This is a genomic window from Pseudosulfitobacter sp. SM2401, from assembly GCF_042932805.1.
In the GTDB taxonomy this organism is placed as follows: Bacteria; Pseudomonadota; Alphaproteobacteria; order Rhodobacterales; family Rhodobacteraceae; genus Ascidiaceihabitans.
Map to the genome: position 1 here is coordinate 2,905,404 of NZ_CP170633.1, position 115,343 is coordinate 3,020,746.

General features: G+C 56.8%; 88 protein-coding genes (2 of these 88 cut by a window edge). 44 read left to right on the forward strand and 44 right to left on the reverse strand.

Going from position 1 to position 115,343, the window contains the following annotated elements; genetic code table 11:
* The 13 genes from ACFIO0_RS14415 to ACFIO0_RS14475 form a co-directional block, all read right to left on the reverse strand.
* Positions 1–527, reverse strand: the 5' portion of a protein-coding gene (locus tag ACFIO0_RS14415; protein WP_390911094.1) for a glycosyltransferase. It extends 1,057 nt beyond the left edge of the window; the window shows 527 of its 1,584 coding nt (coding positions 1–527); the start codon lies at positions 525–527; its stop codon lies beyond the left edge, outside the window.
* On the reverse strand, positions 514–1,938 hold the full coding sequence (locus ACFIO0_RS14420; protein ID WP_390911095.1) for an HlyD family efflux transporter periplasmic adaptor subunit: 1,425 nt from the start codon (positions 1,936–1,938) through the stop codon (positions 514–516). The genes ACFIO0_RS14415 and ACFIO0_RS14420 overlap by 14 nt, the downstream gene beginning before the upstream one ends.
* Before the next feature lie 118 nt (positions 1,939–2,056).
* Positions 2,057–4,618, reverse strand: a complete 2,562-nt coding sequence (locus ACFIO0_RS14425; RefSeq protein ID WP_390911096.1) for an ATP-binding protein — start codon at positions 4,616–4,618, stop codon at positions 2,057–2,059.
* Positions 4,619–4,658: 40 nt separating this feature from the next.
* Positions 4,659–5,192, reverse strand: a complete 534-nt coding sequence (locus ACFIO0_RS14430) for a molybdopterin-dependent oxidoreductase (RefSeq protein ID WP_390911097.1) — start codon at positions 5,190–5,192, stop codon at positions 4,659–4,661.
* A 120-nt stretch (positions 5,193–5,312) separates the two neighbouring features.
* Positions 5,313–6,623: a hypothetical protein gene (locus ACFIO0_RS14435; protein ID WP_390911098.1), complete on the reverse strand. Its 1,311-nt coding sequence runs from the start codon at positions 6,621–6,623 to the stop codon at positions 5,313–5,315.
* The gene (locus ACFIO0_RS14440; protein WP_390911099.1) at positions 6,620–7,669 is read right to left on the reverse strand and encodes a hypothetical protein; all 1,050 of its coding nucleotides are present in this window, start codon (positions 7,667–7,669) and stop codon (positions 6,620–6,622) included. The genes ACFIO0_RS14435 and ACFIO0_RS14440 overlap by 4 nt, the downstream gene beginning before the upstream one ends.
* Before the next feature lie 11 nt (positions 7,670–7,680).
* A complete protein-coding gene (locus ACFIO0_RS14445) occupies positions 7,681–9,078 on the reverse strand; it encodes an MBOAT family O-acyltransferase (protein ID WP_390911100.1) in 1,398 nt (465 codons plus the stop codon).
* Positions 9,079–9,102: 24 nt separating this feature from the next.
* A complete protein-coding gene (locus ACFIO0_RS14450) occupies positions 9,103–9,699 on the reverse strand; it encodes an alginate O-acetyltransferase AlgF (protein ID WP_390911101.1) in 597 nt (198 codons plus the stop codon).
* 10 nt (positions 9,700–9,709) lie between these two features.
* On the reverse strand, positions 9,710–10,963 hold the full coding sequence (locus ACFIO0_RS14455) for an alginate export family protein (RefSeq protein ID WP_390911102.1): 1,254 nt from the start codon (positions 10,961–10,963) through the stop codon (positions 9,710–9,712).
* A gap of 163 nt (positions 10,964–11,126) precedes the next feature.
* The gene (locus tag ACFIO0_RS14460) at positions 11,127–12,452 is read right to left on the reverse strand and encodes a hypothetical protein (RefSeq protein WP_390911103.1); all 1,326 of its coding nucleotides are present in this window, start codon (positions 12,450–12,452) and stop codon (positions 11,127–11,129) included.
* A gap of 65 nt (positions 12,453–12,517) precedes the next feature.
* Positions 12,518–13,309, reverse strand: coding sequence for an endonuclease/exonuclease/phosphatase family protein (locus tag ACFIO0_RS14465; RefSeq protein WP_390911104.1), 792 nt, complete (start codon positions 13,307–13,309; stop codon positions 12,518–12,520).
* 107 nt (positions 13,310–13,416) lie between these two features.
* Complete coding sequence (locus tag ACFIO0_RS14470; RefSeq protein WP_390911105.1) at positions 13,417–16,959, reverse strand: hypothetical protein; 3,543 nt, start codon at positions 16,957–16,959, stop codon at positions 13,417–13,419.
* A gap of 11 nt (positions 16,960–16,970) precedes the next feature.
* Positions 16,971–34,490, reverse strand: a complete 17,520-nt coding sequence (locus ACFIO0_RS14475) for a hypothetical protein (protein WP_390911106.1) — start codon at positions 34,488–34,490, stop codon at positions 16,971–16,973.
* A 393-nt stretch (positions 34,491–34,883) separates the two neighbouring features.
* On the opposite strand from ACFIO0_RS14475, the gene ACFIO0_RS14480 reads away from it, so the two are divergent.
* The 7 genes from ACFIO0_RS14480 to idi all read left to right on the forward strand — a co-directional run bounded on the left by ACFIO0_RS14480 (position 34,884) and on the right by idi (position 43,005).
* Positions 34,884–35,885, forward strand: a complete 1,002-nt coding sequence (locus tag ACFIO0_RS14480) for a TAXI family TRAP transporter solute-binding subunit (protein WP_390911107.1) — start codon at positions 34,884–34,886, stop codon at positions 35,883–35,885.
* A gap of 71 nt (positions 35,886–35,956) precedes the next feature.
* The gene (locus ACFIO0_RS14485) at positions 35,957–37,999 is read left to right on the forward strand and encodes a TRAP transporter fused permease subunit (protein WP_390911108.1); all 2,043 of its coding nucleotides are present in this window, start codon (positions 35,957–35,959) and stop codon (positions 37,997–37,999) included.
* A gap of 192 nt (positions 38,000–38,191) precedes the next feature.
* Complete coding sequence (locus ACFIO0_RS14490) at positions 38,192–39,025, forward strand: cobalamin-dependent protein (RefSeq protein ID WP_390911109.1); 834 nt, start codon at positions 38,192–38,194, stop codon at positions 39,023–39,025.
* A gap of 74 nt (positions 39,026–39,099) precedes the next feature.
* Positions 39,100–40,011 carry a chlorophyll synthase ChlG gene (gene chlG / locus ACFIO0_RS14495; RefSeq protein WP_390911110.1) on the forward strand — a complete coding sequence of 304 codons (912 nt, stop codon included), beginning with the start codon at positions 39,100–39,102 and terminating at the stop codon, positions 40,009–40,011.
* Positions 40,008–41,294, forward strand: a complete 1,287-nt coding sequence (locus ACFIO0_RS14500; RefSeq protein WP_390911111.1) for an MFS transporter — start codon at positions 40,008–40,010, stop codon at positions 41,292–41,294. Before chlG ends, ACFIO0_RS14500 begins: the two co-directional genes overlap by 4 nt.
* Before the next feature lie 2 nt (positions 41,295–41,296).
* Positions 41,297–42,475, forward strand: coding sequence for a geranylgeranyl diphosphate reductase (locus ACFIO0_RS14505; RefSeq protein ID WP_390911112.1), 1,179 nt, complete (start codon positions 41,297–41,299; stop codon positions 42,473–42,475).
* Positions 42,475–43,005, forward strand: a complete 531-nt coding sequence (gene idi, locus ACFIO0_RS14510; RefSeq protein WP_390911113.1) for an isopentenyl-diphosphate Delta-isomerase — start codon at positions 42,475–42,477, stop codon at positions 43,003–43,005. Before ACFIO0_RS14505 ends, idi begins: the two co-directional genes overlap by 1 nt.
* A gap of 5 nt (positions 43,006–43,010) precedes the next feature.
* Here the strand turns inward: idi and dxs are convergent, their stop codons facing one another.
* The 13 genes from dxs to ACFIO0_RS14575 all read right to left on the reverse strand — a co-directional run bounded on the left by dxs (position 43,011) and on the right by ACFIO0_RS14575 (position 55,389).
* Positions 43,011–44,918 (reverse strand): 1-deoxy-D-xylulose-5-phosphate synthase, encoded by a 1,908-nt coding sequence (dxs, locus tag ACFIO0_RS14515; RefSeq protein ID WP_390911114.1) that lies wholly within the window; start codon positions 44,916–44,918, stop codon positions 43,011–43,013.
* Between the two features lie 212 nt (positions 44,919–45,130).
* Positions 45,131–45,370: an RC-LH1 core complex protein PufX gene (pufX, locus tag ACFIO0_RS14520; RefSeq protein WP_390911115.1), complete on the reverse strand. Its 240-nt coding sequence runs from the start codon at positions 45,368–45,370 to the stop codon at positions 45,131–45,133.
* Positions 45,371–45,385: 15 nt separating this feature from the next.
* Positions 45,386–46,312, reverse strand: coding sequence for a photosynthetic reaction center subunit M (gene pufM, locus ACFIO0_RS14525; protein ID WP_390911116.1), 927 nt, complete (start codon positions 46,310–46,312; stop codon positions 45,386–45,388).
* A 13-nt stretch (positions 46,313–46,325) separates the two neighbouring features.
* Positions 46,326–47,156 carry a photosynthetic reaction center subunit L gene (gene pufL / locus ACFIO0_RS14530; RefSeq protein ID WP_390911117.1) on the reverse strand — a complete coding sequence of 277 codons (831 nt, stop codon included), beginning with the start codon at positions 47,154–47,156 and terminating at the stop codon, positions 46,326–46,328.
* Positions 47,157–47,279: 123 nt separating this feature from the next.
* Positions 47,280–47,447: a light-harvesting antenna LH1, alpha subunit gene (gene pufA, locus ACFIO0_RS14535; protein ID WP_390911118.1), complete on the reverse strand. Its 168-nt coding sequence runs from the start codon at positions 47,445–47,447 to the stop codon at positions 47,280–47,282.
* A 15-nt stretch (positions 47,448–47,462) separates the two neighbouring features.
* A complete protein-coding gene (pufB, locus tag ACFIO0_RS14540; protein WP_390911119.1) occupies positions 47,463–47,618 on the reverse strand; it encodes a light-harvesting antenna LH1, beta subunit in 156 nt (51 codons plus the stop codon).
* Positions 47,619–47,767: 149 nt separating this feature from the next.
* Complete coding sequence (pufQ, locus tag ACFIO0_RS14545; protein WP_390911120.1) at positions 47,768–47,995, reverse strand: cytochrome PufQ; 228 nt, start codon at positions 47,993–47,995, stop codon at positions 47,768–47,770.
* Positions 47,992–49,452 (reverse strand): chlorophyllide a reductase subunit Z, encoded by a 1,461-nt coding sequence (gene bchZ / locus ACFIO0_RS14550; RefSeq protein WP_390911121.1) that lies wholly within the window; start codon positions 49,450–49,452, stop codon positions 47,992–47,994. The genes pufQ and bchZ overlap by 4 nt, the downstream gene beginning before the upstream one ends.
* A 97-nt stretch (positions 49,453–49,549) precedes the next feature.
* On the reverse strand, positions 49,550–51,112 hold the full coding sequence (gene bchY / locus ACFIO0_RS14555) for a chlorophyllide a reductase subunit Y (RefSeq protein WP_390911122.1): 1,563 nt from the start codon (positions 51,110–51,112) through the stop codon (positions 49,550–49,552).
* Positions 51,113–51,274: 162 nt separating this feature from the next.
* Complete coding sequence (locus ACFIO0_RS14560) at positions 51,275–52,294, reverse strand: chlorophyllide a reductase iron protein subunit X (protein WP_390911123.1); 1,020 nt, start codon at positions 52,292–52,294, stop codon at positions 51,275–51,277.
* On the reverse strand, positions 52,291–53,232 hold the full coding sequence (bchC, locus tag ACFIO0_RS14565) for a chlorophyll synthesis pathway protein BchC (protein WP_390911124.1): 942 nt from the start codon (positions 53,230–53,232) through the stop codon (positions 52,291–52,293). Before bchC ends, ACFIO0_RS14560 begins: the two co-directional genes overlap by 4 nt.
* A gap of 135 nt (positions 53,233–53,367) precedes the next feature.
* On the reverse strand, positions 53,368–54,501 hold the full coding sequence (locus ACFIO0_RS14570) for a methyltransferase (RefSeq protein WP_390911125.1): 1,134 nt from the start codon (positions 54,499–54,501) through the stop codon (positions 53,368–53,370).
* Positions 54,502–55,389, reverse strand: a complete 888-nt coding sequence (locus tag ACFIO0_RS14575; RefSeq protein WP_390911126.1) for a polyprenyl synthetase family protein — start codon at positions 55,387–55,389, stop codon at positions 54,502–54,504.
* A 126-nt stretch (positions 55,390–55,515) separates the two neighbouring features.
* On the opposite strand from ACFIO0_RS14575, the gene crtD reads away from it, so the two are divergent.
* Positions 55,516–57,048, forward strand: coding sequence for a 1-hydroxycarotenoid 3,4-desaturase CrtD (gene crtD, locus ACFIO0_RS14580; protein ID WP_390911127.1), 1,533 nt, complete (start codon positions 55,516–55,518; stop codon positions 57,046–57,048).
* 26 nt (positions 57,049–57,074) lie between these two features.
* Positions 57,075–57,914, forward strand: a complete 840-nt coding sequence (gene crtC, locus ACFIO0_RS14585; RefSeq protein ID WP_390911128.1) for a carotenoid 1,2-hydratase — start codon at positions 57,075–57,077, stop codon at positions 57,912–57,914.
* Here crtC and ACFIO0_RS14590 read toward each other — a convergent pair.
* From ACFIO0_RS14590 to ACFIO0_RS14600, 3 genes are read right to left on the reverse strand one after another with little or no spacing between them, the layout of a single operon-like run.
* On the reverse strand, positions 57,911–58,390 hold the full coding sequence (locus tag ACFIO0_RS14590; protein WP_390911129.1) for a tryptophan-rich sensory protein: 480 nt from the start codon (positions 58,388–58,390) through the stop codon (positions 57,911–57,913). The genes crtC and ACFIO0_RS14590 overlap by 4 nt on opposite strands.
* A 31-nt stretch (positions 58,391–58,421) precedes the next feature.
* Positions 58,422–59,441 (reverse strand): 15-cis-phytoene synthase, encoded by a 1,020-nt coding sequence (gene crtB, locus ACFIO0_RS14595; RefSeq protein WP_390911130.1) that lies wholly within the window; start codon positions 59,439–59,441, stop codon positions 58,422–58,424.
* A complete protein-coding gene (locus ACFIO0_RS14600) occupies positions 59,438–60,985 on the reverse strand; it encodes a phytoene desaturase family protein (protein ID WP_390911131.1) in 1,548 nt (515 codons plus the stop codon). The genes crtB and ACFIO0_RS14600 overlap by 4 nt, the downstream gene beginning before the upstream one ends.
* Positions 60,986–61,093: 108 nt before the next feature.
* Here ACFIO0_RS14600 and crtA point away from each other — a divergent pair, with 108 nt between their 5' ends.
* From crtA to bchO, 4 genes are read left to right on the forward strand one after another with little or no spacing between them, the layout of a single operon-like run.
* Positions 61,094–61,798 (forward strand): spheroidene monooxygenase, encoded by a 705-nt coding sequence (gene crtA / locus ACFIO0_RS14605; RefSeq protein WP_390911132.1) that lies wholly within the window; start codon positions 61,094–61,096, stop codon positions 61,796–61,798.
* Positions 61,795–62,802 (forward strand): magnesium chelatase ATPase subunit I, encoded by a 1,008-nt coding sequence (bchI, locus tag ACFIO0_RS14610; protein ID WP_390911133.1) that lies wholly within the window; start codon positions 61,795–61,797, stop codon positions 62,800–62,802. Before crtA ends, bchI begins: the two co-directional genes overlap by 4 nt.
* Complete coding sequence (locus ACFIO0_RS14615; protein WP_390911134.1) at positions 62,799–64,433, forward strand: magnesium chelatase subunit D; 1,635 nt, start codon at positions 62,799–62,801, stop codon at positions 64,431–64,433. The genes bchI and ACFIO0_RS14615 overlap by 4 nt, the downstream gene beginning before the upstream one ends.
* Position 64,434: 1 nt before the next feature.
* Entirely contained in the window at positions 64,435–65,295 is an 861-nt protein-coding gene (gene bchO, locus ACFIO0_RS14620) for an alpha/beta fold hydrolase BchO (RefSeq protein ID WP_390911135.1), read from the forward strand.
* 6 nt (positions 65,296–65,301) lie between these two features.
* Here bchO and ppsR read toward each other — a convergent pair whose 3' ends face one another.
* Both ppsR and ACFIO0_RS14630 read right to left on the reverse strand, forming a co-directional pair.
* Complete coding sequence (ppsR, locus tag ACFIO0_RS14625) at positions 65,302–66,699, reverse strand: transcriptional regulator PpsR (RefSeq protein WP_390911136.1); 1,398 nt, start codon at positions 66,697–66,699, stop codon at positions 65,302–65,304.
* A gap of 56 nt (positions 66,700–66,755) precedes the next feature.
* Positions 66,756–67,556 (reverse strand): B12-binding domain-containing protein, encoded by an 801-nt coding sequence (locus ACFIO0_RS14630; protein ID WP_390911137.1) that lies wholly within the window; start codon positions 67,554–67,556, stop codon positions 66,756–66,758.
* Between the two features lie 257 nt (positions 67,557–67,813).
* Between ACFIO0_RS14630 and bchF the strand changes: the two genes are divergently transcribed.
* From bchF to ACFIO0_RS14710, 16 genes are all read left to right on the forward strand, one after another.
* Positions 67,814–68,302, forward strand: coding sequence for a 2-vinyl bacteriochlorophyllide hydratase (gene bchF, locus ACFIO0_RS14635; protein ID WP_390911138.1), 489 nt, complete (start codon positions 67,814–67,816; stop codon positions 68,300–68,302).
* Complete coding sequence (locus ACFIO0_RS14640; RefSeq protein WP_390911139.1) at positions 68,299–69,582, forward strand: ferredoxin:protochlorophyllide reductase (ATP-dependent) subunit N; 1,284 nt, start codon at positions 68,299–68,301, stop codon at positions 69,580–69,582. The genes bchF and ACFIO0_RS14640 overlap by 4 nt, the downstream gene beginning before the upstream one ends.
* Positions 69,579–71,102, forward strand: a complete 1,524-nt coding sequence (bchB, locus tag ACFIO0_RS14645) for a ferredoxin:protochlorophyllide reductase (ATP-dependent) subunit B (protein WP_390911140.1) — start codon at positions 69,579–69,581, stop codon at positions 71,100–71,102. Before ACFIO0_RS14640 ends, bchB begins: the two co-directional genes overlap by 4 nt.
* A complete protein-coding gene (locus ACFIO0_RS14650) occupies positions 71,092–74,637 on the forward strand; it encodes a magnesium chelatase subunit H (protein ID WP_390911141.1) in 3,546 nt (1,181 codons plus the stop codon). Before bchB ends, ACFIO0_RS14650 begins: the two co-directional genes overlap by 11 nt.
* A 31-nt stretch (positions 74,638–74,668) precedes the next feature.
* Positions 74,669–75,559: a ferredoxin:protochlorophyllide reductase (ATP-dependent) iron-sulfur ATP-binding protein gene (gene bchL / locus ACFIO0_RS14655; RefSeq protein WP_390911142.1), complete on the forward strand. Its 891-nt coding sequence runs from the start codon at positions 74,669–74,671 to the stop codon at positions 75,557–75,559.
* Entirely contained in the window at positions 75,559–76,227 is a 669-nt protein-coding gene (gene bchM, locus ACFIO0_RS14660) for a magnesium protoporphyrin IX methyltransferase (protein WP_390911143.1), read from the forward strand. Before bchL ends, bchM begins: the two co-directional genes overlap by 1 nt.
* Complete coding sequence (locus ACFIO0_RS14665) at positions 76,224–77,654, forward strand: MFS transporter (protein ID WP_390911144.1); 1,431 nt, start codon at positions 76,224–76,226, stop codon at positions 77,652–77,654. The genes bchM and ACFIO0_RS14665 overlap by 4 nt, the downstream gene beginning before the upstream one ends.
* 42 nt (positions 77,655–77,696) lie before the next feature.
* Entirely contained in the window at positions 77,697–78,470 is a 774-nt protein-coding gene (gene puhA / locus ACFIO0_RS14670; protein ID WP_390911145.1) for a photosynthetic reaction center subunit H, read from the forward strand.
* A 75-nt stretch (positions 78,471–78,545) separates the two neighbouring features.
* A complete protein-coding gene (gene puhB, locus ACFIO0_RS14675) occupies positions 78,546–79,190 on the forward strand; it encodes a photosynthetic complex putative assembly protein PuhB (protein ID WP_390911146.1) in 645 nt (214 codons plus the stop codon).
* Positions 79,191–79,194: 4 nt separating this feature from the next.
* Positions 79,195–79,662 (forward strand): photosynthetic complex assembly protein PuhC, encoded by a 468-nt coding sequence (gene puhC, locus ACFIO0_RS14680; RefSeq protein ID WP_390911147.1) that lies wholly within the window; start codon positions 79,195–79,197, stop codon positions 79,660–79,662.
* A gap of 27 nt (positions 79,663–79,689) precedes the next feature.
* Positions 79,690–79,986 carry a hypothetical protein gene (locus tag ACFIO0_RS14685; RefSeq protein ID WP_390911148.1) on the forward strand — a complete coding sequence of 99 codons (297 nt, stop codon included), beginning with the start codon at positions 79,690–79,692 and terminating at the stop codon, positions 79,984–79,986.
* A complete protein-coding gene (gene acsF, locus ACFIO0_RS14690; RefSeq protein ID WP_390911149.1) occupies positions 79,983–81,125 on the forward strand; it encodes a magnesium-protoporphyrin IX monomethyl ester (oxidative) cyclase in 1,143 nt (380 codons plus the stop codon). The genes ACFIO0_RS14685 and acsF overlap by 4 nt, the downstream gene beginning before the upstream one ends.
* A complete protein-coding gene (puhE, locus tag ACFIO0_RS14695; RefSeq protein ID WP_390911150.1) occupies positions 81,125–81,931 on the forward strand; it encodes a putative photosynthetic complex assembly protein PuhE in 807 nt (268 codons plus the stop codon). Before acsF ends, puhE begins: the two co-directional genes overlap by 1 nt.
* The gene (gene hemA, locus ACFIO0_RS14700) at positions 81,928–83,142 is read left to right on the forward strand and encodes a 5-aminolevulinate synthase (protein ID WP_390911151.1); all 1,215 of its coding nucleotides are present in this window, start codon (positions 81,928–81,930) and stop codon (positions 83,140–83,142) included. The genes puhE and hemA overlap by 4 nt, the downstream gene beginning before the upstream one ends.
* 219 nt (positions 83,143–83,361) lie before the next feature.
* Entirely contained in the window at positions 83,362–84,762 is a 1,401-nt protein-coding gene (locus tag ACFIO0_RS14705; protein WP_390911152.1) for a selenium-binding protein SBP56-related protein, read from the forward strand.
* Between the two features lie 3 nt (positions 84,763–84,765).
* Positions 84,766–85,434, forward strand: coding sequence for a hypothetical protein (locus ACFIO0_RS14710; RefSeq protein WP_390911153.1), 669 nt, complete (start codon positions 84,766–84,768; stop codon positions 85,432–85,434).
* 16 nt (positions 85,435–85,450) lie between these two features.
* Here ACFIO0_RS14710 and ACFIO0_RS14715 read toward each other — a convergent pair whose 3' ends face one another.
* Positions 85,451–86,281, reverse strand: coding sequence for a LysR family transcriptional regulator (locus ACFIO0_RS14715; RefSeq protein WP_390911154.1), 831 nt, complete (start codon positions 86,279–86,281; stop codon positions 85,451–85,453).
* Positions 86,282–86,384: 103 nt separating this feature from the next.
* Here ACFIO0_RS14715 and ACFIO0_RS14720 point away from each other — a divergent pair, with 103 nt between their 5' ends.
* The 5 genes from ACFIO0_RS14720 to ACFIO0_RS14740 are packed head-to-tail and all read left to right on the forward strand — an operon-like array spanning position 86,385 to position 90,768.
* On the forward strand, positions 86,385–86,876 hold the full coding sequence (locus tag ACFIO0_RS14720) for a flavin reductase (protein ID WP_390911155.1): 492 nt from the start codon (positions 86,385–86,387) through the stop codon (positions 86,874–86,876).
* Positions 86,873–88,342, forward strand: coding sequence for an aldehyde dehydrogenase family protein (locus ACFIO0_RS14725; protein WP_390911156.1), 1,470 nt, complete (start codon positions 86,873–86,875; stop codon positions 88,340–88,342). Before ACFIO0_RS14720 ends, ACFIO0_RS14725 begins: the two co-directional genes overlap by 4 nt.
* 5 nt (positions 88,343–88,347) lie before the next feature.
* Positions 88,348–89,379, forward strand: a complete 1,032-nt coding sequence (locus tag ACFIO0_RS14730; protein WP_390911157.1) for an LLM class flavin-dependent oxidoreductase — start codon at positions 88,348–88,350, stop codon at positions 89,377–89,379.
* Positions 89,379–89,987, forward strand: a complete 609-nt coding sequence (locus ACFIO0_RS14735; RefSeq protein WP_390911158.1) for an amino acid synthesis family protein — start codon at positions 89,379–89,381, stop codon at positions 89,985–89,987. Before ACFIO0_RS14730 ends, ACFIO0_RS14735 begins: the two co-directional genes overlap by 1 nt.
* Positions 89,959–90,768: an alpha/beta fold hydrolase gene (locus ACFIO0_RS14740; protein WP_390911159.1), complete on the forward strand. Its 810-nt coding sequence runs from the start codon at positions 89,959–89,961 to the stop codon at positions 90,766–90,768. Before ACFIO0_RS14735 ends, ACFIO0_RS14740 begins: the two co-directional genes overlap by 29 nt.
* Here ACFIO0_RS14740 and ACFIO0_RS14745 read toward each other — a convergent pair.
* The 3 genes from ACFIO0_RS14745 to ACFIO0_RS14755 form a co-directional block, all read right to left on the reverse strand.
* The gene (locus ACFIO0_RS14745; protein WP_390911160.1) at positions 90,765–92,276 is read right to left on the reverse strand and encodes a tripartite tricarboxylate transporter permease; all 1,512 of its coding nucleotides are present in this window, start codon (positions 92,274–92,276) and stop codon (positions 90,765–90,767) included. The two genes, ACFIO0_RS14740 and ACFIO0_RS14745, sit on opposite strands and share 4 nt — an antisense overlap.
* A 1-nt stretch (position 92,277) precedes the next feature.
* On the reverse strand, positions 92,278–92,772 hold the full coding sequence (locus ACFIO0_RS14750; protein ID WP_390911161.1) for a tripartite tricarboxylate transporter TctB family protein: 495 nt from the start codon (positions 92,770–92,772) through the stop codon (positions 92,278–92,280).
* A gap of 71 nt (positions 92,773–92,843) precedes the next feature.
* The gene (locus ACFIO0_RS14755) at positions 92,844–93,830 is read right to left on the reverse strand and encodes a tripartite tricarboxylate transporter substrate-binding protein (protein WP_390911162.1); all 987 of its coding nucleotides are present in this window, start codon (positions 93,828–93,830) and stop codon (positions 92,844–92,846) included.
* Between the two features lie 107 nt (positions 93,831–93,937).
* On the opposite strand from ACFIO0_RS14755, the gene ACFIO0_RS14760 reads away from it, so the two are divergent.
* From ACFIO0_RS14760 to ACFIO0_RS14785, 6 genes are all read left to right on the forward strand, one after another.
* Entirely contained in the window at positions 93,938–94,603 is a 666-nt protein-coding gene (locus ACFIO0_RS14760; protein WP_390911163.1) for a response regulator, read from the forward strand.
* Positions 94,596–95,942: a sensor histidine kinase N-terminal domain-containing protein gene (locus ACFIO0_RS14765; RefSeq protein WP_390911164.1), complete on the forward strand. Its 1,347-nt coding sequence runs from the start codon at positions 94,596–94,598 to the stop codon at positions 95,940–95,942. Before ACFIO0_RS14760 ends, ACFIO0_RS14765 begins: the two co-directional genes overlap by 8 nt.
* Positions 95,921–96,925, forward strand: a complete 1,005-nt coding sequence (locus ACFIO0_RS14770) for an extracellular solute-binding protein (RefSeq protein ID WP_390911165.1) — start codon at positions 95,921–95,923, stop codon at positions 96,923–96,925. The genes ACFIO0_RS14765 and ACFIO0_RS14770 overlap by 22 nt, the downstream gene beginning before the upstream one ends.
* 264 nt (positions 96,926–97,189) lie before the next feature.
* Positions 97,190–99,319: a winged helix-turn-helix domain-containing protein gene (locus ACFIO0_RS14775; RefSeq protein ID WP_390911166.1), complete on the forward strand. Its 2,130-nt coding sequence runs from the start codon at positions 97,190–97,192 to the stop codon at positions 99,317–99,319.
* Between the two features lie 42 nt (positions 99,320–99,361).
* Positions 99,362–100,582: a phosphatase PAP2 family protein gene (locus ACFIO0_RS14780; protein WP_390911167.1), complete on the forward strand. Its 1,221-nt coding sequence runs from the start codon at positions 99,362–99,364 to the stop codon at positions 100,580–100,582.
* A 51-nt stretch (positions 100,583–100,633) separates the two neighbouring features.
* The gene (locus ACFIO0_RS14785; protein WP_390911168.1) at positions 100,634–102,682 is read left to right on the forward strand and encodes a S8 family serine peptidase; all 2,049 of its coding nucleotides are present in this window, start codon (positions 100,634–100,636) and stop codon (positions 102,680–102,682) included.
* A 598-nt stretch (positions 102,683–103,280) separates the two neighbouring features.
* Here ACFIO0_RS14785 and ACFIO0_RS14790 read toward each other — a convergent pair.
* The 9 genes from ACFIO0_RS14790 to ACFIO0_RS14830 are packed head-to-tail and all read right to left on the reverse strand — an operon-like array spanning position 103,281 to position 111,771.
* Positions 103,281–103,976 (reverse strand): RraA family protein, encoded by a 696-nt coding sequence (locus ACFIO0_RS14790; RefSeq protein WP_390911169.1) that lies wholly within the window; start codon positions 103,974–103,976, stop codon positions 103,281–103,283.
* Positions 103,976–105,103: a cobalamin-independent methionine synthase II family protein gene (locus ACFIO0_RS14795; protein WP_390911170.1), complete on the reverse strand. Its 1,128-nt coding sequence runs from the start codon at positions 105,101–105,103 to the stop codon at positions 103,976–103,978. Before ACFIO0_RS14795 ends, ACFIO0_RS14790 begins: the two co-directional genes overlap by 1 nt.
* A gap of 25 nt (positions 105,104–105,128) precedes the next feature.
* A complete protein-coding gene (locus ACFIO0_RS14800) occupies positions 105,129–106,094 on the reverse strand; it encodes a cupin domain-containing protein (RefSeq protein WP_390911171.1) in 966 nt (321 codons plus the stop codon).
* Positions 106,095–106,117: 23 nt separating this feature from the next.
* A complete protein-coding gene (locus ACFIO0_RS14805; RefSeq protein WP_390911172.1) occupies positions 106,118–107,101 on the reverse strand; it encodes a nuclear transport factor 2 family protein in 984 nt (327 codons plus the stop codon).
* Positions 107,098–108,120 (reverse strand): substrate-binding domain-containing protein, encoded by a 1,023-nt coding sequence (locus ACFIO0_RS14810; protein ID WP_390911173.1) that lies wholly within the window; start codon positions 108,118–108,120, stop codon positions 107,098–107,100. The genes ACFIO0_RS14805 and ACFIO0_RS14810 overlap by 4 nt, the downstream gene beginning before the upstream one ends.
* Positions 108,120–108,884 carry an SDR family oxidoreductase gene (locus ACFIO0_RS14815; RefSeq protein WP_390911174.1) on the reverse strand — a complete coding sequence of 255 codons (765 nt, stop codon included), beginning with the start codon at positions 108,882–108,884 and terminating at the stop codon, positions 108,120–108,122. Before ACFIO0_RS14815 ends, ACFIO0_RS14810 begins: the two co-directional genes overlap by 1 nt.
* 12 nt (positions 108,885–108,896) lie before the next feature.
* Positions 108,897–110,207 carry a histidinol dehydrogenase gene (hisD, locus tag ACFIO0_RS14820; protein ID WP_390911175.1) on the reverse strand — a complete coding sequence of 437 codons (1,311 nt, stop codon included), beginning with the start codon at positions 110,205–110,207 and terminating at the stop codon, positions 108,897–108,899.
* A 23-nt stretch (positions 110,208–110,230) separates the two neighbouring features.
* Complete coding sequence (locus ACFIO0_RS14825) at positions 110,231–110,665, reverse strand: ester cyclase (protein WP_390915345.1); 435 nt, start codon at positions 110,663–110,665, stop codon at positions 110,231–110,233.
* A gap of 59 nt (positions 110,666–110,724) precedes the next feature.
* On the reverse strand, positions 110,725–111,771 hold the full coding sequence (locus ACFIO0_RS14830) for a sn-glycerol-3-phosphate ABC transporter ATP-binding protein UgpC (protein ID WP_390911176.1): 1,047 nt from the start codon (positions 111,769–111,771) through the stop codon (positions 110,725–110,727).
* Between the two features lie 268 nt (positions 111,772–112,039).
* On the opposite strand from ACFIO0_RS14830, the gene ACFIO0_RS14835 reads away from it, so the two are divergent.
* From ACFIO0_RS14835 to ACFIO0_RS14850, 4 genes are all read left to right on the forward strand, one after another.
* Positions 112,040–113,290, forward strand: a complete 1,251-nt coding sequence (locus ACFIO0_RS14835; protein ID WP_390911177.1) for an extracellular solute-binding protein — start codon at positions 112,040–112,042, stop codon at positions 113,288–113,290.
* A gap of 71 nt (positions 113,291–113,361) precedes the next feature.
* Complete coding sequence (locus ACFIO0_RS14840; RefSeq protein WP_390911178.1) at positions 113,362–114,387, forward strand: ABC transporter permease subunit; 1,026 nt, start codon at positions 113,362–113,364, stop codon at positions 114,385–114,387.
* Between the two features lie 12 nt (positions 114,388–114,399).
* On the forward strand, positions 114,400–115,278 hold the full coding sequence (locus tag ACFIO0_RS14845; RefSeq protein ID WP_390911179.1) for an ABC transporter permease subunit: 879 nt from the start codon (positions 114,400–114,402) through the stop codon (positions 115,276–115,278).
* A gap of 9 nt (positions 115,279–115,287) precedes the next feature.
* Positions 115,288–115,343, forward strand: the beginning of a protein-coding gene (locus ACFIO0_RS14850; protein WP_390911180.1) for a nuclear transport factor 2 family protein. It continues 964 nt past the right edge of the window; 56 of the gene's 1,020 nt are visible here — the first part of the coding sequence; it begins with the start codon at positions 115,288–115,290; its stop codon lies beyond the right edge, outside the window.

The window sequence follows — 115,343 nt, forward strand, 5'->3', positions numbered from 1 at the left end:
GCATCAACGTCCACACCTTGGGTCCGCACGAAATCGGTAATTATTTCCTCGTCATAAGACGACCCTGTTCCGATCCAAAGCGTGGTTGGAATGCCTTCGCGCCGGATTTGCCCGATGATAGATCCGATGACCCGCCGCGTGATTGCGGGTTCTTCAAAGTAAGTCGTCATTTGAATGTGCAAATGCTGCGGACGCCATCCTGATTGCCAGACTTTGTTTGCCTTGGCGCGCATTTTCGGGAATTTCGAGCGGGCGAAAATCTCGGCCCGAACAGCGTGCGTGAACCACCATCCAAAGCGCCACAACCCAAGCGATCCAAGCGTGAAAGTGATATTGATCAGGTTCGGATTAAAGAAGTTGTTAGGCCAAAATACCAATGCAGCAATCAACAACGCGATCAAGACTGTGAACTGGGCAATCATCCGGAATGACCACTTGTCAAAGCCCTTTGGGGACGGTCCTGACAAGCTGTTCAACCAGCCATCCAAATGTTTTTCAAAGGCGTGAACTGTTTTAGGCGCTTCCATCTGCGCCCCCGAACCATGACGCAAAAAGGTTTCGTTTCAACCGGATACGTGCCGGTGCATTGCGTCGAAACCACTTGCGGGTTTTCCGAAGACCCGCGTCATCTGCTTTGATCGTCACAACCATCCCGAACTTGTCCGGTTGGGCAATATCCGTGCCGGCCTGAATGTCGGTTACCTGACCCATGATGCGTTTGGATTGACCGCGAAAGACATACGATACGTCGGCGATCATGCCGATGTGCACCGCCGTGGCCATGCTGTCATCGACCCAACCCACAGCAACACGAGGCGTGTTGTCTTCGACCTCGACGATAAGATCATCACGCGCCACATAGTTGCCTTTGAGCGCGTGCACCCCAAAGACGGTGCCGTTGAATTTGGCCCGAACGACCAGTTCGTCAGCTGCAGCTTTGCGGTGGCGCAGTTCGCGTTTCCAGCGCCGCAGATCCAAATCACGCTCGCCGACAGATTCCTCCAGCGTGCCGAGAATATCAAAATACGCCAATGCGTTGATGTCACGACCGCGGTCAAAATCGTACAAGGCACGACGGGCGATTTCGATCTGATCAGGGTAGACCAACAGGTGCGGATCGTTGGCGGCCCAAGGCGTCCACAACACCTGAAAACGCAACCAAAGCGATCTGCGCTGAGCCACGCGTTGCGCGACGTGCTTGGCCACCCGGTCTTGGGCTGTGCGCAAACGTCGCTCTGCCAACAGAACCTCGGCGCGCACATCTTCGACGTCACTTTCGCGGTCAGGATCTTCGATCCGCGCGAGGATATCGCCAGGTTTAACCTGATCGCCAATCGCGACATTGACCCGTGTGATGTAGCCGGATTCAGAGGCTCCGTAGGCAGTGATTGGAGCGACAAAACGGGCATGGTCCAATTGAACATGTGACAGGCGTTGCCAGATTTGACCGCCCAAAAACAGTACCAGAAATGCGGCCGCAGCAAGGTAAAATACCGCGTTCCAAATGATGCGCAACAGTCGGGGCTTGGCCTTGGCGCGGCCTGCGGCTTCTTCTTCTTCGGTCTCGCCCATGGGGACCAGATCAACAGGGGTATCAAGGCTCGCGATCATGTCGCTAGTAGACACCATGCGCCCTGACAAAACGCCCTGATGAAACGCGCCGAGCGTCTCGCGTTGGCGCACCGTCAGGTCCTGGAATGTGTAGTGGCCCGGCGTTTCAGTCGCTTTAAGTCGCGCAGGAAAAGACACTTCGACACCTTGGAACGGGATCGACATTTCAATGTCGCCCGACATGTCACCATGTTCATTTTCCAGCCAAATCCCGGCCAAAGACCAACGGTTTGCAATCACTTTGCATCCGTTCGCTTTGTGTAAATGCAACGGTGCTGTCACTGAAAAAGACAGATCCGGCATTGGACATTCATGACGAATGTTCATTGCATACTCCAGGTTAGAATCGGCGGAATGCCAACGACTATCCGGAATTTATAGGCTTTAATTCATGAACTTATGTGGGCGCAGCGGTTCAGGTCACTGCACCAAGGCATAGGGCGCACTATCCCAAAGTATAGGATTTGGCCTGAAGTGCGGATTGGGTTGCAGGCCATGCCGCCATTACTATATCCGCGTGCTTGTTTGCACTCTCGACGTTCGCAGCTTTTGCCGCCTGTTCCAGACCACGCAAGGCAGATTGGAAATGATGCACACCGATCATCCCAGCCGATCCAATCGATTTATGCACATCTGCCGCCAGCGTCGGCATGTCTCCATCTGACAAAAGCTGTGGGACTTGGGCAAGTAAGCCGGTGATTTCAGCATCAAAATCAGCGATAAGTTTTTGCAGGCGTTCCGGCTGGAGAAGCTGTTCAAGTTCATCAAATGTATCTGCTGCAATTAGCGCGTCGGCCTCATCTTTCCAGATCGCATCTTGCTGCAAATTTTCGTCTTGGACAGCGCGCAACATCGCATTTAGCAGGGTCGCCTGTGCGATAGGTTTGTTCAAAACAGAGTTCATCCCGGAGGCAATAAACCGAGCGTGTTCATCTGCCAAAGCGTGCGCAGTCAGCCCGATAATCTTGGCGTTTTGGTTGGGACCAAAGGTGTTGCGAATGATCTCTGTGGCATCAACCCCGTTCATGACGGGCATGCTGACGTCCATCAAAATCGCCGCGTATTTGCGGGTTTGCGCAAGGTCGACAGCCTCTTGGCCATTGTGGGCCTCGTGCACAACCATCCCGTTTGCCATTAGCATTTCATGCACGATCAGACGGTTGATTTCATTGTCTTCGACCAACAAGATTTCTTGACCTTCAAGTGGGGTCAAATCCACGGCAACCTCTGTGATCTCAGCAGGTTTCTGCGCGGTATCGCTGGTTTTGAATGGCACGACCACGGTAAAGCTGGTGCCTTTGCCAACCTGACTCTGTAGCGAAATCGTCCCGCCCATCATGTCGACCAATTGTTTGCAAATGGCGAGCCCAAGGCCCGCGCCCGAGGCAAAGCGGTCGTAGGATCGCTCTTGGGTGTAAAACCGGTCGAAAACATGCGCTTGATCCTCGGCGTGAATCCCAACGCCTGTATCAATCACGCTAAATTCCAACGTGGATTGTCCGTGCTGATCAAGTGTCGAGTTTGCCCGCAGCGTCACCGTGCCGTTGGTCGTAAATTTCAACGCATTGCTGATCAGATTGTAGGTCACCTGACGCATCCTGCGCTCGTCCATTAAGACAGCCCCCTCTGGCATTTTTTCCAACTGCAGTTTCAGCGTATTGCTTTGCGCATCAGCCGTCGCCTCGTTGGTGGTGATCACGTCCTCAAAGAACTGAGCAAGGTCAAATGTGTCTTCAACCAGCTCCATTTTTTCGGCGTCCATGCGCGAAATGTCCAAAACATCGTTCACATGATGCAGCAAAATATCGCCGGAGCGCTTCGCGATATCCAAGTAGCTGCGTTGCTTCTTGTTGATCTCGGAGTTGCCCAACAATTCGAGCGTCCCAAAGATCCCGTTCAGTGGCGTGCGCATTTCGTGGCTCATCACTGCGAGGAAATTGGATTTCGCTTTCTCGGCAGCCAGCGCTTCGTCCCGGGCCGTTTTCAGGTCTTGTTCGGCGGCGACACGTTCGGTGATGTCCCGCAAATACGAGATGAAAATTGTGCCGCGATGATCGGACGCCATGCCAATGGAAATCTCGACCGGAAACTCTTCGCCTGATTTTCGCAGGGCCGTGATTTCGATCCGGCCTTTGCCAACCAGATGCGGTTCTTTGGTTTTGTTAAAGCGCTCCATCCCCGCGATGTGGGCTGCGCGCAGGTGTTGGGGGATGATCATTTCTGACATGTCCTGCCCCACCGCCTCGCTGGAATCAAAGCCGAAAACGGTTTCCGCCGCCTCGTTAAATTCCAAAATGACGCCGTCCGTATTCGCGACAACAATCGCATCCAAAGACACGTCAAAGGTCGATTTAAGGCGTGCGTTGGCGCGCACAACAGCATCGGATGCTTCGTGACGCAGCCTGTATTGACGCACGATAACAAACAATACGAACCCGAGAAACAGAATGGTCAACAGGCTGACCAAGGCTGCAATCAGCAACAAACGCGCCAGCGACGCGCGTTCAATATCCGAAGTCTGCGACCGCAAACCGATGCCGGTCAACGCAATGGCATGCGCCTCTTCGCGGATCTGCTTGAGTTCATTCACCAGCGGGGTCAAATTTGCCAAAAGCTCTGCGTCGGGGCTGTCGATGATCTTTGCCAGCTTGGTCAAACATCTTTCCAGCGTGCTCAGCTGACTGCTGAAAACCTCGTCTTTGCGCATCTCAAGGAACACCGGCGCATCGCGCAACGTGCTGGTACGGCTGTACAAATTGTCGAACCGGCGACGAATATCGCTGACATCCTGAACCTCTGCTTGGGCAGTCAGCAATGCCTCATCCATCAGAACCAGAACGTCAACTTCGACCTGCGAAAGCGTCCATGTCAGATTGTCGCCCGGTGCCTCGCGCAGTTCGTTCATGCGTTGGGTAATGGCCAGCGCCAAGCCTGCCAGAACGACAATACCTACAAGGATGATCCCCAAAGGCACAAAGCGGCGCACTCTATCATTCTGCTTAAACAAATCGGGTGCCTTTCCAGTGCCATTGGGCATACCCCGCGCCCTACTGAACCGTCACAATCCGGTCCAACTGCCAGATCGAACGCGAGTATACGACCTCTGTACGATATTGCGCGTCATCGTCGTAGGGGTAAACGATCCAAAGTGGCCCTTTTCCACGCGCTGACATTTCGGTACCGTCCATGAAATAGGCAACAATGGGCGCGTTTTCATTCGACCCACCCGTCAACGTGTCGGTGGGGATGTCGACTTTGTAGTCGTTGGACGCGATCGCCTGGATTGACGTGCCCGCCGCCCCAGCATAGTCCAAAACATCACGCAGGCTAACACCAGTGAATTCGATGTTGCCCTCTATCCAGATCGTGGAAGTCGTGAACACTTGGGTTTCAAGCGATTGTAATATTTCCAGGTCCAACGTCACCGTCCCCTTTGCAGCGCCTGCTGTTTCGTGACTCAGGTTGCCCGAAATGGTCAACAACACCTCGCCCTTTGGGGCAGGCAAAGTGTCTGCAAAAGCAGGCATCGACGCAAACGAAATAACAGCTGCTGTGGCGCATAAGGCGTTCAAAAAGGACATGAGTGCTCCGGGTTTTGTGGCGATTTGAAGCCGCAATACCACTGACACGAAAATATCCCCATCACGCAGGGGTATAGTGGACTATACTTTAGTATAGCCCACGCAGGATCCCGCCCGATTTCAGTCAAAGAACCGAACGATTGCAACCTCTTGCGACTTTGCTTTGGGCAAGCGCAATTTGATGCGAACAATCTGGCCTTCTGGAACATCATCCAGTGCAACCGCCCATTTTGTGTGGCGAAGGTCGGCGGATACACGGTCCGTTTTCACAAGCTTGGTCCGGGTTTTGCCCCCCTTAGCGTCGATCAGTTCGACAACCAAATGCCCCGTGTTGGTGTGTTCTGTTTCGATCTCTAACCGGCGTACATCTGTGACCGGGAAACTGTGATCAATACTGATCCAGTCTTTGCCGATACGGGTGTCCAACGTGTCCGCCGGAACCTGTTCGTCATTTGTTTGCAACGCGCCCAGCACTTGACGCAAGCCGTCAACGTGGGTCAACGGTGCGGAATACGGCGTCTCCCAAACCACGGTCTTGTAGTCGCCATTTGCCAATGCACCGCTGCGCACAAAGGCCTCGATTGACCCGACCAATCCACCGCCTGTCACCGCAAAATTGTCGACAGATGCCCCCATCACAAAGGCGAGCGCCCCCGCGACTTGATACGCATCACTTTGGTAGCGATCAGAAAAACTGGTACCAACCAATGCGATCTTATCCAATTCAGGCGCATCGCCCAGCAATGACGTGGCTGATCCTTGCTCGGCGTATTGAGGGGCTGGAACGGTTTCGATGTCCGGGCGCGCGCCGCACACGTCTTTTACGACACCCGCCAAAGACCCTTTTTCCTCGTATGTGGCCGAGCCATCGATCCGCGCCATGCTGTCTGAAACAGACGCACGCCCCATTGCAGCATTCAAATGCGCAACCGACACGCCAGCGCCCATCGGCGTCCAATGCGTGTCACGGGCGAAATAGTAATCTGCGGATGATGCGTCGGCGGCAATCGTGGATAAATCCGGCGCAGTAATGCCTGCCGCATTCAAAGCCGCAATATAGGCACTGAACCCATCGTCCAGATCGGACATTTTGACATCTGCTGGCAGGTCCATCGCATCGATCGCCGATTGGGGCGCAAACAACGGACGTGGCGGAGCGGCCAGTACAACCAGTTCAACACCGTGCTTGTCGAACTCTGCCGTGATGCCGCGCCACAGGATTTCTGCCTCGGCACTGACATCGTATTTGTTCTTGAATTGGTCCTGCCCCACAATCCAACCTGTGGCGACGTCCGAATAAAATGGGCCACGCTTTTGGTACTTTTTGGGAAGTTGATCTTGCGAAATCAGGTCCGCACAATATGGATCCGCATTGGCGGCAGAGCAGGTCATTGCGGCGACCAAGGTCAGTTGCGTAACGATGCGTTTCATTGGTTCATGTCCTTGGATGTGTAGCGCGCAGGGATTTCCCAGACGACAATTTTAGGGGGGGTATTTTGAAAAGTATCGGAAGCTAGAAAGTCCTGCATCGGGCGAAATGGACCCTCGCCAGAGATCGCAAAATTCAGGACATCAGCGCCCAGTGCGTCTTGTAGAAAACCCGCAAAGTTCCACTCTGATTTGGCGCTAAAGCTGGTTCCAACCAAGGCGACGTCGACAGTGATGTCGCCAAACAACCCACCTGCTGCCTCGACGGTGGTTGTGTAGGTATCGATCTGGTTTTGGGCTGGTCCGAATGCTGTTCGCAGAGCACCTGTGGGCACAAATTGCAGCAAGTCTCCGTCAAAATTCACGGTTGGTCCTTGGGTCGTTGTGACTGTTGCAGATGTCAATTCGACATCCAGTCGGGCATGGTGGGCTGCGATCATTTCGGCGACAGCGCGGCTGCCGGTGGGGGACCAATGCGTGTCGTCTTTGATGAAACCACCACCCCACGTCTTGTGCGGAGCAAGGGTGTCAAACGCATCCAGAACGGCCACATTGCGCGCCGCCAAAAGTGACAGCAAATGCGCCCGCCGCGTTACGACCTCCATTGGGCGATCCATCCACAAATGCTCCGGATAGACGTCCGCTTTGTCGGGAACAATCACCGGGATCAGCGTGATCCCCTGCTGTTTTAAAATCGCTTGAACACGGGCAATTTCCGTCGCCGAGCGCGATAGGTTTTCGTAAAAGTTCAAACCGACTTCGAATTCTTCCGCCGTAAAAAGCCATCCGTCTTTGCCGACAATTGCGCCAGGCTCGGCCTGCTGGAAGGCGGCGAATTTGAATGCCCCCATGGCCGAGATCGACATGGTGTTCAACGGGTTCGCTTGGGTGAAGCCAGCCTCGTACATTGACTGGAACGCACCGCTAATAGCACTGTTGGCGCCAGACGGTTTGTCCATAGAGATGTGAGTGCCGAGACCCACAGCGGCCAAGGAAACGACGAACCCGACAGAGGCAAGCATTTGTGATTTTTCATTTAACGACATCATGTTCGTGATCCTTAGAATTGAAAATACAAGAAAGGGGAATGGGTTTGCGCGAGCAAGGCCATGCATGCCACGCCCATCAGCGCAAAGGTTGAGGTCAAGCGCAGTCCAGCGGGCATTTGTATCGTCACGTTTGACAGGCGTTGCCCGAGCACAGCGATGACAGAACCCAACATCAGGGCGGCGATTTCAGTGGGTTGGATTTGCCACGCCGTCGATGCCGACAGTGACCAGCCGTTCAGTCCGATCATGCCTGTGTAAACGTTGATTGCATCGCTTACTGTCGCGGCCCGAAACATCACCCAGCCGATCATCACGACGGTCATGGTGACAGGCCAAGCGATCAGCGTCGGCCAAACGGTGGACTTGGATTTTGCACCCAATGCGCGCTCTGCTGCCAACCAGATGCCGTGCCATGCCCCCCACAAAATGAAGGTCCAGTTTGCGCCATGCCACAAGCCACCGAGCACCATCGTCAGGGCGAGATTAACGTACGTGCGGGCTGCCCCGCGCCGGTTGCCACCCAGTGGCAGGTACAGATAATCGCGCAACCACAAGGACAGGCTGATATGCCAGCGCCGCCAGAATTCGGTGATCGATTTGCTGGTGTAGGGCGCGTTGAAGTTCTCGACGAATTGAAAGCCGATCATCAACCCCAAACCAATGGCCATCGACGAATAGCCGGCGAAATCAAACAGCAACTGGATCGAATAGGCCAAGGCCCCCAGCCAGCTTTCTGCGCCTGTCGGATTGGACAGCGCGAACATCCGGTCAGCCAAAGGCGCGACATTATCTGCGATCAACACTTTCATCGCCAACCCTTGGGCAAAGCGGGCAATGCCTTGGACGAATTTTGCAGGCGTATGCGTGCGCTCCGCGAACTGGTCGGCGAGATCTTTGTAGCGCAAGACCGGCCCTGCAATCAGTTGCGGGAACAGTGATCCAAAAGCCAGAAAATCGATCAAGTTGCGGGCGGGCGGTGCATCTTTGCGCGACACATCCACGATGTAGCTGATCGATTGAAAGGTGTGAAAGCTGATGCCGATGGGTAGGATAATCGCAGGCACAGTGATGTCCGCCCCACCCAAAGCCACCGACAGATCACTTAGGCCCGACATCGCGAACATTGTGTATTTGAAATAGCCCAGAACTGCCAAATCAAAGGTCACGCCGAGGCGCACAGCCCAGGTTTTGACCGCCTGCGTTTGTGCAGTAAATGCAACATGTGCTGCCAGATAGCTGATCGCCGACATGCCAAAGACAACGGCCAAATAATCGATGCGCCACCAGCCGTAAAACGCATAGCTGCCCAACAAAATCATAACGGAGCGCGCAGATTTCGGAGCGGCGTAATACGCCATCAAGAACAAGGGCAGAAACCCGAACACAAAGATAGAGCTGGAAAAAATCATGACGTTGTCCTCTTGGCCAAACAATTATTTCGCGAGTGGCGCAAATTGGTTTTCGATCAGGCGCACGCCGTTGTCATCCGCAACAAAGCTGAGGTTCTGACCACGACGCAGCGCCACATCAAAGGTGGCCAGCGGTGTGTCTTGCCCCACCTTGAACACACCTAATGTGATGGCGACGGGATTGACTTCGCGCAGGGCTGACATGGCGGGATCGACGTTTTCGATCACAGCAACTGACCCGTCGCTCAAGCGCAATTCAAGTGCCGCGTTGGTGCCGTTTACCAGCAACAATGCGACCTTGGATTGTCGGCTGCGCGCGCCCTCGTTGATGATTTGCAGCGTTCCATCGGATGCGCGCAAAATCGATGTGTAGCTGCCTGATGCAATGTCGTTCAATGCCGCGGCGGACACGGGAATGTACTTACCTGCATCATCTGCAACCAGATCAAAGGTAAAGCCCGCGAATGTGGCCGTGTCTTGGGTATCGAACCCCACAAAACGCACAAAACTCGCGTCGGTAGGAAGCGCTTGGGCGTACAAGCTGGTATCGTTCGCAAAGGCGGGTGCGCATGTGTTGGCATAGGCGACACACAGGGCAGAAATTAGGGAAAAACGTTTCATAACAAAGACCTCAGAAGGTTACGGACATGCGCAGATAAACGCGTGTTGCTGCAGATTGATCGACGTAGGCGGGGCCTGGATTAAAATGGCCGACACCAAATTCGACTTTGGATTTTTTGGACGGGCGCCATGCACCAACAAGGCTGACTTCGGTGCCCAGAAAGGATGACATTCCAGTGGTCGCACCAGACAGGCGCGCGTTTGGTCCGCTGCTGGATTTGCTGAGTTGTCCATAGACATGCAGGCCCAGATCCATGGACAATTTGCGTGACGGGCGGATGCCGACAGCCACGGATCCAACCGCCAAATTTGTCAGGTCAGGCTGGAACGCATGGCCGTAGCGATGCACTTGGGTTTGACCGCGATTGTAGGTTTTGTTGGATTGCAGACCGGACTGCTGATAGCCGTCGGACCCTGCGGCAAAGCCGAACATCAGCTGAGGGTTAAGCTTGCTGAACCCGAATTTATGGGTGCCGCGCACATCAAACCCGACGCCTGCGCGTTTGCCATTTGCGGCGTCACCGGCAACCGCCCCAACATTCAATTCGTATGAAAAACGCTGGGACACAAACGCGCTGGCGTAACCGGAAACATGCAACCGATTGTCTGCGCCGTCGTTTTCAACCAACGCCAAAGCACCATACCGGATCTTGTTGTTTACCCGCCCGAGATGCGCCATCAGATATGATGCGTCCGCATCGTCGGTGCCATTGAATGCCGCAAGTTCGGTTACGCGATCTTTGGTTTTATGACCGTAGTGGATGCCGTCGACTGCGGCGTCGGCGACCCATTTGTTCAGATCGGAAAACCGCATGCGTCCAACTGTGATGCGTGCTGCATCGTTCACTTCAAAGGATACAAACGCTTCTTTTGTGGTCCAGCGTGTCGCCAAGTCATAACGGCGGGTGTGGGTGGTTTTAGACCGGGCATCCAGTTCGCCATGACCAAACGCGATCATGCCACGACCCAGATCAACGCGCCCCACAAGCCCAAGATACAAAGCATACTCATCCGAGCGATCATCGACACCATCGTCGCGACGTTGATTGCGTTCGCTTTGAAAACGCGTGCTTAGATAGGCCGAATAGGACACACGCTGTCCAATTTCATGTTTGGTCTTTTTGCGTTTTTCTGCGTCAAACACAGTGGCCGCCGTCAATGGCTTGGCTTTTTTAGAGGCAGCCTCGCCCAGGTTCGGCGCAAGAATTGCTGCGCTGAAAATCGCGGTGGTGGCACATCGTACCAGATTGTTACTCGTCATCATTGCCTCAGTCCTCACACTGAAAGGGATGAGTGATGACTACCTTTGGGCGATGATTTCGAGCAGACCAGCAAAGGGCTACTGTTCAGGCAATTTGCCTAGCGGGACTATTCTTTGGGATAGGAAAGCGGCGTATGGCTAGAGTGAAAAGCGCTTTTTCAACGGTTTACGCGTCTTTCACCCACTCTAACGCGAGCGCGTTTTGCAAGGCGGTAAGTGGCCGTGCCATTTCTTGATCCGTGTTTTTCTGATCATGGGTGTCTTCGCGCCAGTAATCCAAGTGACGAAAACCGGACCCGAGTTCTGGCAAATCAACGGCAACATCCGAGATGCCAGAGCCAAAAACAGGTGCAACAGGGCCGCCAATGGGATCACCCAAAACAAACTTGCGTACAGGAAAATAGATGTTCGTCCAGCGTGTCGCCGCAAATGCAGAGCGGTGATTTAGCAATTCAATCGAACGGAAACTTCCGCCCTGAATGCTGTATTTCCTCAAGAAGCCAAGTCGGCTGGAATTGTGCTCCAGCCGTGGTGGACAGGCCGACAATTCGCCTGCACTGATACGGTCATCAAAGTCCTCTTTGCTTTGCGCCAAAATAAGATCGGCATGTGCAAGTGGGCTGCCCAGCGTTATAAAATCGCTGATGCGCCACGGATTTCCAACGGTTTTTTGCTCCTCGAAAACGGCGGATTGAAGCGTGGGGATCGCGCGCATTTCATTGTCTTTTATAGCTTGATACAGCGCTTTTTTCGCATTTCCTCGTGGTTTATTCCGGCGTTTGTGCGTCTCATGCATGCGAAACCAAAGATGCTGCAAAATGTCATAGCCGATCGCGCTGCCCATGGAATGGCCGCACACAACAATCCGGTCATATCGGCGATGTGATTGGTGCAATTGATCCAGAAATTCGACGCCCAGCGCACGGACTTCATTGCGCGATTTAACGTTCTTTGGATGCGGATCAAAATACCGGGACACATCGGAAATCGTGCCTCGGTACAGGCTGGACAGTTTGAAACCCACGCCTCCGACCACCAGCGCGACAATCGGCATTGCTGACAGTTTTCCGTAGATCGTGCCAACCGGAAACACCCAAGCCACCAGCAAAGCCAATGCAATCACAACCGCAAACACAGCAAACCCAGCGTGCTTGATCCGCCGGAACCGATCTGGCAGCAAACGCGTGTCGCGGCCAAACAATCCGATGAACCAAGCCGGGAATGTAGGCTCTTGGGTGGGGTCAGCCAAATGCGCCCAATACAGTTCATAGACGTCTGTTTGCGGCCGTGATCTGGACCCGCCCAAGGTCAGCATTCGGTGTTCGAACCCGGCCGAAATCGTATCCGGTTTCGTCCAGACAATCCGCTTGGAATCTTCGGGGCCAAAACCTGACAGCGCTTTGACAAATCCACGCAGCGTGTCCATCGGTCGCTGCTCGCCGATCCCGTGGATAATGACCACAGCTTGTCGTTGAACGTCCTTGCTTGCCATGCTTCACCTTTTAAATAAGTCGTTCCTAAAATGGGTTGCGTACGAATGTGTCGGAGCGCGAAAAATTATAACTCCAATACCAACGGGCAATGATCTGACACTTCTGGATCACGAATAACCTGAAAGTCCCGAACAGCGTTTTTGCGATTGATCAGCATATAATCTGCGAACTTGCCCGGCTTTTTGTAGTGCGAATTGCGCGTCGTCTCAAAGCCTCGATCATTTACCAGTTCGACCATGCCGGCGTTGGTTAAAATGCTCAGCGTTTCGCTATCTGGTTCGACGTTAAAGTCGCCGCAGAGCACCGACAGATCACCCGCCTCAGAAACTTGCCGGGACAAACATAGCAATCGATGTGCTTGGGCGGCGCGGTCTGGCGTGTCCATCTTGCCATTCAAATCCCGAAGGCCGTGCATGTGCGTGACGCTGACGGGCTGCCCCGTTTGATGATCATACACCCGCACCCCATGCGCGCTGCGTGAACGCGGATGATCACCGTATCCGTCTGGCGAATATTCTTTGTGAACAAAGCCTTGGATCTGGCCAATGATCGGAAACGATTTGTGAACAAACGTGGCAAGCCCCCAATATGACGGCACCGAAACATCATCATCCCACAGCACACCCTGCGCCGCCGGACAAAATGTGGCGACATGATTTGGCAGCGCGTTGCAAACATCACGAAAGAAATTCGCGCGTTGTGCCAGCACGTGATCACCGTCGCGGTAGGTCAGCCAATCCTTGTCAGACGCGGGGCTGTGCACCACTTCTTGCAAGCACAAAACGTCGGGGGCGGCATCTGCCACATAGGGCAGCAGATCACTGTACAGTTTCCCGCCCCACCCATTCAAACACATGATCTGCAACTGTTTATGCCCCAAACTGATCCATCACCGTTGATGTTCACCGTTGCGGGCGCAAAAAGCAATATCGGCGCAGTCATGCTGCCGCCTTGTGTCAGGCCTTAGAATTTGGCGATCAGGTTGATAAACATGCCGCGGTCGTCATACGTCAGGTCCGTCAAATCATCCGAGAACGAGCCAAAGTTATAGCCAAGTCCGACTTTGAAGTTGTTGCCCAAATGACGATAGGCGGCACCCAAGACACCAAAACTGTCAAACCCGCCTTGTTCCGCCTTTAGGTAGCGCCCCTCTAGCAACACGTCCCATTTGTGGGTCAGGTGGTAGCGCCCGTTGATGACGGCAAGATAAGCGTTGTTGTCCGCAAATGCGGCTGTTGAATTGGGCGAGCTGCTCGAAATCCGCGCACCGATTTTGGCACCGATGGTCCAACGTTCGTCGAGATCATAGGATGCATCCAGCGATAGAACATGGCTTTCCTGACGTGGCCCCAGCGTGTCGGTGCCGTCGATCGTTTGACCGTACATATCACGCAAATACCGGTAGCTGAACAGCAGGTTCAGTTTGTCGTTGTTGATCGGGCGGTAGGCATATCCCAGCCCGACCTCGGCGTATTCACCGCTGCGCACCGTCACGCTGTCGGTGTCCGTGTCGGCAACATCCAAGGTAAAGACCAAGCGGCGCTCTTCGTCGATCTTGTAGTTTGCCGTGCCCGTCAGCAAGAATGTCGTCGCATCGCGCAGTGATCCCGCCTGCACGCCTTTGTCTTGGCGCACTTCAAAGCGACCCTTGGCGCTGAGCCCTTTGTCGTTCTTGAACCGCACCCCAAAAGACAACGCGCGGCGTTCAAAATCACCTGCGGGGTCTTGGATGCGACCCAGTTCAAACGACGTTGCGTAGGTCAAGAATTCGTTCGGGCGATATTCGACACCGTAGTTCGACGTCAACGAACGATGCTGCCCAAACATATCGTAGGTGTTCTCACCAAACACATCCGCGTTGTCAGACAAGGCACGTGTCCCACCTGCAACGAAACGCCCCTCATCGCGACCGGACAATGTCAGCGCATTTAATTCGCGCCCCGGCAACAATTCGTAGCCGACGTACGATGTGGTGCGGGCATCGCGTTGGTGGTTCAGCAACAGACGGGCACCAAGCCCCTGATCCCCGTCCGAAATCTCACCGCTGATCCGCGTGGTGTCATTTAGCGCGATATCGGCACCTGCGCCGATGCGGTCATTGTCGCCAATGTTCCCCGAGGATTCCACCGTCGCCTGCCCAAAGACGAACCATTTGAAATCGTCACTTTCGGTAAATGTGACGCGCACCGCTGCGTCCGTCCGGCTGCCTGTCAGGGCTGTGCCACCAGTATTTTCGCGCTCCAGATGCTCGACCCCGAAATCCCACGTCACCCGTTCGCTGGATTTGTAAGTGACTTCGATCCCGCCTTCGCGGTCCCGTTTGGGGGCCACTGCGCTGTCTTTGAAACTATCGAGGTAGACGCGCCATGACACTTGTTCGGTCGGGCGGACCTCTAGTAAAAAGCCGTACAGATATTCGTCGTTTTGAGTTTGATAATCGAGGGTCGAAAAGCCGGCGGTGCGTTTTTCACCGTAAAACGACAGGGTGCCCGCCGTGTTCAGCCCGATTTCTGTCAGATCAACTTGCCCGGCGATGCGCCCGGCCGACCCGCTGCCACCCGTCGCATTGGTGTTTGTCACGATCAAACCACCGTCCGCAGACAACGAAGACCCGAAACCCAATCCGTCCGTGCGCCCGTATTCAACATCAAGGAACGATTGATCGCTGATACGGTATCGCACATCGACGCCATAGGCTGTTTGGTCGGCGACATCTGTCTGCTCGATCAGACCCGTCACCCCGATCCGCACGGCCTCCGAAACCCAAGCTTCGGCACGCGCACCGTAGCTAAGCCCATCCACCTCGCCCACCGTGGGCGTGTATTCATACTGTACCACAAGGCGCACGGAGTTTTCACCGGACGCATCGGTGACAACTGTGCCGCCGCCGATTGTGCTGCTCAGGGGGCCGGACAAAATGACCAGACCTTGCAGGTAGTTAATGTCGTAATCGCGCCCCGGTGTCAGGGCGGTTGTGCGGATCAAAACACCTGTGTTGGCGTCCCGAACTTCGACACTGACAGTTTCACTGCCCAGCCCGATATCTTGGCGTTGCAGAAAATAAACCGACCCGCCCGTGCCCACAAAAATGTCGCGCCCCGGCAAGCGATCAGGCTGGGCCGCGTAGCCTTCAATCCGGACTTTGCTTTCGCCGTGCGTGGTTTGTTCAGGCGACACATAGACGCCTTGCGCGCCGTACAACGAACGTTCGTTGCGCAAATAATAGCTGCCGTCGATCGACGACTTGTAGGTCCCCCACAACAAGTGACTGCCGTTCTTTTCCGTGCGAATGTAGAAACGTCCACGCGACGGCGCGCCGTCTTCGATCGTGCTGTCGTCACCGTAGGTCAGGTACCCGAGGTCTTCGTCCAGACGACGCAGCGCGTGGTAGGGATCTTTTTCGTCGAGGTTGCGGAAAATGTCGCTCAGGTCTTCTTCGGTGGTGTCGACGCTGGCGGTCACGGTCCAGCCATTGCGGGTCTTGCCATGCGCATACCCCGAGATCCGGCCGTACGAGAAATTCTTTTCAAATGTGCCGCCAGCCGCCGCCGCGCCACCGTCAAATCGACGCCCGAATGTCAGATCAACCGTGCCCACGTAGAACCATTCTTTGTCCGGAATGGTGACTGCGCGTTCCAGATAAACCGGCTCGCCTGCCCCGGTGATTTGCACGTCCACGACTGTGTCACCGGATGGCAAGATACGTTGCACAACGAAACTGCCGTCCGGGTCCGGGGTGATATTTGTGCCCAAGGTGCGCACCGTCGCATCACGCGCGACGCCCGATCCAAAAACCGTGACCGCGCCACCGTTCACAGGAATGCGCCGACGGGCGGTAAAATCTGTGCCCTCTTCGACATCATCCGTCAGCCCACGATCAGCGGGCCGGTTCAGCGCCACAGGTGCCGTTTCATCATAGCGGCCATTGGCGTCGTAAACGCGGTGCACCATGATCAGCGTATCACCTGCAGGTAGTGCAAATTCGGCCGCCCCATTGGGATCGACCGGCACCGTTAAAACAGTGCGTGGCCCACCAGGAGCCGTGCGATCAATCACCAACAACTCGCCACGCACAACAAAGGCCGGATAGTTCAGACGGCTTTGCGCGCGCACTGTGTCGCCCACGCGCAACCGCGTCGGTGCGTCTTCGATTTCGACGTCAAGACGCGGTTCAGCCCCTAACCCGTCAAAGGTGACACGTACGTCGGCTTCGGCCAGCGCTTTGTCCGCTTCACGCGTGATGTCCTCGACCCGCTTGTCACCCGCAACCGGTGTGCCATCGATCGAGATCAGAAAACCGTCCGGGCCTGTGTTCGGCGTACCGCTGTCGAATTCGGTGTTTGCGCCCGCAGGAATACGCACAACCAAACCGGCAGAATCGTATTCGCAATCCACAGGCAGCAGGCCACCCACCAGATCGCAATCACCTGTCGCCGCATTGACGTGTCCACCGCACACAGCTGTCAGCAGCGTTGCGGAGATCAGGAATTTTGTCGACTTACCCATACTCATTCTCCTCACTGCAGCCGCTTCACGGTGCGTTCAATCGTCAACTTGTAGCGGCCCTGCCCGCGCCATTTTTTGCGGATCATGTCTTCGACGGCGCGCAGGCGTGCACGCGCGCCCTTGACCTGTTCACCGGGGTCCATGACGTAGGACAATCGCAGGCTGGATGGCGTTTTCGAGATCCGTTTGAGCAAGCCATCCACAGCCTGTTCCAGCGCTGTAGACGGTGCCACACGACCTTTGGCAAAGGCAGTTGCCGTTAGATCAATGTCGACAACATTGGTCAGGGACACGCCAAAGTTCATCTTGGCGAACTTACCTTTGGTCAGACGCACAATCCGTGGGTTTTCCGTGGTCACGCGGTAGCCCGTGGGCAACGTTCGCGTGTCCAGTTTCAACGTGTAGTTCGACCCTAGATCACGGGGCAGCGCCGCACATGGCACCGAGAACCGCCCGTGTTCATCCGTGCGAATGATCGTGCCATCCGTGGACACAAGGCGCGCGCCCGGCATGCCCGGTTCTGACGCGTTATCCTGATAGCCATTTCGGTTGCGGTCATCGAACACTTTGCCGATCACATCCGAGCAATCAAAGACCGGTTCGGGTTGTAGATCGACCGTGGCCGTTGCGATGTTGGACTGGCGTGTGCCGGTTGCATCCTCAAGCCAGGCTTGGTTGGTCAGTGGTCCAATCACGGCCCCGGCAATTACACGTGCCGACAGGGTGACCGTGATGGTTTGGGCAGGCGCAATGTTCAGCCCGCTCCATTCCAGACGACGACCCGCCACGACCGGCGCGGTCGCGACGGCATCAACCGCACCAGACCCCGGTGTGAACAGCAAGCCCGCAGGCAGCACGTCAACGAAGGTCGCGTTGGTAAACGTCTGCGAGGTGTTGTTCACAAACGTCAGCGTGTAGTTGATCGTTTCGCCCAGCACCGCTGTGCGACGGTCAGCCGTTTTGGTGGCCAGCACATTGGGCACAGTCGCGCAATTGGTCAGCGGAATGTTGTTGTTCAACACATACGGATCGCCAGCCGCGACATCAAAGGCTGTGTAAAACGGGTTCGCCGCTGCTGTGAAGTCGGTCAACACGCCGGTGCTGCCAAATTCGTTGGACCCAAGGGATGCAGGGTTTGCGGGCAACAATGTTGTCGCATCCAATGTTCCCAAAGACGTCCGTGCCGTCGACACAGTGCCCCCGGGCGGGTAGGCCGCCGTCAACGTGTAGTTGCCTGCTGCCGTTGCAAAGAACTGGAAGTATCCGGTGGATCCGTCCTGAATGATCGTGATTGGACCGTTTGTTCCGGTGCCCGTCTGGCTAAACCCGCCCCCCGACACAGTGATCCCGCCGCCAGACAAAATCCGCCCGTCGTCTTCGCAGTAGAAATAGCCGGTCGGGTCGTAGTCTTCGTTGTCAGGGATGCCGTCGCCATCACGGTCATTTGTGCCCTCAAGGTTGTCGACAACGCCGTCGTTGTCCGCGTCCGCAAGGTCCAGAACCGACGTGCCAGTTCTACCTTCACTCAACTGGTCCGACGTTGCCGTGGCCGAGTTGTCACTGCCCGGATAGGCCGCCGCAGACGAATAGGTCGACACGATTGTGACGGTTCCGGTTTCACCCGGTTCCAGCGTTGGATTGCCCGCCAGCGTGTTGGTATCCGTGACGCCGTCGTAGGTCGTGCTGGCGGTGCCATCGGTGAATCCCTCGATGCTGACTTGGGTCGGATAAGCCGCCAGCAGCAGGGTCGCAGGCGCTGAATAGACGCTCAGATCATCGACCAGTTGCAAGCCCGTTTGGGTCACGTTGCCAGTGTTTTTAACCGTGATCGTAAAGATCAGCTGTTCGACCGTCGGGAACAGAACAAACACGTCACCCGCAGTTTTCAACACTTCAAGTTCCGGCATCGGCGCGATCTGAACAGGGGTCGGCGTGTCGCCCGTGCCGGTGCCGTTGTCAGACACATCCGACAGCGTGCCACCCAACGGGGTCGTGCCCGTTGCCGTAGCCGAGTTGCTGAGCCCGCCTGAATCCACGTCCGCAAGCGTCAGCGTGTAGGTCGCGGTGTAAGTCGCGGTTTCGCCAGTCATCAAGGTCCCTGCGGGCGACGGTGTGTCGCCGTCTGACCCGACAAACGCGATGGCCACGGGCGTGACCTCGTCGCCGTCAAGGTTGGTCATCGTATCGGCGACAGCCACGCCCGTCAGGGTCACGTTGCCCGTGTTGCGCACGGTGATCGAAAACACCACGTCTTCGCCTTCGATCACACCGGCCGAGGTGACAGACTTGAGCACTTCGATCGACGGCACCGGTGAAATCAACACCTCGGTGGCGTCATCCTCTAGGTTGCCATCATTCGGATCATCATCAGCGGACACGTCAGACACGGGATTGTTGTCGGGGTCATCACCACTGACGGTGGCCGTGTTGCTCAGGCCCCCTGCGTCGATGTCGGTCTGCGTGATCTCGTGCACAACTGACCACGTCGCCGTTGCACCGGGGTTCAGCGGCACGGGCACGTTGACCGGCGAAACCGTTACGCCAGCAACCGCGCTGCCGTCAAAGCGGCGCAGCGTATCCGTCACACCAAGGTTCGTCAGATCGACGTTGCCCGTGTTCAGGGCCGCAATTGTGAACGTCACCTGATCGCCCACAGCCATACCGCTGGACACTGCGGATTTCGAAACTGTCAGCTGCGGTTCACGCACTACGGTGAAAATCGTCTTGTCGTCTTCGGTGTTGCTGTCGTTGTCGATTCCGTTGTCAGACACATCAAAGACCACCTGCCCGTTCGGACCAGAGGCCGTGACGGTCGCAGAGTTTTGTAATCCGCCTGCGTTCAAATCGCCCTGAACCAACGTGCGGCCTGCCGTGTAAATCCACGTTTCGGTCACGTCCAACTTGTCGTCGTCATCGGTGTCCCCCGACACCAACGCAAACGGTTGGTCTAGCGTGACAGGCGTGCCGTCCAACCGCTGCATCGTGTCTTGAGGTTGCTGCGGTGTCAGCGAAACATTGCCGGTGTTCACCACCGTCAGCTGGAACGTCACGACGCTGCCAAGGGCCGATGCGGATGGCAACACAACTTTGGTCACGTTCAACGAAGGCACCTGCGCAGGGCCGTCTGTCGTGATCGTGTCGCTTTTTTCAACGTCTGTGCCAAATGGGTCTTTGCCTTTGGCGGTGCCGGTGTTTTCGATTTCACCCGCATCGATTTGGGCCTGCGTGATTTGGATCGTGTAGGTACAGGTCGTGTCCGATTGGCCCGGCGCAATGCTGGCAATCTCGCAGCTGAACGCCGCGTCCATCACGTCGGTCACGGTGATGTCTGTCAGCGTGGTGTTGCCGGTATTCGCCACCGTGAACACGTACGACAGGTTTGATCCAACCGCGCCAAACGGATCGGGTGAGGCAACTTTGGCCAAGGTCATCGAAGGCGCGGACGCAGGCATAACCGTGGTTTCGCTGCCTGTGCCAGACACACCGGTGCCTTGCGGCGTCACAGCGTCAGCCGTCGCGATGTTCACTAACTGGCCACGATCAATGTCGGCTTGAGTCACGATGTGGGTGTCGGTGCAGGTCAGCGTCGCGCCGCGCAGCAATTGCGGCACGGTGCAGCTGAGGGTCGGCAGCAACGGGTCGCTCACAACCACATTTGTCAGCGTTTGGTTCCCCGCATTCGTCGCGACCAGCGAGTAGGTCAGCGTTTCGCCAACCACAGTCACCGGATTTGGTGTCGAGGTTTTGAGCAGCGTGATTTCCGGAACAAGGTCAGCGTCAACCGTTTCCGTAACCGGCGCGGATGTGGTGGTGGTGTCGTCCGCGCCAAAAATGGTCTTTGCAAAGGCTTCGTTGGTGACGAACCCTGCGTCCAAGTCTTCTTGGGTCACGGTGTCGGTGGCCGAACACGTCACCACGTCGCCGGATGCAAACACATCGGTGGCTGACATTGGCGCAAAGCAGATGATTTCGCCCAAGCGGTCATCCTGAACCACGACGTCCTTCACAAAGGCGCGGGTGCCTGCGTTGGTCACCGTAAAGGTGTATTCGATCTCGTCGCCGACTTCGGTAAAGGTAGCGCCATTTTCGGCCGCTTTGACGATGTCCAATGCAGGAACGCCAGCTTCGGGGATGGTTTCAAACACCAGCGGGCTGGTCGTTTCACCGTCCGTCGCAGAGGCAAGATTGGTGACAGAGCCAAGGTCAACGTCATCCGCCGTCACGGTGTAGGTGCCGGTGCAAGTGTAGGTTGCCAGCGGCGCGATGCCGTCATCAGGGAACGCGTCGCAGGTGATGCTGGCTGGATCAATCAGGTTGTCAGAAATCGAAATCTGGTCTTCCAACGTGATGTTGCCGGTGTTGGTCACGACGTAGGTGTAGGTCACTTCAAGCCCCGGAATGAATGCAGCGGCGGTGACGTCCTCGGCGGTTTTAACAACCTCCATCGCGGGCAATTGGTTGGCAGGCACAACTAGAGTTTCATCGTCAGATGTGGTGGTGCCGTCGGTCGCCGAGGCGATGTTTGTCAGCGCGCCAAGGTCCAGATCGTCTTGGGTAATCGCATAGCTGCCTGTGCACAAAACCGACGCGTCGGGCAAGATCGGGCCAGCCGCACACGTGATCACGCCACCTGCATCCGTGATCAGCGGGTCGGTGATGCTGAACGGACCGTCCAGCGTGACGTTGCCCGCGTTTGTCACTTCGAATTCAAACGCAACGCTTTCGCCCAGCACGCTGTAGGTTGGGGCGGCACCCGTCGGCAAACGCTTGATCAACGTCAGCTGAGGGTCAGACGGAATAACCAAATCAGTGGTTTCGTTGCCGTCCGCAGGGTCACTGTCGTCCGTTACGTCCGTCAGCGGCGATCCGACCGGCGGCGTGCCCGTCACAACCGCGCTGTTGGAAATACCACCAGCGTCAATGTCGGCCTGCGTCAGCTTGTAGGTGGCGGTGTATGTCGCGACTTCATTCGGGGCCAAAACCCCTGCGCCCGATCCCGCAGTCGAGCTGACAAAGATCGGACCCGAGGTCAGATCAACCGGCGTGCCATCAGCGCGCAGCAGCGTGTCGCTGACAATGGCAACATCGCGCAAGGTCACGTTGCCGGTGTTTTCTACGGTGATCGCAAAGACAACCGTTTGGTCCACCGCGATGGTCGTTGACGTGATGGTTTTCAGCCCGAGAATTCCTGGCATCGCAGGGACTTGCACCAGCGTCGGATTGTCTTCGCCGTCCTCGGGAATGCCGTTGTCGGACACGTCACTCACCGCTGTGCCGTTTGGCGTCACGCCCCGCGCCAGAACCGAGTTGGTGATCCCGCCGCCGTCAATATCGTCTTGGATCAGGGTGTAGGTCGCGGCGTACGTCCAGACTTCGTCGACCTCTAGGTCACCCGAAATTCCTGCATCGCCCCCTGTCAGAACCGGTTGCGTGGTCAGTGCCAGCGCCGTGCCATCAGCCCGTTTCAGCGTGTCCACCAGCGTCACAGTGTCCAACGTCTGGTTGCCGGAGTTCGTGACCGTGATGCTAAAGCTGACGGTTTCGCCAGCAACAGGCGGGTTCGACAGCCCGGCGATGTCTGCCGTTTTCAGAACAGTCAGCGCGGGATCAGCATCTGCAACAGGCAGATCAACGGTTTTGGTGTCCGTCGGCGGCGTCACACCGGACGGCGTTGTCGTGGTCACAGTCGCCGTGTTGGACAGGTCGTTTTGCGCGTCGATATCGCCTTGGGTCACGACGTAGGTTGCCTCGAACGTCACGACGTCCTGTGGGCCCAAACTGTCCCATGTGCCGTTTGCGCCTGCGTCCGTGCTGTTGCCTTGCTCGGCAAAGTCGCTCAGCAACGTGTCACCAGCAACGTTTAGCGCGGCGGTGCCTGCTGCACTGGTGTGATCATCCGCAACAATCGCGTTTGTCAGCGTCACATTGCCGGTGTTTTCAAGCCTATAGAGATAGGTGATTGTCTCGCCTTCGACCACGTCAGGGGATCCGACAACTTCTTTGGTCAGGCTGACACCCGGCGTGCGCACGGACGGTACATTCAGCGATGTTTCTGCGTCGCCCGGAACCGTGGGCAACGGCACTTCGGTGCTGGACACGCTGGCGATGTTCGTCACGCCGCCTGCATCAATGTCAGCCTGCGTGACGGTGTAGTCACCGCTACAGATCAAAGTCGCAGACGGGATCAACCCTGTTGTCGGGATCGGCGCGCAGTTGACGTTGGCGATCTTGTCATCGACGACAACCGGTTGGTCAAACAAGGTCACGTTGCCCGCGTTGGTGACGGTGTAAGTGTACGTCACGCTGTCACCAAAGGCCGCGATGTCAGACACATTCGCCGCCTTGGCAATCGAGAACGCAGGCGCGCGCTCTGGGCCTTGCACGAACACATCGCCGGTTTCGCTAAGCGGATCGGCGTTCGGATTGGCCGGCTGCGCAGTGGCTGTGGCCACGTTGGTAAAACCACCAACAATCGCACCATCAACGGTGTTCTGTGCGTTCACGTCATCCTGCGTCGTGGTGTATTCAACGATGCAAGACGCGTTTGTCGCATTCGGCGCCAGCGACGCAATCGTGCAGGTCGCGGGCGTCACCAACAGGTTGTCGGAAATCGACAGGTTGTTCAGCGTCACATTGCCGGTGTTCTCAACCGAAATCACAAAGCTGATTTTCTCACCCGGTGCGGTAAAGACTGGGCCAGACACAGGTGCGCCTTGGATCGTTTTGGTTACAACCAAAGCAGGATCAGGGGTATCCAACGGGTGCGTGTTATCTTGGGTGTCAGTGATCGTTTCGCCCTGCGGATCAGCGCCCGTTGCGGTGGCGGTGTTCAGCAGAACTTGGGCATCGACATCGGCTTGGGTCACGTCATACATGCCCACACAGGTCAAAACATCGCCGGGGGCTAGAACCACGTTGGCCGGGGCTGCTGCACCGTCAACTTCGCAGGTCAGCGTAGGGATCAACGGGTCGACCAATGTCACACCGCTGATTGTCTGGTTGCCAGTGTTTTCAGCCGTCAGCGTGTATTCCAGCGTGTCGTCGACCTCGGCAGGGCTTGGCCCGTTCGTCACGGATTTCAGAACCGTAAATTGAGGGTCTTTGACCGCATCCACGGTTTTGATCGCTGCCGGTGACAGCACGAGCGTTTCGTTGGCTGTGCCGGGCGCAAAGGTGGTCGAGGCAACCGCTTCGTTGGTGACGAAACCAGCGTCCAGGTCTTCTTGGGTCACGGTGTATTGCGCCGTGCAGGTGGCTGTTTGACCAATCCCGAACGACGTTGTGGGCGTGTCAACGTAGCACGCAATCGGGTCGTCAAAGCGGTTGTCCGCGATCGAAATATCCGTGTTGAACCCCGTGCCGCCAGAGTTGGTGATCGTGTAGGTGTAATCGATCTTGTCGTTCAGCAAGGCAAAGCTTGCGTCACTTGGCACGCTGTCTTTGGTCAGGCTGAGCGCAGGCACCGCCCCCACCGGATAGATGTCATTGTCTGTGGGCGAGGTCACAACCGCACCGTCAAAACTACCGGAAGCCGCCGCCAGGTTCAGCGTCGATCCAAGATCAAGGTCCACCTGACGGATCATGTAGCTAGACGTGCAAGTCGCAGTTTGCGTCGGGTCCAGTGATGCGGGCGCGGTCGAACAATCAACCGTCGACAGGTTGTCAAACACGGTAAACGGCCCGTCGATAGTGACGTTTCCGGTGTTGGTGATCAAAAAGCTGTAGGACAAAACCGTGTTCACGTCGAACTGGTCAGGCACGGCGCTGGTGCGGGTTTTCGCGATCTCTAGCAGCGGCGTTTGCAGGGCTGTCACGGTGGCCGACGCAGGTTCGTCTTCGTCAACTGTGTCGCCATCAAACGTGGTTTGCGCGGTGCCGACGTTGGTCACGGAACCGTCGTTCAGGTCTTGCAAATCAGCGGTCCAGACCTGTTCACACGTGACCATACCGCCCGGCGCAAGGCCGATGCCGCCACAATCCAGCGTGCCGGAAATTTTGTCGTCAAACACCGACACAGCAGAGGTCAGCGTGACGTTCCCTGTGTTGGTGATCGTGTATTCAAAAATGGTTGTGTCGTCAGGCTTCGCGTAGGTCAGGGGCGATCCCGCCTTGACTGCTTTGGCAATCGAAATGGCAGGCAATTGATCCGCTGTGACGTTAATGTCGGCCTCGTTGCTTTCGACTTCGGTGGTCGTGGGGTCACCATCAACAAGCGGCACAACCGGTTGGTTGGCCACGGCCGTGGCCACATTGTCGAACGATCCGTTGTCCAGATCGTCCTGCGTCACGCGGTAGCTGCCGGTGCACAAAATAGACGCCCCCACCGCAATCGGCGACGGTGCACAAGACAGCGTGCCACCGGTCGAGGTGATCAACGCGTCGTTGATTACGACAGGTGCTGTGATCGTGATGTTGCCTGCGTTCGTGACTTCGAATTCAAACTCGACTTCTTCGTTCAGCGAGGCGAAGGTCGCAGGTTCGCCTGTTTTCAAACGTTTGATCAGCTCTAATTTCGGCGCTGCCTGTAGGCGCACGTCGGTTGAATCGTTGTCCGTGTTGCCATCGGTGTCGTCGCCATTGTCCGAGGTATCGCTGACCGCGTCGTTCGCCGGTGTTTGCGCATCAACCGTGACCGTGTTGTTCACGCCGCCTGCGTCGATGTCCTCTTGGGTCAAGGCATGCGTCGCTGTGTAAGTCCATGTTTCTGTTGTCTCGAGCGTGCCAGTCACGCCGCCATCGCCCGCAGGTGACCCCAGCGCCAGCGTCAATGCTGTGCCGTCGCGCCGCGTGAACGTATCATCCGGCGTTACCGCATCCAGCGTGACGTTGCCGGTATTTTCGACCGTGATCGAATAGACGATTTCATCGCCGACTTTGACCGGATCAGACAGGCCAGACGTGTTCGCGGTTTTCACCACGTCAAGCGAGGCCACCGGAGCAATTGTGATGCCGGTGGTATCGTCGCCCGTGACGCTGTCGTCATCGGACAAATCGCTGATCGCGGTGCCATCGGGGTCATCCGCAAACGCCGTTGCTTGGTTGTCGATGCCGCCCGCATCCACGTCGATTTGCGTCAGCGCGTAGGTCGCGGTAAAGGTCATTGTCGCAGTGCCAACCGGCAGATCCAACACGGCCCCATCGCCGCCCTCGTCCGCCCCACCGCTGGCCAAAACCGGGGTCGGTTCGGGATCAGACCCCGTGAACGTCGTCTCGGAAACAGCCACGTCAAACAGGGTCACGTTACCCTCGTTTGACACGACGTAAGTGTAGGTCACGATGTCGTCTTTGTTCACAATCCCATCACTGCCCGCATCAACGCTCGCAGTTTTGATGACCGCGATTTTCGGCGTGCGGTCCAGCGTGACATCCGTGGGGTCATCGCCGTTTGGGGTGTCCGCGTTGGACACATCGTTGATCGTGCCACCTTGGGGCAAGGTCGCTGTCGCGTCAGCCGAGTTACTGACACCGCCTGCGTCGATCGCCGCTTGCGTCAGGACAAAGCTGGCAAGATAGGACCAGGTTTCGCCCACGTTTATCTTGTCGTCGTTGTTCAAATCGCCCGCATCGTAGGTCGGCAACATGGTCAACGTCAGCGGTTGGTCTTTTGCATCCTTCAGCGTGTCACCGATCACGATGTCAGACAGCGTTACGTTGCCGGTGTTGGCAACGGTGATCACAAAATCGATCTTGTCGCCAACGGCCACGGGCGTGGACAGCGTCGGCGTCGCGGTTTTCACGACCTCTAGGCCCGGTTCAGGGTTCAGCGTCACAACAGTTTCGTCGCTGCCAACCGTGCTGTCATCGTCCGAGAGATCGTTGATGGGCGTACCGTCAGGGTCATCGGCCGTTGCCGTTGCTTGGTTGGTGATTGTGCCTGCGTCCAGATCAACTTGGGTCAGCGTATAAATCGCCTCGAAAATGACCGGAGCACCGCCTGCAGCGATGTCCATCGCAGTACCTTGGCCAATCGCGCGACCGCCGGATTTGTAGGCGGGTGCGGGCGTCGGGCCGTCACCCGAAAATATGGTCTCAGTGACGGAGGCATCAAACAGCGTCACGTTGCCTTCGTTGCTGATGGTGTAGGTGTAGGTGATCGTGTCGCCCGCATCGGCGATGCCATCGGTGCCTGCATCCAGAACCGCCGTCTTGATCACAGCCAGCAAAGGGTTGCGCGGAATGTCGATTTCAACGGGCGTGTCCAGCACTTCGGTGATTGGGGTGTCTTGGGGATCGGTGCCCGAGACGCTGACGGTGTTTTCGAGACCACCGGCATCAAGCCCCACCTGATCAACGGTGTAGGTCGCGGTGTAAACATGGGTTTCGCCCACGTCCAATTCCTTGTCACCATCCGTGTCGCCGCGATCCAATTCAGGGTCAGTGACAGTCAATACGTCATTGGCGTCGCTGGTCAGATCATCGTCCAGCACGATATTTGTGATCGTCTGGTTGCCTGTGTTCGCAACCGTGATTTCAAAGCTGATCACATCGCCGATCACAACCGGATCGCTGAGACCCGTGGCATCGCCTGTTTTGCTGACAGTGAATGACGGCGTTTTGGCAGCGACCGTGACGGTCGCGTCTGATTCAACTGGGTCCAGCGCTGTGTTGTCAGGGTCATTTGCCGTGACAGTGGCGGTGTTGGCGAGCGTCACTTGCTGGTCAACATCGTCCTGCGTCACTTTGTAAGTGGCGGTAAACGTGACCACGTCACCCGCGCCCAACGTGTCCCAACTGCCGTTTGCAGCGGCGTCAACCGACGCCCCCGTTTCGTTATTGTCTTGGGTCAGCGTGTCGCCCGCGACCGGCAAAGCAACCGTGCCCGCAGCGCTGGTGTGCTGATCGCTGACGGCCACGTCAGTCAAGGTCACGTTGCCCGCATTTGTCACGGTGTAGGTGTACAAAATGTCTTGGTCTACGACCACATCAGCGGTGGCAGACGGCGTTTTCAAAATTGTCACGGACGGCTTTTGGTCCGCGTCAATCGTCAGATCCGCCAAGGCGGGCGTTGGCACTTCGGTCGACGTGACGGACGCGTTATTGGTCACGCCGCCGTTGTCCAAATCGATTTGCGTCACGGTGTAGGGTTGCGTGCAGGTCACTGTTTCGAGCGGCAAAAGACCACCGGAGGGCAAAGTACCGCAATTGAACGTGCCGATTTTGTCGTCGACCACAACCGGTTGATCGGTCAACGTTACGTTGCCGATGTTGGCGACAACGTAGGTGTAGATGACGGTTTCGCCGACAGTTGTGATTTCACTCAGATCGGCAGACTTGCCCAGCGCGAATTCCTTGATGCGGGTTGGACCTTCGGCAAAGGCATTGTCGTTTTCGACCTCAGGCGTTGCATTCGGGTTGGCAGGCTGCGCTGTGGCTGTGGCGACGTTATCGACACCCGCAGTACCCAAATCGGCAGTGCCGAATTGCGTGTCAAAATCGTCTTGGGTGACCGTGTAGACCACCACGCAACTGTCGTCGGTTTCGCCCGGCGCTAGGGGGCCAACCGTACAAGTCTGCGGTGCCACCAACAGGCTGTCAGTGATGTCGATGCTGGTCAGGGTCACGTTGCCGGTGTTTTCAACTTCGATCACAAAGATCAGTTCTTCGTCCACCGAACTGAAATCGTCTTCTGGACCGGGAAAGCGATCAAGCGTTTTGGTGATGCCAAGGCCCGGTACCGGTGCATCCAATGGATGGGTGATTGATGCAGATTTAGAAAGGCTAGCGCCTTGCGGATCGGTGCCAGACACAGTCGCGGTGTTCGGCAAACCTTGGGCTGCGGCGTCAACCGCATCTTGCGCGTCCAGATCGGCTTGGGTCACCGTGTAATTGCCCACACAGGTCAGCACATTGTTCGGCGCTGTCGGGGACAAAATCACGTTGGACGGCGTCGCGGATCCGTTGATGGTACAGGCAAACGACGCGATGCGGGGATCGGTGACTGTGATCCCGGCGATTGTTTGGTTCCCTGAGTTCGTCGTCTCGATCGTGTATTCCAGAACATCGCCAAGTCCCGCCGGGTTCGCGCCTGAAGTGACCGATTTCACCACATCCAACGCAGGGTTTTCCGACGCCAAAACGGTCGCGGTATCAGATGGGGACACAACAGGAAGCGGCGCACCGGATTGCGGCCCGAACAACGTATTGGCTGTGGCCTCGTTGGTGACAAATCCGGCGTCCAGATCGGCTTGGGTCACTGTGTATTCCGCAGAACAGGTGAAATCAGCGCCGACGTTGAATGTGCCAAGGGATGCAGGCCGGCACACGAACGTGCCGATTTTGTCATCCACAACTGAAATGTCCCCTGCAAAACCTGCCGAGCCCGAGTTGATGATTTTGAAATCATACATCAGCTTGTCGCCAAGCGTGTCAAAACTGGTTGTCGATGGATCGACAGTTTTTTCGATACTCAGCGCGGGGTCGCCGTCGACAGGAAAGATGGAGGAACTGGAGGGCGATGTCACAGACGCGCCGTCAAATGTGCCCGAAGCGGTGGCGACGTTGGTGGTCGAACCCAGCTCAAGATCGCCCGACGTGATGGCGTAGGTCGCGGCACATTCTACGGAAATTGTGGGCAGCAAACCACCTGCCGGCACGGCGTCGCAGATGGCTGTCGTGATGCTGTCCGCGATGGTGATCGGACCATCAATTGTGACGTTGCCGTTGTTGGTCACAACAAATTTATAGGTCAGCGTTTCGGTATCATCAAAGATCAAAGGGATCGGCGCATCCAGCGTTTTGACCAACAACAACGACGGGTTTTGCACGGCAGGAACCGTCACGCTGTCGCTTGGCGATTGGACAGTGCCTCCGTCAAATGTAGTATCCGCAGTCGCGATGTTGGTGACTTCGCCGTCGTTCAACGCGGTCTGGTCTGCGGTCCAGATTTGCTCGCAGGTGACTGAGCCAAGCGGAGCCAAATCAGCGACAGAGCATGTCAGAGTGCCGGCGATTTTATCATCGTTCACGAGGATATCTTCGGCCAGCGTCACATTGCCTGCGTTGGTCACGACGTATTCGAACGTCACCGTGTCACCAACCACAGAATAGCTAGAGGCCGAGCCCGATTTCACACGCTTGTCGATGATCAACTTGGGGTCTTGATCAGCCAGAATTTCTTCTTCGACTTCGGGTGACGTCACGGTCACAATCGTGTCCCCGCCAACCATTTGCGCGACCACGGATTGCGTGACAGACGCCGTCGCCTTGTTGACGATCTTGCCCAAATCCAGATCGGGCTGCGTTACGATGTGCGTGCCGGTACAATTGAGCGTGCCCAACGGTGCGATCCCCGCTGCGGGCGTCGCATCACAAGCAACGCTGGCGATCCTGTCATCCGCAACTGTGATCGGGCCGGTCAGTGTCATGTTGCCCGCGTTGGTCACGACAAATGCGTAAGGGATCGACTGGTCAAGCGTGCCGAACGGCACGCCCAAGCCTTCGGTTTTGGTCATGATCAAGGCAGGGTTTTGCACTGGGCCAGTGACCGTCACCATGTCGTCATCCGTGACGGCCGTGTTCTTGGCCAGTGATTTGCCCGTCACCGTCGCGGTGTTGGTAAAGCTTGCGACATCGACGTCCACCTGCCCGAAATTCTTGATCGCTGTCAGGGGTGTGCCGTCGCCGCAGGTGGTCGCGATCGCACCGGGCAACAAATCATTCAACGTACAGCTAAAGCCCGCCAAAGCCGGGTCCGTCACGATCAAGTCTGTCAGCGTTACATTGCCGGTGTTGGTCACCGTGAACGTGTACACTTCGCTGTCCGTCGCCGAGGTGTAAACCCCGTCCGTGAATGCTTTGACGATCTGCACAGTCGCGTTTTCGTCCGGGCCTTGAACCAAAGCGACCGAGGTTTTGTCCGCTGGGGCCGTCACGCCAGAAGGGGCCGTGACAGACGCCGTCGCCGTATTGGTGAACTGACCGTTGTCCACATCCGTTTGGGTCACGTTGTAGGTCGTGGTGCAGGTTGTGTCGTCTGTGACACCGGGCAAAATCGACCCGATCACACAGTTCACAGCCGGCGAAATATCCGTGTCGGTAATCGTCACGTCGCTCAGTGTGGTGTTGCCGGTGTTGGTCACCGCAAAGGTGAATTCAACCGGATCGTTCGCCAACGTAAACCCGGAAGCTGCCGTTTTTTCAAAATCAAACGATGCCGTGCGCACAGGGCCGTTCAAAGTCAGCGGGAAATTTGACGTCGTGATCTGGGCACCGGAAACGCTGGCGATGTTGTCGATTGACCCTGCGTCCAAGTCCGCTTGTGTGACCGTGTGGGCAAAAGTGCAAATGTTGCTGGTGACCGTCGGTAGCAACCGGACGATTGCGCAGCTGTAGGTCGGATCCAGCACGTCCGTCACTGTTAAATCCGTCAGCGTTTGGGTGCCGTCATTTTTTACGGCCAGCGTGTAGGTGATGACCTCGCCCAACGTGGAGAACGCAGGTTTGTCCGCTGTTTTCACGATGCTGGCGATTGTTGTCGCAACGGTCGGTAGAACCGGCACCGTTTCGATTGCCGTTTTGGTTTGGCCGATGCCGCCGGCTGTTTGGGCCGCCGCAGATGCAGTGTTGTTGACGATTTCGGCGTCCATGTCTGCTTGGGTCACGTTGTAGATGCCCGTGCAGGTCGGCGCGTCAGATGGCGCAACATTGGTGAATGTACAAACCAGCGCGGGGATCAACGGGTCGGTGACGATGATCTCTGTGTAAGTGACGTTGCCGATGTTGCTTGCGGTAAAGGTGTAGGTGATCTGTTCGCCCACGGCAGAAAACGTCGGTGTGCTGGCACTTTTTGTGAACGTGAATTCTGGATTTTGGTCCACAGGCACGGTCGCATCCACTTGCGGTGACGTGATGGTGGTTGTGACGCCGCCTTGGGTGAACGGGAAAGACGCAGTGGCCGCGTTTTCCACAGACCCAGCATCCAGTTCCGTTTGGGTCGGATCGTACGTCGCAAAACAATCAAAGCTGTCGCCCGCGTTCAAAACTGCCGGCTGCAACGAACAGTCAGCGGCGGCCGCCAATTTCGCATCGTTGATCGTGATCGGCTGGGTCGCCAGTTGGATCTGCGTGTCGCCGGAATTGGTTACCGAAAATGTGTAGGTGATCGTGTCTGTGGTCGCTGCAACGGCTGCCAAATCCGGTGTTTTGGTCAAGGTCACTGCGGGTTTCAGAACCGGCGCGATGGTTACCTGAACCTCGGGGGATTGTGTGGTGCCAGCGCTGGCCGACGCCGTGTTTTGGACGACGCCTGCTGCAATGTCATCTGCGGTGAACGTGTATTCAGCCGTACAAGACAGCGAATTGTTGCGGCCCAAAGGCGTGTCAAAACAGTCAAATGTCGCCGGAAATTTACTGTCGGTGATCGTGATCTTGGGCGCGCCAATGTTGGAGTTGATCCGCACGTTGCCGACGTTGGTCACCTCGTAGGTGTAGATGACGGTTTCGCCGACTTGAAACTGAGCAGCGGTAATTGCCGGCGCCGTTTTGACCAACGAAATTGCAGGCTTTTGAACTGCTGGAACCGTGACGGTATCATCGTTAGACGTGACGGTAGCCCCCGTCCCTGCCGCCGTCGCAGTTGCCGTTGCGATGTTGGTCACACCGCCACGGTTTATATCAGCCTGAAGGGTCGCGTAGTCGGCAGACGTACAGGTGATCTGGGCACCCGGCGCGATGGTCGTTTCGGTACAGGTCGCAGTCGTCTTGTCATCGGTGATCAACGGCGCATTCAGCGTGACATTGCCGGTGTTCGTCAGGACGTAGTCATAGGTCAGGTCAATTCCCACAGCCTCAAAGCTGGTGGGCGAGCTGGCGTTCAACCGTTTGTCCAGCGTCAGGCCCGTCGTGCGCGCAGCATCGACACTGGCCGTGTCCGCGCCATCCGCCGTGTTTGCACCAACCGTGATAGTCGCCGTCGCGCTGTTGTCGACCTTGCCGGTGTCGATGTCCATTTGCACAATGGTGTAGCTGGCCAAACACGTGATGGTTGCGTCCGGCGCAACAGAGCCGCTTGGACAAGTCGCGCCATTTGTCAAAACATCCGTGACAACGGGTGCGGCGGGAAATGTCACCGTGCCAGTGTTTTTGATCTTGAATGTGTAATCGATCACATCGCCAACCGCGTCGTAATCAGCGGTCGTCGCGGTTTTCGTGAAATCCATGCTCAGAACCGGCGTCGCGCCTGGAATTGTGACCACGCTGGTGTCGGTTTCGTTCGGACCACTTGGGGGCGTGCCGACAACTGTCGCCGTATTGCTAAGCTCGGTTGCGTTGGTCGCAAAGGCGTCAATGTCAGTTTGCTTGACCGTGTATGTGCCCGAACAGGTTTGTTCTGCATTCGGTGCCAAATCCCCGATCGTACAGGACAACGCAGGGATCAACGGATCCGTGACTTTGACTGATGTCAGGGTGACGTTGCCTTCGTTTTTGACCTTGAACGCGTACGGAACAGAGGTGCCCACAGCGCCGAATTCAGCGAGCGTGGTCGTCTTTTCAAGGCTGATCCCTGGTGATTGCGTCGGGCCGTCGACTGTTACTGTGTCTTGCAGCGCACCGAGCGTGCCAAAATCGGGAACGCCGTTTGCCACCGCGATGTTTGTGACACTGCCGTTGTCGATGTCGTCTTGGGTGACCGAATATGTGCCTGTGCATGTCGCAAAATCGGCGGTGCCACCGGGGTTGGTGTCTTGGATGACAGTTTTATCGCAGGAAACAGTCGAAATTTTATCATCTGCAACAGACAGTTGGCGGATTGGAACCGATCCGATGTTCGTGATGATGTAGCTGTACGCAATAGCCTCGCCGACGGTCGTAAAATCCGTTTTATCCGCTGTTTTCTCAAGGCTATAGCCCGGAGCAACGGTCACAATGTCGGTGTTACTGAGCGTTGGGCCACGGCGAAAATCCCAATAGTTGTCGTTAGGGTCATCATCGCGAACCTGCGAAACGGTCTGGCCGGTCGACAGAATATTCGACAATAACGCTGAGTTCGTGGACGAAAACCAGCCGGTGTCATACGTCCGGTTGCCAAAACCAATGCCCGAGCTGATCAGCTGCGTGCCGTCAAGGTTGGTGTTTTGCGTCGGGATGTTCGTCCAGTTGCCAAGGTTAAATCCATTGATCAGCAGATCAATGTTGTTGGCATCAAACTGGCCTGCTTGGGTGTCGCCATCATAGGCTGTGAACCGGACGTAAATGTTGGAAATCGAACCACCAAAATAGGTCGCGCAAGTGCTGAACCCACAATCCAGACTGATCGGATCATTGATGGTAAATGGGTTGCCGCGAAAACGCGTTGGCTGCCCGTTGCTGTTGAATCCGCGAAACGCGCCCGTGGGGTTCGAGAACTGAAAATATGAGTTACCGTTTGCCCCGACCAACACGATCGCGACGCCGCCTGCTTCGGGGTAATCGGCCGGTAGCGTCAGTGTTGTTCCGGGAACAGAGCGGGTGAATTGGGTCGCGTTGGCTGTTGTTGCAATCACCGCAAACGCCATCGCGACGACGCCGGCACTTAGCTTTTTCAAGTAGCTCATCAAATCTCACACCCTTGCTACGCCGGACAACCAGCGGTTGAGAATTCATTTCAGCTACGTAAGCAATTTCTTGCCGTTTTGCGGAAGGGGGAAATTTTAAAAAGAATTGACCGTCGCATGCCGCCCGCCCAAAAGTGGCGCATTGGCAACAACTTTGCTGGCTCTCAAAATTCGAGTTGGCCCGAGATTTTCAGACGACATCTGGACCAAATAGCGCAACCCAAAAATAATCCAAGGCTCAATCTAAAGTTTGTTGCGGCCCAAGCACTAGACGAACCTAAAATCGTTGCAAATCAAGGGTGTCCTCGTCATATTCTGATGAATGGGACCGCAAAGGCTTGCTTTTGTTACGATTCCATCAAAAACCATGACATAAAATCAGGGAGATGAAACATGTTTGGGACCTTAAAAACCCTCGCCATCGGGGCAGTCGCAGCACTGGCCGTAACGGCAGCCTCTGCGCAAGAATTGAAATTCTTTACCATCGGGACAGGCGGCACAGCGTACACCTACTATCCGGTTGGCGGCGTTATCGCGAACGCGATTTCCAAACCACCAGGCTCGCGCGAATGTGGCGAAGGTGGATCATGCGGCGTTGACGGCTTGATCGCCTCTGCCGTGTCCTCACGTGGGTCAGTCGACAACGTGAACGCAATCATTTCCGGTTTGCGCAACTCCGGTTTCGCACAATCTGACGTCGCGTACTGGGCCTACACGGGCACTGGCACGATGGAAGGCAAAGAGCCAGCCAAAGACCTGCGCACAATTGCCGCCTTGTTTGAAGAGCACATTCACCTCGTTGCACTGGCCGAAAGTGGCATCAATTCTGTCGCTGACCTAAAAGGCAAACGCGTTTCTTTGGACGAGCCGGGTTCCGGCACCTACGTCGATGCGAAACTGATCCTGGACGCCAATGGTCTGTCCGTTGACGACGTCACCGCCGAAGCCCTTAAAGGCGGCGCTGCATCCGAAGCGTTGCGCAACGGCAAGATCGATGCGTTCTTTGTTGTGACCGGTTACCCAACGGGTTCCTTGGTCGAACTGGCCTCTGCAACAGACATCAAGCTGGTGCCAATTGATGGTGCCGGTGCAGAAGCATTGATCGCCAAATACGGCTTTTTCGCTGCCTCCGACATCCCTGAGGGCGCATATGAGGGCGTAGCAACAACTCCGACAGTTGCGGTTGGCGCACAGTGGTTCACAAATGCCAACGAAAGCGACGACCTGATCTATGAGATCACCAAAGCCTTGTGGAACGACGAAAGCCGCAAGTTGCTGGACGTGGGTCACGCCAAGGGCAAAACCATCACGCCTGCCACCGCGTTGAACGGTGTTGGTGTGCCTTTGCACGCTGGTGCGGAACGCTTTTACAAAGAAGCTGGCTTGCTGAAGTAAGCCATTCAAAACAAGATATTGGCCCGAGCGTAGACCCTACGCTCGGGCTTTCTCAATCTTAAGGTGCCGCTATGACTGCCGAAACGAATGACCGCGAATTGACCCCCGAAGAGCTGGCCGAGATTGAACGTAAATATGACCCCGAAACGGCGTTTCGACCCACGGGCAAGCAGCTTGGTTTCGTGATCGCCGCCTTTCTTGTGTCGATGTCGGTCTACCATTTCTACGCCTCAGGTTTTGGCCTGATCCGCGAACTTTTGCACCGCGGCATTCATCTGAGTTTCGTCCTCGGCCTCGTGTTCCTATTGTTCGGGTTTCGCAAAGAACACGGCACGATTGTGCGCGGCGGGATCACCCGCATCCAAGGCGTTCCGATCCTTGATCTGGTGTTTTCCGTGCTGGCCGTTGGGGCCGCGTTGTATCTGCCGCTGCTCCCACCCGAAATTGTCTCTGAGCGTGTCGGCAACCCATCGCAGTCGGACGTGTTCATGGGCACCGCCCTGTTGCTTTTGACGCTTGAGGCGACCCGCAGATCTGTTGGCCCGACCCTGCCAATCATCGCGTTGTGCTTTGTTGCTTTTGCTTTTTTCGGGCCATGGATGCCCGGCGCGCTCAAGCACGGTGGGTCTAGCTGGCTTGGCATCATCAACCATTTGTACATGACAAACCAAGGCATCTATGGCGTCGCCATCGGCGTCATGGCGCAATATGTTTTCCTGTTCATCCTATTCGGTGTCTTGGCCACCCGCATCGGTTTGGGGCAACTTTTCATCGACATGGCGATGGTTATCGCAGGGCGCTATTCAGGTGGCCCTGCCAAAGTCGCGATCTTTTCATCCGCCTTTATGGGCACGATTTCAGGCTCCTCAATCGCGAACACCGTGACCACCGGTGCGCTGACGATTCCGGCTATGAAACGGGTTGGATACCCCGCGCATTTCGCCGCCGCGACCGAGGCCACGGCCTCAACCGGTGGGCAAATCACGCCGCCAATCTTGGGCGCTGCGGCCTTTATCATGGTCGAATATTTGGAAATCCCGTTGCGTGACGTGTTGGCCGCGGCACTGTTTCCCGCCTTGCTGCACTACTTCGGCATTTTTGTCATGGTTCACCTTGAAGCCAAGAAATTGGGCCTGCGTGGCCTGCGCGCCGAAGAGTTGCCCAAGCTTGGCCTCGTGCTGAAAGACCACTGGCTGTCGATCATCCCGTTGATCATTTTGGTCTACCTGATCCTGTCGGGCAAAACGCCGGACTATGCAGCGGTCTACGGGATCATCGCTTGCGTCGTGGTTGGATTTCTCAACCCGACCCACCGACTGACAATCCCCGATCTTTGGGGCGCGCTATCAACCGGCGCCAAAAGCACATTGGCTGTAGGTGCGGCCGCCGCGACAGTGGGCGTTGTCGTTGGCGTTGTCACCTTGACCGGCGTCGGTTTTCGACTTGGCTATGTGGTTGTGCAAACGGCCACGGACATCGGTGAATTCGTCGGGGGCATTTGGCCGCTAAGCTACTTTACCATCGCGCAATGGGCGCTGTTTTTCTCGCTGGTTTTAATTGCCGTGGCCTGCATCATCATGGGCGCAGGCATCCCGACAACCGCGACCTACATCATCTTGGTCGCTGTTGCTGCCCCTGCCCTTGCGCAGTTGCAAGTACAACCGCTCGTCGCGCACTTTTTCGTCTTTTACTACGGGGTGCTCGCAGACATTACGCCCCCTGTTGCTTTAGCTGCCTATGCCGCCGCAGGGATTGCGGGGTCAAACCCGTTCCAAACTGGCAACACAGCGTTTAGGCTTGGCATTGCCAAAGCCCTTGTGCCGTTCGTGTTTGTCTATTCGCCAGCGTTGTTGCTGGTCGCTGACGGGTTCACGTGGTGGGCGTTCACCTACACGCTGATCGGCGCGATGCTGGGTATCTTTAGCATTGGCGTTGCATTCTCGGGATACCTGATCGCGCCATTGAAAACATGGCAGCGCTGGTGGATCGGACTGGCATCATTTTTGTTCATCGCACCGGGCGTGACGACAATGGCGATTGGTCTCGTTTTGGTGGCCCCCATCCTGCTTTGGCAGATCCCGCAAAAGCGTCGGCACAGCAGTGAGATCAAGTAAAACCCAACGCCCAAGACCGACCCTGAGAGGGAATCCGCCGATCAAATTTCAATTTAAAGTTATATTTTTGAATGGAGTAAGGGTTACACCGGACATTTGAGATCGTTATTTTTTGCTATGCTCTTGCCTGCCTCCACCTCTGACCTACCCTTTTAATTTCGTCGATGGAACGAATTGGGGGGCACGGTACATATGGCACATGCAAGCACCACATTCTGTGAAGACAGGTACAGACGGTCTTTTGAGGAACTTAGTTCTCTCGGGCTGAAATTGCCCGAAGGGTCGTTCGCATTCCTCGCCAGCGAAGTGTTGAACCGGGTCTCGCAGCACGCCGCCTTGCAAAACCAAATGCCGATCCAAACCACAGATGCGGAGATCGAAGAACTGTCTTTGGCGCTGATTTCCCAGCAAAGCGATGCAGGATCACAGTTCATTTTTGACCTCCAAAGCAAAGGCGCTTCTGTTGAAAACGTCTACCTTAGCTATCTTGCGCATGCAGCGCGCAGGCTTGGCGTGTGGTGGGAAGAAGATCGCGTCAGCCTGTTGGATGTCACTGTGGGCACTGGGCGTATTTACGCGATCATGCGTGCCATGGCCGACCTGTTCGATCTGCCCGACATTCACCACAACAAAACCGCCGTATTTTCCGCAGTGCCCGGCGAAACCCACACATTGGGCGTGCGCATGGCCGCAGATCTGTTTCGCAAAAGCGGTTGGGAAATTGATCTGAAAATCGGCCTGTCGCATGACGACCTTGTGGCTGATCTGGCCAAAAGCAACCACGTGCTGATCGGTCTGTCCGGTGGTGGCGAACACTGTATCGTCGAACTTGCCCGCCTTGTGGTCGCCCTGCGGATCAGCAACCCGAAGGCGCTGATTTTCGTAAGCGGCAACATCGTGACCGAATCGCGCGAGGTCATCGAATCGATGGACGTGGATGCAATGTCGAACGATTTTGAAGAGGCACACGCCCTAATGGACCAGCTTTGGACCCAAGCTAAGGCCTCCGCGCGCGCCAAAACGTGATCTGAACGGCAAACGCAAATGTAAATCAAACATTACACTTGCTGGATGCATATGTGTCAGACTAATCTGACATTATGTCTACATTTGATACTTTTCCAGATCCACAATCTGCGCGCCGTTTCCCGGAACCTGCAGCAGCACTGCGCCTGATCAAACCTATTACATGGTTCCCGCCGATGTGGGCCTATCTGTGTGGCGTGGTGTCTTCGGGCGCGTCCGCCGAGGGCAAAATCGAGCTGGTTATCCTTGGCGTGGTTTTGGCCGGTCCTGTCGTTTGCGGGATGAGCCAAGCGGCAAACGATTGGTGCGACCGCCATGTGGATGCCATCAACGAACCTGATCGCCCCATCCCGTCAGGACGCATTCCGGGCCGTTGGGGTTTGTGGATCGCATTGGCCATGTCGGTACTATCCCTCGTTGTCGGCTACCAGTTGGGCCCTTGGGGCTTTGGCGCGACCATCTTTGGCGTCCTTGCGGCGTGGGCCTATTCCGCTGAACCCATGCGTCTCAAACGCTCTGGCTGGTGGGGGCCGGGGCTGGTCGGGCTGTGCTACGAAGGATTGCCGTGGTTCACGGGTGCCGCCGTTTTGTCGGCAGGTGCACCGTCTTGGCAGATCATCGCGATTGCCGCGCTCTATGCGATCGGCGCACACGGCATCATGACCCTAAACGATTTCAAAGCGCTTGAGGGCGACCGCAAGACGGGCGTGAATTCACTACCTGTCACGCTGGGGCCACAGCGCGCAGCCAAGGTCGCCTGCTGGATCATGGCCATCCCCCAAATCATCGTCATCGGCGCGCTAACGCTTTGGGACAAACCGTGGCACGCATTGGCAATCACCGCCGTTTTGATCGCACAACTGGCCGCGATGCGTTTCTTGTTGCGCGACCCGAAAGGCAAAGCGCCGTGGTACAACGGCACCGGAATTACGCTGTATGTTTCCGGCATGATGATCGCCGCTTTTGCATTGCGAGGCTTGTCATGACGCTCAGTTGGACACAGATCGCGCGGCTAGGGCTGGTGCAGATGGCGCTGGGTGCGATTGTGGTTTTGACCACTTCGACGCTGAACCGCTTGATGGTTGTTGAATACGCACTGCCTGCCATTCTGCCCGGCGCATTGGTCGGGTTGCACTACGGCATCCAACTGTCACGACCGCGCTGGGGCTTCACGTCTGACACCGGCGGCAACCGGACCCGTTGGATCATCGGTGGTATGGCAATTTTGGCACTGGGTGGCTTTGGAGCTGCCTTTGCAGTGACCTTGTTTGAGCAAAGCTTTGGTCTCGGGATCGCCCTGTCAGTGCTGGCCTACGCGCTGATCGGTATTGGCGTCGGGGCCTCTGGCACGTCGCTATTGGCGCTATTGGCAAGCGCCACCGCCCCGCATCGTCGCGCGGCGGCAGCAACAATCACATGGCTGATGATGATCTTTGGGATCGCGATGACCGCTGGAATTTCCGGCAGCTTTCTGGACCCTTTTACGCCTGCCCGTTTGCTAAGCGTTGTCGCAGTTGTCGTAACCGCCGCCATGCTGCTGACGATTGTCGCCGTGGGGCGGATCGAACAGCATGTACATGCACAACCTGAAACCCAAACGCCAACGCCGTTTTGGGAAGGCATGACGCAGATTTGGGCCGAACCAAAAACCCGCAATTTCACCTTGTTCGTATTTCTGTCGATGAACGCCTATTTCATGCAAGAACTGATCCTTGAACCGTTTGCCGGCCTCGTTTTTGACTTTACGCCCGGCCAATCCACAGCCCTGAGCGGTGCGCAAAACGGTGGTGTTTTTGTCGGTATGCTGACCGTCGGGATTGCAAGCACAGCACTCAAGATCGGCGCACTGCGCAGTTGGGTCGTGGCGGGTTGCCTTGGTTCCGCCGCCGTCCTTGGCATGATCTGCATGGCGGGATTTGGCAGCACAGCGGTTCCGTTCACCGCCCTTGTGGTCGCACTCGGGTTCTTTAACGGCATGTTTGCCGTCGCAGCGATTGGCGCAATGATGAGCCTTGCATCCCAAGGACGCGGCCAGCGCGAAGGCACCCGCATGGGGCTGTGGGGCGCCGCCCAGGCCATGGCCGCTGGTTTCGGCGGACTTGCAGGGGCCGCTGCCGTCGATGTTGCACGCGGGTTTTGGGCAGACGGCCCGGCCTTTGGAATTGTGTTCGCGGCAGAGGCCGCATTGTTCCTTGTCGCCGCGATCATGGCCGCACGGGTTATGGAAAATTCAGCGCAGCCAAACGCCGCGCTCGTACCGGGAGAATAGCGATGTATGACGTAGTTATTGTCGGAGGTGGCCCATCAGGGGCCATTGCGGCCGAAGACCTCGCGCGATCAGGTAAATCAGTTGCGTTCATTGACCGCGATGGGCGGATCAAACCCTGCGGGGGTGCCGTCCCCCCTCGGTTGATCCAGGATTTCGACATTCCCGACAGCCAGATCGTTGCCCGCATCAACACCGCGCGCATGATTTCGCCCTCACAGCGCCACGTCGATATTCCCATCGAAAACGGGTACGTTGGCATGGTCGACCGCGAACATTTCGACGAATTCCTGCGGGTTCGCGCCCACCGCGCCGGCGCACATCGTTTCACCGGCACGTTCATCCGCATTGATCGTGACGCAGATGGCACCAAAGTCATCTACCGCGACAAAGCATCGGGCAATCAAATGGAGCTCGCAACCAAGCTGATCATCGGCGCGGACGGGGCCCGGTCCAACGTCGCCAAAGCCGAGGTCCCCGGGTGCGAAAAAATCCCGTATGTCATCGCGTATCATGAAATCATCGAAGCCCCTGACGCGCGCGAAGGATACGACCCATTGCGGTGCGACGTGATCTATGACGGCGCGATTTCGCCGGATTTCTACGGTTGGGTTTTCCCCCACGGCAAATCCGCGAGTGTCGGCATGGGCACTGGCATCGACGGCGTTGATCTAAAGAAAGCAACGGCAGAATTGCGCGCGGCGTCTGGCTTGCAAGACTGCAAAACCATCCGCAAAGAAGGCGCGCCTATCCCACTGCGCCCCATGGACAAATGGGACAATGGCAGCGACGTGCTGCTGGCCGGTGACGCCGCTGGCGTCGTCGCCCCGTCGTCCGGCGAAGGTATTTATTACGCGATGGTCGGCGGGCGCGTGGCGGCAACGGCGGCGGCCGCGTGTTTGCAAAGCGGGCGGGTCAAGGACTTGCAACTGGCGCGCAAACTGTTCATGCGCGAACACAAAGGTGTTTTCAAAGTGCTCGGAGCCATGCAAAATGCCTACTACCGCAGTGATGCGCGGCGCGAACGGTTCGTGTCCTTGTGCCATGATGTGGATGTGCAGAAATTGACGTTCGAGGCCTACATGAACAAGAAACTGGTCGCAGCCCGCCCCTTGGCGCACCTGAAAATCGGGATCAAAAACCTGGCCCATTTGACAGGCATCGTATCCGAGACGCGCATCTAATGACGATCATGATCCCCGCCTGGATTGACGGCAAATTGCAACCTTTCGAAAAACTGGCAGCGCACCAACAAGGCGTGCGCCACATGGCTGTTTCGGTGTTTGTGATGGCGCAAGGCAAGGTGCTGATCCAGCAACGCGCGTTGGGCAAATATCACACGCCGGGCCTGTGGGCGAACACCTGCTGCACACACCCGATTTGGAACGAAGACATGACCGTTTGTGCCGTGCGTCGTCTGGATGACGAGCTTGGGATCAAAGGATTATCCCCCGTTCATCGCGGCGAAGTTGAGTACCGTGCAGACGTCGGTGGCGGGTTGATCGAGCATGAGGTCGTTCAGGTTTTTCTGGCCGAAACCACGCTGGATCTGGCGCTAGATTTGAACCCGGACGAGGTCATGAACACCCGCTGGGTCGATTATCACGAACTGATCGCCGAGGTGCAGCGCGAGCCTGAAAAATTCACGCCGTGGCTTAGCATCTACCTTGCCAAACACAGCGATTTAATCTTTGGCGACGCGCTCGCGTCCTAACGCAGCTACACCTCTAGCAGAGTCCCAAGACCTGCTGCTTGCATCGCGCTGGCAGCGATATCTGTCGCCTTCAGACCAGCGTCCGCATACATTGCATCTGGTGCTGCTTGGTCGATGAAACGATCCGGCAGCGTCATTGTGCGCACCGCAAGGTGACCGTCCAACAGCCCTTCGTTGGCGAGGTAGTGCAAGACCATCGCCCCAAAACCACCTTGCGCGCCTTGCTCAACCGTCAACAACACGCGGTGGCTTTTAGCGAGTTGGCGGATCAAGGCGTGATCCAGTGGTTTCGCAAAACGTGCGTCCGCGATGGTCACAGAAATTCCGTTGGCCTCAAGCATTTTGGCGGCTCTGCGGCCTTCCCCCAGATGCGCGCCAAACGACAGAATGGCGATGTCTGATCCGTCTTGGATGATGCGACCTTTGCCGATTTCCAGCGCCTCGCCCATGTCGGGAATTTCAACGCCTTCGCCTTCGCCGCGTGGGTAGCGGAACGCGATCGGACCGCTGTCGTGCGCAGCTGCAGTGGCGACCATGTGCACGAGTTCAGCCTCGTCTGCGGCGGCCATCACGGTCATGTTTGGCAGGGCAGAAAGGTAACCCACGTCGAACGCGCCTGCGTGCGTGGCCCCATCGGCACCGACCAAACCGGCGCGGTCAATCGCGAAACGCACCGGCAGGTTTTGCAAGGCAACGTCATGCACGATTTGATCGTAGCCGCGTTGCAAGAACGTCGAATAGATCGCACAGAACGGACGTAACCCGCCAGCAGCAAGGCCCGCAGCAAATGTCACGCCGTGTTGTTCTGCGATGCCAACGTCAAAGACGCGCGCGGGGAATCGATCCGCTAAAATGTCGAGCCCCGTGCCCGATGGCATCGCGGCAGTGACTGCGACGATCTTGGAATCCGTCTCGGCATGTTTGGTCAACGCGGTTCCGAACACCTTGGTGTAGGACGGGGCGTTCGCGCGTTTCTTGGCCTGTGTACCGCTGGTCACGTCGAATTTTGCAACGCCGTGGTATTTGTCGGCAGATGCTTCGGCGGGGGCGTACCCTTTGCCTTTGACCGTGCAGCAGTGAATCAAAACCGGACCTGTGGCGCGGGTGTGTGCAGCGCGCAAAACGCTGAGAACCTGTGTCAGATCGTGCCCGTCGATGGGGCCGATGTACTGGAACCCCAGTTCTTCGAACATCGTGCCGTTGCCGCCTGTGACGCCTGTCACCAACTGACGCGCGCGGCGGGCGTGGTCGCGCAAGGGGCCGGGCAAGGCTGTCTCAAACCCTTTGGCCATCGTGTGCAATTCGCCAAAGGGTGAGGCGTACAAACCGGACAGATATTTCGACATGGCACCGACGGGCGGCGCGATGCTCATTTCGTTGTCGTTCAGGATCACGAACATACGCCGACCTTCGGCCCCTGCGTTGTTCAGTGCCTCGTAGGCCATGCCCGCGCTGATCGACCCGTCGCCGATCACGGCAACCGCGTCGCCGGTGGGCTGCCCCATGTCGCGTGCGACAGTAAAACCCAACGCGGCTGAAATCGAGGTCGAACTGTGCGCTGCCCCAAACGGGTCGAATTCAGACTCGCTGCGTTTGGTGAAGCCAGACAGCCCGCCCTCTTGGCGCAGGGTTGGCATGCGCGCGCGGCGACCTGTCAACACTTTGTGCGGATAACATTGGTGGCCCACATCCCAGATGATTTTGTCGCGCGGGGTGTCAAAAACAGCGTGCAGCGCAACCGTCAGTTCAACCACCCCAAGGGATGACCCCAGATGACCGCCCGTTTGGGCAACCGCATTGATGACTTCGCAGCGCAGTTCATCCGCGAGCTGGCCCAGCTGGGCATCGCTGAGCGATTTCATGTCTGACGGTTCGCTCACGCGGTCCAGGACCGGGGTGTTGGGACGGGACATGGGATGTCCTTTCATCTGCATAAGATGGGTTGTGGCTAGGCCTGATGGCCGGGGAACAGATGACGCGTCGCCCTAAAGCTGGCGACATCTGTCTCCCGTAGCCAACAGGAGTGTCGGGGTGTCGAGCCTCCGACGTATCAGGGCACCCAAGGGACCGGGTTTCCTAATCTGGGGTGGGCGGGGCGAAACAGATCGCCCGAGCGCCCGAAAGTTCAGACCAGTTCGGTGTCTTTGACCGTCAGGTTGAACGAGAACGGCGTTGGATCTTCGGTCTCGCGGGATTCATCAGGCAAAAGATTGCCGATGCCGTACAAAGCCCAAATTCCAAAGACCAGCACGAGGCAGAATGCAGCAGCGTACCCCGCCCCTTTTAGCATCAACGCCAAGACATCGGCGCGCAGGCGAAAACTGGGGTCCGAAGAGGTTCTCAGGTAGTCGTTGTTATCACTCATGATTGCTCTCCTTTGTTAATCAAGCGGTGCGTAGCCGTGGACCTGCGCCCAGACGAACCAGTTGTCGACAACCGTGCCGGTCAGCAAGATACCGATGCCGCCAGTCAACGGCGTCAGCACGGCGAACCACCACGCCCAACGGTGGATACCTTCCATCGTGGCGTTGAAACCCATCGTCCAGCGCCAGAATAATGCGGCGCGTTCGGATGCAGTGCCCCGATCAACGATCTGCTCAATTTCGCGTTCACCGCCATAGCGCGACACGGCCAGAATGGTCGCACCGTGCATCGCAAACAGCAGGGCAGATCCGTAGAGGAACGCAATGCTCAGCGCGTGGAACGGGTTGTAGAACAGGTTGCCGTAGGTCAGCGAAAACAGGTTGGTCCAGTCAAGGTGCGAGAAGACGCCGTAAGGCACAGCTTCGGACCACGACCCCATCAGGATCGGACGGAACAAGCCCAGCACCAGCACCAGCCAGATCGCGGACGCAAATGCCCAGCTGACGTGTTTGCCAAGGCCGAGTTCTTCGGCGCGCCGGTAGGTTCTGACCCACCATGCCATGATCGACACAAGAAAGAAGAACGACGCGATGACCCACCAGCCGCCTTCGTCTAGCGGTGCCATGCCAAGCCCGTATTCTTCGGCAGGTGGTTCCAGCGACAGCCAGAACAGATCCCGCATGAACAGAGCTGGTGAATAGTCCACCTGAGCCCAGAAATTCATGCCGATGATAAAGAACCACACAAGGCCTGTGGCCAGCGACACCAGCCCGAATGGTCCCAGATAGATTGGCCCCAATTGTGCGTTGCCAAACAGGCCCGCCAGGGATGAAAAGGTCGCAGATTTCGTGCGTTCCCGATCAAGCGTGCCGTTCGGGTCAAGACCCATTTCCGGCGGTCCCTGAACTTGAACCTGTGTGAAGATATTCTGATATTCAGCCACTTTTCATCCCCTCCTACAGGTCAGCCCACCAGGGCAATTCAGCGTACCAATCCCACCACGCGCTCCATTGGTCGAACCAGATGGTGCCCGAGATCACGATGCAGATAGCGCTCCAGACAACCGCGCTGAGGGCAAGAAACAGACCCAAGCGGTGGATGCCGAGTGGCCCGATCGAATAGCCGACCAGATCGCGGAAATACGTGTCTTCGTGGTCCGGTGTGGCGATCTGTTTGCCTTTGCCCGGATTGACCGCGGACAGAACCAGCGACCCGTGCAAGGCCAGTGCAAAACACGTCGTAAAGAAGAACGTGATCGCGATCATATGGGCCGGATTGTAGTGAAAGTTACCGTAGGCGTAGCCCACATTGTTCACCCAATCGAGGTGGCTAAAGATGCCGTATGGAAATCCGTGCCCCCATGCGCCCAGCAAAACAGGGCGGATGATCACCAGCGTCACATAGGCCAAAATCGCGATGCTAAAGGCAAACGGTACGTGGTATCCCATGCCCAGTTTGCGGCAGATTTCGACCTCGCGCATCATCCAGCTGATAAAGGCCATGGTCGCGCAGAATGTGATGATTTGCCAAAGCCCGCCTTCGGCCAGTGGGGCAGCGCCCAAACCGACCTCAAGAGCGGGTGGGTTGATCGAAATCAACCACGGGTTCCAGGTGTCGCCAAGGGCTGCACCGTAGAAAATCAAGAGAGTGCCGAGGGCGGCAAAAAAGAACGTCGTGACGCCGAAAAAGCCGACATAGAAGGGTCCCACCCAGAAGTCGAACAGATCACCGCCAACCAAAGTCCCGCCCCGGACCCGGTATTTTTTCTCGAAGCTGAGCTGAGCCATCTTCATCCTCCTTAGTGCGCGGTTCCTGTCGAAAACAGAAACACGGGCGCGCGTCGTTTTAATCAATCTGTGGGGTTTGCTAGGGGCGGCCGGAACCGCCCCAAGCATGATTTCTATGCCGAATTATTCGCCAGCTTCTGCCACGCCAAAGGCGCGGGTAAACCAGTTGGTTTCAGGATTGCTTAGCAGGACGAGGTGAATCATCGCTGCAAGCAAAAAGAGAAACACACCCTGTGCCACGAATACGCGACGTGGGTCGAAAACCAGCCAGATCTTGTAGAACTGTGCCATGTTAATTCCTCTCCGTTACCAAGCGAACCAAGGCAGTTTGAAATACGTCAGTACGTGAGCCACAACCGCGATGGTCGTGAAGATCCAAAGACCGCTCATGTAGACGGAGTGCAATTCCTGCGCTTGTTCGTCTGAAAGACCTGTGAAAGACAAGTCGGATTTATCAGCCATTTTTTTCTCCTGAAAATATGTACTGACGCCGCGCTCCCCCCGCGGCTGGGCTACGACAAAGGTTCATCCCTTGCCCTAATCCACCACTCCGGGGGGGAGTGGCGAATTTGATGTAACCCATCGTCTCGACCCGACGGATTGAATTCGATTTACGCCGAGAATATTCTCGGCGTGATAATCTGCGCTTGGCTCCACGCAGCTTTGATGGGGCCGCGTTCCGGCAGCTCCATGCGACGTGCAGCCGACAGGCCCCACGTCAAAAACGCGAGCGGCAAAGTGGCTACAAAGATGACGGCAAAATACGCGTAGTATTCCCGCATCGGCGCGGCATGGCTACGACGCTCACGCGTTGGTGCTTCGTGTGTGAAATCAGTCATTTGGTTCCTCCCAAAGCTGGTTGAAGTCCCTGAACGGTTTCCAGAACGACCCGCTCGTCCCCTTGGTCAAGCGCGCGCTTTTCAGCGGCATCCCGAAGGGTCTTGGCGGCGGAAATCCGTGTCAGGATCGGGTGGCTTGCTACGAGTTCATCGAGCATCGCCTGCGCATCGCCATCCCAAGGGAAGTCGCGGCGCAAAGTCGTTGGTGTGGCCTCGGCAGCATCCATGTCCGTGCCCAGTGGCAGGATGTGGAACAGCGCGTCAAACAGGCCATTGCAGACCTCTTGGACCAAATAAGTCGCCCCCGCGTAGCCCATAAAGGGCGTTCCCGTCGCGCGCCGAATGGCGGCCCCCGGAAAGCTTGCAGAGATAAAGGCAGGTGCGGGGCCAAAGCCCGCTTTCATCTCGGCCAGATACATCTTTTCGTTGATCGACCCGAACACGATCAAGGGCCGCTTTTGGTGCATCCAAGCGCGCACTTCGTCGTTGTCGGTTTTCTTGCCCCGCGTGCGGGCGACCGCAAAGGCGCAGGGCAAACCCAGATCGTTTTCAAGGAAGTTCCGAATGCCACGCGCGTAGGTTTCATTGGCCACAATCGCGAATGACGCGGTGGCGAAAAAGTCTTGCGTGACAGAGCGCCACAAGTCCCAAACCGGCTTGATCGTCGAATGCTTTTCGCGCTCGATAAATGGCTCTGGATCTAGCCCCAACATCTCGCCTAACTTGCGCAGGAATTTTGTGGTTGAAACGATGCCAACCGGCGCTTGCAGGTACGGTTTTTGCAGCACCTCGCACAGGCCGCGCCCAAATTCACGGTACATGCAGATGTTCACGTCCGCGTTCACCAGCCCACGCATTTCAGACACATGCGCGCCCAGCGGCATCACCATATTGACGTCAGCGCCGATGCCTTCGACCAGGCGCCGAATTTCAGCCAGATCAGACGGCATGTTGAACGTGCCGTACATCGGGCCCAAAATATTGACGCGTGGGGCGGCGTCCTCTTCGCGTTTTTTCTCGGGCGGCATACGCCCTTTGGTCATGCCAAATTCGGTAAAGATCCACGTCATGGCGCGGTCTGCAGATTCCCACTGATCCTCATCAATGGTGCGCGGCAGAAAGCGCTGAATGTTGGTGCCTTGGGGGGTCACGCCGCCGCCGATCATCTCGGCAATCGATCCGGTTACGACCACGGCTGGCAGCGCGGGATCAAGGGTACCCCACGCGCGTTTCATCGCCTCTTCGGTGCCCGATCCCATCTGGTCTTCGCCAAGGCCCGTTACCACTATCGGCAACTCGTGTGGGGGCAATGCGTCGGTGTAATGCAGCACAGAAGTCACGGGCAGATTTTCGCAGCCCACTGGGCCGTCGATCACAACTTGCAAGCCTTTGACCGCACAGAACGCGTAGACTGCGCCCCAGTATCCGCCTGCTCTGTCGTGATCTTGGACTAGCATGATGCGGTCCCCGCGCCCAGATTACGACGGGGTGCGAACGCGCATCCTTTTGATACGCTGCCTCGCGAGCTGCGAGAATTATGAACTCTCGCAGTCACTAAATCATCTCCGCCGCTTTGGCAGCCTTAGCAGCACGTTCCAGCTTTTTGGCGTTTTGCGCGCGGAATTGCGGTTGCAGGTTCGGGGAACCTTCCCAAACACCGGCGGTGTCTTTGTGCCCGACGCCCTCAAAAAATTCGCGCATGTGATCCATGCGTTCTTTGTTGGCCATGGCACCGTTGACAACTTCGGCGAGGGAACCAGCCCCCGCGACGCCCATAAGAGGACGCGCGGAAATCAGGTTGGTGAAATACAGCGACGGAATGCCCATTTCCTTGCCCTTTTGGACAACCGGCGTTGTGCCGATGGCAAGGTCCGGTTTGATCGCCTCCATCGCGGCGCAATCATCCTCAAGCGAGGCGCGGAATTTAACCTTAACGCCGCGCGCCTCAAGCCATGCAGCATCATCTGCCGACCAAGGTGTTTTCGGACAGGCTGTGCCAACATAAGGAATGTCAGCGCCGCTTTCGATCAACAAACGCGCGACCAGCAATTCGCTGCCCTCGTAGCCTGACAGGGTGATCGTACCTTTGACAGGCTTGGCCGCAAGGGCCGCTTTGATCGCTGGCAGAAATTGGTTTTGCGCCTCTGCAATCTGGCTGGTGGGGATGTTAAACGCGTCCCCGATGCTGGCCAACCACCCAGCCGTGCCATCATGGCCAACGGGCGCAGAGCCGATGACAAGACGCCCCGCGGCTTGGAATTCACGCACCGATGCGGTGTAAAACGGATGGATCGCAGCCACGGCCCCGCAATCCAGCGCACCGTAAAGTTCGCGCCATTCGCGGCAAGGCACAACCGGCCCCGCAGCCAGCCCAAGCGGGGCCAACATTTGCCCGATCATCATCGGATCAGCCGGGAACATTTCGCCGAGCAGGCTGACTGTCGGGCGATCTGATTTGCCGGAGGCGGGCATTGGCACGGGACCTGCCTCGATCTCTTTTCGCGCGTAGTTTAACATCGCACCGGCCAACACGTCTTTGGCTTCGGCGTGGGTCGGAATGCCAAAACCCGGCACGTCGATGCCGACAATCCGCACGCCGTTGATCTGCTCTGGCAGCAGGCGCAAAGGCACGCCTGACGCGGTCGGCACACAGAGGTTCGTGACCACAACGGCGTCTAGTTTTTCAGGGTCGGCAATGTCGTGAACAGCTTCGCGGATGTCCTCGAACAGTTTGCCTGTAACCAGCGTTTCAGAGTTGAACGGAACGTAACCAACAGAGCGGCGCGCGCCGTAAAAATGCGACACGAACGTCAGCCCATAGACGCAACAGGCCGACCCTGACAGGATCGTGGCTGTGCGTTTCATTCGCAAGCCAACGCGCAATGATCCAAATGCAGGGCACATGGATTGTGGCTGGTCGTGCGGGCCTGTGGGGTAGTCTTTGGCGTATTGATCCAGAATTTCGGACTTGCCAGCCATACGCGCGGCGTAGGCCATTTCGGACCCGGCGTGACAGCCCAAACCGCCTTCAGGCAGTGGCGCATCGCGGCCTTCGACTTCCGTGCCGGTTTCGACCGCTACCGCGTCCGCGTCGTCATATGTGACTGGACCATTCAAAACTGCTGCCCCGTCGTGAACATGCGTTTCGTATTGCCTTTGGCGATGGGCTCAGATTTGCAGCGAGGATCAAATTCGCGGTTGCATTTGTCGCTATTCGGCTGGCTAAATGTCGAATTTCTCTCAATTGAATCAAATACTTGCTGGATAATCATTTCGACTTCACACTTCATCGTACACGACCTCCAGGCTTTCGACCGGCATGCCGTATTTGCCACGCATGTCTTCGGCTGTGGCTGGAACCAACGTGTAATCACCGCCCGTGTCTTTGGCGTCAAACAGACCCAAAAGACCGTCCTGATCCAGCGGGGCCGGACGCACAGGTGGAGCAATCGAAACTGCGTCACCGAGTTCGGCAAACAACGCGCCCCATTGGGATTCAGAGGTGCCAACGATCTGGTAGTTCGCCGATTTCTTGCGCAAGTCATCGTCTTGCGGGATCGCTGCGAGGACCGGAATATCGACGGCTTTGGCAAAGGCCGCAGCCTCGCCTGTGCCGTCGTCTTTGTTGATCACAAGGCCCGCTACACCAACGTTACCACCCAGCTTGCGAAAATATTCGACTGCTGAGCACACGTTGTTGGCCACATACAGTGACTGCAAATCATTCGATGCAACAAGGATAACCTTTTGCGCCATGTCACGGGCGATGGGCAGGCCAAAGCCGCCGCACACCACGTCGCCGAGAAAGTCGAGCAAGACGTAATCGAAATCCCAGTCGTGGAACCCGAGTTTTTCCAGCAATTCAAAACCATGGATGATGCCACGTCCGCCACAGCCGCGCCCGACTTCTGGGCCGCCAAGTTCCATCGCGAACACGCCGCCGCGTTTGAAACAAACATCGCCGATCTTGACCTCTTCACCCGCCAGTTTTTTCTTGGAGGATGTTTCGATGATCGTCGGGCAGGCTTTGCCGCCAAACAGCAAGGACGTCGTATCGGATTTCGGGTCACAGCCGATCAGCAGAACGCGTTTGCCCTGTTCGGCCATCATGTGGCTGAGGTTCGCCAAGGTGAAGGATTTGCCGATACCGCCCTTGCCGTAGATCGCGATGATCTGGGTTTTGGACGTCGGTTCTTCGTTGATGATGTCAGCGAGATCTTCGTGCGCTTCGTCGCGCAAACGCTGATCAAAATCCTTGATCGATCCTTCGCCGTGCAGATTTGGGATATCCAGTGTCATGCGTGACCTTTCCAATCGAGGATCATTTTCAAGCAGCTTTTGTCGGTGAATGCCGTTTCATAGGCCACCGCTGCGTCCGTCGGTTTTGCGATGTGTGTGATCAGACCGTCCAGAGACAGCGCGCTTGAATCGATCAATGCGCGCGTGGCGATCAAATCGTCGGGCGTCCATTCCGCAGAGACGCGCAGGCGCGCCTCTTTCATGAACGCAGGCGGAAAGGCGAAATTGATCGGGTCCGTGTAAAACCCAGCAAGGACGATCTCGCCGCCTTTGACCAAACGACCAATCAAGTCGCCCAAGATCGATGCGTTGCCGGACACGTCGTAGATAGATTTGTAGTCGCGGCGCGGATCGGCATCGGGATGCACCACGTTGTATTCGAAATCACCCGTCGTGCGGATGGGGTCGATTTCCCAAACTGTTGGGGCAGGTGCGCCCGCTGCAATCGTCAGACGTGCAAGCAATCGACCTAAGACGCCGTGACCAACGATCAGGTCAGGAACCGCTTTGCCCGGACCTGCAATTGCGTGACGCGCGGTCGCTGCCAGCGCGAGCAATGCGCCCTCGGCCCTCATCGCGGCGTCAATTTTGATGACCCGTGCTGCGTCGCTGACGAGCAAACTAGACGCGCCCCCGAACAAGCCAAACGCGCCATCGTAGCAATTCGCGCCGGGCACAAAAACACGGTCGCCAGCCTTGAAACCAGAACCGGATGTGGCTTCGACCACTTCGCCTGCCGCCTCGTAACCGGGAACCAGAGGGTACCCCTTGCCAGGGAATGGTGGCATTTTGCCCGACCAGAACAAGTTTTCCGTGCCCGTTGAAATGCCCGAATGGCTCACCTCGATCACAAGATCACCGTCAGTGGGCGCGTTCACGTTCAGCGTCTCTAGCCCTAAATCGCGCGGGCCTTTTAATATGACGGCTGTGGCTTGCAAAAAGGCGTTCCCCCGCTTTGGATTTTCGCGGTCACACCCAAAGAAGACTCGGTTGCGACACTTTGTACTACCTGTAAGGTAAACCTGACACTTTTATCTGTCAATAAACTTAGACACTTTCTCGTGTGCTAACTGTCAGACTTTTCGGACATCGATGCAGCGGGTCACGAATGGGCGCGACGCTTTGGGAAATGTCACCTGTGAAAAACCTGCGGTACGGCACATTTCGCCAATGTTGGCTGCGGATCGCGCCTTGCCTGTGCGCATCGCCAGTGTGTACAGCGCGAAATAAACGTCCCCTGCCCGCTCGGGTTTTGTGTCCCCCAGCATCGGTTCGGAAATGATCAAACGACCGCCCGAAGGCAACGAGTTGAAACATTTAGACAATAGATCAGCAACAGTTTCGTCGCTGTGATCGTACAAAACCCGAATCAAGCTGATCGCATCGGCACCAAGGGGAACAGCCTGTGTTTTGAACGATCCGGACTGAACAGTCAGCCGCGATTCCAGACCTGCATTGGCGAACCGGTGCGTGGCGGCAGGGGCAACTTCGGGTAGATCAAACAACGTCAGGTCGATGTTTTTGTACGCTTGCCCAACCGCCTTTAGGAACGCACCAGACCCGCCGCCGACGTCCATCAGCTTGTGAACGCCCTTGAGTGAAATCGCGCGCAGCGTGTCTTCGGCGACGAGCACCTGACTGTCAGCCATGAGGTCAGAATAGGTCGTAGCGATGGCCGGATCCATGTCGCCGCCAAAAACGTAAGGCCAGAAATCTGCCAGTTCGGTTTCGACCTCTCCGCGGAAAAACGCAACGGGATCAGACAGGTCGCGGTACAACACATCGTGGTGGTCAATCATCTGCACAAGGCCCGGCACGCCGACCAGCGCGGCCCCCGTTCGGCTCACTCCAAACCGCCCGGCGCGTTTGTGTTTTAACAACTTGAGGGCAACACCCGCACGCAGCAAAATCTCCATCCGCTCAGGCGGGACTGAGCTGGCCAAAGCCAGTTCCTGCACCGTCGCAGGCCCGTCCATCAAGGCCTGAGGTATCTTAAATTTGACCAAGGCCATCAGAACCTGCGAGTGGCAAAACCCAGCCAACAGATCGAACATTGCCTCGCCTTCGCGCCGCACAAGACTGCGGGTCAGTGGAAAGCCGGCGGCCCATTTCTGGAATTTTCGCGACGCCATTAGACGTGCCTGCCAATTGCCAAAACGGCGCCGTTTGGGCGTAGCAAAGGCAACATCTGCAGGGGCGTCAGTCATTTATTCACCCGCGATTTTTGCCGCCTGCGCTTGGCGCCATTTGATCGGCGTCAACACTTCGGCTTGGGCGGTCACCATCTTGGCCAACATCGCCTCGCCTGGGCATTTCGGGATCGAAGAAATCGCGCCACTTAGGATGTCACGCATCCGCCCGATCGCGCCATCGATGCCCAATTCAGTCACCGCATTGGGGCGTCCATGCAGGTCGTCTTGACCCACAGGCTTGCCCAGCGTTTCCTCGTCATAGAGCGCGTCGCGCAAATCATCAGCGACCTGAAAGGCCTCGCCGATGCGGGCACCCAGTTCTTCCCACGGCTCTGCGTCTTGGCCTGCTGCGACGGCACCCATTTGCGTCGCCGCGATGAACAACGCACCGGTTTTAGCACGGTGATAGGCCGACAGATCAATGATCTGTTCGCTTTCCCAGCCTTGCCCAGCGCAGATACCATTTGGCATGCCAGAGCGTTGGGTGAGCACAAGCATAATTTGCGCTGCTCGGGCAGGATCAAGGTGGGCAACGCGCGCCAAAATTTCGAACGCCATGATGATCAGGCTGTCACCCGTCAACACGGCCAAAGGTTCGCCAAACGCACGGTGCACCGATGGTTTCCCCCGGCGGGTATCGGCGTCATCAAAGCATGGCAGATCGTCGTGCACGAGCGACGCACAGTGCATCAGCTCAAGCGCTGCAGCAGCCGCATCTGCCAACTCAGGGCGATCATCACCGCAGGCAGCTGCGACGCTTAGCAAAATTGTCGGACGGATGCGCGCGCCACCCGGCGTCACGGTGTAGTGCAAAGCAGAGGCCAGCTTGCCCGGCGACGGAGCCGCCTGCCCCGCACGTATAGCACTGGAGATAGCGCTATCTATTCGCGAACTGAAACCCATGCTGTTCTCCGTGAATCTATGTGGCCGATAGGAGTGTAATGTATTGATGACATCGAATGTGTCAACTAAGTTAGACACTATCGCTGTCAACAAAACCGGATTCTCAGCGCAAAGGAGGCGCGATCAATGGTGCAGCCACCGCCAAATGTGACGATCATCGGGGCCGGTATCGGCGGCCTTGCTGCGGCCCTGCGCCTGTCACATGCCGGTCTGCGCGTGACGGTGCTGGAACGCGCTGCAACGCCGGGCGGCAAGATGCGCACGCTGCCAACACCCGCAGGCCCGGTTGATGCGGGGCCCACGGTTTTAACCATGAAACCGGTGTTTGATGATCTGTTTGCCGCAGTTGGTGTCCGCCTCCAGGACCACGTCACGTTAGAACCTGAACACGTCCTAGCCCGCCATTTTTGGCCCGATGGTGCGCAGTTGGATTTGACCGCTGACAGGCAGGAAAGCGGCGAAAATATCGCGGCAGTCTTTGGCGCAAAATCCGCATTGGAATTTGAGACCTTTGCCATCAAAATGCAAAAACTGTTCGATGCATTTGACAAACCAATGATGCAAACTGCGGTTCCGACACAGGCCGCGCTGATTGGGCATGTGATGAAAAATCCATCGCTGATTTTGGCCATGCAACCACATTTGAACATGGCGCAGTCGGTGCATCGTCACTTCAGCGATCCACGTCTTGCACAGCTTTTTGCCCGTTACGCGACCTACGTGGGCAGCGTTCCGAACAAGGCCCCGTCGATCCTAGGTTTAATCGCCCATTCAGAGGCGCAAGGCGTTTGGCGGGTCAAAGGTGGCATGCACAAACTGGCAGTAGCCATCGAAAAACTAGCCGTGAAATTCGGAGCCGAGTTTCGCTACAACACCCACGCTGAGCGTATCGAGACCCAGAACGATTGTGTCTGCGCGGTGCAGACGCGCGACGGGCGAATTCCCACCGATGCGGTGTTGTTCAACGGCGATCCGCGCGCATTGGCGCAGGGGCATCTTGGGCAAACGCCTATCACGGCAGTCCCGAATGACGCGACTGAACCGCGCAGCCTGTCGGCCAATGTTCTCAGCTTTGCCGCGCGGGCCCACGGCCTGCCGTTGTCGGCCCACAACGTGTTGTTCGCGGATGATCCACGCGCAGAATATGCGCCTTTGATCAAAGGGCAGACACAAACGGACCCGACCTTGTACATCTGCGCCGAGGACCGTTTTGGCGGATCAAATCCTAGCGATCTTGAACGGTTCGAAATTATCATGAATGCCCCTGCCGTGCCCGATGGCACCACCCACAGCACGAAAGAGAGACAACAATGCCAGACCCAGATTTTGGACAGGTTGCGCAGCTTCGGCCTAACGTTCACGCCCCAACCAACCGATCAAACGCTGACGATGCCAGCCGACTTCGCACAGATGTTTCCGGCCTCGAACGGATCACTTTACGGGCGATCCCCACATGGGATGATGGCGGCATTCAAACGGCCGACAGCACGCACGGCGCTAAAGGGTCTGTATCTGGTTGGGGGCGGGGTGCATCCGGGGGCGGGCGTTCCGATGGCGACACTTTGCGCACGGCACGCGGCAGGGGCGATCATGCAGGACCTAACTTTGACCTCGACGTCCCGGCAGGCGGATATGCGTGGTGGTATGTCGACGGTGTAAGTGACGATGGCACGCGCGCCGTATCTGTGATCGGCTTTATCGGATCGGTGTTTTCGCCGTGGTATCACTGGTCAGGGCGCGGCAATCCGGCGAACAACTGCTGCATCAACGTGGCGACCTATGGCCCCGGCGGGCGGTTCACGATGACGGATCGCGGGGCATCCGCACTACGACGCGCCAACGACACGTTGCGTGTTGGGCCGTCAGACATGCAATGGAACGGCGCGTCATTGACCATCAGCATCAACGAAATTTCATCACTGCCGATGGTGTCACGCGTGCGCGGCCAAATCATCGTGACGCCTGACGCAATCACAAATGTTGAACTGCCACTGACCAAAGATGGCGCACACGTTTGGCGTCCTTTTGCCCCGTCTTCGCGCATCTCGGTTCAGCTAGAGGCCAAGGGCTGGCAGTTTGACGGGCACGGCTATTTTGACGCGAATTTCGGAACACGACCGTTAGAACACGACTTTAGCTATTGGACGTGGGGGCGGTATCCGACGGCTGCAGGGGCCACGTGTTTTTACGATGCAGCACGGCGTGATGGGACCGTGTTGGATGCGGCTATTGCCTTTGATCCTGCAGGCAATGCCACGCAGATTGACGCGCCACCCGCGACCCCGTTCAAGCGAACTCTGTGGGCTTTGCGTCGTGAAACGCGGGCAGATGCGGGAACAACGCCGCACCAGATCAAGCCGATGTTGGACGCGCCGTTCTATTCGCGCTCGGTTGTTCAAACGCAGATCAATGGTGAGGTCGTACAGGGCGTGCACGAGGCGTTGGACCTGAACCGATACCGTTCGCCCGTGTTGAAACCAATGCTGGTTGTGCGGGTGCCACGACGGGCAAACTGGACGTTTTAGGCTTTGGATAAGTCCACAGGCACAACGTCGGGATTTAGGCGCGCAACACTTGCATTTAACGCGGCAGCAACTGTGACCCAGACCAAATAGGGCATGAACGCCAAACCCGCCAAGATGTCCAATTTGAACATCGAGATGGTTGCGCCCAAGACTGCAATCCACAGCGGTGCCATAATCAGCAGCGCACCCTTGAGACGACGCAATCCGAAAAACACCGGCGACCACAGGGTGGCGAACGCCCCTTGCATGGCCCAGAACGCCAAGGCGTAAGCGCTGCCTTCGAGCATGCCGACACGTGCGCCCGCGAATGAAATCAACAGGTAAATTGTGGTCCACGCCACCGGAAACACCCAGTCAGGTGGGGTCCAGTCGGGTTTGTTCAGGGTTTTGTACCACGCACCCGGTGGGAAAACCGCGCCAGTCGCACCTGCGCCAACGCATGCCGCCAAGAAAACAAAGAAAAGATAAATATCCATGAGGCTGCCTAACATGCGGCTTGGGGGCGTGTCACTCGGCGGCGGTGGAGGCCGCGTCTTCTTGGGCTTTGAGTTGCGCAAGCACCGCAATCAATGTTTCAGCACGCCCCTTTTGACGTGGGGCTGCGCGTGCTGCGGCCTCCACCAGAAACCGGACCTCGGCCAGCGGTTTCGCGTAAATCACGGGGGATTTCGGCAAGACCATCGTGCTGGCCGCGCGCAGTGCAGACAGGCCAATCAAGCCGAGTTTCTGAGGTTTTGTCGTGCGGGCGCGCATCGTGATGCTGTCGTTGCCGTTGCGTTTTACCGCGCTGCCAATGCCTGCGTAAATGTGGCGCGCTGCAAAAATTCCAGAGCGGGCAGACACGGGCAGTGCCGCGATCCCCGCTTCGGATCGGATGTACAATCTGTGTGCTTCGGCCAGTAATTTGCGCACCATACGGCGGATTTCAGGGGTGGCCTTCGGATCGGCAAGGAACGCTTGAACGTCAATGCCAGCTTCGTCCATCCAGTCCATCGGCAGGTAAATGCGCCCTGCGCGCGCGTCCTCGCCCACGTCGCGTGCGATGTTCGTCAGTTGCATCGCCACACCCAAATCACAGGCGCGGGCCAAAGCATCGCCGTCACGCACCCGCATCAAAACGCACATCATTGCACCCACGGCACTGGCCACGCGTGCAGAATAATCGCGCACGCCGGACAGCGTGTCGTAGCGGCGTTCAACCGCGTCCCACGCCAACCCCTCAAGCAAAGCTTCGGGCAAGGCGCGCGGCATGTCGAACTTTTCGATGATCGCGCAAAACGCCCGGTCTTCGGGTGCGTTTCGCGGGCGTCCTGCATAGGCCAAATCCAAACGGTCACGCAATTCCAGCACCGCGCGGCCTTTGTTGTCACCTTCATCAACTTCGTCATCTGCAAGTCGGCAAAACGCGTATAACGCCAGTGCGGGGTCGCGCACCGAGGCGGGCAACAGCTTGGATGCGGCGTGAAACGAAAGTGACCCGGTGCGGATCACGTTGCGGCAATGTTCGAGGTCTTTGGGGTCAATCATTCGGCTGCCATCCTTGGCTCTTTCGCGTTAACGTGCATGTCGGGAACCAGCTTGGCCAAGACTTCGGCGCTGGACACAACGCCGGGCAAACCGGCGCCCGGATGCGTGCCTGCACCTACCAGAAACAGGCCTTTGGCCTCTTCGCTGACATTGTGCGGGCGGAACCACGCGCTTTGTAAAATACGCGGCTCTAGGGAAAATCCACTGCCGTGCGGGCTAAGGTAGCGATCGCGGAATGTTTCTGGCGTGAACACCAGCTCTGTCGAGACACTGTCGCGGAAACCGGGCATGTGTTGTTCAAGCACCTTGGCAACTTTTTCGCGGTAAATCGGTTCTTCGACGCCCCAATCCACGCTATTGTTCCAGCCCAGATGCGGGACCGGCGACAGCACGTAAAACGTGTCATCACCTTGCGGTGCCGCCGTCGGGTCCGTGACCGAGGGGCGATGAATGTACAGGCTCATGTCGTCTGACAGTTTGCCCTTCATAAATATGTCGTGCAGCAACCCTGTGAAACGCGGGCCGTTGACGATTGTATGGTGCCCCAGATCCGGCCAATTTTTCGCTGTGCCTTTGGTGCCGAAATACCAGACATACAGACCCATCGACCAACGGCTCTTTTTCAGTTTCTGCGTCGTCCAGCGTCGCTTTTTGTGATTGCGCAAAAGGTGGTTATAGGTGTGACCGGCGTCTGCGTTGCTGACAACCAACGATGCCTTGATCATCGATCCGTCGTCCATGCGCACCCCTGTGGCAGCGCCATTTTCGATCAGGATTTCGTCAACGACAGCGGTGTGCCGGATCATGCCGCCTTGGGCACGCACAACCTTTGCCATCGCATCAGCGATCGCCTGCACACCACCCATTGCGTAATGCACGCCGTATTCTTTTTCGAGATGCGCAACCAAGGCATACATCGACGTCACATGCGCAGGATCACCGCCGATAAACAGCGGATGAAACGACAACGCCATGCGCAGTTTTTCGTCCTTCACGCGGGCCTTTGCGTGGCCATAGATCGAACGATCGGCGCGCAGCTGTGCAAACTTCGGCAGCACTTTGATGGTCTCCCAAAGCCTATGCATCGGCTTGGCAACCATCCCCTCAAAACCCACGATGTAGCGGGCGTGACTGTCTTTGAGAAACCGTTTGTACCCTTTCAGATCCCGCGGGCTGATCTTTTCGACCTCGGCAAACATGCGTTCATCATCTGAACAGGCTTCGAATTTAGTGCCATCCGGCCAGCGAATTTCATAAAAAGGATCAAGCGGGCGCAGATCCACATCGGCGCCGAAATCACGACCGCAATCCGCCCACAGTTTTTCGAAAACCTGCGGCACAGTGACGATGGTTGGGCCCAGATCAAAACGGTGACCATCTTGCGTGATCGAAGACCCACGCCCGCCTGTGCGATCCAGTCGATCCAGCACCGTGACACGGTACCCTTTTGCACCCAAACGCATGGCGGCAGACAAACCACCAAGGCCCGCGCCAATCACAATGGCATGGTTGTCGGTGGGTGTATGCGAGGAATCTGTCTTCATGGCTTAAGGCTAAAGGTGTCTAGTTTAGTTTACAATCCTCTTGTTCACATCTTCCCAAATGCGCATGGATATGTAAGTTTACATTTACACTTTGGGAGAACATGAACCGTGTCGCAGGTTGTCAGCCTCAGCTTTTTCCGCTTTGGGTCATTTGGCTCTCGCCTATGGGCGTTGGGCATGATGGGCCTTGCACGTAGGCCGATGGGGCAAATTCCGGACATCGAATTTTGGAAATTATGCGGCTCTGGCACCGGCGAAGGGTTCACTCCGCTGCCCAACATGGGCGTTTATGCGATTCTTGCGACGTGGCCTGACGCCGAAACAGCCCGTTTGCGAGTGAAAAGCAGCGCGATCTACGACCGCTACCGCGCCAAGGCCTGCGAAAATTGGACAGTCTTTATGTCCACGGACGTCGCACGCGGGGCTTGGTCAGGTCAAACCCCGTTCGCCGTATCGGACGGCAAAACCGGTGGACCGCTTGCGGCGCTGACCCGTGCAACGATCAAGCCCAGCATCCTTGCGCGCTTTTGGTCACGGGTTCCGAATATTTCGCACACCATCGGCAAAGACCCCAATGTCGTGTTCAAAATCGGCATCGGCGAAGTGCCTTGGCTGCATCAAGTCACCTTTTCGATCTGGCCGGATGCGGCCACAATGGCCAACTTTGCCCGCACTGGCCCACACGCCGATGCGATCCGCGCCGTACGCGATGAAGGTTGGTTTACCGAAGAACTCTACGCCCGTTTCTCGCTCTTGTCTGACGAAGGCACTTGGGGCGGGACGTCACCCTTGGCCGAACTGGATCACGCATGAAACAGCCCTTTCCATTCTCCGCAATTGTCGGGCAATCCGACATGAAACTGGCGATGATCTTAACGGCCATCGATCCGTCCATCGGCGGCGTCTTGGTCTTTGGGGATCGCGGCACCGGCAAATCGACGGCGGTGCGCGCGCTTGCGGCGCTGTTGCCCCCGATTACCGCTGTAAAAACCTGCCCTGTGAACAGTACCGTGCCTGCGGATTGTCCTGAGTGGGCGAATGTCACGACCAAGGAAACCCATGAGGTTCCGACGCCGCTGATCGACCTGCCTTTGGGCGCATCCGAGGATCGGGTGACCGGCGCTTTGGACATCGAAAAGGCGCTGACCAAGGGCGAAAAAGCGTTTCAACCTGGCTTACTGGCACAGGCCAATCGGGGCTATCTGTACATTGACGAGGTCAACTTGCTTGAGGATCACATCGTCGATTTGCTACTGGACGTCGCCCAATCCGGTGAAAACGTGATTGAGCGCGAAGGTCTGTCGATCCGCCATGCAGCAAGGTTTGTTCTCGTCGGATCAGGCAACCCGGAGGAAGGCGAGTTGCGACCGCAACTCCTTGATCGCTTTGGTCTTTCTGTTGATGTGGCATCGCCTACAGACATCGATGAACGGGTCGAGGTCATAAAACGGCGCGATGCCTATGATACCGATTACACGGCATTCATGCTACGCTGGCAGGCCGAGGACGCGACCCTGCGTGACCGGATCATTTCGGCGCGCAAAACGCTGGCCAAGCTAAAAACCTCTGATAAAACCCTGCGTGATGTAGCCGAGTTATGCGTCAAGCTGGGCTCTGACGGATTGCGCGGCGAATTGACCCTGCTTAAGGCCGCGCGCGCCTATGCCGCCTACCGCGACGACACTGCTTTGACCCGCTCGCATATTCGCGATGTTGCTGCCCTTGCGTTGCGCCACCGGTTGCGCCGCGACCCGCTGGATGAAGCGGGGTCAGGCACGCGCGTGAACCGCATTGTCGAGGACGTTTTGGGCGCATGATGGAACCCTGGGACCGTGCAATAACAGCGCGCGCCCTGCTCGCGATTGATCCCGCAGGTTTGGGTGGCATGACATTGCGCGCCCGTTCTGGCCCCGCGCGGACTGCGTTTGTTAACCATATCCCCAAGTCCCACACACGGCTGCATCCAGCAATGGCCACCGATGATCTGATCGGCGGAATTGATCTGGCCAGCACGCTTGAGAGCGGAGCGTTGAAGCGCAAGCACGGGTTGCTTTATCGTGATACAAAGTTGCTTGTTCTCGGCATGGCCGAGCGGGCTGATCCGCAATTCACCACGCTGCTCGCGCAAAGGATGGACATGGACGATAGCCCCTGTTTGATCGCACTGGACGAAGGCGCGAGCGAGGACGAAACCTTGCCTGCATCGCTTGCTGACCGGCTGGCGTTCCATGTGAATTTTGACGGGCTAGCGATCAGCGATATAGGGGTTGGACCAAATGCGTCAGAAACTCAAACATACGGTAACGTACAGTTTCCAAAAACGTTGTATCATGACCTCGTGACCCTTGCAGCACGGCTTGGCATCGACAGCTTACGCGCCCCGATCTTTGCTCTGCATGCATCCAAGGCGCATGCCTTGTTTCGCGGCGATTCCACAGTGCGATCAGAGGATATTGAAATCGCCGTTGCGTTGGTTTTTGCGCATCGTGCCACGCGCTTGCCGCAAGAGGCTGCCGACGACACCCCGCCTGCGCCCGAACCCGAGGCGCAATCCGAGGAGCAACAGGAAAACATCACCGAGCTTCCGCAGGAGATTTTGCTAGAGGCGATCAAGGCTGCGCTACCTCCTAATGTTCTCGCGAATTTGGCCAATGGTACCGCGAAACGTGGCAAGGGTGCTGGTAGTGGCAAACGGCGTATTGGCAACCGGCGCGGGCGTCCAATGCCTGCGCGCGACACGCCTGCAAAATCCGGCTCGCGGATCGATTTGATGGCGACATTGCGCGCGGGAATTCCTTGGCAGACATTGCGCAAACGCGCCCTGCCGGATCATGCAGGTGCGATCATCCGCCCGTCAGATTTACGCGCCAAACGCTATCAGGAGCACTCTGATCGGTTGCTGATTTTTACAGTTGATGCGTCGGGCTCCGCCGCGTTAGCCCGCCTTGGCGAAGCGAAAGGTGCGGTGGAATTGCTGCTGGCCCAAGCCTATGCGCGGCGCGATCACGTGGCCTTGATCGCCTTTCGCGGCACAAACGCCGAGGTGTTGTTGCACCCCACACGTTCGCTAGTTCAAACCAAACGGCAACTGGCGTCTCTGCCCGGCGGTGGCGGCACACCCTTGGCCACAGGGTTGTCCGCGGCCATCGACATGGCGGATCACGCCAAGCGCAAAGGCCTAACGCCAACCGTAGTTTTGTTGACCGACGGGCGCAGTAACATCGCGCTGGACGGCACCCCAAATCGCGCACAGGCGGCCAGCGATGCCACAGCAATGGCGGATGCCCTGAACCTGCAAGGCACCGACGCCGTTGTGATCGATACTGGCAACCGGCCAGAACGGAGCCTCGCTGATTTGTCCAAACGACTGGGTGGAGCCTACGTTGCCTTACCGCGCGCGAATGCACAGCGATTGTCCGCAGCGGTCGCGACCCATTTGGGCCAATAACATGGACTGGGCAAAACAGTCCCACGACTGGCCTTTGGCAGAACATTCGCGGTTTGTCCGGCATCTGCCGCACCAATGGCACGTTCAAGAACTGGGTGACGGACCGCAAGTGTTGCTGATCCACGGCGCGGGTGGGGCCACGCAAAGCTGGCGGCATCTGGCCCCTTTGTTGGCGCAGACCCACCGCGTGATCATGGTGGATTTACCGGGTCAGGGGTTCACCAAAATCGGGTCCAAACGCCGCTGTGGTCTGGATCACATGAGCGAGGATTTGCGATCGCTTGCGACGCACGAAGACTGGGATCCCGTTGCTCTGATTGGGCATTCCGCTGGCGGAGCAATCGCGCTGCGCATGGCAGAGATGATGACCAATCCGCCGCCCGTCATCGGCATCAATGCGGCACTAGGAAATTTCACAGGACTGGCGGGCGTAATGTTTCCGCTGATGGCAAAAGCTTTGGCCGCGATGCCATTGGTCGCTGATTTATTCACCGTTTCGGCCGCGCGCCCGGCCTCGGCAAAGCGGTTGATTGACGGCACCGGATCGATCCTGCCCGAGCACGAGATCGAATACTATCGGCGTTTGGTTCGTGATCGCACGCATGTGGATTCGACGCTGGCGATGATGGCGCAGTGGCAGCTTGATCCGTTGCTGAAACGCCTGTCGACGCACCCCTCGCGAACCTTGTTGATCACCGGTGACAAAGATCGGGCCGTGCCGCCAACGACCTCTGAACAGGCGGCCAAGCGTATCCCCAATTGCACAACGGTCAGCCTGCCTGGATTGGGGCATTTGGCGCATGAAGAGGACGCAGATAGCGTTGCGGCACTCATTACGGATCATTTGAAAGTTCTCAGCTAGACCGCGCTACGAGTCTTTTTTCAGCAGATCGTATTTACGAAGCTTCACATACAGCGACTGACGGGACAGCCCCAGCATTTCGGCCGCAGCAACCCGGTTGTTCGAGGTCATCTCGACAGCCGTTTCGATGCACATCTTTTCAACCACATCCGTGGTTTGCGCGACGATATCTTTGAGCGACTGGCTGCCGATCAATTCGATCAGCGAAACCATGTCCACGTCCGTCGCTTGCGAACGCGCGTCTTTTGACGACTCGACGCGATTTGCATCACGGATCACCAAAACAAACGCCGCGTCATTGCCTGCTTGCAACGAACTGGTCGAAATCTCGACCGACCGTTCAGAGCCATGTTCGCTCACCAGCTTGGTCAGGTACAATCGCATGGCACCGTTGCGGCTGGCGTTCTCGAAAATAACGTTCATATCGACGCTGCCACGCCCTAGGAAATCAGAGACTGCGCGCCCCTTCAGCTCTTGGGTGTTGGTAACGTCGGTTTGGTTCAAAAACGCTTCATTGGCGCTTAGGATGCGGCCGTCTTTGGCTGCAAAAACGATCCCGTCAATGCCGTTTTCAAACAGCCCAATCAGGTTGCTGTTCAGTGTGTCCGCCTGCACGTGGTTTCCGTCCGCCAGTGACACGCGACACAGCAACATTTGCTCGCCTGCGACGCGGAACAAAGTCGGTCGGATCACAACGTCACGCTTGGGTGATCGTGTCGACACAGTCATCGATTTGGCGTCTGCATCCGCACCAATCGCCGCAAGCCGGTCAATCAGATCACGCCCGTCTTTCGCATCAAACGCAGATGCAAAAGAGGACCCTCTGAGATCATTGCGATGCTTGCCAAACAACGTTGACGCGGTTGGGTTGCAATCGGAGACTTCGCCCGATGACAACGCCACAAAAACCGCGGCCTCGTCTGTCGATGCCATCAGCACGCGGAACAACGTGTCGTTATGGCGCTGCGCCTCATAGTCTTTTTCAAGCGCAATTTGGGCTGCAACCAACTGCTGCTGGATATCCCAAACCGGACGCAAATCTTGACCCAACAGCAAAATCGCACCGTCCGTGCCAATCTGATGAAACGTATAGCGCATCGGAAAACTGGTGTCGGGCTGCGCGCCTGGATGGTTCAACTCGACCGGCAACACCGGATCGTTGGTTTCAACAAAAGCCTTAAAACGCAGCTCGAACTTGGCGATGCTTTCAATGGTCAAATGATCCCGAAACGCGTCACCTTCCCAAAATTTGAAATCATCCGCGCTGGAAAACCGCGGGTTTGTCATCACACCCAAGATTTGGCCGCCAGTGTTCAACACCACGGCCAAGTCGGAAATGCTTGAGATTATTTGAGTGACGATCTCTGGTTCTATCATCGGGATCAGGCCGCTAGACCATGTCATCTCACTGTGGGACATCACTCTGCGGCGCCCCGAATTTCGAACAGCAACAACATTTATCAGTGCCTACTACCGCAAGATGCGGTCCTTATTTCCATGGCCTTCGACGTAGAGACCCGAAGCGCCGTATTCCAGTCACTTGTCGCAACATCGACCCCTATGGCCGCCTTCATGTCGATGCCATGATCGAGCACACTGCCGCCTATCAAAATAGGCATGTTTGACGTAACTGGCTTGATCGTATCAACGAGGAACCGCAGGGAATCAAGTGATATCCGTGAAGTTGCCGAAATCATCAGCGCCGTGAAATCGCCGTCCGCAATCAAGGATCGCGCCGCGTTCGGGCATAAATCTAGCTCTAGTTGAATTGACAACCCGCTGCTGCGCAATTGCCCTGCCAGAATAGTCGCGCCCAATGTGTGTTGCTCTGCGGCTGGAACCATCACCAAACAGCGTGGCGCATCAGCCGCTGGCACAACATCCTCGCCGCACCAATCCGGGCCCAAATGCCGCAGCAATCCTTGCAAGCGCGCAGATCCAATCGAGACTTGGGCAAAGCTTGCCCGATCAGCCAGCCATTCCTCACCTAAATAGCGTGCAACCGACGGAATGTAGCGGCCTGCGATCTCTTGGCCACTAACGCCTTCGCGCAGCATCGTGTCGACAATATCTTGAACCAGAGTGCGATCCGCACTTTGTACAGCCACCGACATACGGTCCAGAAAATCAGGCCAAAGCCCGCTTGGTACCGCGTTCATTTTGGTGGTCACGCTAGACGCCAAAACGTTCAGTGCCTGCAATACAACACCGCCCATTTCAAGCGTGCGATCTCTTGGGTCGCAATCGGAACTATCTGTCATTCGCAATCCCCCTTGGATTTTGAGCCTATGACAGGTGTGACTGGTGAATTCGTAATTGCCCCCTATCGTCTAATACGATCTTCAATATGTCAAATCTAATTGACACTTTTGAGAAATTTCCGTCGAAATAGTATGTTTTAATGACAAAAATTGAATTTTCCGACCCACATCATATTTTAAACCTGTGTAAATCAAAGTTGACACATTGATAAGATGCTGCCAGATTTTAACCAACACTGATCGCGTTGGGGGACACCATGACAGACGCAAACACGCGTCCATCAGCACCAAACAGCCTGTACACAACAGAGCAGCGCGCGCGCCGTGATGCCTCTGTTTGGACGCGGGTTCAGGGGGTGCTTGCCCCGGTGCAGTTCGTTGTATTTCTGGTCTCTTTGGTGCTGGTCATTCGCTACCTCGCGACGGGTGACGGATATGCCATCGCGACCGCGTCTGTGGTTCTGAAAACCGGCGCGCTATACCTGATTATGATTACTGGTGCGATCTGGGAAAAGGTCGTCTTTGGGCAGTACCTGTTTGCACCTGCGTTCTTCTGGGAAGACGTATTCAGCTTTGGGGTGATCGCCCTGCACACCCTATATATTTATGGGCTTTTGAGCGGTGCAATCGCGCCTCAATCGCTGATGTTGATCGCCCTCGCCGCCTACGCCGCCTACGTGGTCAACGCCGGTCAATTCTTGTGGAAACTGCGCATCGCGCGCCTGCAATCCGAGGTGCCCGCATGAGCGACCTGATGACCCCGCCGCCATCGCTCGGGTGCCGCACGTCACCCGTTCTAAAGCAACGCGGCCAACGCGAAGTATTCTGCGGCCTGACCGGCATCATCTGGCTGCACCGCAAAATTCAGGACGCGTTCTTTTTGGTTGTCGGATCGCGCACCTGCGCACACTTGCTGCAAAGCGCGGCAGGCGTGATGATTTTTGCGGAACCGCGATTCGGCACCGCGATTCTCGAAGAATCAGATCTTGCCGGCCTGAATGACGCGCATGCCGAACTGGACCGCACGGTTGCTGAACTGTTGGCCCGCCGTCCTGACATTCGCCAGTTGTTCCTCGTTGGGTCCTGCCCGTCCGAAGTGATCAAGCTGGACCTGAACCGCGCCGCCGAACGTTTGACCCAAGAATTTGCGCCCAAAGTGCGTGTCCTTGAATACTCCGGTTCCGGAATTGAGACCACGTTCACCCAAGGCGAAGACGCTTGTCTCGCCTCGATGGTGCCTGTGTTGCCAAACACGGACGCGCGCGAGCTGATGGTTGTCGGCGCGCTGCCCGACGTGGTCGAGGATCAGATGCTGGGCTTGCTTAGCGATTTGGGGATTGGCCCCGTCACGGTCCTACCTGCGCGCAACATTGCATCTGAAATGGGCGTTGGCCCCAACACGGTCTTTGCCCTAACGCAGCCGTTTTTAGGCGACACGCACGCAGCCCTTGAACGCCGCGGCGCGCGCCACATCGCGGCCCCGTTCCCCTTCGGCGAAGAAGGCACGACAGCCTGGCTTGCGGCCATCGCGACAGAATTCGGCGTGTCCACAGACCTGTTCGAACGCGTCACCGAAGCCCCGCGCGCCCGTGCCCGCAAAGCCATCGCGCAAGCCAGCGTGCCGCTGAATGAAAAATCCGTGTTCTTTTTCCCCGACAGCCAGTTGGAAATTCCGCTAGCCCGGTTTTTGACCCGCGAATGTGGCATGACCGCACTTGAGGTCGGGTCACCCTACATTCACGACGCGCTGCACGGTCCCGATCTGGATCTGCTGCCCGCCGGACCACAAATCGCCGAGGGCCAAGATGTTGATCTGCAGCTGGATCGGTGCCGCGCCGCGCGCCCTGATCTGACGGTCTGTGGCCTTGGCCTTGCCAACCCGCTTGAGGCCGAAGGTCTGTCGACCAAATGGGCGATCGAATTGGTGTTCACGCCGGTGCATTTCTACGAACAGGCGGGCGATCTGGCGTCACTGTTTGCGCGCCCGTTGCGTCGCAAATCCATTCTGGGAGTTGCCGCCGAATGAAGCTGACGGTTTGGACATACGAAGGCCCACCGCACGTTGGTGCGATGCGCGTTGCCACAGGCATGAAAGGTCTGCACTACGTTTTGCACGCCCCCCAAGGCGACACTTACGCCGACCTTTTGTTCACCATGATCGAACGCCGTGATCACCGCCCGCCCGTCACCTACACGACGTTCCAAGCCCGCGATTTGGGGTCGGACACCGCTGGTTTGTTCAAGGCCGCGTGCCAAGACGCCGTGGACCGTTTCAAGCCAGAGGCAATCATTGTCGGGGCCTCGTGCACCGCCGAGCTGATCCAGGACGATCCCGGCGGTTTGGCCGAAACGATGGGTCTGGGCATCCCGGTCATCGCGCTGGAACTGCCATCGTATCAACGCAAAGAAAACTTTGGCGCGGACGAAACGTTCTTTCAGATCGTGCGTCATCTTGCAAAACCGATGGAAAAAACCACGCGGATCACCTGCAATTTGCTGGGGCCGACGGCCTTGGGCTTCCGTCACCGCGACGACATTCAAGAGATCACAAACCTGCTGTACGAACTGGGTGTCGAGGTCAACGTCACGGCCCCGATGACCGCAACACCATCCGACATTGCCAAGATGGGTCAGGCGCATTTCAACGTGCTACTCTACCCTGAAACGGGCGAACAGGCCGCGCGGTATTGCGAGAAGCACTTCGACCAGCCCTACACCAAAACCGTGCCAATCGGTGCGGGCGCGACCCACGATTTCATCGCTGAAATCCGCGCATTGACTGGTTCCACAACAGAATTGGACACCGACCGTTTGCGCCAGACGTGGTGGTCGCGATCCGTGGATTCCACCTATTTGACGGGCAAACGCGTGTTCATCTTTGGCGACGGCACCCACGTCAAAGCCGCCGCACGGATCGCGCGCGACGAGATGGGTTTCGAGGTTGCAGGCATCGGGTGTTACAACCGCGAAATGGCGCGCGATGTGCGGGCCACCGCCAAGGAATACGGCCTAGAGGCCCTGATCACCGACGACTACCTAGAAGTCGAGCGCACGATCGAAGCGCTGCAACCAGAGATGATCCTTGGCACCCAGATGGAGCGGCACATCGGCAAACGTCTGGGCATCCCCTGCGCCGTGATTTCTGCCCCCGTTCACGTGCAGGATTTCCCCGCCCGCTATTCCCCGCAGATGGGTTTCGAGGGTGCGAATGTTATCTTTGACACGTGGATTCACCCACTGGTCATGGGGCTCGAAGAACACCTGCTGCACATGTTCCGCGACGACTTTGAATTCAACGACGAAGCAGGGGCGAGCCACCACGGCGGGCACGCGCCCAAGCCTGTTGCGGACACACCGCCAGTTGTCATCGCCGAGGCGCAAGACAACGTGATCTGGCTGTTGGATGCGGAAAAAGAACTTAGGAAAATTCCATTCTTTGTGCGCGGCAAAGCCCGCCGCAACACCGAAACATACGCCGCCGAAAAGGGCTTGGGCGAGATTTCAATCGACACTCTGTACGAGGCGAAAGCACATTATGCGCGATGAGGTAGTTGAACAAAACTATAACTTCGTCATCGTGACGTTGGACCGGCACGCCGCTGGCCCTGCCGCCCGTGTGTCACCCCGTTTGGCGATGGATTTCCCGGGTCTGAACGTCAAAATCCACGCCGCTGCCGAATGGGAAAAAGACCCAAACGCCTTGCAGCAGGCCAAGGACGACATCGCGACCGCAAACATTGTCGTCACCTGCGTCATTTTCCTTGAGGATCACATCAAAGCCATCCTGCCTGATTTGATTGCGCGCCGCGACGGCTGTGATGCGATGATCGGCGTCGTTTCGGACCAAGAGATCACCCAGCTGACCAGGATGGGTGATCTGGACATGTCCAAACCCGCCACCGGTGCGATGGGTTTGCTGAAAAAGCTCAAGCCGTCTAAATCCAGCGGCAAATCCGGTGCCGGTCAGATGAAAATGCTGCGCCGATTGCCAAAAATCCTGCGCTTGATCCCCGGAAAGTCCCAAGATTTGCGCGCTTGGTTTTTGTCCATGCAGTACTGGTTGGGTGGCAGCGACGACAACATTGAAAACATGATCCGTTTTCTGATTTCGCGCTACGCAACCGATCCGATGTGGAACAAGGTCGTGGCCCAAGCGCCCGTGGAATACCCTGAGGTCGGCCTGTATCACCCTGATCTGGCAGGCCAGCACATCACCACCGATATGGCCGAATTGCCGCACAATGGTGCGACGACAACTGTCGGTGTTTTGATGTTGCGCAGCTACATTCTGGCCGCCGACACAGCGCATTACGACCACGTCATTCGCACGCTTGAGGCACGCGGGTTGCGCGTTATTCCCGCGTTTGCAGGTGGTCTTGACGGGCGTCCTGCGATCGAAAAATTCATGAAAGGTCGTGTTGATGCACTGGTGTCTCTGACCGGTTTCAGCCTGGTTGGCGGCCCTGCCTACAACGACAGTGACGCCGCCGTGGTGACCCTCAGCGATCTGGACATTCCCTACATCACTGCGCAACCGCTGGAATTTCAGACCCTCAATCAATGGGCGATGGGTGGCCAAGGTCTTAGCCCGATCGAGGCGACCATGTTGCTGGCTTTGCCCGAAATCGACGGGGCCACGAACCCCACGGTTTTTGCAGGTCGCCACAGCCCCGAAGGCTGCGCTGGTTGTGCTTACAAATGCAACGCTTACGGCGACGTCAAAGCGATGGCACCCTGTGTAGAACGGGTCGAGGCACTGGCCGAAAAGGCAGAGCACCTTGCCAATCTGCGCCGCAAAACCAACGCTGAAAAATCGGTTGGCATCGTCTTGTTCGGCTTCCCGCCAAATGCTGGCGCTGTTGGTACGGCCGCGTATCTTTCGGTCTTTGAATCGCTGTTTAACACGCTACACCGCATGCAGGCCGACGGCTACGATGTGACCCCGCCCGCCACCGTCGACGATTTGCGCGAGGCGGTCTTGCGCGGCAATGCACAAACCTTTGGCCAAGAGGCAAACGTGGCCGCTCGCATCAGTGCGGATCAGATCGTTGCGACAACTCCATGGCTTGATGAAATCGAAACCGTTTGGGGCGCGGCACCGGGGCGCATCCAATCCAACGGGCGTGAAGTGTTTGTCTTGGGCGCACATTTCGGACGCGTCTTTGTCGGCGTGCAACCAACGTTCGGCTACGAGGGCGACCCGATGCGCCTGTTGTTCGAAAAAGGCTTTGCCCCGACCCACGCGTTCAGCACGTTCTATCAATACCTGAAACACGATTTCAAAGCCGACGTGGTGCTGCATTTTGGCATGCACGGCGCGTTGGAATTCATGCCCGGAAAACAGAACGGATTGGGCGGAAACGACTGGCCAGAACGCCTGATGGGCAACGTGCCAAACGTCTATCTTTACGCCGCCAACAACCCGTCCGAGGCAACCTTGGCCAAGCGCCGCGCCAATGCGGTCACGATCACGCATCTGACGCCGCCTTTGCAAAGCTCGGGCCTGTACCGCGGGTTGGCCGATCTGAAAGACAGCCTGACAAAATGGCGCAGCCTGTCCGAAAGCGAAACCAGCCGCCATGATCTGGCTGACCTTGTGCGCGCCCAAGCCGAAGCGGTGGATTTGAACGCGGATGACCTAAGCGCGCTGTGGTTGCGCCTGTTGGAAACCGAAGACGCGCTGATCCCTGATGGTCTGCACATCGTTGGCAAACCACAAACCGCAGACAAGATTGACGACACACTGGCGCAGATGGAATTTGACACACCTGCTGCCCGTGAAACGGCGCGAGGACACCTGTCGACCGACAGCGAATTGCCGGCTTTGATGCGCGCGCTGAACGGCCAGTTCATTGCGCCCGTTCCCGGTGGCGACGTGATCCGCGCACCGGAAATTCTGCCGACAGGACGCAACATTCACGCCTTTGATCCGTTCCGCATGCCGACCGCCTTCGCGATGGAAGACGGGCGCAAACAAGCAAACGAATTGATTGAAACGCACACCAGCTTGCCAAAAACTGTGGCGCTGGTTTTGTGGGGTTCGGACAACATCAAATCCAATGGCGGCCCGATTGCCCAAGCGTTGGCCCTGATGGGTGCGACCCCGCGTTTTGATGCACACGGACGGTTGTGCGGCGCGGATCTGGTACCGCTGGAAATCTTGGGGCGTGCGCGCGTTGACGTGGTGATGACCCTGTCAGGTATTTTCCGTGATCTGTTGCCGTTGCAAACCAAGCTGCTGGCTGATGCCGCCTACCAATGTGCGATGGCGAAAGAGCCGCTTGAGATGAACCCGATCCGCGCCCACGCGTTGGACTTTGCCAAAGCCCAAGATTGCGACATGCGCACCGCCGCGTTGCGGGTGTTTTCGAATGCCGAGGGGGCCTACGGATCTAACGTGAACCAGCTGGTCGACAGTTCGGCGTTCGAGGATGAAGGCGAATTGGCGGATGCCTATCAGGCGCGCAAATCCTTTGCTTACGGCACTGACGGCGAAGCATCGCAACAGGCAGATTTGTTGCAAAACACGCTGAAGAACGTCGATCTGGCCTATCAAAACCTTGAATCGGTCGAGCTGGGCGTGACCACAGTCGACCACTATTTTGACACGTTGGGTGGCATTGCGGCCGCAGTCAAACGCGCCAAAGGCACGGATGACACACCGGTCTACATCGGCGATCAAACCCGCGGCGGCGTCAAGGTTCGCACCTTGCAGGACCAAGTCGCCTTGGAAACTCGCGCCCGCAGCCTGAACCCGAAATTCTACGAGCCACTGCTGAAACACGGCCACGAAGGCGTGCGCCAAATCGAGGCCTGTATCACCAACACCGTTGGCTGGTCAGCGACGACCGGCACGGTTGAACCGTGGGTGTACCAGCGCCTTAGCGAAACATTTGTGCTGGACGAAACCATGCGCCAGCGCCTCGCCGATCTGAACCCGCAAGCCTCGATGCGAATGGCAAACCGCCTGCTCGAAGCCTCGGATCGCGACTACTGGACACCAGACGAAGACACGTTGGCGGCCCTGCAAAATGCAGCCGACTCCATTGAAGATCAACTAGAGGGCATTGCAGCCGAATGACCCAACCGACAAAAATGAAAAGGGAATTATCATGAGCCCACTCGACAAAAGCATCCCCAACTTGGGGGGCGACGGCGAAGGATCTGTCCAGGTCCATGACACCTCGAAAATCACCGGGGCCAAGGTCTTTTCCGTTTACGGCAAAGGCGGGATCGGCAAATCGACGACCTCGTCCAACTTGTCCGCGGCATTTTCCAAACTGGGCAGGCGCGTTTTGCAAATCGGGTGCGACCCCAAGCACGACAGCACGTTCACGCTGACTGGAACCTTGGTGCCGACGGTCATCGACATCCTGAAAGAGGTCGATTTCCACGCCGAAGAATTGCGCCCCGAAGATTTCGTTTTCGAGGGTTACAACGGCGTCAAATGCGTCGAAGCAGGCGGCCCGCCAGCGGGCACAGGTTGCGGTGGATACGTGGTTGGTCAAACGGTCAAACTGCTGAAGCAACACCATCTGTTAGAAGAAACCGACGTGGTCATTTTTGACGTTCTAGGCGATGTCGTGTGCGGTGGATTTGCCGCGCCATTACAACATTCGGATCGTGCTTTGATCGTCACGGCCAATGATTTCGACAGCATCTACGCGATGAACCGGATCATTGCCGCCGTCCAAGCCAAGTCTGCCAACTACAAAGTACGCCTTGCCGGTTGCGTCGCCAATCGCTCCAAAGACACGGACGAAGTTGATCGCTATTGCCGCACCGTTGGCTTTAACCGCATCGCGCACATGCCCGATCTGGATGCCATCCGCCGCTCGCGCCTCAAGAAAAAGACGCTGTTCGAAATGGACGCAGATGAGGACATCGTGATGGTTCAAAAAGAATACATCAAGTTGGCCGAAACCCTGTGGAACGGAACCGAACCATTGGCACCTGCGTCACTGCCTGATCGCGAAATCTTTGAATTGCTAGGGTTTGATTGATGTCGTACGAGGTCACACGCCAGCACGTTGAAACCTATTTCGACCGCACCGCCACCAAGACCTGGGAGCGTCTGACATCAGACGCGCCCGTGTCTGGCATTCGTGCCACCGTGCGGGCTGGACGTGACCGGATGCGTGATCTGCTGATCGCGCAATTGCCCCATGATTTGACCGGCGCGCGTATTTTGGATGCGGGTTGTGGCACCGGCGCTTTGGCGTTTGAACTGGCCGCACGCGGTGCGGATGTTGTCGGCGTTGATATCTCGCCGCAACTGATCGACATCGCCGAAAAACGTCGCCCCACACATGTCACAGGTTCGATGGAATTCAGCGCCGGTGACATGCTGGATGTATCGCTAGGGCATTTCGATCACGTCGTGGCGATGGATTCGATGATCTATTATTCCCAAGACGACATCACCCGCATTTTGCACAACATCGCCCCGCGCATTCGCGGCAACATGGTGTTCACGGTCGCGCCGCGCACGCCATTGCTGATGGCGATGTGGCGCGTCGGCAAACTGTTTCCGCGCGCAGATCGTTCACCCACGATGGTGCCGCACAGCCCCGAGCGTCTGTCCGAGGCCATCTCGCGCGGGACATTGCGCAACATCGAACGTGTGACTTCGGGCTTTTACATCTCGAATGCGTTGGAGTACCGCCCATGATGCTTGGCCGCAAAACGATCCAGAACCTGACGCTGCGCGCATTGCCGTTCTCGGATGCGGTCAGCGAACAGCTGCCTTTGGGTCAATTATTGCGGCTGTCGTTGTTCCAGGTGTCCGTCGGCATGGCTGCGGTCATGTTGCTGGGCACGCTGAACCGCGTGATGATCGTCGAGCTTAGCGTCGCCGCTTGGATCGTCGCCATCATGATCGCGATTCCTGTGCTGGTCGCGCCGTTTCGCGCGCTGCTCGGGTTTCGCTCCGACACCTACCGCAGCGCGATCGGGTGGAAGCGTATTCCCTACCTTTGGTTTGGGTCACTTTGGCAGTTCGGTGGCCTTGCCATCATGCCGATGGGCCTGTTGGTTCTATCCGGCGATCAGGTTGCTGGCCCCGAATGGGCAGGCGAAGTTGGGGCCGCTTTGGCGTTCCTTTTGACCGGTCTTGGCATGCACATGACCCAAACGGCGGGTCTGGCGTTGGCCGCTGATCGCGCAACCGAAGAAACCCGCCCCCAAGTTGTTGCGCTGCTGTATGTGATGTTTTTGATCGGCATGGCCGTGTCCGCAATCATCGTCGGCGCACTGCTGCACAACTTTAGCGCTCTGCGTTTGGTGCAAGTGGTTCAAGGCACCGCGGTTGTGACCATCGTTCTGAACGTGATCGCGCTTTGGAAACAAGAGAAAATCACCCCGATGAGCCGCGAAGAACGTGAGGCACCGCGCCCGTTGTTCAGCGATGCGTGGGCTGATCTGACCGCAGGCAGCGACGCTGCACGCCTGCTGGTCGTCGTGTTCCTTGGCACGCTGGCGTTCAACATGCAGGACGTACTGCTAGAACCCTACGGCGGCGAAATCCTCGGGCTTTCCGTGTCGGCAACGACCTTGCTGACGGCCATGTGGGCCGGTGGCGCGTTGCTGGGCTTTGGGTTGGCGGCGAAGTGGTTGAAATCAAACATCGACCCGCACCGCATGGCGGCCCGCGGTATTCTGTTCGGATTGGTGGCGTTTTGCGCCGTGATCTTTGCCGCCCCGATGAACAGCCCGGTCATGTTCTTTGCCGGGGCCTTTGGCATTGGTTTGGGCGGCGGATTGTTTTCCGTGGCTACCCTGACGGCAACCATGACGCTGGACACCAAAGGCGTGGCAGGCAAAGGCCTAGCGCTTGGGGCCTGGGGCGCGGCGCAAGCAACAGCGGCAGGCCTGTCGATCTTTATCGGCGGGGCCTTGCGCGACGTGATCAATGCCGCTGCAATCAGCGGTCAGTTGGGCGACGTGTTGAATTCACCGGCAACCGGATATTCCGTGGTCTACCACGTTGAAATCGCAGCCCTGTTTATCACGCTGATCGCCCTTGGCCCTTTGGTCAAAACCCGCCCCATCACATCCAAAACCAAAGGCCCCATCGGCCTTGCGGATTTCCCGACATGACACACGCAACATTCAATACCGACCACGACGGAGGACACCACATTGCTTGGAACTGAATTCTTTGGAAACTTCGATCTGGCCAGCGCTGCGATCTGGCTTTTCTGGATCTTCTTTGGGTTGCTGATCTACTATCTGCAAACCGAAAACATGCGCGAAGGCTATCCTTTGCAATCAGATGACGGGGGCGAGGCCGCAAACCAAGGCCCATTTCCGGTTCCAACGGACAAGACATTCCTGCTGCCACACGGGCGCGGTGAATTGACGGTTCCATCAGGGCAACGTGGTGATCGCGATGATCTGGCACTAGACCAATCATCACCCGCTGCCGGGTCGCCTTATGTGCCGACCGGTGATCCGATGAAAGACGGCGTTGGTCCCGGCGCATGGGCCCCACGCAGCGACCACGCCGAACTCGACGCGCATGGTCACGCCAAGATCAAACCAATGACGGCACTGCCTGATTTCCACGTCTCGGCGGGGATGGACCCACGCGGCAAAGCTGTGGTTGCAGGCGACGGCGAAGTGATCGGACGCATCATCGATATGTGGATCGACGTGCCAGAGCAAATGGTCCGCTACCTGACCATTGACGTGAACCCCGAAGGGTCTGGTCAAACGCGTCTGATTCCGATGAACTTTGCCCGCATCAAAGGCGACCGTGTCACCGTGCGTTCGATCTACAGCACACATTTTGCGGACATTCCGACAATCAGAAACGCGGACGAGATCACGCTTTTGGAAGAAGAAAAGATCATGGCCTACTTTGGCGGCGGCACGCTTTATGCGGATGCGAAACGCGCCGAGCCGCTGCTTTGATCTAACACAAAACCAACCGGATCCGCAGGCTTAGCCACCACAGGGTCCGGTCCGAACAACAGGGACACCAAACCAATGAACCACGATGATTTCAAATTCGAACCGATCCGCGGCCTGCCCGAAGAATTACCTGCGGGCGAAGTAATTCTTTGGCAAGGCAGCCCCAATCCACTGCGTTTGGCCAAGGATGCTTTGGGCCTGAATTGGGTCATCGGATATTTCGTGGTGCTGGCCATCTGGCGCGTTGGTGTTTCTGCCGTTGAACTGCCGCTGAATGCTGCGATGGGTCACGGCATTCCGTTTTTGATCGCGGGGTTAATCGTCGGTCTTTTGCTGGTCGGCATTGCGACCATCCAAGCACGATCCACCGTTTACACGCTTACCAACAAACGCGTTTGCATGCGCATTGGCGCGGCCCTGACCATGACACTGAACCTGCCTTATGTTTGCATCGGATCGGCCCAAGCGGCTGTGCGCAAATCTGGGTTTGGCACTGTTACATTTCAGCTCAGTGGCGAGACGCGCCTGTCGTATCTGATGACCTGGCCGCACGTACGCCCTTGGTATTTCAGCCGCACACAACCTGCGTTCCGCGCGATCCCTGATGCCGCCCGTGTCGCTGCAATCTTTGCCGACGCTGCACAAACCCGTGTGTCTGAACCCAAAGTCAGCCGTATTGATCCAGATCATGGTCAAATCGGCATCGTTGCAGCGGAGTAAATCGATGAACCGTTTATCCACACTGTCCAACGAGATGAAGCACCAAGACCGCGAATTTGTGCCAAAATATCTGGTCATCGCGATGTTCGCATTGATGTTGGCGACCCTCGCTTTGGTCACCTTTGATCAAGTCACACACCAGCCGCTGATGGGCGTCGCACCAGACAGCCCCATCGTTGCAGAACGCGCCATTGTCCTTGATGGCACCCGCAACGAAGGCGTCTATGTGCGTGACGAAATGGGCCGCGAAATCGCCTATTCCGGCACCAACAAATCCGGGTTCATCGACGTGATCTGGGTGTCGGTCAATCGCGAACGCACGGTGCAAGACGTGCCATCCGACGCGCCGCTGCGCCTGGTGCGCCGCGCCAACGGCCACGTTGCCGTTCTGGACGACACAACCGGCTGGAAGATCGAATTGATCGGATACGGCCAAGACAATGTCGCAGCTTTCGCCAGGCTGATCGACTGAACCACTTTATCTAAAGGGACTTAAAACATGGGACTTCTGACAAGATCAAAAGAAACCGCCCCCTGCACGGTGACGGTATCGCACCGCTTTGAGGAGCTATCCGCACACGTCAAATTCAACAACGGTGCCGTCGTCAATCCCGGCGACAGCGTCTTGGTACACGGCAGCGAAATCATGGCCCCCTATGGTGAAATCGTCGAGGAACACCGGACCGCCACGATCATCCGCGCCTCCAAGATCGAACAGATCTGGACCCGCTGGACCGGCGATTTCGAATTCATGGAACTGTGTGAATTTTCATTCAGCGAAGAGGTGATGTCATGAACAAGCATGTTGATGAACCCGTCCACTCTGCTTACGCCAACACCGCAGAAGAGGCGATTGCCGCGCAAGACGCCCTTGATGACGGCCCCGAAATGACGTCAGAAATGGCGACCGAAGTTGCCATGCAAAACACGCTGCTGACGCCCCGGTTTTACACCACCGACTTTGACGAAATGGACGCGATTGACGTGACCCCTGTGCGCAAGGATTGGGACAAGTTGATCGCACGCATGAAGTCGGACCCCAACAAGGGCCACTTCAAGAAAAACGACGATTGGGACGCCAATTGGGAGGGGATGGAACCAAAGCTGAAGGCCGAGTTCATCGATTTCCTGATCTCGTCGTGTACCGCCGAATTTTCAGGCTGCGTGCTGTACAAAGAGATGAAGCGTCGCGGGTCAAACACCGACATCACCACGTTGTTCCAGCTGATGGCACGCGACGAGGCGCGTCATGCGGGGTTCATCAACGACGCACTACGTGAGGCTGGTATTCGGGTGAACTTGGGCTTTTTGACCCAGCAGAAAAAATACACGTATTTCCGCCCGAAATTCATCTATTACGCGACCTACCTGTCCGAAAAGATCGGTTATGCACGCTACATCACGATCTTTCGCCACCTCGAGGAACACCCAGACAAACGGTTCCATCCGATTTTCAAATGGTTCCGCGAATGGTGCAATGACGAATTTTCACACGGCGAGGCCTTTGCCCTGCTGATGAAAACCGACCCAAAGCTGACGCAAACCCGCATGAACAAAATGTGGATCAAGTTTTTCCTGACGGCCGTCTATTCCACCATGTGGGTGCGCGACCATCAGCGTCCCTTGTTTCACGAAGCACTTGGCGTCGACGTCACGTGGTACGGCCACGAGGTGTTCCGCAAGACATCAGAGATCACCAAGCAAGTATTCCCGTTCACGGTCGACATTGACCATCCGCGCTGGCGTCCAAATCTGGACCGGATGGAGCGTGCCTCGGTCAAGATCGCGCAAGCCAAACAACGCGGCGGCCTGTTCGGAATGGTGTCGCGTCTTGCCGGTATGGCCACGGCGGGTCTGTCGTTTGTGTCGGTCCTGACGATCCCCGCGATCCCAAATGAGGTCCCCGACAGCCCGGTGATGGAGCCTGCGTACTGATGCCAACCTCACCTTGGATAGCCGCGATTATCGCAGTGTTTGCCTGGTGGTTTTTCACCGGGCTGATCCTGCTGGTCGTGCGCAAATCTGATGCGGGTGACAGCGTTGCCCATGCGCGTTCAGTTTTGCTGGGCGTGCCGGTTTTAGCCTTGGGATTTGCTGGTTTGGTCGTGTCTTCGGCCACACTGAGCGTGATGAACGTCTACGTGGCATTCCTGTCGGTTTTGATGATTTGGGGCTGGATCGAACTGGCGTTTTTGGCCGGCATTATCACCGGTCCCGAAACGCGCCCCTGCCCGACAGGTTTATCGGGCTGGGCCCGTTTCAAGCGCGCGTTCAACACGCTGGCCTATCACGAGTTGCTCTTGCTGGCCGTATTGCTGATCGTTTTGGTGATCAGTGCCGGGGCGGAAAACGCCTTTGGGTTTTGGGTCTATCTGGTGCTGTTCAGTGCCCGTATTTCGGCCAAGCTAAACCTGTTTTTCGGCGTCCCGCGCATCAACTCCGAATTCGTTCCAGTGCCGCTTAAGCATTTGAAATCATACTTTCGCCAAGCGGGCGTGACGGTCGTATTTCCGATCGGCGTGACCTTTCTAAGCCTCACGACCGCCTGCTTTGCTGATCGCTTGTTCGCGTCAGACGCACCCGCAACAACGGTGGGGTTCGCCCTGCTCACTGCCCTTGCCGCCTTGGCCGCGCTCGAACACTGGCTGATGGTTATCCCACTGCCAGATGCAAAATTATGGCGCTGGATGCTACCGGTCGCCGCGACACCTAGCCACCACGACCAAAGGAAAATCCCATGAACTTTGACACGCTTTTCAACGAACAGCTCGACGCACTAAAGGCCGAAGGCAACTATCGCTATTTCGCCGAACTGGAACGCACATGCGGCAAATTTCCACGCGCGGCCAACCATGTCGACGGCGAAGTGCGCGATGTGACGGTTTGGTGTTCAAACGACTACCTTGGGATGGGGCAAAACCCGTTGGTGATCGACGCGATGTGCGAGGCAGTGCAGCGCACCGGCACGGGCGCTGGCGGCACGCGTAACATTTCCGGTACCAACCACGATCACCTGCTGCTCGAGGCTGAGCTCGCGGATCTGCACCACAAGGAAGCCGCGCTGCTGTTCACCTCCGGGTACGTGTCGAATTGGGCGGCGCTGTCGACGTTGGGATCACGGATCAAGGACTGCATCATTCTGTCGGATTCCGGCAACCACGCCTCGATGATCGAAGGCATCCGCCATTCGCGGGCGCAAAAGGTGATCTGGAACCACAACGACGTGGCCGACCTTGAGGCGAAATTGCGCGCCCTGCCTGCCAACGCCCCGAAAATCGTAGCGTTTGAATCGGTCTATTCCATGGACGGCGACATCGCCCCGATCCGCGAAATCGTTGAGGTCTGCGAAAAATACGGCGCGATGACCTATCTGGACGAGGTTCACGCGGTTGGCCTGTACGGCCCGCGCGGCGGCGGCGTTGCTGAACAAGAAGGATTGATGGATCGCATCACTCTGATCGAAGGCACACTTGGCAAGGCCTACGGCGTCGTTGGCGGCTACATCACAGGCTCCGCCGCCCTGTGCGATTTCATCCGCAGTTTTGCGTCCGGTTTCATTTTCACCACCGCGTTGCCCCCAGCCGTTGCCGCCGCGGCCCGCACATCCATCGCGCACCTCAAACAGTCCGACACCGAACGCCTAAAGCAGCGCGAACAAGTCGCCAAACTGCGCGCTGGTTTGGATCGCGCCGGCATCCCGCACCTGTACAACGAAAGCCACATCGTGCCGGTCATGATCAAAGATCCGGTCAAAACCAAAATGCTGGCGGACTACCTGATGGACGAGTGGGGCATCTACGTGCAGCCGATCAACTATCCGACTGTACCCAAAGGAACCGAGCGTTTGCGCTTTACCCCGTCGCCGCTGCACAGCGATGCGGACGTTGCCCATCTGGTGGCCGCCCTGGCGTCGCTTTGGAAACAATGCGCGATTGCCCACGCTGTTGCCTAAGCAACGACTAGATATGACCAGGAACGAGGGCACCTTTGTGGTGGCCCCTTTTCAATTTGCAAAGCCCGCGTACAAAAATTCGTGCGAAAGTAATTCTACTTTACCTTGCTTTTTTAGAACATTTGTTCCCATCATAAAAATCAGAGCATCAATAAATCTGGCCCCGCAGGCCCACAAATAAGACCCGCCAAAGCGGACATTTTAATTTGGAGGACCGTTATGACGCTTAGACCTGACCCCACATTCCACGCATCACCTAAACTGGCCATGCAAGCCCCCGCTGAAAACTATGCTTTCACCGTGATGCTGAGCCCGGATGGCTCGCAATCGGACGGTATTGCCGTGATCGATTTAAAGCCCGGTTCAGACACCTACGGCGAAATCGTGCATCAAGTGATTGTGCCCAACAAAGGCGACGAATTTCACCACTTTGGCTGGAACGCCTGCTCGTCGTCCTTGTCGCCTATGTCTGGCCATGCTTTCCTTGAGCGTCGTTATTTGATCGTGCCCGGAATCCGGTCGTCGCGCATCTATGTGATCGACGTCAAAGACCCGCTAAAGGCCCATATCCACAAGACAATCGAGCCAGAAGAGCTGTTTGCGAAAACCGGTTATTCCCGCCCGCACACGATCCATTGTGGGCCCGAAGGCATCTATGTGTCCTGTCTTGGTGGTGGCGGTGTCGATGGCACAGATGGCCCGCCCGGCATCTTTATTATGGACTGCGAAACCTTTGAAATCATCGGCCGATACGAGATGGATCGCGGCAAACAAGACAAGCATTATGATTTCTGGTGGAACCTGCCACAGGATTACATGGTCAGTTCCGAATGGGGTCTGCCGCCACAGTTCGAAAACGGCATCGTGCCCGAGGATTTACTGTCGAACAAATACGGCCATTCGATCCATTTCTGGGATCTGCGCGCGCGCAAAAACATCCAGACGATGGACTTTGGTGAACAGTACCAGATGGCACTAGAGATTCGCCCGGCCCATGACCCAACCAAATCTTATGGCTTTTGTGGTGTCGTGGTTGATACGACCAACTTGCAAGGCGCGATTTTTACGTGGTGGCGCGATGATGACGGGGTTTGGCAAAGCAAAAAAACGATCACGATTGACCCTGTGCCGGCAGATGCAGATGACTTGCCTGAGCTGCTGAAAGGGTTCGGTGCGGTGCCGCCCTTGGTCACCGATATCGATCTAAGTTTGGACGATAAATACCTGTACGTCGCGTGCTGGGGTTTGGGTGAAATGCACCAATACGATGTCACCGACCCGATGAACCCGGTACTGGCGGGCAAAGTCGAACTGGGCGGCATTGTCACCGATACCAAGCATCCAAACGGCAAGGATTTTGCCTTTGGTCCGCAGATGGTCGAGATCAGTCGCGACGGCAAACGCGTCTACTGGACAAATTCGCTGTATTCCACGTGGGACGACCAGTTTTACCCCGATGACGAAGGTGGCCAAATGGTCATGGCCGACGTTGGCGAAAACGGTGGGCTGACCTTGAACAAGGATTTCTACATCGATTTCCCCAAAGGGCTGCGTTCGCACCAAATCCGGCTAGAAGGCGGGGACTGTTCGACCGATAGTTTCTGCTACCCGTCGGTCTAATTCATGTCTGAAATGGCATCCGTGACGGCCCTGTGGTGGGCCGTCATTTTTTCTGGGTTCTACCACGGGATCAACCCCGGCATGGGCTGGCCTTTGGCCGTGTCCGCCGCCTTGATGGAGCGCAAACACGCCGCCCTGCCCCGTGCGCTCGCGATGCTGGCCGCGGGTCATTTTCTGGCGATGATCGTCATTCTGCTGCCGTTTTCGCTGATGATCTTTTTGGTGCAATGGAGCGTCGAAATCCGTGTCGCCGCTGGCATCCTCGTGATCGGCATGGGCATCTACCTGCTGATCAATCGCAAACATCCAAAGTTTCTGGCGCGCGTGCATCCTGCCCGTTTGGCGCTTTGGTCATTTCTGGCCGCGATGGCCCATGGTGCTGGCCTGATGCTGGTCCCGATATTCCTTGGCATTTGCGGGATCGACGCGGATGAAACCGGCCATTTGGCGGCGCGCGCGTTGATGGGCAACACCGTCATGACAGCCTTTGCCGTTGCCGCACTGCACACCCTGGCCATGACGTTTGCGGGTGCGGTTTTTGCGGTCGCAATCTACGTCTGGTTCGGCCTGAAATTTCTGTCACGCACGTGGTTCAACCTTGATCTGGTCTGGGCGCTAAGCTTGGTATTAGTCGGCGCGTTTGGAATTTATTCCGCGCTGTACGGCCATTGATCTAAGCGAATTGCCCCTAAAGCAGCCCCAAAATACCATCCAACCAAGCCCACGCAGCACGGGCATCTTTGTTGAACGTCAAGAACACTGACCGCTTGAATTCCGGCGCATTTGGCAGCTTGTGCAAACGCGTGTCAGCCAACGCATTTTGAACCAAACGTGACGGCAGATATGCGCTGCCGCCAGAGTTCAGAATGTACTCCATCCCGGTGGTCGCGTTGCCAAAACTGATCCGTGTCGCGTTGGTGTTGGCGTAAGCGATCGCATGATCACGGCCGAACGCTTCGCCAGCCTCAACGTAAACATAGGTCGGGTCAGATCGCAGCGGGCTGTTGGGATCGGTCGACACCAAAATCAAATTATCAGGTTCCATTTCGACTTGGCCCTGACCCTGTCGCACGGCGGATCGATAGGTAAAGGCGATGTCGGATTTGCCGTCATTCAACCACGCTGACACGTCGGTCTGACTGCCCAGCCACACCGAAATCGCAATTTCAGGATGTTCACGTTTCAACTGGTGGAAAAACCGCTGTCCCAGATTGGGCCACAGATCGGATTCACACGCCAGATTGCACACACCAGACATGCCATCCGGCAACGACGTTTCTTGGCGCGCTTGTCGCCACAAATCGGAAATCGTATCGGCGTACCGATGCAGCCTGACACCGGCTGCCGTCAGCGTCGCGCCCGATTTGTTGCGGTTGATCAAGGTCTGCCCAACCTCGTCTTCTAGCGTTTTCAGGCGCGCAGTCACCGTCGATTGCGTGACGTTCAACACCTGAGACGCGCGCACAAGGCTGCCGGTTTCGACAATAGCGATGAGAGTTCTGAGTTCTTGCAAGTTCATACAATTACACTTCGGCTTTTTCGAATTTAATGTCCAACAATATTCATTTTCTTTAGTGAAAATTCTCGTTTACGTTTGCCTCAAGTTACAAAGGGGCCGCCTCATGATTTCTGTTGACCGAGATGTTTTCATCGCTGCAATGCGCTGTGTCGCCAGCAGCGTTTGCGTCGTGACAACCGATGGTCCTGCCGGTCGACACGGCGCGACTGTGTCCGCTTTTTGTTCGGTGTCCGCTGATCCACCGACCGTTCTGGTCTGTTTGAACATGACCTCAAAGATCGCCCAGTTGGTGCGCGAAAATGGTGTCTTCAAGGTATCGATCTTGCCCGACGGTGCCAAACACATCGCGGAACGGTTCGCAGGCATGCACGATTCCACAGTGGCGGACCGGTTTGAAGGCATCGAAACATCGGGCGCGCTGCACGGTATCACCGGGGCTACGATCTTGTCGTGCACGCTGTCCCAAGCCGTCGAAGAAGGGTCACATCTGGTCTGTATGGGCCGCGTTCAAGACGTGACTTTGGGGGCAAACTTGCCACTGACGTATCTGGCGGGGCGTTACCATCCGCTGTCACGCGAAGGAATAGCGCAATGACACTCCAAGCCTATCAAATGTTGATCGACGGCGCATGGGTCGACGCCGCAGACGGTGCACGTTTTGACAGCGTGAACCCTGCGACGGGCGATGTCTGGGCCACCATTCCAGAGGCCACAGCCGCAGACGTTAACCAAGCCGTGCGCGCAGCAGACGCAGCACTGAACGGCGCGTGGGGGCAGATGACGCCGACAGCACGGGGCAAGTGCATCGCACGTTTGGGCGACTTGCTGGCCGCCAATTCCGAAGCCATCGGGCGCATCGAAACCACCGACACTGGCAAGATGTTCAAGGAAACCGCATGGCAGGCGACGTACATCGCGGAATACCTGCATTTCTACGCAGGGGCTGCCGACAAAATCCAAGGCGACACGCTGCCCATCGACAAGCCCGACATGTTTGTCTTTACCAACCGTGAACCGATTGGCGTCGTTGCGGCCGTGATCCCGTGGAACAGCCAAATGTTCCTGAGCGCCGTCAAAATCGGCCCTGCCTTGGCCGCTGGCAACACCATCGTTCTCAAGGCGTCTGAACAGGCCTCGGCCCCGTTGTTGGAATTCGGCAAGCTGGTCGCGCAGGCCGGTATCCCTGACGGCGTCATCAACATTGTCACGGGTGGCGCTGAATGTGGCCGCGTGCTGACCTCGCATCATCTGGTCGCCAAAATTGCGTTTACGGGCGGGCCAAACGCTGCGCGCCACATCATCCGCAATTCAGCTGAAAACTTTGCCGAAGTGTCGCTGGAACTTGGTGGGAAATCTCCGTTCATCGTGTTTGACGACGCCGACATCGAAAGTGCAGTGAACGGGTCCGTCGCTGGTATTTTCGGGGCCACCGGCCAAAGCTGTGTCGCCGGATCGCGCCTGTATCTGCACGAAGACATCGCAGACGAATTCCTAGCACGGATGATCAGCATTGCCGCCAACATTCGCATCGGCGATCCGCAAGCAGATGACACCGAAATGGGGCCACTGTGCACCCAAGCGCAGCTCGATCATATCGAGGCCCAAGTGGCTTTAGCGGTGACCGAAGGTGGCACAATTCTGCACGGCGGTAAGCGTGCGGCGCTGGACGGTTTGTACTATCAACCGACGATCATCGACTGCCCCCGTCAAGACATGAGCATCATCGACACCGAACTGTTCGGGCCGGTTTTGGCCGTCCAGCGCTTCAAGACCGAAGACGAGGCGCTGATACTTGCCAATGACACCACGCACGGGTTGGCAGCGGGTATTTTCACCAAGGACTCTGCGCGATCATTGCGCATGTCCAAACGGATCAAAGCAGGCATCGTGTGGGTCAACACCTACCGCGCCATCAGCCCGATCGCCGCATTCGGAGGCGTGAAATCCTCTGGCTACGGACGCGAGGCCGGCTTGCAAGCTGTCTACGCCTACACCCGCCCCAAAACCGTCTGGATGAACATGTCCGACGACCCAATCGCCAACCCCTTTAAGATGAGGTAGCCCCCATGAAATTCCATCTCGCAATCAATCTGGAACGCATGGACGATGCGACCTCGATCACGCAGGTGCGTGACCACACGCTGGACATGGTGAAAATGGCCGACAAGGCCGGTTTCGAAATCGCGTGGGCGGCCGAACACCACGGGCTGGAAATGACCATCGCGCCGAACCCTTTCCAGCTGATGACGTGGTGGGCGGATCACACGGACAACATTCGTATGGGCTGCGGTGTCGCGAACGCCGCATACTGGCATCCGATCAATCTGGCAGGCGAGGCTGCGATGGTCGATGTGCTGTCTGGTGGGCGGTTGGAACTGGGCCTTGGGTCCGGTGCGTATCAACGTGAATTCGACCGGATGAAACCGGGTTTGGCCCAGCCGGACAGCTATAAATACCTGCAAGAGATGCTGCCTTTGGTGCAGGATCTGTGGAAAGGCGATGTGCAACACGACGGCGAATACTGGCAGTTTCCTGCCGCAACGTCCTGCCCGAAACCGTTGCAAGAAAAGGTGCCGGTGTGGGTTGCTGCCCGATCACCTATCACGTTCGACTATGCCGTCGAAAACGACTGCAACATCATGTGCTGGCCGCTGACCCTGCCGATGTCGGAGGCGGAAAAATACCGCGCGCAACTGGATGAAAGCATTGCCAAAGCTGGCGGCTGGAACGGTACCTTTGCACTGATGCGCCACACCGCCGTCTATGACAACGACGCTGACAGAACCACCAGCGTTGATGCCGTGCGAAACGTGCTTGGTAAATTCGGCAACGTTATGATGAAAAAGGGCGAGGTCGTGAATGGGTTCCCCGAAAACGTCCCGCTAGAGCAGCTTGATGGCAATGCCCGCGTTGACCCGGCCATGCTTGAGGAAAACCTGATGCTTGGCACGCCCGATCAAGTCATCGCCAAGCTGAAGCAATACGAAGCGCTCGGCGTTGATGCGTTCATCTATTATGCTTCGATGGGGTTGGATATGGATGTGCAAAAACGATCAATGAACCTGTTTATCAACGAAGTCATGCCGGAGTTTGCCTGATGTCTACGCCCAATACTGTCGAGATTCGACGCACCCTGACGACCGTTCAGACCACGTTTATCGAGGGGGGCAAATCTGTGGACACGCCCACCTTGCTGGTGGCTGCGATGGCCATCATCAAGAACCCATGGTTCGGACAGGGCTACGTAGAAAATCTGCGCCCTGCGATCCGCAGCCATGGGCCCGTTTTGGGTAAACTGCTGACTGACATGATCCTGAAGGAAACCGGCGGCACGGTTGAAGGTTATGGCAAGGCGTCTGTCGTTGGCATGGGTGGTGAATTGGAACACGCCCAAGGGCTGACGCACACGTTGTGGTTCGGCAATCAGTACCGCGACGCGGTCGAGGCAAAATCCTATCTGGTCTTCGCCAACACGCGCGGTGCTGCGGGCACATCGCTGATGATCCCGTTGATGCACAAGGACGATGGCGGGATGCGCTCACACTACCAAACGATCCACACCTCGGTGCCCGATGCCCCCGCTGACGATGAGCTGATCGTGGCGCTTGGCGCATCTATTGGCGGACATCCGAACCACCGGATTGGCAACCGCTACGAAGACCTAAAAGAGATGGGGCATGACGTGGACAATCCTGCCGGTGTTTGACATCGCACCAGACGGCACAGCCTATGAGCTGACGGGCCCGAACGACGCACCTTGCGTGGTGCTGATCCACGGGCTGGGCCTGTCGATGTCCTTGTGGGATGCGCATATGCCAGCCTTCAAAGACTGGCGGGTTTTGCGCTATGACCTGTTCGGTCATGGACAAACCGCGCCGACAACAAGCGTCGGCAGTTTGACTCTGTACAGTGACCAGATTGCCGAGCTGATGGATCACCTTGGCATCAAGGCTGCGCACATCGTTGGCTTTTCGATTGGTGGCATGATCAACCGGCGCTTTGCGTTGGATCACGCGGACAAGGTTTTGTCGCTGGCGATCTTGAATTCTCCGCATGACCGGGGCGAAAACGCGCAGCGCCAAGTCGAAGACCGTGCACGGGCTGCACGTGACCAAGGGGCCTTTGCAACATTTGATGCAGCACTAGAGCGGTGGTTCACGCCTGAGTATTTAAGATCAGGACAGGGGCCTAAGTTGGTGCGTGATTGGCGGGCGTTGGTTGATGACGAAAGCTATGCGCAGACGGCTTGGGTTTTGGCCAACGGAGTGCGTGAATTGATCGCGCCGGAGCCTGCGGTTGTGGCCTCCACGTTGGTGATGACCTGTGAGCATGACAGCGGATCGACGCCCAAAATGAGCCACGACATCGGTTCAGAGATTGACGGGGCACAGGTTATCATCGTGCCGCGGCTGCAACATTTGGGGCTGATGGAAGACCCGGATGCCTTTACAGATCCTGTTGTGAAATTCCTGTCGCGACGTGATTAATCGCCGTCCGCCACACCTTGCGCGCGCAGCCTTGCACGACGGGCGCGGTAGCTGGGTAGTACCACCAAGAACAGTGCAATCGCGAGCAAGCCAAGCGTCATTGGCCGTTCCCAGATGAACGAAATGCCGTCGTAGAGTTGCATGGAACGCGAGAAGTTGTTTTCTAGCATCCCACCCAAAATGAACCCGATCAGCAAGGGTGCGAGTGGGTAGTCAGCAAAGCGCAAAACCGTCGCGCAGACGCCAAAACCAACCAACAACAGCAGTTCAGTTGCGTTGTTTTGACCGATGTAGGCCCCCATCAAAGTAAAGAATAAAATGAACGGAATGAGGAAGGTACGCGGGATCGACAGCACTTTGGCGATGTAGGGGATCAGCGGCAGGTTGAGGACCAGCAACACCAGATTGCCGATGAACATCGACATGATGACGGCCCAGAACACTTGCGGTTCATCAATCATAAGGCGCGGACCAGGTGTGACGTTCAGCGCAATCAATGCGCCCAGCAAAATGGCCGTTGTTCCTGACCCAGGGATGCCCAGTGTCAGCAGCGGTACGAACGATCCGGTGCAGGCAGCGTTGTTGGCGGTTTCCGGGGCGGCTAGGCCTTTGATCGACCCTTTGCCGAACTCGTCTTGTTCCGCTTTGGTCGCGATGTTGCGTTCAACTGCGTAGCCCAAAAACGACGCGATTGTCGCGCCGGCACCGGGGAGGACACCGATAAAGAACCCTTGGATCGATTGGCGCCCGATGACTGGTGCAATGGCACGGGCCTCGGCGCGGGTGATGCGAAGATCCTTGATTTCGTCACCGCCCTCAACCGCAGCTTTGGGCTTGAGCACGAGGAAAATCGCCTCGGGCAGCGCGAACATTGCCATGGCCAAAGTGATAAATCCGAACCCTGACTGCAGGTCCATCAGACCCATCGTAAAGCGCGGTGCGTTGAACAATGCGCCCTCGCCCACGGTTGCCATGATCAGGCCCAAAACGGTCATCATCAACGCCTTGGTCACCTGCCCTGTGCCAGCGAATGCCGCGATTGCTGACAGGCCAACGACCATCAAAGCAAAGTATTCGGACGAGTGGAACAACAGTGCGACAGATGACAGCGCTGGCGCAAAAATCATCAACAAAAGCGCGCCTATGGTGCCGCCACAAAAGCTGGCGATTGCGGCGATGGTCAAGGCTTTGCCGGCCTTGCCTTTTTGCGCCATCGGATAGCCGTCAAACGCAGAGGCCACTGTGCCCGCGACACCCGGTGCGTTCAGCAAGATCGACGAGGTCGAACCGCCAAAGATCGCGCCGTAATAGACACCGGCGAGCAGGATTAAGGCGGCAGACGGATCCCCCATCGAAATCGCCACAGGGATCATGATCGAGATGATCGACATCGGACCCAAACCCGGTAGCATGCCGATAAATGTGCCGATCAAACAGCCCGCAATGACCATGATCAGGCTTTGTAGGGTGAACGCCGTTTGCAGGCCAATCAGAAGTCCTTCGAGCATGTCAGCCTCCTACCAAATTCGCGATGAAACCCGGAACCGGGCGCAGATAAATACCAAGGACAACTTGGACCAGATACCAAATGATACCGGTCGCGAGTGCTGCGATGACGATCGTTAGCACCCAGCGGCGTTCGCCCAGAATGGCGGAACCTGCGATCAAAAAGCCACCAGTCGAGAACAAAAAACCAGCGGGCCGCAGCAGCAACGCATAGGCAACCATGAGGGCCAGCAGCATCAAAGCTTGGCCGATTTTGTAGTCACCTAGACGGCGGTAATCGATGTCGCCGATTTTTTGCTCGCTCTTTTCAAGGCCAAGCAAAATGATGGTGGAGGCAACGATACCAAGGATCGAAAGAACCTTTGGAAAGGTCGACGGCCAAATCGGGTTCCGCTTCATAAACGGGGCCAGTGCGCCGTCCATCGTGAACCAAGCAGTATAGCCATACGCAAGGCAAATTCCGAGCAATATCAATGCTATCCAACGATCTAGCGCCATGGCGGCCTCCGGCAGAAAATGGGTAACTTAGGGTTCGGGGCGCAGCGTATTTGCGCCCCGAAGGATGGTTCCTAGAGGAAGCCAAGCTTCTTCATCAGATCACCGATTGTCTGTTCCTGGTCTTCAAGGAACGCTTTGAAATCGTCGCCAGGGTTGTGGATGTTGACCCATCCGTTGCGCGACCGCACGGTTTCCCATTCAGGTGTGTCATACATCTGGGCAATCGCGTCTTGGTACATCGCGACCTTGTCCGCAGGCAGACCCGGTGCGCCGAAAAAGCCGCGCCAGTTTACGAATGTGGTGTCGATGCCTTGCTCTTGCATGGTCATTGCATCCGGGGCTGCGGCCACGCGATCACCCGCGGTAATGCCGATGATTTTGACTTCACCTGCGTTGGCCAGATCAACAGCTTCGGAGAAACCCGTGGACAGTGCCGCGATTTCACCTGACAGCAAGGCGGCCATCGCTTTGCCGCCAGCGTCGTATGGAATGTACTTTACACCCAGCGCGTCCTTGCCTGCGGCTTCCATCACCATGGCCGCAACGAGGTGATCCATGCCGCCCGGAACCGAACCGCCGCCGATAGCAGTAGCACTTGGGTCCGCGTCATAGGCTGCGATCAGATCCGCCATCGAATTGACGGCGCTGTCTTTGCCGACCACGATCGCGGCATAGTCGCCGATTGTACCTGCAACCAACGTCAAGTCGCGGAAGTTATGCGGGAATACACCGGTCAACGAACGGATCACGATTGGCGTTGAATTCACCATCAGCGTGCCGTGGTTGCTGTCTGCGTTTTCGATCAGGAAACCAATGGCCTTGCCGCCACCGCCGCCCGACATGTTTTCATACGATGCGTTGCCCACAAGGCCCGCACCTGTCAGCGCTTCGCCGGTGCCGCGCGCAGTACCATCCCAACCGCCGCCAGCACCGCCGGGGATCAGAAAGTGAATGCTGTCTACAACCTGATGCCCATCGGCATGTGCAGGTGCTGCGAAACCAAGTGCTGCAATAGCACTCGCCAAAAGGGCACGGCGGCCCAGTTTAAATGTCATCATGATTTCCTCCCATTTGACAACCGACCGCTTGGCGGCTCAGTTGACAGTGTTAACCACAACAACCTGACATAGACCTGTCATGAAAACCAAACTCTAAGCGAGGCGCGATGAAATTCTTGTTGATCGAAGACAATCAGGCCCTTGCTGATGCGGTTTGCGCGCGCATGCAGCTGGATGGCCATGTCATTGATCACGCAGGAACTATTCAGGATGCCCTCGCATATTCAGAAACGGGCGAATACGATCTGATCCTGCTGGACATCATGCTACCTGACGGCGACGGACGTCACTTTTTGAAAGCCCATCGTGACGGAAAAAAGGACACGCCAGTGATTGTGTTAACCGCGCGCAGTCAGGTTTCGGACAGAATCAGTATGCTGGATTTGGGGGCTGATGACTACGTGACCAAACCGTTTGATCATGCTGAATTGCAGGCCCGTTGTCGCGCGGTTTTACGCCGCAAAGCTGGGTCTGCGCAGACGGTCATGCGCCTTGGCGATGTAGCTTTTGACCCCGTCGCGGGCCATTTGAAAGTCAGCGATCAGACCATAAGCCTGCGCAACAAAGAGCTGCGATTGCTGGAGCTGTTAATCAACGCCCCCGGTCAGATTTTCCCCAAACAAAAGCTGGTGGACCGGTTGTTTTCCTATGACGATGATGTTTCCGAAAACGCGGTCGAAGTGTACATCGGGCGACTGCGAAAACACCTCGCGCCGTCGTCCTTGAAAATCACCACGTTGCGTGGGCTGGGGTATCGGTTGGATCATGGTTGAAGCGCCGCGCGTCTCTGGGTCTTTGCGCAATCGATTGACCGCGATCTTGATCGGTGGCGCGGCCGTTCTAGCGATTTTACTTTATGTAGTTGTGCGCAACTACGCCGCGCAAATCGCGCAACAGGGTCAGGACAACATCCTGAATGCCTCGGTGACCTCGATTTTGGACGCGGCCGTCATTCGTGACGGCCATCTGGAAATTGACTTTCCATATTCGTCGTTTTCGATGCTGAACACAGGGTCTGATGACCGCGTTTTCTATGCCATTTACCAAGATGACGTTATCCTGTCGGGTTATGCGAATTTGCCCCGTTCACAAGGTTCGGAAACCGGCCAAATCGATGGTACAAAAGTCCGCATCGCGTCGGCCACCCGGGTGTTGATCGGGGCAAACCAGCGCATCCGAATCTCGGTGTCGGTCGCCCAAACCCAGGACGCGTTGTCGCTGACGTTACGCACAATTTCAAAACAGGTCGCAGGCTTTGGTGCCGGTTTTTTCGCGCTCACAACTTTGCTGTCGTTCTGGGCGACATCGACAACCATCGGGCAACTGAAAAGGTTGACGACGTCGGTTACGCGGCGCGGCCCCCAAGATTTGTCACCCGTCGTCAAACCCGTGCCAACTGAAATGGTGCCTCTGGTCTCGTCGCTTAACAATCTGATGCTAAGGTTGGATCATAGTCTGAGCCAATCCGAGGATTTCATCGCCGAAGCCGCGCACCGCGTCCGCACCCCGTTGGCGACTGTGCGATCACATGCCGAAACGACGCTGCAACGGGTCGGCAAAGAAGAAAATCGCAAATCGCTGCGCGCGATGATCCGCGCCATCGACGAAAGTTCACGCGCGGCTGGGCAATTGCTGGATCACGCGATGATCACCTTTCGTGCGGATCATCTGGACCGCCAGGACATCGATTTGGTGGAGCTGGTCCAAGACCTTGTCCTGCGCCTGACGCCCATCGCTGAAATGAAGGACGTCGAGTTGCGCGTATCGGGACCAGACAGCATCCAGATTTCGGGCGATCCGATCCTGCTGCAGAACGCTGTGCGTAATCTGATCGACAACGCGTTGAAATATTCACCGAGCGAAAGTGTGATCTGGATCGAAATCACCGATATGCCCACGCCGCAGCTCGAAATTCGAGATCAAGGGCCCGGGTTTCCGCACAGCGAAATCAACACTTTATCGGGGCGATTCACGCGCGGCACAAATGCGACGGGCATCATCGGATCCGGATTGGGCCTGACAATCGCCCAAGATGTCGCGAACGCCCATGGCGGCGAAATCACCTTAGCCAATCACCCAAAGGGGGGCGCATGCGTTACTTTTTCGCTTTAGTATTCTGCGTTTTGCCCCTGACCGGATGGGCCCAAGATTGGGAAGATCGCCAAGTCTTTGGGAACGGCGCGGCCCCGGCTTTGCGCATAATTTCGAGCACGGACACATCGTTTTTCGCGCCCGTTATCGAGAGTTATCTGGCCCAGCGCACCGGTCAATCGGTTGAATATCTTGTCACCAGCACCGCGCAACTGGATCGTATCTTTCGCGCGGATCCCGGCGCGTTCGATCTGGTTATTTCCAGCGCGATGGATCTTCAATTCAAGCTGGCCAACGACGGATTTGCCCGCACCTTGGACGGTGTGACACACCCGGATTGGGCGCAGTGGCGTCAAAGCCTGTTCGCCTTCACCACAGAGCCCGCGACCATCGTCATCAATCGCGAGGCCTTCGCCAACCGGCGCTTGCCCGAAACCCGACAAGATTTGATCGAAGCATTGCGGGCTGATCCGGAGCGGTTCGCTGGACGTCTGGGCACCTATGACGTGCGTCAATCCGGTCTTGGATTTTTGTTTGCGACACAGGACGCGCGGACGTCGGAAACCTACTGGCGCTTGATGGAGGTCATGGGCGCGATGGGCACCAAATTGTTCTGTTGCTCAGGCGGTATGATTGACGACGTGGCAAGCGGAGAAATCGCTGTCGCCTACAATGTTCTGGGCAGCTATGCGTCGGCCCGCCGCGATATTACAGACAAAATCAAAGTGATTTTGCCCGCGGATTTTCAAACAACGATGATGCGTACCGCCTTTGTTTCTCGTGACACAAAACAGCCCGTGGCGGCGACATCCTTTGTCCAGCACTTGATCGCGCTACAAGCCAGCACAACCGCCAACGATGACATTGCTTTGCCGCATCTTGATCACGCAAACGCAACAGAAGGCCAAGTCACGATTGCATTGGAGCCAGCGTTGATGACCTACCTCGATGCGCTCAAAAAACAGACCTTTCTCAAGGAATGGGTGAACGCGGTCATTCAGTAAGTCACAGGCCCACGCGCCCACTGCACAGGCACGATCCGCAGCACCTATGGTCAGAGCCGTTACCAATTTCGCACAATTCTTGTGTGAAACGCAGCGTAGACGCATCTGTCCGCAAAAATGCCTTGCCCGTGCCTATACTGACCGCGTAAATTCAACCAATAAGTGGGGTGCGATCATATCCCATTGCAAATGCAGCGCTTTTTGATCGGCCAGGCGTATCAACGCGCGGAATAATGTGCTTGAAACAGGGACACGTCACACAACATGATCGATGACCTTCCGCCAGAAAATCCTTTGTCACTGGGCGCGCACCTGTATGACGTGGAAAAAGAGCTGCTGGAAAATGCAGCGGGCGAGCTGGTCAATCTGCGGCCGCAATCCGCACAGATTCTGAACATTTTGGCCCGCGACGTGGGTGGTGTGATCACCAAGGATGCGTTGCTGGATGCGGTTTGGCCCAACGTCAGCGTGACCGAAGATAGCCTTGTGCAGTGTATTTCGGATATCCGCCGCGCCATTGGTGACAAGGATCGTACGATCCTTCGGACGGTGCCCAAACGCGGCTACATGCTGGTGGCCCCTGCCTCTGAAACCCGTGCCCATCAGATCGCGCAGACTTTTAACGGTTTCAAGGCATTGCCTTTGAGTTCGCTGGAACAGGAATTTGGGCTGCTCAATCATCAGGGCGCTCGTCTGTTTGTCCGGTTGATCGAAACCGATGGCGCGCCGCACGACCGCCAAATGAAGCTGGTCGAGTATGGCATGGAAGTGTCACGCTTTTTGGAAAGCCTGTTGTCGGGCAAGGACGATGGCCAAGTCACCACATCTTTTGTCGGCGGTACGCTGCTGGAATTTGCACAGCACAAGACCGCGATCAAAACGGCGCTTGAGCTGAACAGATGGTGTGTCCAGCGCAATATGGACACAGCGAATGATCGCGCCATCACGCTAGGGATTGGTGTCGATGTCGGGCTGAGTTCGGACCCAAAAGCAGATCGCACTCGAAATTTGGCGATTTTGGCAGGACCGTGTGAAATCGTCGTATCCGCAGACATGATGAATTCGGTCACGGCAGGTCTTGATTGCGAATTCATCGACATGGGCGATTGTATTCTGCCCGAACTGGACGAACCTGTCCGCTGCTTTAAGGCACTGCAACGCAACGCACGTGCAATCATGAAACCGATCCTCAGCCCCCAGGATTTGTTGCCAACGATTGCCGTGATCCCGTTCATGTCCAAAACCAATGACCCCGAAACCAAAGTTGTGGGCGAAGTGCTGGCGGACGACGTCATCTCGCTTTTGTCCCGATCGTTACAGATCAACGTTATTTCGCGCATGTCCACAACATCGTTTCGTCATCGCGACGCATCCCTAAGCGAAATCGGCAGCGCATTGGACGCCAACTATGTGCTGACGGGGCGTTATCTGTACCTGAACAACCGTCTCAGGATCGACGTCGAATTGTCCGAAGTTGCCACCGGTCGCGTCTTGTGGGTCGATCAAGCGTCACACGAAGTCGGCCATATGCTGGACGCCCCGGAAACCATCGAGTGGATCGTGTTCAACGTACAGCGCGCGATTTATGCGGGTGTGGTGTCTCAAGCGCATCTGGATCACCTGCCGACGTTGCACACGTATACCCTGATGATGAGCGCGGTGGTGCTTATGCACCGCTTTTCACCGATAGATTTTAACAAGGCGAGGGTCTTGCTCGAGGCGTTGATAGAACGCGCACCGGATCAAGCGGTGCCGCTGGCGTGGATGGCGCGGTGGCATGTTCTGAGTGTTCAACAAGGCTGGTCCGATGATCCATTGGCCGAAGCCCAAGTGGCAATGGAATGCACCAAGCGCGCGTTGGACCTGGATCCTGATTGCGTGCTGGCCCTTGTCACCGAAGGGCAGGTTTTGACCAACTTGCTGCGCCGATTGGATGATGCAGAAGAACGCTATGACCGTGCTTTGGATCTTAGCCCGAATGACGCCGTGGGGCGTTTGTTGCGTGGCACAATGTACGCGTTTCGTGGCCAAGGTGACGAAGCCGTACGCGACACGGAACGCTCTTTGCACTTGACCCCTCTTGATCCTTTGCGCTTTTTCTTCCTATCATTGGCCGCATCGGCTTGTATTTCTGCCGAAGATTACGATCGAGCATTAGAGTTTTCAAATTTGTCACTACGCGCCAACAGCACACACACGTCAACACTTAGGGTCAAGGCCGTTGCGCAAATGCGCTTGGGTCAAGGCGATGCAGCGCGTGAAACAGGGCGCAAACTGCTGTCTCTTCAACCTGGCCTTCGCGTCAGCGAATGGCTGAAAAACGCACCCAGCAGTGACTATGAAAACGGGCAGCGCTTTGCCGACACTCTTCGGGAAATCGGAATTCCCACGTAACACTTCAACAATTAATTTATCGATAAACAGGAAGGTATTTTCATGTCAAACGGATCACCAGAAAGCGGCTACAGCGGATATTCAGGGTATAGCGGATATTCAGGCTACAGCGGATACTCGGGTTATAGCGGGTATTCAGGGTATAGCGGATATGGCGGGGGCGAAAATGCTCCGATGCTGACCGAAGCGCTGATTACAAATCGTGACGGGATCGCAGGAGTTCCACTGCCAAATCCGTTTCCGGTCAATCCACCTGCATCTGAAAACGTCAAAAACCTGAGCCAACTGTCAACCGACGTGCGCGCCAATATCTTTGATTATGAATTGTCATCGAGGATGGGTTTCACAGCGGTTGCTGGTACGGCGACTGATCCCGCCTGTGCCCAAGTCTGGCAATTGGAAACGCAAGCAACCGGTGCCACGACTCCTCCTACCAGCGTTTACCAGCCGCTCGTAAATATGTCGGCCCCGACCATTGATCAATTCCAAGAGCAGCTGAGCTTCTTGTTTTCATATTCGGATTTACGAGCTGATCGCGGTGCGGAAATCATGACGCAAATTGGCGGTGGGTTTTCCTTTTTGTCCACAATCAACTTTCTTGATCCAGCCCGCACCCCCCACACACTTGAACTGCTAAACACAGTCCTGCGTCTTGCCCGTTTTGTCGAAATGCGTGTGAAATACTCGTTGGCCTGCAAACGTCCGATTTTGTTCTCGCCGCAAATCCAACCGATGATCCCGACGCCGACACATGGCACCCTGCCAAGCGGTCACTCAACCGAAGCGTTTATCGTGGCCCGCACGTTGTGGAAACTGCTGCGCCTGTCCAATGCGCCGCAATACACAGGTGGCGCCGAACCTGCTGCCTTTGGTGACATGCTGATGCGCCAAGCTGCGCGCATTGCGATCAACCGCACGGTTGCCGGTGTGCATTTCCCGGTCGACAGCGCTGCTGGTGCCGTTCTGGGTCTGACCTTGGCGGATTACGTCGCCAACCGCTGTACGTTTGAAACCGGCCAAAGCTGTGCAAACACGCTTACCAACACCAGCTTTGTCGGCAAGAATTTCAACGCTGGTGACGATTTCAACTGGCACCTGATGTACGACCCTGCGGATGACGAAACCACAGCCAAACTGCCAATAACTGGCCCTGAATGGATGGAAACCACCACCCGCGATGCATCCACCGCGCAAACCGACAGCCCTGCCTTGCAGTGGTTGTGGACCAAAGCCGCGAAGGAGTGGAACGACGTCGAAGAATAAGGCGCAGCACACGCATCACCCTTATTCACTGACAACAGAAAGGAAGCGACAATGGAGCTTCAATGGAACGCGCAGGGTCCGGCAAATGTGCTGGACAACGTTACCGAATTTCGACTGAACCACACCGATACGGCCTCTGCTACTCCGGCCGAGATTTGGTGGTCGGCGTTGGTCGTGTTGGACGGCACATCTGTGTCAACTTTTCACGATAGTTTGGATTCGAGTTTTGCCCAGCAATTCTTGATCCCCGAGGAACACGCAGAAGACGATGCCTTGTACCCCGGCGAGGAACATATTCTCACGGTGTACGCCCAGGCCGCGGTCATGCGCCAACTGAACACCGTGGGCAACGGTTTTGGTGTCGCGTCGATCAGTCTTGGGTCGATTGTCCAGCCACCCATGCTGGATATGCCGATGATGGTCGGTGCGGACGGTGGCGGTGCCCCCGAAGACGATACGTTTCCAGCAGACACAATCACGATGGCGGTGATCGATGACGGCATCGCCTTTGGACACAATCAGTTCCGAAGCGGGCTGACGGAAACGCGGATCGAAGGCATCTTTATCATGGATGCTTATGTTCCCGGCGCTGGCGATATTGGCGTCAAACTGAGCAAGCGTAAGATCGACAAGCTGCTGCGCGAGAACACGCATTCCGGTCTTCTGGACGAGGAAAGTTTCTACCGCGAAGCCGGCAGCATCAACCGCGCACAAAAGTTCTTTTCGACCACCACGTTCCGGCGATCACACGGTACCCATGTGCTGTCGCTTGCGGCGGGTTACGACATGATGGACGCACCGAAAAACCGGCCAATCATCGGTGTGCAATTGCCCACCCGCGTGACCGAAGACACCAGCGGATCCAACCTTGCGCCCAGCCTGCGCAGCGCCATCCGCTACATTCTGCGTCAATCGCGCAAGATCCGCATTGGCGGGCCAAGTGGTCCGATTGCGCCGTTGGTCGTGAACTTTAGCTACGGGAACTTTGCCGGCCCGCATGATGGCACAGGCCTGATTGCGCGCATCATTGACCGCGAGCTAAAATCGACGCCGGATCAAGAAATCCGCGTTATCTTGCCTGCGGGCAATTCAAATCTGTCACGCTGTCACGCTGCAGTGTCGTTTGAAAACGTGGCCAACGATGATCGTGTGGCCTTGGATTTGCGGATTTATCCCGATGACTACACCTGCAACTACGTGCAGATGTGGTTGCCCTACAGCGCGGACCCAACGCCGCCGGACTACGTGAACGTCCGCGTCACCCCCCCCAACAGCACGCAAAGCATGGCGGTGTCCGCAACGCTGGGGGCCAAACAAGAACTGCACAACGAATTCGGCGAAGTCATTGCGGTGCTCGCCTACGAGATGGAACCAGCGCCAACAAAACGCGGTCTAATCACCTTGTCCGTCAATCCCACAAGCAGCCAAAATGCCAGTATCAAACTGGCACCCTCGGGGCTGTGGGTGATGGAATTCGAAAAGGGCGACATTGCAGACGATCAATACGTCGAAGTCCGCATTGAACGCGATGAAACCCTGCCCGGCTATCCCCCTTTCGGGCGCCAAGCCTACTTTGACAACGCCTGCTACGTGCGTTTTGACGAATTTGGCGCGCCTTTGTCGGTTGATCCACCCGACTCTGACTGCCCGATCCGCAGATCCGGAACGCTTAGCGGGTTTGCCAGCGGCAAGGTTCCGATGGTGGTCGGCGCATTGACCGAAAGCAACGGTTTGCTGTCTGACTACTCATCCGCAGGTCCAATTTCTGCGATGCGCAATCGGACGGTTCCCAATCGGGTTGGCCCTGACGCCTCGGCGCGCGCCGATGACAGTCCGGTGTTTCTTGGCGTGCTTGCCGCAGGAACACGCAGCGGGTCGATGGTGCGGATGAATGGCACAAGCGTCTCGACCCCCTTGGTGGCGCGCTACGTGGCGAACGGGTTGGCAGACAACCAACCTGCGGACCGCGCGTGGCTGTCAGCATGCGCTGCCGCCAGTGATTTGGCCCATTTTCCACAACCAAAACCAAGCGATACGCGCACAGGTGGCGGGCGGCTTCAGGTGCCATATCCCTTTGCGCCAGGGGTGGCCGAAGCCTAACTGACTGTAAATTAAAACTTTCTACCGACAGCCGGCCTTTTTAGCGCCGGCTGTTTTCGTTTTTCCGCCAAGTTAACCTTTCGTCAACTTTCGTAAAAGTTTCGGAAGACCTTCGGGATTTGGCAGACGTTTTCGACGTACCTTAATTTCACTGGCTCTGGTCAGGAAGGCAACGAAACGATCCCGATACCCGTCCCAAGGTTGTCTCCCAACACCCGGCTTTCTTGATCTTCTCGATCAGAGCTCAACATAACTTAAGACCTTTTGAAAAGGTGATCGACAGCGTCAAATACGGAGCAATTTTAGCTCTAGGCCAGGTCACCAATACCTTTGCGAACGAACGACTGCAGTGGCGAAAGCTTCTATTTCGAGGACTGACCAACAGGTCTAGCCGCTGCAGTTCTCTTGTCCCGTGCGGTGCTGTATTTAGCCGTGCAAAAACCGATCCTGATGTGCGGTGGCCCAGCAATGGAACATCACACATTCCAATTACTGGACCCTGTGTTACGGCGCAGGGCAGGTCGGATTAGAGACGTAAAGTAACGAGTAATTTCGGTATATTTGTAAACGCACACCAAGTTGGTGGTGCGTTTTGGTGTCAGGTGCGGGCGGCCTCGAACGCGGCCCACGCGGCTTGGAATTTCTCGAAATCAAAATCGCCTTGGCGAGCAGGTCCAAGGATCAGGTGTTCTGTGTCCTGCATCTTTTTGATCGCTGCTGCAATCTTGGGAATGACGTCGGCCGGAATAACGACGGCACCGTGGCGATCCGCGTGGACCAAATCGCCGGGGCGCACTTTCAGCCCAAAGATTTCGACATCACAGTCCAATTCCTGGACGTGCACAAACCCGTGGCTCGGCCCAATGGACCCCGCAATCACCGGATAGCCATCGGCCATGTCGCCCAAATCACGCATGACGCCGTTGGTCAGCGTGCCGCACATTCCAAACCCTTTGTGGATGGTCGTGTTGACCTCGCCCCAATAGGCACCGATGGCGCGGGGGTAATCTGTGTCCTCGACCACCGCGACAGAGGGTTTCGGGGCCTCAGCCATATTTTTGTAATATTGCATGCGACGCGCGCGGATCACATCTGCGGGTTCGGATGGCGGGTTCACCGCCGCGATTTTTGCGGTGCACGCGTATCCAACAACGGCCGGTTCATCAGGTGCAGAACACAGCATCGTGCCGCGGGTGAAATCGTTGAAGCCACGTTTGCCTTGGGCCACCTCGATGCCGTTGCACACAGTTGGTGTATCAACCGAGCGCAACAGCTTTAGCAGGGCCGCGTCCATCAGGTCGACGCGAGGGCCGCGCCCTCGGACAGTGATTTCAGTTTTGCATAGGCGATGTCAGGGTCGACCGATCCAAAACCTGCGAATGTTCCGAACCCGCAGTCTGATCCGGCAATAACCCGCTCTGCCCCGACGATATCGACAAACCGTTCAATGCGTTGCTGGACCAATGCGGGATGCTCCACAAAATTGGTCGTGGTGTCGACAACACCCGGAACGAGGATTTTATCGTCAGGAATGTCCGCCTTGCGATCACGAAACGTCGTCCATTCGTGCCCATGGCGCGGGTTCGAGGTTTCGAACAGCACATAACGCGCCTTGGCGGACATCAGCGTGTCGAACATCGTCGCCATCGGAATGTCACAGACATGCGGGCCTTCGTAATTGCCCCAGCAGATGTGAATACGGACCTTTTCAGCAGGAATATCTTGCAGCGCGTGGTTCAAAGCCTCGACATGACTGTTCGCAATTTTGATGAATTCCGCATCCGACAGATCGTTAAACAGCATGTGGCGGGACAAGGCCAAATCGGGACAATCCAGTTGCAGATCCAGGCCCGATGCAACGATGGTTTCGTATTCTTCTTTCATCACATCCGCGAGGGCCGCAAGGTAGGCTTCGCGCGTTTTGTAGTGATCATTTTGCAGGAATAGCGAAATCACGCCCGGACTGGCGGCGTTCATAAAACCGCGCTCAACCCCGTTGTTGGCCATGCCAGCCTTGAGGTTGGCGATGTCTTTGTTCAGCTCGTCCTGACCTTTTGATTTCACATCGCCGACGCACATAGGACGCGCGTATTGCGGGGTGCCGCCGCCTTCGGCCAGACGTTTCAGAAAGCCCGGGAACTGTTTCAAATCCCCCGGCGCGTTGCGTGGGCTGTCGCCGCCAAAACCGGTGTAGCGGTCTTTGACGTACGTGGCGTAGCTGATCTTGGAGGTCTCGCCGTCGCTCACAATATCGATGCCTGACGCGACCTGACGGGCCACGGTTGCATCAACGGCTTCGGTCATGGCGGCGTCAAAATCGGCCTGCTCAAATGGCGTTTCGTTTTCCCGCGCAAAGATGAAATCAACAACCTTTTGCGTGCGCGGCATAGAGCCCACGCTGGTGGTCAGGATTTTGGTCATATCAATCGTTCCTTTTTCTAACGCCTTAGCCTTGCCACGTGGCCCCTGCCGGATCGTCATTTGAAAACACACGGTAAATCGATGCTTCACCAGTCATTGCCGGATACAGCGCATGGGCGGTATTAGGCGGAATTGCCGCTGTGTCACCGGGGTTCAAAGACGTGGTGCCGCCGTCATGATCAAGGCGCCAGTGGCCACGCATCGGCATCAAAACCGTATGGTGATCATGTGTCTGCATGTCAGGTGAAATCGAGGTGCGCGAGAGCAGTTCAATGTCAAAGCCCGGCTTGTCCGGCAGCACACCGTCAGCTCCAACAACCTTGGCAGGTTGCTTGTCTGAATAGGCCATCAAATCGTGATAACGGGCAACATGACGGGGCACGACTTGCAAGGTTGTCGGTTCCGGAAATGCCTTTAGCGCCTCGCTGTCCAAGACCTGCATTGGCTTTACGCCGTCGGGCAAAACTGCCCCTGCTTTGGTATCGTAAAGCTTGCCGTTTTCACCTAAGACCAATCCGTGATCGCGTGCATCTTCAATGACTTGCGGGGCCCATGTGACGCCGCCACCCGCATCATCACCACCAAGGACAGCCATGATCATCCCGTAGTCGGTGCCGATGTTTTCAAAGCCCCGAAAAATGCCGGTCGGGATGTTGATAATGTCGCCTTCTTCTAGCGTGACCTCGCCTGCATCACCCCAACGGCCCCAGAAAAATCGCCAGCGACCTGACAGCACAAAAAACACTTCGGCTGTGGTGTGAGAGTGCAGCGAATTGCGGCACTTTGGCGGTTGGCCCGCAGCGCCGATATTGAACCCCGGCGTGTCGTTGATATGCACATGCTGGTCCGCAGATTCAGAAACGCCGCCACCGATGATAGTAAAGTTTTCTTTCTGATCCGAGCCCGGCGTGTGCGCGTCAATGAACGCAGTTTTGCAAGGGCGCAGATCGCCGTAACGCACGATGCGGGCTTCCATCTCGGCAGGTGTCATTGTCTCTCCTTTGCCTAACATTTTCAGGCGGTGTGCATCAGAATTTGCTTCCAGATCGCGATTTCGTCGTACAGCGCGAATTCGCGACGCAAGCCAACGCCGTCCGGCCCGAAAGGGCCGAATTCAGCGTGGCACATGCCCATGACATGCACAGGCGCGCCGGTCGGTTTGCCAAAACTGCCCCAGCCTTCGTGCACGCCGTCCAGCGACCAACGGATCGCGGCACGCGGGGAAAGCATCCCGCCGTCCATGCCGATCTGATGGTGGATTTTGAACGTCGCATTCGGGAAGGACGACTTTAGCCCGACCCAGAATGCATCGACGCCTTCGCGCCCGATAGATGTCACCGACCCCGCATATTCGCCGATCACAGCGCGGTCGTATTGGTTCGTGATGACGGTGAAATCATTGGCCATGATACGGGTCAAAATGTCGGCGTAGCGAGCGCCCCATTCGTTATCATTTCCGGTGCCTTTGTAGTCGCCCTCGATGTCCATCGCTGGCGTGAACGCTGGCTTGGCATTGTCGGCCCCACCCTCGGCTGCGATCAAATTCGCGGTGTACGCTTCGGGGTCCATGCCCAACTGACGGACCAATCCGCCGTAGTCGCGGATCAGCCATTCGTCATAAATCGTGTCCGCTTTGGCCGCGCAATCGGCGATGACACGAACCACCCATTTCTTGCCCATTGCCTTGCCAAACTGGCCGTCACGTGTGTGCGTCGCCTTGGTCAATAAACGGTGCGAGGATAGGTAACCACCGACCTCGTCGCCGGACCAGATCACGTCTTCGCCGAGCAATTCGCGATCTGGAAATTCGTTGATCGTTGCCATGGTCGCGGCCATCACGTCGACGTTGCCCACGGACACACCCATCGGCGAGCGCACCGGGATGTCGTCGGAATAATAATGATTCAGCGTGCCGACCCCACGGTGTTCCCAAATCTCTTGCGTGATGCCGATGATGTAGTCAGGAAAGTCTTTCCAGCGGTTTGAAAAACCCTTCATGTGGTGGTTCCTTTGGGGGTCAGAGTTGTGCCGCGCTGGATCAGCGGGCCAGAGAATTCGACGCGACGTGGGGCCATTTCGCCCTCGTCGATCTGGGCAAGCAACATGTCTACTGTCGCCTCGACCATGCGGTTCAGCGGCTGCCGTACTGTCGTTAAGTTATAGGCGGCCCAAGCGGCGAGCGGCACATCATCGTAGCCGACAATCGCGATGTCATCGGGAATGCGCAGGCCCAAATCGTAGCGCAACGTGTCCATCACGGCAAAGGCCATGTGGTCGTTGCCAACAAAGATCGCGTCCGGTGCGACCTCTTGCATCATGAAATCACGCGCAGCTTTGGCAGCCACCTCGCGGTCATACATGCCGTCAACGATTGCGAAAGGGGTTTGCCCTGCGCCCGCCAATCCTTCGGTGAACCCTTGCAGGCGGTCGCGGCCCGTTGATGACCCTTCCCACCCGGAAATATGGGCAATTCGGGTGTGCCCGCAGGATACCAGAAATTCAGCGATGCTGCGCCCGCCTGCGACATTTGCCGAGGTAACAGACCCAACATCCGCGCCATCTTGGGCACGGTTAAACATGACCACAGGAATGCCTGCATCAAAGCAGCGCTTGGTCAAATTCGACGACATGCCAACGGATGCCGTGATGATCCCGTCGACCTGATAATCCAGTAATTCCTCGATCACTTGGGTGATCTGGCTTTGGTCATTTCCCGCAGTGAAAACAAGAATGTGGTAACCTTTTGCCTGCAGTGCATTTGACAAATGCTCAAGCGCTGCGGGGTAAAACTGGTTGTCCAGATAGGCGACGACCAGGCCGATAATCCGGCTTTTGCCGGTGATCATCGCGCGTGCCATCATGTTCGGGCGGTACCCCAATTCAGCGGCTGCTTCTTTGACCTTTGCGATCGTCTTTGCGCTGGCTGACGCCCCCGGCGTGAACACGCGACTGACAGCGGATTGGCTGACGCCCGCGCGATCGGCCACGTGTTGGGATGTGACTTTGTCCAATGCCATCAGTCCGCCGTCCAACCGCCATCGATCAGCATGTGCGTGCCGGTCATCAAGGATGACGCATCTGATGCCAGATACAAAACAGCGCCCATCATGTCCGCGACTTCGCCGGTGCGGCCAAGCTTGATTTTCTCGCGCAGCCATTTGACCTTTTCAGGATCGCTGAATGTCGGTTCGGTCAATGGTGTGCGGATGAATGTCGGGCAGATCGTGTTGATGCGGATGCCTACGGGGCCCCACTCGATTGCCATCGCTTTGGTGAACCCTTCGACCGCGTGTTTGGTTGCGCAATAGACCGCCCGATCCGGCCCGCCGACATGCGCCATCTGGGACGAGATGTTGATCAGCGACCCTGTTTTACCCGCCTCGACCAACCCTTTGGCCACGGCACGTGTCAGGAAATAGGCCCCTTTGATGTTCAGGTTCGATACCGCATCAAAATCCGCTTCGGTCGTTTCCAAAGCCGGCGAATGGATCGCCAAGCCGGCAGAATTCACGAGGATATCGTAAGGGCCGTTCGCCGCAACAGCAGCTTGAGTTGCAACAACGTCAGACACATCCATCGCCAATGCATCTGCGCTAAAGCCAGCGGCTTTCATGTCAGCAACTGCGGTCTCAAGCTTGTCCACAGACCGCGCCGCCAGCGTCACATGCGCGCCACCCTCGGCCAATGCCACAGCGCAGCCTAGCCCGATACCCGAGGACGCACCCGCGACCAATGCGCGTTTGCCAGTGAGGTCAAATGATGGGGTTTTGGGCAGTGTCATGCTGTGTCCTTTTTAGTCAGCCGCTGCACCATATGGCACGTTTTGGCCGCCATAGCGACGTACGCGAATATTGCATTGTTCAGCGTGACCTACGAACCCTTCGAGCATACACAAGCGCGATCCATAAGCACCGACCCGCGCGGCAGCTTCGTCACTGGTGATACGTTGATAGCTGTGTGTTTTCAGAAACTTACCAACCCAAAGACCACCTGTGTAACGTCCTGCTTTTTTCGTGGGTAAGGTGTGGTTCGTACCAATCACCTTGTCGCCATTTGCAACGTTTGTACGTGGCCCCAAGAACAGCGCGCCATAACACGTCATGTTTTCTAAGAACCAATCATCGCGGTCCGTCATCACCTGCACGTGCTCGGAGGCGATATCTTCGGCCACCGCCAGCATTTCGTCGTAGGTGTCGCAAACGATGACTTCGCCGTATTCCTCCCACGAGGTGCGGGCTGTTTCAGCTGTGGGCAAAATTTCGAGGATTCGGTCAATTTCAGCAAGCGTTTCACGCGCCAGTTTTTCGGAGTTGGTCAACAAAACCGCGGGCGAATTGTACCCGTGTTCCGCTTGGCCCAGCAGATCCGTCGCGCACAATTCCGCATCAACAGTTTCATCTGCAATCACCATGGTTTCGGTAGGACCTGCAAACAAATCGATCCCGACACGGCCAAACAACTGACGTTTGGCTTCGGCCACAAACGCATTGCCGGGGCCGACGATCATGTGCACAGGATCAACCGTTTCAGTGCCCAGCGCCATTGCGCCGACGGCTTGCATACCGCCGAGAACGTAAATTTCGTGGGCACCCCCCATGTGCATGGCCGCAACGATCGCAGGATGCGGTTCACCGTTTTGCGGTGGGGCCGAGGCGACGATGCGCGGCACGCCTGCCACTTGCGCCGTCAAAACGGACATGTGTGCGGACGCGACCATCGGGAATTTTCCGCCCGGCACGTAGCAGCCGACGGACTGCACGGGGATGTTTTTGTGACCCAAAATCACCCCCGGTTGCGTTTCGATTTCAATGTCCGTCATCGATGCGCGTTGGGCCTCGGCGAAGGTTCGGATTTGGGTTTGCGCGTATTTGATGTCTGCCATGTCGCGGGTCGAAACCTTGGACATAGCGGCCTCGATCTCGGAGGCGCTCAGACGGAAATTGGCGGGCTCGTATTTGTCGAACTTGGCTGACAATTCGCGCACGGCCGCATCGCCGCGTGTTGCAATATCTGCCAGCGTGTCTTCGACAACGGCGCGGACTTTGGCGTCGTCATCTGCGCGCTCTGCTTCGGGTTTGCCGGTCTTGAGGTAGGTAATCGTCATGTGAAGCTCCGCGAGAAAAACGCTTAGGGTTTGGGGGGCGTAAGGGTGCCATTGTCAAAGTTTTCCCAGCCGTGACCGCCGAACACATCCACACCCAGCTGCATCATTACCGACGCAAGATCGACAGAAACGGGGTTGTCCGCGATGCGCCCATCCTCAATCCGCCAGAAATCCATGTACGGGATTTTCACGCGTTTTCCGGTCGCAGGGATGCCCATGAAGGTGCCGGAATGCGTGCCCTCGATGTGGCCGAAACACGAGGCCCATTCACCGTCCGCCATGAAATGTTCGGTGACATAATCACGATCCGTGAACGCCGCACGCAACGGGAATTGCCAGTTGCGTTGAAATTCAGCGATGCCTTTTTTGGTGCCTGAGCCTTGGTTGCCACGCCACGTGAACCCATCGGTGAAATACGGCGTCATGTCCATTTCGTTGGCACCAAGCGCGTCTTCCATCCGCTTGACCGCTGCAAGGGATTGCGCTGTTTTTTCTGCGTGTGCTGCGTCGTATTTGGTCACAAACGGTCTCCGGTTTTGGCGTCAAAGAGGTGGCAGATTTCAGCGGGAATGTTGGCGCTGACGGCGTCGCCGATGTCGACGCGGTATTCCTTGCCGGATTTCACCGACAGAATGGTTTTGCCGGCCCGCATCGTGACCATCGTGGCCTCGCCCAATAGCTCTAGAGAATAGACGGTGGAATTGGCCTGCGCCTCGCTGTCGGCAACAGTCGCATCTTCGGCGCGGAACCCCAAAGTGACAGGGCCGCTATGATCGTCGCGCAATCCTGGGATCGACAAATTTTCCGCCGTGAACGTGCCATTTTCCAGCACGCCATCGACCAAGTTCATTGCTGGACTGCCGATGAAACCCGCAACAAATGTGTTGGCCGGATTGTCGTAAATGTCGGTAGGTGTGCCGACCTGTTGCACCACACCCGCGTTCATGACCACGACGCGGTCTGCGAGGGTCATCGCCTCGATCTGATCGTGCGTCACGTAGACGGTTGTGGTTTTCAATTCGTGGCTGAGGTTCTTGATCTGTGCGCGCGTGGACACCCGCAGTTTGGCATCCAAGTTCGACAACGGTTCATCCATCAAGAACACATTGGGTTCGCGTACAACCGCACGGGCCAAGGCGACGCGCTGACGCTGACCGCCTGACAATTCAGCCGGTTTACGATCAAGGAAATCATCCAGTTCGACCATGGCAGAGGCCCGCGCGACACGCTCGGCATGTTCAGAAACGGGCACGCCGCGCACTTTTAGTGGAAAGCGGATGTTCTCCCAAACGTTCATATTCGGGTACAGGGCGTAGGATTGGAACACCATCGCCACGTCGCGATCCTTGGGATCCAGATCGTTGATCCGCTTACCATCGACCAGAATATCGCCGCTGGTCGCATCCTCTAGACCTGCGATCATACGCATCGTTGTGGTCTTGCCGCAGCCCGACGGGCCAAGCAAAACCAGGAACTCCTGATCCGCGATGGTCAGGTTAAAATCGGCAACCCCAACAAAGGATCCCCACCGCTTGTGGAGATTGCGCAGTTGAATTTCGGCCATAACGGACTCCCGTTCTTGCATACGTTTGCAAAACACTGACTTGAATCGTTTTGCGGAACAACCCCTTATTTTAAAGAGGCATGTTTTTTTCGATTTTTCACAAAAATGCTTGCCAGAGGGTCAAATCACAGGGTTAACTTGCAAACGTATGCAAAGGAACCTCGATTCGGGTGCCTGCGCTAAAGTTGATCCAGCGGTGGTGACACCGTGCCTTTAGAACGCGTCGGAAAATCCGACCAATCAAAGAACATCGGGAGGTTCTTAACCTATGAAGATTATCAAAACAGCCACGCTTGGAACTGCATTTGCGGTTTTGGCCGGCACGACGGTTTTGGCAGATGGCCACGCCTGTGCAATCACAGATGGTCGCGTGTCCATCGTCGGCAACGAATTTGCCGCGATCCAATCGGTTGCAACGTCAGCCCTTGAGTGTGCCGCCGGCGCATCCGAGGCGAAATCGAACCTCACCGCGGATCACCAAAAAATCAACCTCGCGGGCATGTCAGGCAACCCAGCCGAATACACATCCGCGATTGTTGCCAACTCTTCTATCGTGGCCCTGATCAATGAAGACGTTGTGCGCCCGTTGGACGATCTGGTCGCAAAATACGGTCAAGACATCCCTGCGCGCCAGTTAATCACAGTTGACGGCAAGGTCATGGCCGTCGCGTTTATGGCAAACGCGCAGCATCTTGTGTACCGCGCCGACGTTCTGGAAAAAGCTGGCGTTGCCGTGCCAACATCTTACGAAGAAGTTCTTGCAGCCGCGGAAAAAATCCGTGCTGCGGGCATCATGGAAAACCCGGTGGGTGGCGCATACAAAGCGGGTTGGAATCTGGCCCAGGAATTCACCAACATGTACATCGGTACTGGCGGCGAATTCTTTAAAGCAGGCACTGCCGAAGTATCGATCAACAACGCCCAAGGCGTGTTGGCGCTGGAAACAATGAAGGCGCTGACGGCCTACATGAACCCCGACTATCTGACGCATGATTCCAACGCGACAAACGCGGAATGGGAAGCAGGCAACGTCGCCTTGATGAACATGTGGGGCTCGCGCGCGGGCAACCTGATGGACGCCGAAGGTTCCGAAGAAATGGTGTATTCCAACACCAAACCGGGCGGTCCTTTGACTGTTGGCGACAGCGGCACACCAGCCACAACATTGTGGTGGGACGGCTGGACCGTTGCGAAAAACATCTCTGATGCAGACGCAGCAGCGACGTTCCAAGCACTGGCGCACGCCACCTCCCCAAGCCTGCTGAACGACAAAACCATGTCCGAAGCCGTTTGGTTGATGGAAGGATACACGCCAGAAGCCGTGAACGAAGGCGTTTTGGCCTCGGTTCAAGCGGGATCCACGCCCTACCCGATGATCCCGTTCCAAGGCCTGTTGCACACAGCGTTGGGTGACAACATCGCGGACTTCTTGAAAGGCACCGAATCTGCCGAGCAAGCGCTGGCAGACGCTGAAGCGGCCTATACCGCTGCTGCAAAAGAAAAAGGCTTCCTGAAATAAGGTCGCCATTCTGAGGAGGGGTTCGCCCCTCCTCAACCTACCCAAGATTTCCAGCATCAAGCGAGAGCGATATGAAACACCGTACCTTCCTTTGGTTTGTCTTGCCGTCCGCCTTTTTGATGCTTTTGTTCATCGCGATGCCGATTGTATCGGTGGTGACCCAATCCATGTACGCCAGCCACGAACAGGTGATCGTCGAGGTCAAAAACTGTGGTCCGTTTGGCTGCAAAACCGTATCCTCTATCGACCAAGAAGCGACCGCCGCCCTGCGCGATGCACAGCCTTTGGGCAAATTCGTCGGCATGCAGATCTACACCGATCGCAACCATTTGGCGTTCAGCGAAGTGTCCTCTGCTTGGGTTGATGCGGACGGTTTGCCGAATTTTGGCGCAGCACTGATGAACCTGCCGTTTTACAAAGCGATGGCGTTCACGCTGACCTACACAGGCGTCGTCACCCCGCTGACAATCATTTTGGGATTCATGATTGCCGTGGCCATTAACTCGGTCGCCAAGGCGCTCAAAGGTCCCACGATCTTCTTTTCGCTTTTGCCATTTATCGTCACGCCGCTGGTTGGCGCGTTGGTGATTTTCTGGATGGTGGATGCGCGCGGTATCCTCGGAACCGGGCTGCAATGGCTGGCGAACGATCCAACCTTATCGGTCAAGGCATCGACCCCGCTGATGTGGATCATGCTGATGTTTTACGGCGTCTGGCACTCTGCTCCGTTTGCATTCGTCGTGTTTTACGCAGGCCTGCAAACTGTGAACCAGGACACACTTGAGGCGGCGATGATCGATGGGGCCACCCGCTGGCAGCGCATCCGTTACGTCGTGATCCCGCATCTGTTTCCGTTGGTGACATTTGTGGCGCTGATCCAGCTGATGGACAATTTCAGGGTGTTCGAACCCATCGTCAGTTTCTCGGCCGAAGCGCATGCATTCTCGCTGTCGTATGCAATCTTTAGTGACCTGAACGGTGAAACGCAGTTGCTGTCCTCTGCTGCCGCAACATCGGTTTTGACTATAATCGGGGTGGCGCTGCTGCTGTCGCCGGTTCTTGTGCGCACATGGCGCGATTTTGGCACTGGCCGGTAAGGGAAAACGCACATGTCCGTAGCAAACAAACGCCCATTCAGCGTTCAATTCATCGCCACCGCCTTTTTGATGTTCTGGCTGGTTTTGGCCGCCTTCCCCTTTCTTTGGACCCTCTGGGGCAGCTTTAAGGTCGAGGGCGATTTCTTTTCCAAAGCCGATTGGGCGCAATCCCTCAGAGGCACTCTGACCCAAGTCGAAACCGGCGCCACCTTCACCGGCGGCGGCTATTTCGGCGCGTGGGTTCAAGAAGGGTTCGGACGCTCTGCGCTGAACACCTTTGTTGTGTGCGTCGCTGTCGTGACCATCTCGCTGACCTTTGGCACATTGGGCGGCTACGCTTTGTCGCGATCAAACCACCGCTACGCGTTCTGGTTTCTGCTGTTCGCACTGATCTTTCGCGCGATGCCGCCGATCACGCTGGTGTCGGGTTACTTACTGCCGTTCTTTCAGTGGAACCTTTGGGGGCACCTAAGCACCACAATCATCGTTCTGGTCGCGATCAACCAACCGTTCACGCTGTGGATGCTGACGTCGTTCTTTCGTAACATTCCCAAGGATCTGGACGAAAGCGCCATGGTTGACGGATGCACGCGTTTCCAAGCCTTTCGCCACGTGATCATCCCGGTGATGTGGCCAGGTGTGATCACCACGGGGCTGTTTTCGTTCCTGCTGGCGTACAACGATTTCGCCGTGACCTCGATCCTGCTCAGCAAGGAAAACCAGACGATGGTGCCGAAACTGGCCTCGTTCCTTGGCACCACCCAAACCAAAGGCAACGTGATGTTCGCGGTTGCAGCGGTTGTGTCCGTCACCGCCCCGCTGTTTGTGATGATCATGTTCTTCCAACGTCAAATCGTTTCGGGCCTAACAGCCGGCGCGGTCAAAGGTTAAGACAACTCTATGAAAACAACGTTGCAAGACGCCAAAGCAATCGTTTTGGCGCATTATGATCGCAT

Excerpts from the sequence above, each read along its gene's own strand:
- ACFIO0_RS14420 (WP_390911095.1), bottom strand. The coding sequence starts at position 1,938 with ATGAACATTCGTCATGAATGTCCAATGCCGGATCTGTCTTTTTCAGTG.
- ACFIO0_RS14430 (WP_390911097.1), bottom strand. The coding sequence starts at position 5,192 with ATGTCCTTTTTGAACGCCTTATGCGCCACAGCAGCTGTTATTTCGTTT.
- ACFIO0_RS14435 (WP_390911098.1), bottom strand. The coding sequence starts at position 6,623 with ATGAAACGCATCGTTACGCAACTGACCTTGGTCGCCGCAATGACCTGC.
- ACFIO0_RS14440 (WP_390911099.1), bottom strand. The coding sequence starts at position 7,669 with ATGATGTCGTTAAATGAAAAATCACAAATGCTTGCCTCTGTCGGGTTC.
- ACFIO0_RS14445 (WP_390911100.1), bottom strand. The coding sequence starts at position 9,078 with ATGATTTTTTCCAGCTCTATCTTTGTGTTCGGGTTTCTGCCCTTGTTC.
- ACFIO0_RS14450 (WP_390911101.1), bottom strand. The coding sequence starts at position 9,699 with ATGAAACGTTTTTCCCTAATTTCTGCCCTGTGTGTCGCCTATGCCAAC.
- ACFIO0_RS14455 (WP_390911102.1), bottom strand. The coding sequence starts at position 10,963 with ATGATGACGAGTAACAATCTGGTACGATGTGCCACCACCGCGATTTTC.
- ACFIO0_RS14460 (WP_390911103.1), bottom strand. The coding sequence starts at position 12,452 with ATGGCAAGCAAGGACGTTCAACGACAAGCTGTGGTCATTATCCACGGG.
- ACFIO0_RS14465 (WP_390911104.1), bottom strand. The coding sequence starts at position 13,309 with ATGTGTTTGAATGGGTGGGGCGGGAAACTGTACAGTGATCTGCTGCCC.
- ACFIO0_RS14470 (WP_390911105.1), bottom strand. The coding sequence starts at position 16,959 with ATGGGTAAGTCGACAAAATTCCTGATCTCCGCAACGCTGCTGACAGCT.
- ACFIO0_RS14475 (WP_390911106.1), bottom strand. The coding sequence starts at position 34,490 with ATGAGCTACTTGAAAAAGCTAAGTGCCGGCGTCGTCGCGATGGCGTTT.
- ACFIO0_RS14480 (WP_390911107.1), top strand. The coding sequence starts at position 34,884 with ATGTTTGGGACCTTAAAAACCCTCGCCATCGGGGCAGTCGCAGCACTG.
- ACFIO0_RS14485 (WP_390911108.1), top strand. The coding sequence starts at position 35,957 with ATGACTGCCGAAACGAATGACCGCGAATTGACCCCCGAAGAGCTGGCC.
- ACFIO0_RS14490 (WP_390911109.1), top strand. The coding sequence starts at position 38,192 with ATGGCACATGCAAGCACCACATTCTGTGAAGACAGGTACAGACGGTCT.
- chlG (WP_390911110.1), top strand. The coding sequence starts at position 39,100 with ATGTCTACATTTGATACTTTTCCAGATCCACAATCTGCGCGCCGTTTC.
- ACFIO0_RS14500 (WP_390911111.1), top strand. The coding sequence starts at position 40,008 with ATGACGCTCAGTTGGACACAGATCGCGCGGCTAGGGCTGGTGCAGATG.
- ACFIO0_RS14505 (WP_390911112.1), top strand. The coding sequence starts at position 41,297 with ATGTATGACGTAGTTATTGTCGGAGGTGGCCCATCAGGGGCCATTGCG.
- idi (WP_390911113.1), top strand. The coding sequence starts at position 42,475 with ATGACGATCATGATCCCCGCCTGGATTGACGGCAAATTGCAACCTTTC.
- dxs (WP_390911114.1), bottom strand. The coding sequence starts at position 44,918 with ATGTCCCGTCCCAACACCCCGGTCCTGGACCGCGTGAGCGAACCGTCA.
- pufX (WP_390911115.1), bottom strand. The coding sequence starts at position 45,370 with ATGAGTGATAACAACGACTACCTGAGAACCTCTTCGGACCCCAGTTTT.
- pufL (WP_390911117.1), bottom strand. The coding sequence starts at position 47,156 with ATGGCTCAGCTCAGCTTCGAGAAAAAATACCGGGTCCGGGGCGGGACT.
- pufA (WP_390911118.1), bottom strand. The coding sequence starts at position 47,447 with ATGGCACAGTTCTACAAGATCTGGCTGGTTTTCGACCCACGTCGCGTA.
- pufB (WP_390911119.1), bottom strand. The coding sequence starts at position 47,618 with ATGGCTGATAAATCCGACTTGTCTTTCACAGGTCTTTCAGACGAACAA.
- pufQ (WP_390911120.1), bottom strand. The coding sequence starts at position 47,995 with ATGACTGATTTCACACACGAAGCACCAACGCGTGAGCGTCGTAGCCAT.
- bchZ (WP_390911121.1), bottom strand. The coding sequence starts at position 49,452 with ATGCTAGTCCAAGATCACGACAGAGCAGGCGGATACTGGGGCGCAGTC.
- ACFIO0_RS14560 (WP_390911123.1), bottom strand. The coding sequence starts at position 52,294 with ATGACACTGGATATCCCAAATCTGCACGGCGAAGGATCGATCAAGGAT.
- ACFIO0_RS14570 (WP_390911125.1), bottom strand. The coding sequence starts at position 54,501 with ATGACTGACGCCCCTGCAGATGTTGCCTTTGCTACGCCCAAACGGCGC.
- ACFIO0_RS14575 (WP_390911126.1), bottom strand. The coding sequence starts at position 55,389 with ATGGGTTTCAGTTCGCGAATAGATAGCGCTATCTCCAGTGCTATACGT.
- crtD (WP_390911127.1), top strand. The coding sequence starts at position 55,516 with ATGGTGCAGCCACCGCCAAATGTGACGATCATCGGGGCCGGTATCGGC.
- ACFIO0_RS14590 (WP_390911129.1), bottom strand. The coding sequence starts at position 58,390 with ATGGATATTTATCTTTTCTTTGTTTTCTTGGCGGCATGCGTTGGCGCA.
- crtB (WP_390911130.1), bottom strand. The coding sequence starts at position 59,441 with ATGATTGACCCCAAAGACCTCGAACATTGCCGCAACGTGATCCGCACC.
- ACFIO0_RS14600 (WP_390911131.1), bottom strand. The coding sequence starts at position 60,985 with ATGAAGACAGATTCCTCGCATACACCCACCGACAACCATGCCATTGTG.
- bchI (WP_390911133.1), top strand. The coding sequence starts at position 61,795 with ATGAAACAGCCCTTTCCATTCTCCGCAATTGTCGGGCAATCCGACATG.
- ACFIO0_RS14615 (WP_390911134.1), top strand. The coding sequence starts at position 62,799 with ATGATGGAACCCTGGGACCGTGCAATAACAGCGCGCGCCCTGCTCGCG.
- bchO (WP_390911135.1), top strand. The coding sequence starts at position 64,435 with ATGGACTGGGCAAAACAGTCCCACGACTGGCCTTTGGCAGAACATTCG.
- ppsR (WP_390911136.1), bottom strand. The coding sequence starts at position 66,699 with ATGACATGGTCTAGCGGCCTGATCCCGATGATAGAACCAGAGATCGTC.
- ACFIO0_RS14630 (WP_390911137.1), bottom strand. The coding sequence starts at position 67,556 with ATGACAGATAGTTCCGATTGCGACCCAAGAGATCGCACGCTTGAAATG.
- bchF (WP_390911138.1), top strand. The coding sequence starts at position 67,814 with ATGACAGACGCAAACACGCGTCCATCAGCACCAAACAGCCTGTACACA.
- ACFIO0_RS14640 (WP_390911139.1), top strand. The coding sequence starts at position 68,299 with ATGAGCGACCTGATGACCCCGCCGCCATCGCTCGGGTGCCGCACGTCA.
- bchB (WP_390911140.1), top strand. The coding sequence starts at position 69,579 with ATGAAGCTGACGGTTTGGACATACGAAGGCCCACCGCACGTTGGTGCG.
- ACFIO0_RS14650 (WP_390911141.1), top strand. The coding sequence starts at position 71,092 with ATGCGCGATGAGGTAGTTGAACAAAACTATAACTTCGTCATCGTGACG.
- bchL (WP_390911142.1), top strand. The coding sequence starts at position 74,669 with ATGAGCCCACTCGACAAAAGCATCCCCAACTTGGGGGGCGACGGCGAA.
- bchM (WP_390911143.1), top strand. The coding sequence starts at position 75,559 with ATGTCGTACGAGGTCACACGCCAGCACGTTGAAACCTATTTCGACCGC.
- ACFIO0_RS14665 (WP_390911144.1), top strand. The coding sequence starts at position 76,224 with ATGATGCTTGGCCGCAAAACGATCCAGAACCTGACGCTGCGCGCATTG.
- puhB (WP_390911146.1), top strand. The coding sequence starts at position 78,546 with ATGAACCACGATGATTTCAAATTCGAACCGATCCGCGGCCTGCCCGAA.
- puhC (WP_390911147.1), top strand. The coding sequence starts at position 79,195 with ATGAACCGTTTATCCACACTGTCCAACGAGATGAAGCACCAAGACCGC.
- ACFIO0_RS14685 (WP_390911148.1), top strand. The coding sequence starts at position 79,690 with ATGGGACTTCTGACAAGATCAAAAGAAACCGCCCCCTGCACGGTGACG.
- acsF (WP_390911149.1), top strand. The coding sequence starts at position 79,983 with ATGAACAAGCATGTTGATGAACCCGTCCACTCTGCTTACGCCAACACC.
- puhE (WP_390911150.1), top strand. The coding sequence starts at position 81,125 with ATGCCAACCTCACCTTGGATAGCCGCGATTATCGCAGTGTTTGCCTGG.
- hemA (WP_390911151.1), top strand. The coding sequence starts at position 81,928 with ATGAACTTTGACACGCTTTTCAACGAACAGCTCGACGCACTAAAGGCC.
- ACFIO0_RS14705 (WP_390911152.1), top strand. The coding sequence starts at position 83,362 with ATGACGCTTAGACCTGACCCCACATTCCACGCATCACCTAAACTGGCC.
- ACFIO0_RS14710 (WP_390911153.1), top strand. The coding sequence starts at position 84,766 with ATGTCTGAAATGGCATCCGTGACGGCCCTGTGGTGGGCCGTCATTTTT.
- ACFIO0_RS14715 (WP_390911154.1), bottom strand. The coding sequence starts at position 86,281 with ATGAACTTGCAAGAACTCAGAACTCTCATCGCTATTGTCGAAACCGGC.
- ACFIO0_RS14720 (WP_390911155.1), top strand. The coding sequence starts at position 86,385 with ATGATTTCTGTTGACCGAGATGTTTTCATCGCTGCAATGCGCTGTGTC.
- ACFIO0_RS14725 (WP_390911156.1), top strand. The coding sequence starts at position 86,873 with ATGACACTCCAAGCCTATCAAATGTTGATCGACGGCGCATGGGTCGAC.
- ACFIO0_RS14730 (WP_390911157.1), top strand. The coding sequence starts at position 88,348 with ATGAAATTCCATCTCGCAATCAATCTGGAACGCATGGACGATGCGACC.
- ACFIO0_RS14735 (WP_390911158.1), top strand. The coding sequence starts at position 89,379 with ATGTCTACGCCCAATACTGTCGAGATTCGACGCACCCTGACGACCGTT.
- ACFIO0_RS14740 (WP_390911159.1), top strand. The coding sequence starts at position 89,959 with ATGACGTGGACAATCCTGCCGGTGTTTGACATCGCACCAGACGGCACA.
- ACFIO0_RS14745 (WP_390911160.1), bottom strand. The coding sequence starts at position 92,276 with ATGCTCGAAGGACTTCTGATTGGCCTGCAAACGGCGTTCACCCTACAA.
- ACFIO0_RS14750 (WP_390911161.1), bottom strand. The coding sequence starts at position 92,772 with ATGGCGCTAGATCGTTGGATAGCATTGATATTGCTCGGAATTTGCCTT.
- ACFIO0_RS14755 (WP_390911162.1), bottom strand. The coding sequence starts at position 93,830 with ATGATGACATTTAAACTGGGCCGCCGTGCCCTTTTGGCGAGTGCTATT.
- ACFIO0_RS14760 (WP_390911163.1), top strand. The coding sequence starts at position 93,938 with ATGAAATTCTTGTTGATCGAAGACAATCAGGCCCTTGCTGATGCGGTT.
- ACFIO0_RS14765 (WP_390911164.1), top strand. The coding sequence starts at position 94,596 with ATGGTTGAAGCGCCGCGCGTCTCTGGGTCTTTGCGCAATCGATTGACC.
- ACFIO0_RS14770 (WP_390911165.1), top strand. The coding sequence starts at position 95,921 with ATGCGTTACTTTTTCGCTTTAGTATTCTGCGTTTTGCCCCTGACCGGA.
- ACFIO0_RS14775 (WP_390911166.1), top strand. The coding sequence starts at position 97,190 with ATGATCGATGACCTTCCGCCAGAAAATCCTTTGTCACTGGGCGCGCAC.
- ACFIO0_RS14780 (WP_390911167.1), top strand. The coding sequence starts at position 99,362 with ATGTCAAACGGATCACCAGAAAGCGGCTACAGCGGATATTCAGGGTAT.
- ACFIO0_RS14785 (WP_390911168.1), top strand. The coding sequence starts at position 100,634 with ATGGAGCTTCAATGGAACGCGCAGGGTCCGGCAAATGTGCTGGACAAC.
- ACFIO0_RS14790 (WP_390911169.1), bottom strand. The coding sequence starts at position 103,976 with ATGGACGCGGCCCTGCTAAAGCTGTTGCGCTCGGTTGATACACCAACT.
- ACFIO0_RS14795 (WP_390911170.1), bottom strand. The coding sequence starts at position 105,103 with ATGACCAAAATCCTGACCACCAGCGTGGGCTCTATGCCGCGCACGCAA.
- ACFIO0_RS14800 (WP_390911171.1), bottom strand. The coding sequence starts at position 106,094 with ATGACACCTGCCGAGATGGAAGCCCGCATCGTGCGTTACGGCGATCTG.
- ACFIO0_RS14805 (WP_390911172.1), bottom strand. The coding sequence starts at position 107,101 with ATGAAGGGTTTTTCAAACCGCTGGAAAGACTTTCCTGACTACATCATC.
- ACFIO0_RS14810 (WP_390911173.1), bottom strand. The coding sequence starts at position 108,120 with ATGGCATTGGACAAAGTCACATCCCAACACGTGGCCGATCGCGCGGGC.
- ACFIO0_RS14815 (WP_390911174.1), bottom strand. The coding sequence starts at position 108,884 with ATGACACTGCCCAAAACCCCATCATTTGACCTCACTGGCAAACGCGCA.
- hisD (WP_390911175.1), bottom strand. The coding sequence starts at position 110,207 with ATGACGATTACCTACCTCAAGACCGGCAAACCCGAAGCAGAGCGCGCA.
- ACFIO0_RS14825 (WP_390915345.1), bottom strand. The coding sequence starts at position 110,665 with ATGGAAGACGCGCTTGGTGCCAACGAAATGGACATGACGCCGTATTTC.
- ACFIO0_RS14830 (WP_390911176.1), bottom strand. The coding sequence starts at position 111,771 with ATGGCCGAAATTCAACTGCGCAATCTCCACAAGCGGTGGGGATCCTTT.
- ACFIO0_RS14835 (WP_390911177.1), top strand. The coding sequence starts at position 112,040 with ATGAAGATTATCAAAACAGCCACGCTTGGAACTGCATTTGCGGTTTTG.
- ACFIO0_RS14840 (WP_390911178.1), top strand. The coding sequence starts at position 113,362 with ATGAAACACCGTACCTTCCTTTGGTTTGTCTTGCCGTCCGCCTTTTTG.
- ACFIO0_RS14845 (WP_390911179.1), top strand. The coding sequence starts at position 114,400 with ATGTCCGTAGCAAACAAACGCCCATTCAGCGTTCAATTCATCGCCACC.